Origin of the sequence: Curtobacterium sp. MCPF17_018, assembly GCF_003234135.1 — a bacterium.
In the GTDB taxonomy this organism is placed as follows: Bacteria; Actinomycetota; Actinomycetes; order Actinomycetales; family Microbacteriaceae; genus Curtobacterium; species Curtobacterium flaccumfaciens.
Genome location: NZ_QKSJ01000005.1, coordinates 56,948 through 172,290, shown reverse-complemented (window position 1 = coordinate 172,290; position 115,343 = coordinate 56,948). Strand labels below are relative to the sequence as shown.

Below are 115,343 nucleotides of genomic sequence, written 5' to 3'. Positions count from 1 at the left end.
GAGCCGGTCGTCCTGCAGCACCGGCAGCACGTAGTAGCCGAACACCCGCTTCGGGGCCGGCGTGTAGATCTCGATCCGGTAGTGGAAGCCGTACATCCGCTCGGCCCGCCGCCGGAACCAGACGACCGGGTCGAAGGGGCTCAGCACCGCGTCGGCGGTCATCTGCCGGGGGACCCGAGCGCCCACGTGCAGCCAGGCCCGCTCGCCCCACCCCTCGACACGCACCGGCAGGAGCTCGCCGGCGTCGGTGAGCTCGGCGATCGCGGTGGCCGTGTCGTCGGAGCGCAGCCGGTAGTAGTCCGCGATGTCCGATCGGGTGCCGACGCCGAGCGCCCGCGTGGCCCGACGGACGAGCTCGAGCACGGCGTCGGAACGCGGCGGCGCGGTCTCGAGGAAGCCTGCGGGCAACACCTGCTCCGGCAGGGCGTACACGCGCTCGAAACCGGCTCGTCCGGCACTCACCGCCTCGCCCCAGCGGAACATCTGCTCGAGCCCGAGCTTCACGTCGCTCCATCCCCACCAGGGGCCGCGTCGCACGTTGGACTCGTGTTCCACCGCGCTCGCCCGCATCGGCCCCTCGGCCCGGAGCAGCGCGTGCAGTTCGCGCCGGACGGCAGCGGTCCGGGTGACGCCGTCGACCCTGGTCGGGCCGGCGTCACGCTCCCGCAGGGCGTCCATCCGCCACCGGAACAGCCGCAGGTCGTCGCGGGGGATGAACGCCGCCTCGTGCGCCCAGTACTCGGTGTACGGACCCGAGCGTCCGAGCGTCAGCCGGTCGAGCGTCGACCGGTCGTAGGCCCCGAGCCGGGCGAAGAGCGGCAGGTAGTGGCTGCGTTCGAACACGTTGACGGAGTCGATCTGCAGCAGCCCGAGCCGGCCGAACGCGCCGTTCAGCGCACGGGTCGAGACCGGCTCGGCGGGTGGCCGTCCGAAGCCCTGCGCGGCGAGTGCGACCCGGCGGGCCTCGGCGGCGGAGAGCGTCGACCTGGGCATGCGGCGACGCTACCGAACCCCGCCGACATGAGCGTCCACGAACGTATGCCGTATCTGGCACCTGGCCGAGAGCACGTCGATACACTCGGGCCATGGCATGGGGAAGCAAGCAGACACATCCCGACCCCGTGGTCGAGGAATCGGTCCCGATCGGCGTCCGCATCGCCGGTGCCTGGTCGTGGCGTGCACTCGTCGTCGTGGGCGTGATCGCCGTCTTCATCTGGCTGGTCACGGTCTTCAGCGAGATCCTCATCCCGTTCCTCATCGGCATCGTGGTCTCGGCGCTCCTGGTGCCGGTCTCGAACTGGCTGCAGCGACACCACGTGCCGAAGTGGTTGGCGGTCGTCATCAGCCTGCTCGGCGGCGTCGCCGCCCTGGGCGGCCTGATCTGGCTCGTCGTCGACCAGATCATCGCGTCGTACCCGTCGCTGCGTGACCGGACGATCGACCAGTACGCCAACATCAAGGACTTCGTGCTGAACTCCGGGTTCGGCATCAACCAGTCCGACGTGAACGGCTGGCTCGACGACGGCACGAAGTGGTTGCAGGACAACTCCGCGTCGATCCTGTCCGGGGTCGCCAGCGCGGGGTCGGGCGCGACGCACGTGTTCGCGGCGCTCTTCATCACCCTGTTCACCACGATCTTCCTGTTGATCGACGGCAAGAACGTCTGGCGCTGGTCCGTCCGGTTGTTCCCGAAGAAGGCGCGTGCTGCGGTGGACGGCGCCGGTGTCGCCGGTTGGATCACCCTGACGAGCTTCATCCGGGTGCAGATCTTCGTCGCCTTCGTCGACGCGGTCGGCATCGGTCTGGGGTCCTTCATCGTCGGGCTCTTCTTCGGCGGCATGCCGCTGGTGATCCCGATCGCCGCCTTCGTGTTCCTCGGCGCCTTCATCCCGGTCGTCGGCGCCATCGTCACGGGCTTCCTGGCGGTGTTCGTCGCGCTGATCTTCAACGGACCCCTCGCCGCGGTCCTGGTGCTCGGCGTCGTGCTGCTGGTCCAGCAGATCGAGGGGCACATCCTGCAGCCCCTCGTCATGGGCAACGCGGTCAAGGTCCACCCGCTGGCGGTCGTCCTCGGCGTCACCGCGGCCTCCGGTCTCGCCGGCATCGCCGGCGCGTTCTTCGCCGTGCCGCTGATCGCGACCCTGAACGCCATGGTCACCACCATCGCGAGCGGACGCTGGCGACGGCTCGACTCCGACCACGTCCTCGAAGCGACGCCGAAGCGCGGACAGCACGGGCAGATCCAGTTGCTCCGACGCCGTCGGCACAAGGTCGGCGACGACGTCCCGGCGCCGGGCGTCGACTCGGGTCCCTCGGCCGAAGAAGACACCGCCAGCACCAACTGAGCGTCACGAGTTCGCCGCGGGGGCCGGGAACGACGATGATGGGGGAGTGACCGACACCAGCGCCTCCCCGCACACGCTCACCGCGATCCCGACGCTCGCGGACATCGAGGCGGCGCGCGAGACCATCAAGGGCGTCGCACGCGTCACCCCGATGGAGACGTCGCAGTTCCTCGCCGAGCTGCTCGGGTCGCCGGTGCACCTGAAGTGCGAGAACCTGCAGCGCACGGGTGCCTACAAGGTGCGCGGCGCCTACAACCGCCTCTCGACCCTGTCCGCCGAGCAGCGTGCCAAGGGCGTCGTCGCCGCGAGCGCCGGCAACCACGCGCAGGGTGTCGCCCTCGCCGCCCGCGAGCTCGGCATCCCCGCGACGATCTTCACGCCGGTCGGGGTCGCTCTGCCCAAGCTGCAGGCCACCCGCCACTACGGAGCCGACGTCGTGCTGCGCGGCCACTCCGTGGAAGAGGCGCTGAGCGCCGCGAAGGACTTCGCCGCCCACACCGGCGCCGTGTTCATCCCGCCGTTCGACCACCCGGCAGTGATCGCCGGGCAGGGCACGCTCGGCCTCGAGATCATCGACCAGGTGCCGGACGTCGACACCGTCGTGGTGCCGATCGGTGGCGGCGGCGTCATCTCCGGCATCGCACTCGCCGTGAAGGGCATGGCTGAGCGGCTCGGACGGCAGATCCGGGTCATCGGCGTGCAGGCGGAGAACGCTGCGGCCTACCCGTCGTCGATCACCGCCGGCGAGCCCGTCACCATCACCACGAAGCCGACCATCTCCGACGGCATCGCGGTGGCGCGCCCCGGCGACCTGAACTTCCCGATCATCCGCGACCTTGTCGACGACATCGTGACCGTCTCGGACGACGACACCGCCCGCGCGCTGCTCGTCCTGCTCGAGCGCGCCAAGCTCGTGGTCGAGGCAGCGGGGGCCGTCGGCGTCGCCGCGATCATGTCCGGTGCCGTCCGCGACACCGGCCGCACCGTGGTGCTGCTGAGCGGCGGCAACATCGACCCGCTCATGATGGAGCGCGTGATCACCCGCGGGCTCGTGGCGGCCTCGCGCTACATCGGCATCCGCATCATGCTGCCGGACCGCCCGGGCCAGCTCGCCCGCGTCGCGCAGGTCATCTCGGACGCCGGCGCGAACGTGGTCGAGGTGTTGCACACCCGCCACGGGCAGGGCCTCGTCATCAACGAGGTCGCGCTGGACCTGTCGATCGAGGCGCGCGGCCCCGAGCACGCGCAGGAGGTCATCCAGCGCCTGCACGAGGTCGGCTTCCGCCCGGAACTCCTCGAGCACTAGTCCGCGACGATCCACGAGTCGTTCGACGCGTGGACTGTCGGAAGTGCGGTGCGCACCCTGGGCGCGACCAGCGGACAGACAGGAGGCCCGTGGCGGTGTCGCCACGGGCCTCCTGTCTGTCGGCGGGCCGGTCTACGGCTCGTAGCGCTCGATCTTGACGACCTCGACGGCGATCTCCTTGCCGTTCGGCGCCGTGTACGTGGCCTTGTCGCCGGCCTTGAGGCCGACGATGGCCGCGCCGACGGGGCTGACGGGGCTGTAGACCGTCAGGTCGGAGCCTTCAGCGACGATCTCGCGGCTGCCGACCAGGAAGGTGGACTCGTCGCCGGCGATGACCGCCGTGACGACGGTGCCCGGTTCGACCGTCCCGTCGAACTCCGCTTCACTGACGGTGGCGTGCTTGAGGAGCTCGGTGAGGACGCGGATGCGGGCCTCGATCTTGCCCTGCTCGTCCTTCGCGGCGTGGTAGCCGCCGTTCTCCTTGAGGTCGCCCTCTTCGCGAGCGGCCTCGATGCGGCGCGCGATCTCGGCACGGCCCTCGCCGCTCAGCTCGTCGAGCTCCGCCTTGAGACGGTCGTGCGCCTCCTGGGTCAGCCAGGTGACCTGCGTGTCGTTGCTCATGTTCTGTCCCTTCGACCATGAAAAAACGAGACCGGCCGAGTGGTCGGTCTCGAGAGGCGAATCAGGACAGTCTAGGGAATCCAGCAGTCGTGGATCAAGCCGGTCACGCCCCGCGTCGTCGTGGTGACCTGCGTGGAGATGCTCCGGCTGCGCTGTTCGGACGCTGGCACGGTGATCTCCTTCCAGCCCACGATCGAGTAGCTCTTGTCGAGGACCTGCACGGCGCACTTCGCCTCGACGCCCGGGTCGACCGACACCTGCGAGTGGACGACGGTGCTGTGCTCGGACAGCACCTCGTACCCGATGACGTCCTGGTCGAGGCCGCGGTCGGACTGGTCGAGCCCGGCCCAGATCACCCACGCGCCGAAGACCACGACGACCGCGATGGCCGCGACGATCGCGAAGAGGCGGCTGCGGCGCTTGCGGGCCGGGGTGCGGCCGTAGCGCTCGTCGAGGGTGGCGGTCTGGTGCTGTTCGGACAGTTCGGGGCTCCCGGGGTGGATATCCTGATCCCAGGGTAGTTCACGCGATGCTGTGCGCTGCCCGCGTCCGACGCCGCTCACCCGCAGTGAGGAACCCCACGTGCCCTACCGTCTGCTGGCCGTCCACGCCCACCCCGACGACGAGTCGAGCAAGGGAGCCGCGACCGCCGCGAAGTACGTGGCCGACGGGCACCAGGTGCTCGTCGTGTCCTGCACCGGCGGCGAGGCCGGCGACATCCTGAACGACCAGCTCGGCGAGCCGGCGACGAGCCGTGCGCACCGTGACATGGCCGGGTACCGCCGCACCGAGATGGCCGCCGCGCAGCAGGCGCTCGGCATCGACCACGTGTGGCTCGGCTACCACGACTCGGGGCTGCCCGACGCCGAGAAGGGCGAGACGGTCCGGCCGGGCACGTTCTCGACGGTGCCGCTCGAGTACAGCACCGAGGCCCTCGTCCGCGTGATCCGCCGGTTCCGCCCGCACGTGCTCGTCACCTACGACGAGAACGGTGGCTACCCGCACCCCGACCACATCCGCACGCACGAGGTGTCGATGGCCGCGTGGTCCGCCGCCGCCGACCCGTCGGCGTACCCGTCCGCCGGCGCCCCGTGGTCGATCGCGAAGCTCTACTACGAGCGCACGATGAACCCGCGCCGCTTCCGCACGATCTTCGAAGCCCTGCAGGAGCGCGACCCGGACAGCCCCGCGATCGAGCAGCTGCGCGAGTGGGTCGAGCGGTTCGCCGACCGGCCCGACCTCGCCACCACCCACGTCGACGTGCACGAGTACTTCGACCAGCGTGACGCCGCACTCCGCGCGCACGCCAGCCAGGTCGCACCGGACAGCGCCTTCTTCTACTGGCCGAACGACCTCCTCGCGACGGTGTGGCCGACCGAGGACTACCAGCTCGTGGAGGCGCGCGTGCCGACCGAGCTCCCGGAGACCGACCTGTTCGCCGGGATCCCAGCCGACAAGGAACCGACCTCGTGAGCACCATCGCGGCGGCACTCGCCGCCACCCCCAGTCCCAGCCCCTCGGTCGTCCCCGACGTCGACGTCACCCCGGGCGTCGTCGGGTTCATCGCGATCGCGCTCGTCGCGATCGTGACGATCCTGCTCGTGGTGGACATGACCCGACGCATCCGTCGGACCCGCTACCGCGCCGAGGTGCGCGAGCGGCTCGAGGCTGAGGAGAACGGCACCGCGGGTGACGGCGCCGCGACGGACGAGCCGGAGCGGCGGGCGGCGGAGGACGGCCGGGCCGACGTCGGCGACGACACCGAGCGCGGCTGACGCGACTCCGAGTCGGACTGGAGGCCCGTGGCGATCCCGCCACGGGCCTCCAGTCCGCCTTGTACGCGCCTACCGGAACCGGGCGTACCTGGTCGAACCGGGCGTACCTGGTCGAACCGGGCGTACCTGGTTGAACCGGGCGTACCTGGTTGAACCGGGCGTACCTGGTCAGAAGTTCCTGGTGAGTACGCCCGGAACCACCAGGCATCGCGCGCGTTCTGGGAAGGAACGTGCGACGGTCAGCGCACCGGGTCCAGCGCGACGATGAGCACGCCGACCCACTGCGCACCGAAGGCCACCACGGTCAGGGCGTGGAACACCTCGTGGAACCCGAACTGCGTCGGCACGGGGTTCGGCCGCTTGAAGCCGTAGACCAGCGCGCCGATGATGTACGCGACGCCGCCGGACAGGATGAGCACGGTCATGGGGACGCTCGCGGCGAAGAACTGCGGCAGCAGCCCGAGGGCAGCGCACCCGAGCACCAGGTAGATCGGCACGTACAGCCAGCGGGGCGCGTTGATCCAGAGCACCCGGAACGCGATCCCGAGCGCGGCGCCCGACCACATCACCCAGAGCACGACGACCATGAGCGTGTGCGGCAGGGCGCAGATCGCGACGGGCGTGTAGGTGCCGGCGATGAGCAGCAGGATGTTGGTGTGGTCGATGCGCTTCAGCACGGCCTTCACCTTCGGCCCCCACGGGAACCGGTGGTAGGTCGCGGAGACACCGAACATCGCGAGCGACGTCGCCATGAACACCGCGCTGCCGACCTTCGCTGCGGTGCTGTCGGCGAGGGTGATCAGCACGATCCCCATCGCGATCGCGAACGGGAACGCGCCGAGGTGGATCCATCCGCGCCAGGCCGGACGGGGTTCGGCAGCGGTCGTGGTCGGACTCGCCGACGCCTCTTCCGTGAACGGGACGTGGGGGAGTGTTCCGGTCTCGTGCTCGTCCTGCATGATCCCGACCATAGGGCCTGACCCCGAACGACAGCCACGTGTCCGCCGAGCGGGCGCCTCAGGGAGCGTGTGCCGGTGGTGCACTACGCTCGGTGCGTGACCGGGACGGCGGGATGGACAGGGCGGGGGATCCTCTACCGCGCCTACCAGCGCCGGATCCGCCGCCAGCTCGAGGGTGCAGCGAAGCCCAAGCACGTCGCCATGATCGTGGACGGCAACCGCCGCTGGGCGAAGCAGCTCGGACTCGAGTCCGCCGCACACGGCCACCGCGCCGGCGCCGCGAAGATCCCGGAGTTCCTGACGTGGTGTGACGACCTCGGCATCGAGGTCGTGACCCTGTACCTGCTGTCGGCCGACAACCTGACGGGTCGCGGCGGCGAGGAGCTCGAAGAACTCGTGGGGATCATCGCCGACCTCGCCGGGGTCCTGGCCGACAACCGAGACTGGCGCGTGCAGCACGTCGGGTCGAACGAGGGGCTGCCGGAGAACCTGGTGACCGCGCTCGAACAGGCCGAGCAGCGCACCGCCGGCCGCACGGGGCTGCACGTCAACCTGGCCGTCGGCTACGGGGGCCGTCGCGAGATCGCGGATGCCATGCGCAGCATCGTGCAGGCGCACGGCGCGGGTGGCGGGACCATCGACACCCTGGCCGAGGTGCTGACGCCGGAGCTGATCGGCGACCACCTGTACACGCAGGGCCAGCCCGACCCCGACCTGGTGATCCGGACCTCGGGCGAGCAGCGCCTGTCCGACTTCATGCTGTGGCAGAGCGCGCACAGCGAGTTCTACTTCGTCGAGGCGTTCTACCCGGACCTGCGCGAGGTCGACTTCCTCCGGGCGGTCCGCGACTTCGGGCTCCGGTCGCGTCGCTTCGGCGGCTGAGCAGCCACCTCCCGCACCGGGTTCGTTGGCGGAGCCGCGTCCCAGTAGGCTCTCAGGGTTCAACCCTGCGAAAGGTGCACCACCTGTGAACATCGACGAGTACGCCGCCGGCTTCTCCGAAGACCCCGGTTACCTCGACCACGCTGCGTTCGGCCCCGTGCAGACCGCCGTGCTCGAGGAGCAGCGTGTGCTCGGCACCATCCAGGCACACATGCGCTTCGGTGCCATGGAGACCCTCGACGAGCAGGACGCCCGCGTCCGCACCGTCGCCGCCCGCCTGGTCGGCCGCCGCGAGGACCAGGTCGTCTCGCAGGCCGCGACAACCCCGGGCCTGCTGCACACCGCCTTCGGCCTGACCGGCGGTGTGCTCGTGTCCGCCGACGAGTACCCGTCGCTGCCGCTCGCACTGGCCAGCGCCGCCTCGGCCACCGGCGGACGGGTGCAGCCCGTCGTCATCGAGTCGGGTGCCGGCTGGGTGACCCCCGAGCTGATCCGTGAGCGCCTGACCGACGAGGTGACCGCCGTCGCGGTGTCCCTGGTCGACTGGCGCACCGGCTACCTGACCGACCTCGCCGCCATCCGCGAGGTCATCGGCGACCGCCTGCTCATCGTCGACGCGATCCAGGGCTTCGGCGTCGTCGATGCCCCGTACGAGGTAGCCGACGTCGTCGCCACCGGCGGGCAGAAGTGGTTGCACGCCGGGTGGGGCACCGGGTTCGTGGCGTTCAGCGACCGTGCCCTGAACCGGATCCGTCCAGCACTGTCCGGCCCGCACGGCACGTCCGGCTGGCCCACCGAGGTCCCGGCGGTGCGTCCGGGGGCCGCCGGCTTCCAGATGTCCCGCATCGACCCGGTCGCGCAGGCCCGGCTCGCGGTGTCGCTCGAGCGCCTCACCGCGGTCGGCGTCGCCGCCGTGCAGGAGCGTGTCACCGATCGCGTCGAGCGCGTGTTCGCCATCGCCGACGAGTTCGGGCTCGAGGTCGAGTCCAGCCGTGACCCGGCCGAGCGTGCCGGCATCGTGGTGCTCCGGCCGACGCAGGGTCGCGTGACGGCCCTGTCCGCCGCGATGCACAACCACGGCGTCACCGCGACCACCCGGCTAGGGGTCGCGCGCGTGTCCGTGTTCCCGTCGACCACCGACGAGACCCTGGACATGTTCCGGGACGCCTGCGTCTCGTACGCCACCATGCAGTAGCAGCGGCGCGCCTGCTGCCCCCCGTCCGGAGCCCGTCCGCAGCACGTGAGTGGTCAGGACACCCCGCTCAGGTCCGCCGGGTGGTCACGAACTGTCGGTCGGAGCGGCCGCAGCCGACAGTTCGTGACCAGCCGGGGCCGCCCGCGCGACGAGTCGCGACCAACGGACGGACTGGAGGCGCGGTGCCAGGCCGCCACGGGCCTCCCGTCCGAAGCTCGCGAGCGGTCACGACACCCCGCTCACGTCCGCCGAGTGGTCACCACCTGTCGGCCGGAGCGGTCGCGGCCGACAGTTCGTGACCAGCCGGCGTCACCGCAGCGAGCGGTGCGAGGCGCGCTCGCGTTGTTCACGCGACCGTAACTCCGGAAACCGCGTGTCGCTGTCGGGGTGTCGGGGGCCGGACGTACGTTGTCCCCATCGGGCACCGCGCCCGATCGAAGCGGCCACAGTCGGTGCTTCGGGACCCGCTCCGTGGCCGCGTTCGAGGACAGGACCGGGCCCGTCGCGGCCCGGGGATGGAGTGGTCGTGACCTCTCAGAACGTCTCTCGCGGAGCACAGCAGCAGCACACCGCGGACTCGTCCACATCGGTCGCCCAGCGCACGTACGTGCTCGACACATCGGTGCTCCTCAGCGATCCGCGGGCCTTGTTCCGCTTCGCCGAGCACGCCGTGGTCCTGCCCGTGGTGGTCGTCAGCGAACTCGAGTCGAAGCGCAACGACCCGGAGATCGGGTACTTCGCCCGGCAGGCTCTCCGGCTGCTCGACGAACTGCGCATCGAGCACGAGCGGCTCGACTTCCCGATCGCGATCGGCGACGGCGGCTCGTTCCGCGTCGAACTGAATCACTCCAACCAGTCCGTCCTGCCGTCGGGCCTGCAGCTCGGCGACAACGACTCCCGCATCCTCGCCGTCGCGTCGAACCTGAAGAACGACGGGCTCGACGTCGTCGTCGTGTCGAAGGACCTGCCGCTCCGGGTCAAGGCGTCGTCGATCGGCATGGCGGCGGAGGAGTATCGCGCCGAGCTCGCGGTCGACTCGGGCTACACCGGCATCGCTGACCTGCAGGTCTCCGGCGAGCAGATGTCCGACCTGTACGAGCAAGAGGAGATCCGCTCCGCGAAGCTCGACGGCGTCCCGGTGAACACCGGGGTCGTCATCCACTCCGAGCGCGGATCGGCCCTCGGCCGCGTGCACGTCGCCGGAGCCGTCGCCCTGGTGCGCGGCGACCGCGAGGTCTTCGGACTCCGCGGACGCTCGGCCGAGCAGCGGCTCGCCATCGACGCCCTGCTCGACTCCGAGATCGGCATCGTCTCGCTCGGCGGCAGCGCCGGTACCGGCAAGTCGGCGCTCGCCCTGTGCGCCGGACTGGAGGCGGTGCTCGAACGGCAGCAGCACAAGAAGATCATGGTGTTCCGGCCGCTGTACGCCGTCGGAGGGCAGGACCTGGGCTTCCTGCCCGGTGACGCCGGCGAGAAGATGAACCCGTGGGCCCAGGCCGTCTACGACACCCTCGGCTCGGTGGTCTCGGACAACGTCCTCGACGAGGTCATCGAGCGGGGCCTGATCGAGGTGCTGCCCCTGACCCACATCCGCGGCCGCTCCCTGCACGACGCCTTCGTGATCGTCGACGAGGCGCAGTCGCTCGAACGGAACGTGCTGCTCACGATGCTCTCGCGCATCGGCCAGAACTCGCGGGTCGTGCTCACCCACGACGTCGCGCAGCGCGACAACCTGCGGGTCGGCCGGCACGACGGGATCGCGTCGGTCATCGAGCGGCTCAAGGGGCACCCGCTGTTCGCGCACGTCACGCTGACGCGCTCCGAGCGCTCCGCGATCGCCGCCCTCGTGACGGACCTGCTGGACTCGCCGGACCTGGTGTAGCGGCGTTCTGAACGGGCAACCGCCAGGAGGCGCGGTGCGGGTCGGAGCCGCACCGCGCCTCCTGGCCGTGGTTGCGACCGGAGCGCGCCCCGCTAGTTCGGGTGGGTCATGCTGAGGACGTCGAGCGCCTCGTCGAGCTGCGCCTCGGTGACCTCGCCGCGCTCGACGTGGCCGAGGGCCACGACGGCTTCACGCACGGTGAGGCCTTCGGCGACGGCGTACTTCGCGACCTTCGCCGCCGCCTCGTAGCCGATGACCCGGTTGAGCGGGGTGACGATCGACGGCGAGGACTCCGCGAAGGCGCGGGCGCGCTCGAGGTTCGCCTGCAGCCCGTCGATGGTCTTGTCCGCGAGCACGCGCGAGCTGTTCGCCAGCAGGCGGATCGACTCGAGCAGTGCCGTGCCCATCACCGGGATGGCGACGTTGAGCTCGAACGCACCCGAGGCACCCGCCCAGGCGATGGTGGCGTCGTTGCCGATGACCCGGGCGCCGACCATCAGGGTGGCCTCGGGGATCACCGGGTTCACCTTGCCGGGCATGATCGAGGAGCCGGGCTGCAGGTCGGGGATGTGCAGCTCGCCCAGGCCGGTGTTCGGACCCGAACCCATCCAGCGCAGGTCGTTGTTGATCTTCGTCAGGCTGACGGCGAGCACCTTGAGCGCACCGGAGGCCTCGACCAGGGCGTCACGCGCGCCCTGCGCCTCGAAGTGGTCGACGGCCTCGGTGATCGGCAGGTCGGTGTCGCTCGCGAGCTGGGCGATGACCCGCTGCGGGAAGCCCTTGGGGGTGTTGATGCCGGTGCCGACCGCGGTGCCGCCGAGCGGGACCTCGGCGACGCGGGGGAGCGTCGCCTGGACACGCTCGATGCCCAGGCGGATCTGGCGTGCGTAGCCGCCGAACTCCTGCCCGAGGGTGACGGGCGTTGCGTCCATCAGGTGCGTCCGGCCGGACTTCACGGCGTCGGCCCAGAGCGTGGCCTTCGCTTCGAGGGACTCGGCGAGGTGCTCGAGGGCGGGCACGAGGGTGCGGAGGAGCGCCTCGGTCACGGCGACGTGCACGGAGGTGGGGAAGACGTCGTTCGACGACTGCGAGGCGTTGACGTGGTCGTTCGGGTGCACCGCCGAACCCGCGATGTCGGACGCCAGTGTCGCGAGCACCTCGTTCATGTTCATGTTCGACGACGTGCCGCTGCCGGTCTGGTAGACGTCGACCGGGAACTGGTCGTGGTGCTGGCCGCCGATGATCAGGTCGGCCGCGCCGGCGATGGCGTCGGCGACGGCAGGCTCGACGATGCCGAGTTCACCGTTCACGATGGCTGCCGCACGCTTGATCCGCGCGAGCGCCACGATCTGCGCCGACTCGAGCCCGGTGCCCGAGATGGGGAAGTTCTCGACGGCGCGCTGGGTCTGGGCACGGTAGAGCGCCGACTTCGGCACCCGCACCTCGCCCATGGTGTCGTGCTCGATGCGGAACTCGGTCGGGGTGGTGTCGGTCACGTCGTCGTGGTCCTTCCTGGGGTGCTCGCCGGTCGCGGTCGCGCCGGCCCGTGCCTACGCCCCGGGGTTGCCGGGGCGGTCGTCGTCGGGGTCGGTCTTCGTCTGGCTCGATCTCTGTCTGGCTCGATCTTCGTCCGCGTCGATCTTCGTCTGGGTCGATCTTCGTCTGACTTGATCTTCGTCTGGGTCGGTCAGACCTGGCCGACGACGGTGTCGATGGTGACTTCTCCGGTGGCGAGGTCGTAGGTCGCCCCGACGACGGCCAATCTACCCTCGGCCACGGCATCGGAGACCGCGCCGGAGCGCTCGATCACCTGGCGGAGGGTGGCTTCGAGGTGTGCGGCGCCGACGGCTTCCTGCGGGAGCTCGGCGTCGGTGAGCCGGACCTTCTCGACGCTCGGGGCGATCGCGTCCACGAGGGCCTGCAGGTGCGGGGCGGGGACGGGCTCACCGGAGCGCGCTGCCGCGACGGCACCGCACCGCGTGTGCCGGAGCACGACGACCAGCGGTGTGCCCAGGGCGACGACCGCGAACTCGATCGAGCCCAGCACGACGTCGTCGACGATCTGGCCGGCGTTGCGGATCGCGAACAGGTCACCGATGCCGGCGTCGAAGACGTGCTCGAACGGCACCCGCGAGTCCGAGCAACCGAGGACGGTCGCGAACGGCGACTGCGATCCTTCGAGCTCGGTGCGGCGGTCCGGGTCCACGCGGCCCATCCGGCGCTTGTCGGCGGCGAAACGGGCGTTGCCGTCGACGAGCAGGCGCAGGGCGTCGGACGGGGTGGAGGCGGCGCGGTCGGGCATGGGGCTCCTCGGTTCGGGTGGGACGGGGTGGTGACTGGCGGGACCATGCCCGTCGTCGTCTACTCGGTCAGTCGTCGTCTACTCGGTCAGTCGTCGTCTACTCGGTCAGTTCTCGGGAGACGGCGGTCGCGACGGTCCGGAAGGCCTTGTCGTCGGCGGTACCGGAGAGCACGATCGTGTTCTTGCCGAACGTCGAGACGAGCGAGTACGCGTGGTTGCCGGCGTCGGTGCCCTCGGCGCGGCGGTCGTAGACGGTCCACTCAGTGTCACCGATCGTGCGGTCACCGGTGGACGGGCGCTGGTCGAGCTGGTTCGACACCCACGAGGCGTTGGCGTCGATCCCCTGCTGCAGGCCGAGGTACTGCTTGTCCGGCGTCACGAAGCCGACGGTCCAGACGTCCACGCCGTCCGTGGTCTTGCTCGCGAAGTCCGCGCGGTTGGCGCTGTAGCCGTCGGGCAGCGGCGGCGCCACCAGGGTGACGTCGTCGACGTTCGCCTTCGCCGCGATCTGCTGGTAGTCGACGGTGCGGTCAACGGTGGTGTCGGGCCGGACGACGACCGCCACCAGGAACAGGACGATGCCGAGCGAGGCGATGAGCGCGATGACCAGGTTGAACGCGGTCTGGTGCTGCCGGCGGGCGGTGCGGGCGGCGTCCTTCCGGGCCCACGTCTCCTCTGCCGTCTCGGGGCGACCGAGCTCGGCGACGATCGGGCGGCCGTTGGGGTCGGTCATCGCCCGGAGCCGTCCTGGGCGTCGCTGGCGGCACGGGCCGCGTCGAGCCGTGCGCGGGCACCGACGAGCCACTCTTCGCACCGGGCGGCGAGGGCTTCGCCCCGCTCCCAGAGCGCCAGTGAACGCTCGAGGGTCGCGGAGCCCTGTTCGAGCTCGCTCACGACGCGCACGAGTTCGTCGCGGGCCGCTTCGTAGCTCAGCGACTGGACGTCGGTCTGCTCGGGTTCCTGCTGGGATGGCACGGGACGATCCTACCGAGCGTCCACCGACGATCCGCCGCCCGGACCCAGGCTGTGGAGAACACCCGTGGCGGTCAGGAGCCGTCCGGGCCGGGGCCGTCCGGTTCGAGTGTGCCCGTGGCCGTGCCGGCACCGAGCGTGACGTGCACCGGCGTCGCTCCGGACAGGTCGTCCGTGCCGCGGACGACACCCCCGTCGGCACGCTGCACGATGGCGTACCCGCGGCGCAGGGTGTCGCGGGGCGAGAGCGCGCGGAGGCGGGCGGTCAGGTGGCCGACCTCGGAGTGCCCGCGCTCGAGCCGGCGGTCGAGCAGTTCGCGGGCACGGGACAGGTCGCGCGCGACCTCTTCCGCACGGGTGTCGACGAGCCACGCGGTCGACGCCAGGGCCGGTCGAGACCGCAGCGCGGCGAGCCGGTCGGCCTCGACCGACAGCGTGTGCGAGAGCCGCAGCCCGAGCCGGGCGCGGGCCGCCCGGACGTTGGCGAGTTCCTCGGCGACGTCGGGCACGACCCGCTTGGCCGCGTCCGTGGGGGTCGAGGCGCGCAGGTCGGCGACCTCGTCGAGGATCGGGCGGTCGGCCTCGTGCCCGATCGCCGAGACGATCGGAGTCGACGCCGAGGCCGCGGCACGGACGAGTCCCTCGTCGCTGAAGCCGAGCAGGTTCTGGAAGTCACCGCCGCCGCGGGCGATGATGATGACGTCGACCTCGGGGTCGGCGTCGAGCTCGAGGATCGCCGCAGTGACCTCGCCCACGGTCCGTTCGCCCTGCACCGCGGTGTGCACGGTGCGGAACTCCACCTGGGGCCACCGCAGCTGCGCGTTCCGCTTGACGTCCTTCTCGGCGTCGGAGTCCTTGCCGGTGATCAGGCCGATGCGGTGCGGCAGGAACGGCAGACGCAGCTTGCGGGACGGGTCGAACAGTCCTTCCTCGGCGAGGGTGCGACGAAGGCGCTCGAGGCGTTCGAGCAGGTCACCGAGGCCGACGTGCTTCATCTCGACGACCTGCATGGTCAGCGAGCCGCCCTTGACCCAGTAGTTCGGCTTGAGCGCGGCGACGACACGGTCGCCCTGCTTGATGTCCGCCGGCACCCGGGAGCGCACACTCGACCAGATGGAGAACGACACGGTGGCGTCGACCTCGACGTCCTTGAGCTTGCCGTACACGTTGCCGCCGGCCACGTTCCACTGCGTGATCTCGCCCTCGACCCACGCGGTGCCGAGCCGGTCGATCCAGTCGCGGAGCTTCGCGCCGAGGAGCGCGACCGGCCACGGGTTGTCGGCCGTCGGCGGGCCCTGTTCGATCGCCATGTCGCTCCTTGTCCTGCTGGGACGTCCATCGTGCCCGAGACCGGTGACAGGGGACGGCCGCGTGTTCTCCACAGGCGCCCCGCGCGCCCAGGTCGCGTGCGTGCTGCTCACCTATCATCGGGGACGTGACGATCACCAACGGCCACACGGTCCCGCTCGCCCCGCCGCGTGTGCACGCGGCACGGGGCCGACTGCGTGACGAACCGGTCGCCGGCCCCAAGAAGGTGCTGCTCGCGGCCCCCCGTGGCTACTGCGCCGGGGTGGACCGCGCGGTCGTCGCGGTCGAGAAGGCGTTGGAGCAGTACGGCGAGCCCGTCTACGTCCGAAAGCAGATCGTCCACAACGTGCACGTGGTGTCGACGCTCGAGCAGCGCGGTGCCGTCTTCGTCGACGACGTGGCCGAGGTCCCACGGGGTTCGCACGTCGTCTTCAGCGCGCACGGTGTGTCGCCGGCCGTCGTCGCGGGTGCCGCCGAGCGCGACCTGCACGCCATCGATGCCACCTGCCCCCTCGTCACGAAGGTCCACCGCGAAGCCACCCGGTTCGCCAAGGCCGAGCGCACCATCATCCTGATCGGGCACGCCGGCCACGAAGAGGTCGAGGGCACGATGGGGCACGCCCCGGACCGCACGATCCTGGTGAACGGCCCCGACGACGTCGCCGCCCTGTCGGTCCCCGACCCGGACAACCTCGTCTGGCTGTCGCAGACCACGCTCAGCGTCGACGAGACGATGGAGACCGTGCGGCTGCTGCGCGAGAAGTTCCCGGCCATCCAGGACCCCCCGTCGGACGACATCTGCTACGCCACCCAGAACCGCCAGGTCGCGATCAAGAAGGTGGCGCCCGGTGCCGACCTGGTGATCGTGGTCGGCTCGGCGAACTCGTCGAACAGCGTCCGTCTGGTCGAGGTCGCGCTCGAGCACGGTGCGCGGGCCGCCCACCGTGTCGACTACGCGGAAGAGATCCAGCAGGAGTGGCTCGACGGTGTCGAGACGGTCGGCGTGACCAGCGGTGCGTCCGTGCCGGAAGAACTCGTGGCCGAGGTGCTCGAACAGCTCGCCGACGCCGGGTACGCCGCCGTCGAAGAGGTCGTCACCGCACACGAAGACCTGATGTTCTCGCTCCCCAAGGAGCTCCGCACCGACGCCTCGGGCAACCCGACGCGCGCGCTCGGCGGGCGGCGGGCATGAGCGGCGCGGACGGCTGGTCCTCGGTCCCGCGTCGCGACCCGGCGAACCACGTCGACGCCGGTGCCGGTGCCGGCCAGGAGGCCCGGGGCGCGTCCTCGACGTCGGCCGCCAGCCCCGCGAGCGGCCGGCCCCAGGGCCGTCCCGCCCCCGGGTACGGTGAGTACGCGCCGGAGGGCTGGGTGAACCCGGTGCTCGTCGAGCAGGAACGCCAGGAGCGTGAGCGTCAGGCACGGGAACGGCAGGAGCAGGCCTCCGCCAGCGGCGTGCGCGACGCTGATCCGAACGACGGCGTCCACGGCGACCGTGCCGGTACCGATGTTCGCTCCGGTGCAGTCCCTGCTGGGGCGCAGCGGTCGATGGCCCGCAGCCGCTTCGGGCGCACGCCCGCCGACTTCGTGCTCACCGTCGGGCTGCTCGCCTTCGGGCTCGTCTCCGTGGTGCAGTCCCTGTCGGTCGGCGAGGTCGCCTCGACCGTACGGCGCACCCTCGAGACCCAGTACACAGCGCTCAACGACCCGAGTGCCCTGAGCACGGCGGCCGCCATCGCCGCGATCGCCAACGTGGTCGTCTTCGCCCTGGTCGCCTGGTGGTCCATCCGTCGGCTCCGCGCACGCAAGCGGACGTTCTGGGTGCCGCTGGTCGGAGCCGTCGTCGCCACGGCGATCAGCACGATCGCGTTCGTCGTCGTGGTCATGCAGGACCAGGCCTTCGTCGACTTCATGCTGCGACAGTCCGGCGCCTGACCCCCTGACCGCCTGACTGCCTGACGGCCTGACGGCCTGACGGCCTGACGGCCTGACCGCCTGACGGCCTGACGGCCTGGTTGCTCGCGGCGCCGGCCTCCGCGCGCCGAGTGGTCGCAACACGCCGCGGGCCCGCCGTCGAGTGGTCACGAGGTGTCGTCCGGCACCGGCGTGACCGACGCTTCGTGACCTCTCGGCCCTGCGCGTACGGGGAGTTGTGACCTCTCGGCAGCCCTTCCGTCGGCCAGTCGCGGTGGGGAGCCCTTCCGGCGATCGTCGTCAGCCTCGCGGGCGCGCGCAGCCCCAACTGCGGTGTGGTCGCAACACGCCATGGGTCCCCCGTCGAGCGGTCAGAAAGTGTCGTCCGGCACCGGCGCGATCGACAGTTCGTGACCCCTCGGCCCTGCTCGTACGGGGAGTCGTGACCACTCGACCGCCCGCGCCGGGGCTGCCGTCGAGCGGTCAGAAAGTGTCGTCCGGCACCGGCGCGAGCGACAGTTCGTGACCCCTCGGCCGGTGCACGCGGGGAGTCACGACCACCCCACCCCACCCCAGCCCGCCGACGCCGCCCGGAGGTCAGCCGGCCAGGAAGGCGGCGACCGCTCCGTGCAGGGCAGCCAGGTCGTCGACGTGCACGAGCTCCCGGATCGAGTGCATCGACAGCAGCCCGACGCCGATGTCGATCGTCGGGATCCCGAGCCGGGTCGCCGCGATCGGGCCGATGGTCGAGCCGCCGGGGATCGTGTTCACGTTGACGAACGGCTGCCACGGCACACCGGCGGTCTCGCACGCGGCTGCCCAGACGGCCTCGCCCTTCGCCTCGGTCATGTAGCGCTGGTTCGCGCTGATCTTCAGCAGCGGTCCGGCTCCGGGGCGCGGACGGTTCGTCGGGTCGTGCTTCTCCGGCTGGTTCGGGTGCACCAGGTGCCCGGCGTCGCTCGACAGCAGCCACGACGCACGGAACGCCCGGGCGGCCTCGGAGCGGGTGGCGCCGAGGCCCTCCTGCACACGGCCGAGGACGTCCTCGAGGAACGGACCACCGGCACCGGACGGCGTCGACGACCCGATCTCCTCGTGGTCGAACGCCGCGAACACCGGGATGTGGTCACCGTCGGTCGGGGCGTCGACGATGCCTCGGAGCCCGGCGTGCACGCTCGTCAGGTTGTCCATCCGGCCGGACGCCAGGAACTCCCGCTCGATGCCGATCCGGGCCGGCGCCTGGGTGTCGGCGAGGAACAGGTCCCACGACACCGCACCCTCGCCGAGCCGGGCGAGCAGCCACTCCACGACGGAGGTCCCACCGGCGTCGCCGTCGACCCCGACGATCGGCAGGGTGTGGCGCTGGCGGTCGATCTCCTTGCCGTCGTTGACCCCGCGGTCCAGGTGGATCGCCAGGTTGGGGATCCGCGCGACGGCGTCGGTGCTGACGAGCCGCACACTGCCGTCGGCGTCGACGACCCGGCCGGCGATCCGCAGGTCGCGGTCGAACCAGGTCGACAGGAGCGCGCCGCCGTAGACCTCGATGCCCAGCTGCTCCCAGCCGCCGGTGCGGACGCCGGGGTTCGGCTTCACGCGGAAGCCGGGGGAGTCGGTGTGGGCGCCGAGGATCCGGAACGGCGTCGTCGGGCCGGCACCGTCGGGCAGGCGCCACGCGATTACGGCGCCGTCGCGGACCACCACGTACGCACCGGCTTCGGTCGGCCAGGCGTCGAGCTCGGACAGCTCGGTGAACCCGGCAGCGACGAGACGGTCACGCGTCGCCGCCGCCGCGTGGAACGCGGTGGGCGAGTCGGTGACGAACTGGGCGAACTCGGAGGCGATGGCGTCGACGGTCACCCGCCCATCGTGGCACGCGGTGGTGGCGACCCGACGCAGAACGGGGCGCGTCCGTCGGACGCACCCCGTTCCTCCAGGCCGGTGGACCCGACCCGACGGACCTGCTCAGCCCTTGGCGTGACCGGCCGAGCCGAGGACCTTCGCGGCCTCGACGACGCGGGCCGCCATGGCGGTCTCGGCGACCTTGCCCCAGGCGCGGGGGTCGTACTGCTTCTTGTTGCCGACCTCGCCGTCGATCTTCAGGACGCCCTCGTAGTTGCGGAACATCGAGTCCGCGATCGAGCGGGTGAACGCGTACTGCGTGTCCGTGTCGATGTTCATCTTGATGACGCCGTTGCGGACGGCCTCGTGGATCTCGTCGTCGGTCGAACCGGAGCCGCCGTGGAACACGAGGTCGAGGGGGTTCTCGCCGGTGCCGTGCTTCGAGGCGACCGACGCCTGGATCTCGCCGAGGAGCTCGGGGCGGAGCTTGACGTTGCCCGGCTTGTAGACGCCGTGCACGTTGCCGAAGGTGAGCGCCGCGATCCAGCGGCCCTTGTCGCCGAGCCCGAGGGCGTCGACGACCTTCTCGACGTCGTTCGGGGTGGTGTAGAGCGCGTCGTTCGTGCCCTCGTGCTGGACGCCGTCCTCTTCGCCGCCGACGACGCCGATCTCGACCTCGAGGATCGCGTTGATGTTCCGCGTCTTCTCGATCATGGTCTTCGCGATCTCGATGTTCTCGTCGAGCGGCACGGCCGAACCGTCCCACATGTGCGACTGGAAGATCGGGTTGCGACCCTGACGGACCTCTTCCTCGCTCGCCGCGATGAGCGGCAGGACGAAGCCGTCGAGGGCGTCCTTCGGGCAGTGGTCGGTGTGCAGCGCGACCGTGATGTCGTAGTTCTTGGCCACCTCGTGGGCGAACTTGGCCATCGCGAGGGCACCCGCTGCGCGGTTCTTGATGGTGTGGCCGGCGAAGTAGTCGGCACCGCCCGTCGTGACCTGGAGGATGCCGTCGGAACCGGCTTCCTGCAGGCCCTGGAGGACCGCGTTGATGGTCTGCGAGGAGGAGACGTTGACCGCGGGGTACGCGAACTTGCCCGCCTTCGCGCGTTCGATCATCTCGGCGTACTGTTCCGGCGTTGCGATGGGCACGTGGATCTCCTTCGACTTCGGTGATGTCCCCGCCGATCGTAGTCAGAAGCTCTGGAGGCGCGGTCCGGGTTACGTGGTCGGCTCACGTCCGGCGTGCACATGCGTGCACGGGCCCGGCGTCCGGACCGTCGGTCGGCCGCCGGTCGGTAGGCTCGGATCGTGACTCCCACTACCGAAACCGGCTCCCTGTTCCTCCAGCCCGACCGCAACCTCGCGCTCGAGCTCGTGCGTGCGACGGAGGCCGCCGCGATCCGTGCGCAGCCGTGGGTCGGGCGTGGTGAGAAGAACCTCGCCGACGGCGCCGCGGTCGACGCGATGCGCAAGTTCCTCGGCACGGTGAACTTCGACGGTGTCGTCGTCATCGGTGAGGGCGAGAAGGACAACGCCCCGATGCTCTACAACGGCGAGCACGTCGGCAACGGTCACGGTCCGGCCTGCGACATCGCGGTCGACCCGATCGACGGCACCTCGCTCACCGCCGCCGGCCGCCAGAACGCCATCTCCGTCATGGCCGTCTCGGACCGCGGCTCGATGTACGACCCGTCTGCCGTGTTCTACATGGACAAGATCGCCGCCGGCCCCGAGGGTCGCGGTGTCCTGGACCTCGAGAAGCCGATCGGTGACAACATCCGTGCGCTGGCGAAGGCCAAGGGCAAGGACCTCGAGGACATGGTCGTCGCCGTGCTCGACCGTCCGCGCCACGACGAGCTGATCCGCGCCATCCGCGCGACCGGTGCCGGCACGCGACTGCTGCTCGACGGTGACGTCGCCGGTGGCATCGCCGCCGCCCTGCCCGGCTCGACGATCGACATGTGCGTCGGGGTCGGCGGCACCCCCGAGGGCATCATCACGGCGTGCGCGATCAAGGCGCTCGGCGGCGTGATCCTCGGCAAGCTCCAGCCGAAGGACGACGAGGAGCGCGAGCGCGCCATCGCCGCCGGCCACGACCTGGACAAGGTCCTCGACCAGGACGACCTGGTCACCGGCGACAACACGTTCTTCGTCGCCACCGGCGTCACCGACGGCGTCCTGGTCGACGGCGTGCGTCGTTCGCGCGGCGTCATCCACACGGACTCGCTCGTGCTCCGCTCGCGCTCGAACACGATCCGCCGCATCCAGGCGGACCACCGTGCGGAGAAGTGGTTCTGAGCCCCAGGCCGTCCTGATCGGCGCAGATCCGTGCTGAACCTCTGAACCCGCCCGAACCACGCGATCCCGTGGTTCGGGCGGGTTTTCATTGTGCGGTGCGGTGCGGTGCGGTGCGGTGCGGTGCGGTGCGGTGCGGTGCTGCGCCGTCAGTCCTCGTCGACCGCCCCGACGAGCTCCGGCGCCGTGAGCAGCCGCGGCTCGTCCTCGATCGAGGACGGGTCCGCGATCACCTTCGACTCGTCGAGCAGCGACAGCCGACGGGCGCTCGGCAGCACCTGGCGTTCGAGGGACCCGACGAACCGGTTGTAGTCGACGACGGAGCCCCGGATCGACCTGCCGAGCTTGTCGACGTGTCCCGCCATCGTGGACAGCCGGCCGTAGAGCTCGCGGGAGACCTTGAAGAGCTCGTGCGCCTCTTGCGAGACGACGTCCTGCTGCCACGAGAAGGCCACGGTCTTGAGCACGGACCACAGGGTCACGGGTGAGGCGAGGGCGATGCGTTTGCGGAAAGCGTGGTCGAGCAGCCCGGGGTCGGCGGCGAGGGCGCTCGAGATGAGCGACTCGGACGGGATGAAGGCGACGGTGAGCTCGGGTGAGGCGTCGTAGCCGGTCCAGTACTCCCGTGCGGCGAGGGCGTCGACGTGCGCGCGGAGGGCCTTGACGTGCTGCGCGATGAGCTGGTCGCGTCGGGCTGCCTCGGCGCCGGTGGCGGTCGCCGGGATCTCGGCGGCCTGCAGGTAGGCGCTGAACGGCACCTTGGCGTCGACGGCGATGGTCTTGCCGCCGGGCAGGTGCACGACCATGTCCGGCCGGGCGGAGCCGACGGCCGTGGTGACGGAGGACTGCACGTCGAAGTCGACCCGTTCGAGCAGCCCGGCGGCCTCGACCACGTTGCGCAGCTGCGTCTCGCCCCAGACGCCGCGCGTGCTGTTCGACGACAGGGCGCTGGCCAGGGTGTCGGCGGTGGCGCGCAGGCGCTCTTCCGACTCGGCGGCCGACCGGAGCTGCGCCGACAGCGCGCCGTACTGCTCGCTCCGCGACTGCTCGAGCTCGGCGATCTTCGTGCGCATCACGTCGAGCGTCTGCGCCACGGGGCTGAGCGCGGAGAGCACCTTCGACTCGTTCTGGTTGCGCGCAGCGTCGACGCCGTGCATGCGCTGCACCAGGTGCTCGAGCTCGGCGGAGCGCCGTTCGAGCGAGTCGACCTGGCGGCGGTACTGCGTGTCCTGGGCATCGAGGCGTTCCTCGGCGTCGCGCCGGGCGGCTTCGAGCTGGCCGCGGAGTGCCTCGGCCGTCGCACGGGCCGATGCGGCGTCGACGCCCGCGCGCGACCGGGCGAGCGACCAGGCGACGACCGAACCGACGGCGATGCCGATCACGAGACCGATGACCAGGGCGAGGATCTGCATGTCGCGACCCTGGCAGAACCCACCGACACCGCGCCTCCCGGCACACCGGCGCAACGGGCCGGGCCAGCGCGACGGACCTCGGGATCCATGTCATGACATTAGGGCAAACAGGGTGTACAGTCGTGATCGTCCGCCGATGAAGCCGCACGGAAGGTCCACCGCGTCGCATGACGAACCAAGCTCCCCACGCCTACGACGTGATCACGATGGGACGCGTCAGCGTCGACATCTACCCGCAGCAGACCGGCCCGCTCGAGGACGTCTCGACCTTCTCGAAGTCCGTCGGCGGCAGCGCCACGAACGTCGCCATCGCCGCTGCTCGCCACGGCGCGGACGCCGCCGTCATCACCCGGACGGGCAACGACCCCTTCGGCCGGTACATCGCCCGCACGCTGCCCGAGTACGGCGTCGCGAACGCCTTCGTCGAGACGGTGGAGGGGCTGAACACCCCCGTCGCCTTCTGCGAGATCTTCCCGCCGGACGACTTCCCGCTCTACTTCTACCGGGCCCCGAAGGCGCCGGACCTGATGATCACGGCGAAGTCCCTGCCGCTGCACGAGATCGAGCGCGCGAAGATCTTCTGGACCACGGTGACCGGCCTCAGCGAGGAGCCGAGCCGACAGGCGCACCACGTCGCCTACGAAGCACGGTCCGCGGCGCAGAACAGCACGAAGACCCACACCGTGCTCGACCTGGACTACCGGTCCATGTTCTGGTCGAGCCCCGAGGCCGCGACCCGCGAGGTCGCGATCGCCCTCGAGCACGCCACCGTCGCCGTCGGCAACCGCGAGGAGTGCGAGGTGGCGGTGGGGGAGACCGACCCGGTCCGCGCCGCTGACGCCCTGCTCGACCGCGGCGTCGAGATCGCGATCGTCAAGCAGGGACCGAAGGGCGTGCTGGCGAAGACCCGCGACGAGTTCGTCGAGTTCCGTCCGCACCACATCGACGTCGTGAACGGGCTCGGCTCGGGCGACGGCTTCGGCGGCGCCCTGACCCACGGGCTGCTGCAGGGCTGGAGCCTCGAGCGGATCCTGGCGTTCTGCAACGCAGCCGGCGCGATCGTCGCGACGCGGTTCGAGTGCTCGACGGCGATGCCGACGAGCGACGAGATCGAGCAGTTCCTGACCGACAACCCCGCCGAGGGCACGAACCACACGGGTGAGACACACACCGAGGAGAAGACCCATGCCTGAGCTCAGCCCCGCTGACTTCCAGCGCCTCCGCGACATCCGTGCCGGCCAGCCCGACCTGGTGCGTGCCACGCTCGACGCCCGCCGCAAGCGCTCCCTGCTCGCCGACGACGGCAAGCTCTTCATCGTCGCCGCCGACCACCCCGCACGCGGTGCGCTGGCCGTGCGCGACGACGAGTCCGCGATGGCGGACCGCTACGACCTGCTCGAGCGGCTCGTCACGGCCCTCGGCCGTCCGGGGGTCGACGGGGTGCTCGGCACTCCCGACATCCTCGAGGACCTCGCACTGCTCGGCGCCCTCGACGGCAAGGTCGTCGTCGGGTCGATGAACCGCGGTGGACTCCGCGGCGCCACGTTCGAGATGGACGACCGGTACACGGCGTACTCGGCGCAGGCGATCAAGGACTCCGGGCTCGACTTCGCCAAGCTGCTGGTGCGCATCGCCCTGGAGGACTCGGGCACCGCGCCGACGCTCGAGGCCACGGCCCGCGCCGTCAGCGAGGCCGCGGCGCTCCAGCTGCCGATCATGCTCGAGCCGTTCATGTCCGAGTGGCGGGACGGCCGGGTCGTCAACGACCTGTCGACCGACGCCGTGATCACCTCGATGGCGATCGCTGCGGGACTCGGCGAGTCCAGCGCCTACAGCTGGCTCAAGATCCCCGTCGTCGACGACATGGAGCGCGTGATGGCCGCGACGACCCTGCCGACCCTGCTGCTCGGCGGCGACCCGGCTTCGCGCCCGCTGGAGACGTACGCGAAGTGGGCTGACGCCCTGGCCCTGCCCGGCGTCCGCGGCCTGGTCGTCGGACGCACCCTGCTCTACCCCTCGGACGGCGACGTCGCCGCCGCAGTGGACGTGGCCGCCGGTCTCGTCCACAGCCAGGAGGCCCGGGGCGGGTTCTCCACAGATGCCCACGACCCAGCCGCTCGGCTCGCGGGCGCCACCACCATGGACTCGTCCATCCCGGAAGGAAGCAACGCATGACGCTCACCGACACGACCACCACGACCGTCGGGCACTGGATCGACGGCAAGCGCGTCGAATCCGCGTCGGGCAACACCGCCCCCGTGTACGACCCAGCGCTCGGCGTCGCAACCAAGCAGGTCGCGCTGGCCGACGAGTCCGAGATCCAGGCGGCCATCGGCAGCGCCAAGGCGGCGTTCCCCGGCTGGAGCAACCTGTCGCTGGCCAAGCGCCAGGCGATCCTGTTCTCGTTCCGCGAGATCCTGAACCGCGACAAGGCCGAGCTGGCCGAGATCATCACGAGCGAGCACGGCAAGGTCATCGACGACGCCCTGGGTGAGATCGCCCGTGGTCAAGAGGTCGTGGAGCTCGCCACCAACATCCCGAGCCTGATGAAGGGTGAGTTCTCCGACCAGGTCTCGACCGGCATCGACGTCTACTCGATCCGCCAGCCGCTCGGCGTCGTGGGCATCATCAGCCCCTTCAACTTCCCGGCGATGGTGCCGCTCTGGTTCCTGCCGATCGCGATCGCCGCGGGCAACACCGTCGTGCTGAAGCCGAGCGAGAAGGACCCGTCGGCCGCCATCTGGCTCGCCGAGAAGTTCAAGGAGGCCGGGCTGCCCGACGGCGTCTTCAACGTGCTCAACGGCGACAAACTGTCCGTCGACGGCCTGCTCACCAGCGACGACGTCGAGTCGATCTCGTTCGTCGGCTCCACGCCCATCGCGAAGTACGTCTACGAGACCGGCACGAAGCACGGCAAGCGCGTGCAGGCCCTCGGCGGCGCGAAGAACCACATGCTGGTCCTTCCCGACGCCGACCTCGACCTGGTCGCCGACAACGCGATCAACGCCGGCTTCGGTTCGGCCGGTGAACGCTGCATGGCGATCTCGGTCGTCGTCGCCGTCGAGCCGGTGGCGGACGAGCTCATCCAGAAGATCAAGGACCGCGCGGCGACCCTGCGCATCGGCGACGGTCGTCGCGGGTGCGACATGGGGCCGCTCGTCACGGAGCAGCACCGTGACAAGGTCGCCTCGTACATCGAGGTCGCAGAGCAGGACGGTGCGGTGGTTGTGGTGGACGGCCGCACCGTCCGACCCGACGGCGACGAGAACGGCTTCTGGCTGGGCCCGACGCTGATCGACCAGGTGCCCACCACCAGCCGCGTCTACACCGAGGAGATCTTCGGTCCTGTGCTGAGCGTCGTGCGGGTCGCCACCTACGAAGAGGGCCTCGAGCTCATCAACTCCGGCGCGTACGGCAACGGCACCGCCATCTTCACCAATGACGGTGGCGCCGCTCGACGCTTCCAGCGCGACGTGCAGGTCGGCATGATCGGCATCAACGTCCCGATCCCGGTGCCCGTCGCCTACTACTCGTTCGGCGGCTGGAAGAACTCGCTGTTCGGCGACCACAAGGCGTACGGGGCCGACGGCGTGAGCTTCTTCACCCGTCAGAAGGCAATCACGAGCCGGTGGCTCGACCCGTCGCACGGCGGCATCAACCTCGGCTTCCCGTCGAACAACTGACCCGCAGCATGGCGAACGAACAGCACCAGCACGACCAGTGGTTCATCCCGGCGGGCTCCCGGCCCGAGGCGGGCTGGACCGACGTGGTCGACGGTCGCATCGAGGGGTGGGCGCACACCGGGCTCCGGACCGGCGCGCTGACCGACGGGCGCGAGCTGCGCCTCCCGGCCGACGCCGTGGAGCGCATCGTCGTGCCGCTCGCCGGGTCGTTCCACGTGACCCACTCGGGCGCTGCCGGTGACGGCGAGCAGACCCTGCAGGGTCGGGGGAGCGTCTTCGACGGCCCCACCGACGTCCTGTACCTGGGCTCGGGCTCCGCGGCCACCATCACCGGCAGTGGCCGGTTGGCCGTCGCCGAGGCGCCCACCGACACCGTCAAGCCGACCACCTACGTGGCCCGGACGGACGTACCGGTGGAGCTCCGCGGCGCCGGGCAGTCGAGCCGTCAGGTGCACAACTTCGGCACCCCGGCCGCGCTCGACGCCGTCAAGTTCATCGTGTGCGAGGTCATCACGCCGGCCGGCAACTGGTCGTCGTACCCGCCCCACAAGCACGACACGAACGTGCCCGGTTCAGAGTCGAACCTCGAGGAGATCTACTACTACGAGGCTGCGGTGTCCCGTGGGCTCGAATCGATCGCGCCCGAGGCCGCCGACCCGTTCGCCCTGCACCGCACGTACGCCTCGGACGACCGCGCCATCGACGAGTTCCGGCAGGTCCGGACCGGCGACGTCGCCCTGGTGCCGTACGGCTGGCACGGTCCGGCGGTCGCCGCTCCGGGCTACGACATGTACTACCTGAACGTGATGGCCGGGCCCGACCCGGAGCGCGTCTGGAACATCACCGACGACCCGGCCCACGGGTGGGTCCGACAGGCGTGGGCATCGGAATCGATCGACCCACGACTGCCCTACGAAAGGAAGCAGGCGTGACCACCACCACGCGGAAGATGACGGTCGGCCAGGCACTCGTCGAGTTCCTGGCCAACCAGTGGACCGTCGACGGTGACGTCCGCGAACGCACCATCCCGGGGATCTTCGGCATCTTCGGGCACGGCAACGTCGCCGGGGTGGGCCAGGCGATCAAGCAGCTCCACGTCGAACAGCCCGGTCTGCTGCCGTACCACCAGGCCCGCAACGAGCAGGCGATGGTGCACGAGGCCGTCGGCTTCGCCCGCATGCACCGCCGCCGCGCGACCTACGCGTCGACGGCGTCGGTCGGCCCGGGCGCCGCCAACATGCTGACCGCCGCGGCACTCGCCACCACGAACCGGCTGCCGGCACTGCTGCTGCCGTCGGACACCTTCGCCACGCGCACCACGGACCCGGTGCTCCAGCAGATCGAGCTGCCGCACGACACGTCGTTGCAGGTCACCGACGCGTTCCGTCCGCTGTCGCGCTACTTCGACCGTGTGGAGCGTCCGGAGCAGCTGTTCTCGATCGCCCTCGCCGCGATGCGGGTGCTGACCGATCCGGCCGAGACCGGTGCGGTGACGATCGCGCTGCCCGAGGACGTCCAGGCCGAGGAGCTCGACGTGCCCGTCACGTTCCTGCAGCCGCGCGAGTGGCACATCCGCCGTCCCCTGCCCGAGCGTGGCCCGCTCGAGCGTGCCGTGGCCGCGATCCGTGCCGGCCGGCGCCCGGTCATCGTGGCCGGCGGCGGGGTGCTGTACTCCGACGCCGCCGACGAGCTCCGCGCCTTCGTCGAGGCCACCGGGATCCCGGTCGGCACGTCGCAGGCCGGCGGCGGTTCCCTGGTCTGGGACCACCCGCAGTACCTCGGCGGGATTGGCGCGACCGGCACCGCGGCGGCCAACGCGATCGCCGCCCAGGCCGACGTCGTCATCGGGATCGGCACCCGCTACAGCGACTTCACCACGGCGTCACGAACCGCGTTCCAGAACCCGGACGTCACGTTCGTCAACGTCAACGTGGCCGCGTTCGACGCCTACAAGCACGGTTCGCAGCTGCCGCTGATCGCGGACGCAAAGGAGGCGCTGGTCGCCCTGACCGAGTCGCTCACCTCGGACACGGCGTACGTCGTCGAGCCCGGCTACGCCTCCGAGATCGCCTCGCTGAAGGCGGCGTGGGACGCTGCGGTCGACGGTGCCTTCGCGCCGTCCGGCGCAGACCTGCCCGGCCAGCCCGAGATCATCGGCGCCGTGCAGTCGGTCTCCGACCCGCGCGACGTCGTGATCCAGGCGGCGGGTTCGCTGCCCGGCGACCTGCACAAGCTCTGGCGGGTGCGTGACGAGCTCGGGTACCACGTCGAGTACGCGTTCTCGTGCATGGGCTACGAGATCGCCGGTGGCATCGGGGTCCGCCGCGGAGCTCCGGACCGCGACGCCATCGTGATGGTCGGTGACGGCAGTTACCTCATGCTGCACACCGAGCTCGTTACGGCCGTGGCCGAGGGCATCAAGATCATCGTCGTGCTCATCCAGAACCACGGGTACGCGTCGATCGGGCACCTGTCCGAGACCGTCGGCTCGGAGCGCTTCGGCACGAAGTACCGCTACCTCGACGAGACCGAGTCGTTCGAGAACGGCGAGCCGCTGCCCGTCGACCTCGCCGCCAACGCCCGCTCGTACGGCGTCGACGTCATCGAGGTGCAGCCCGGCCCGGACAGCATCGAGGACCTGAAGGCCGCGCTGCGTCAGGCGAAGGCGAACGACCACACCACCCTGGTGCACATCAACTCCGACCCGCTGGTCTACGCCCCCGAGGGCGACGGTTGGTGGGACGTGCCGGTCGCGCAGACCTCCACCCTCCCCAGCACCCAGGCCGCCCGCGCCGAGTACGAGCAGCAGGTCGCCACGCAGCGTCCGCTGCTCGGCTGAACCGTTCACTAGACAGAAAGCGACAGCGACGTCATGACCGACACCGCCACCCCCATCGGCAGCCCCGCGACCGACGCGGCGCCCGCCTCGATCCGCATCGGCACCGCCCCGGACTCGTGGGGCGTCTGGTTCCCGGACGACCCGAAGCAGGTGCCGTGGCAGCGCTTCCTCGACGAAGCGTCCGCCGCCGGGTACGAGTGGATCGAGCTCGGCCCGTACGGGTACCTGCCGACCGACCCGTCCCAGCTGTCCGACGAGCTCGAGTCCCGCGGGCTCAAGCTGTCGGCGGGCACGGTCTTCACCGGGTTCCACAAGGGCGAGGACCAGTTCCAGCGTGCGTGGGACCAGGCCGTCGCGGTCGCGGGCCTGGCAGCGAAGCTCGGCGCTGAGCACCTGGTGACGATCCCCGACCTGTGGCGCTCGGACGCCACCGAAGAGGTGCTCGAGCCACGCACGCTCACCGACGAGCAGTGGGAGCGTCTCGGCAAGGGCCACGACCAGCTCGGCAAGGCGCTGCTCGAGGAGTACGGCGTCCACCAGCAGTTCCACACCCACGCGGACAGCCACGTCGGCACCTACAAGGAGACCGTGCGGTTCCTCGAGGTCACGAACCCCGAGTACACGAACCTCTGCCTCGACACCGGCCACTTCGCCTACTACGGCGGCGACAACCTCAAGCTCATCGCCGCCCACCCGGAGCGCATCGGCTACCTGCACCTCAAGCAGGTCGACACCGACCTGCTGTTCGACGTGCTCAAGAACGACGTGCCGTTCGCGACCGCCGTGTCGCAGGGCATCATGACCGAGCCGCCGCACGGCACCCCGGAACTCGCCCCGATCATCGAGGCCGTCGCCGCGATCAACCCGGACGTCTTCGGCATCGTCGAGCAGGACATGTACGGCTGCTCCGTCGACGCCCCCGGCCCGATCGCCGAGCGCACCTTCCAGCACATCTTCGGCTCGACCTCGGCCGCCCGCGCCTCCTGACGCGCCGTCCACGCAGCGTCAACAAACCCCAGGAGAACACCACCATGACCACCACGCAGAACCTCCGCGTCGCCGTCGTCGGCGCCGGCATGATGGGCGCGGACCACGTCCGCCGCATCACCGCCAAGATCTCGAACGCCGACGTCGTCGCCGTCGTCGAGCCCGACCAGGCCCGTGCCGCCGCGGCAGCGGCCCTGGCACCCGGCGCGATCACCGCCGCGTCCTTCGACGAGGCACTCGAGCAGACCGAGATCGACGCCGTCATCATCGCGACGCCGGGCTTCCTGCACGAGCCGATCCTGGTGACGGCGCTCGAGCGCGGGCTCACCGTCCTGTGCGAGAAGCCGCTGACGACCAGCGCCGAGGACTCGCTGCGCATCGTGGAGCTCGAACAGCAGCACGCCGCCCGACCCGTCATCCAGGTCGGCTTCATGCGCCGGTTCGACACGGGCTACCAGGAGCTCAAGGCCCTGCGCGAGTCGGGGGCGAACGGCGCTTTGCTCGCCCTGCACCACGCGCACCGCAACCCGACGACGCCGCCGAACTTCAGCGAGTCGATGCTCATCCACGACTCGGTGATCCACGAGATCGACATCATCCCGTTCCTGACCGGCGAAGCGATCACGAGCGTCGAGGTGAAGAAGCCGCGCAAGAACTCCCTCGCGCCGGCCGACCTGCCCGAGCCGCAGTTCGTCCTGTTCACCACCGAGTCCGGCACCATGGCGATCGTCGAGATCAACGTGAACGCCCAGTTCGGCTACCAGGTCACCACCGACGCCGTGTTCGAGTCCGGTGTCGCCTACATCGGCCGCGACACCTCGCTCTCGCTCGCCGCAGCCGGGGCGACCTCGCAGGGCGTCACGCCCTCGTTCAAGGAGCGGTTCGCCGCCGCCTACGACGAAGAGGTGCAGCGCTGGGTCGACGCGGCCCGGACCGGTGGCATCGACGGGCCGAGCGCCTGGGACGGCTACACGGCTTCGGTCGTCGCCGAGGTCGCCGTCCGGGCCCAACAGTCCGGCGCGCACGAAGTGGTCGAGTACGCGGTCGCGAAGCCGGCGTTCTACGACGAGACGAGCGACGCGACTGCGCCGGCCGCGCTCGCCGGGGCCTGATCGATGCCGAAGATCGCGCTCGACCCCACCCCGTTCCACCACGACCTGTCGCTGCTCGAGTTCCCGCGCAAGGTCGCGGAGCTCGGCTACGAGTACCTGCAGCTCACGCCGCACAAGGACTTCATCCCCTTCTACCGGCACCCCAAGGCAGACGACGACCTGGTCGACGCGTTCGCCGCGGCCTGCCGTGACGCCGGGGTCCAGGTGGCGAGCGTGCTGCCGGTGCTGCGCTGGTCGGGCCCGGACGAGGACGCCCGACAGGCTGCGGTGCGGAAGTGGAAGCGGGTCATCGAGATCACGAAGCGCCTCGGCGTGGACACCATCAACACGGAGTTCTCCGGCCGCCCCGAGCGCGCTGAGGAGTCCGAGGACCAGTTCTACCGGTCGATGGAGGAACTGCTGCCGATCATCGAGGACGCCGGCATCCGCGTGCTCGTCGACCCGCACCCCGACGACTTCGTCGAGGACGGGCTCGAGGCGCTCCGGGTGATCCGCGGCCTGAACTCGAAGCACGTGGGCTTCGTCTACGTCGCGTGCCACACGTTCCACTACGGCGGCAACATGGACGAGATCATCGACGCTGCCGGGGACTCGCTGCAGCTGGTCCACGTCGCCGACGCGTACGACCACCGTCGCTCACACGGCCTGCGCTACATCACGAACCCGCCCGGCAATCCGGTCCGCGTGCACCAGCACCTGCCGGTCGGCCAGGCGGACGTCGACTTCGACGCCTTCTGGGCGGCGCTCGACCGGGTCGGTTTCTCGGCGCGCGAGGACACCGTCGCGGTCTCGAGCGTCTTCGCCGAGGACGAGAACGCCGACGCGGTGTCGCGGTTCCAACTCGACACGATCACGAAGGGGCTCCACCGATGACCACCACTCTCGAAACGCAGGCGTCCACCGACGCCGACTCCCGCCCCGTCACCCTGCAGGCCGCGGAGCAGACCCCGACCGCCCTGTGGAACGACTCCGCCGACCCGCGCGAACTGTCGACCGCCATCCACGAGTACGGTGCCGTCGGTGCGACCTGCAACCCGGTGATCGCGTACACCTGCATCCAGCAGGACCCGGAGACCTGGGTCCCGCGCATCCGCGAGATCGCCGAGGAGCACCCGACGGCGGGGGAGTCCTGGATCGGCTGGAAGGCCGTCGAGGAGCTCTCCATCGCCGCCGCGGCGCAGCTGCTGCCCGCGTTCGAGGCGTCCGGCGGACGGAACGGTCGACTGTCCATGCAGACCGACCCCCGGTTCCACCGCGACGCCGACGCGCTCGTCGAGCAGGCCGTCCGGTTCTCGCAGCTCGCGCCGAACATCATCGTGAAGATCCCCGCCACCGAGGTCGGCATCGCCGCGATCGAGGAAGCCGCCTACCGCGGGGTCTCGATCAACGCCACGGTGTCCTTCACCGTGCCGCAGGTCGTCGCCGTGGGCGAGGCCATCGAGCGGGCACTCGACCGCCGTGCTGCCGAGGGCCTGCCGGAGCAGGAGTTCGGCCACGTCGTCACCCTGATGGCCGGCCGCTTCGACGACTGGCTGAAGACCGTCGTCAAGCGCGACCACGTGATGGTGGACCCGGGCATCCTCGAGTGGGCCGGTGTCGCCGCGGTGAAGAACGCCTACCGCGTCTTCCAGGAGCGTGGGTTCCGCTCGCGGGTGCTGGTCGCCGCGTTCCGCAACGCACTGCAGTGGTCGGAGTTCCAGGGCGGCGACCTGGTCGTGTCGCCGCCGTTCCAGTGGACGAAGGACATCAACGACAACGCGTTCCCGTTCCGTCCGCACGCCATCGACGACGAGGTCCCCGTGCACGTCATCGAGGCGCTCCGGGCCGCGACGCCGGAGTTCGCCCGCGGCTACGACGTGGACGGCATGACGATCGACGAGTTCGACCGCTTCGGTGCGACCGTGACGACGCTCCGGCAGTTCCTAGACGCCGACGCGAAGCTCGACGCACTGGTCCGCGACATCATCGTCCCCGCTGTCTGAGACGGGACCTGATGCGCGGCGCGATCCGCGGTCGGAATGACGGGTCGCGCCCCGCGCGCTGACGCACCAGCCTGGAGGCCCGGTGCCGGTCCCTGAGACCGGCACCGGGCCTCCAGGCGGTTACTTCATGTGCTGACAAAGTCAGCCGCATCGGCTACGCTCGTTGGCGCGCTCCAACGCGCGTCACCTGAACGAAGGAGTTCTCCATGGACAGCATCGGCGTCGGGCTGATCTCGGTCGGCTGGATGGGGCGGTTGCACTCGCGTGCCTACCGAGCGTTGCCGGACCACTTCCCGGAGCTCGGCGTCCAGCCGCGGCTCGTCGTCGCGGCCGATCCGATCGAGGCGGCACGCGACCAGGCGGTGACGCGGCTCGGGTACGAGCGGGCCGTCGCCGACTACCACGAGGTCCTCGCCGACCCGGCGGTCGACGTCGTGTCGATCTGTTCGCCGAACTTCCTGCACCGCGAGATGGCCGTCGCCGCGGCCGAGGCGGGCAAGCCGTTCTGGATCGAGAAGCCGATGGGGCGGTACGCCAGCGACTCGCGCTCCATCCACCAGGCGGTGCAGCGCGCCGGCGTCATCACGAGCGTCGGCTTCAACTACCGGCATGCCCCGGCCATCGAGCGCGCCCGGGAACTCGTCCGCAACGGGCGGCTCGGCCGGATCACGAACGTGCGCGGGTCGTTGCTCGCCGACTACTCGTCCGACCCGGCGGCCCCGCTGACCTGGCGCTTCGAGCGTGAGCGCGCCGGATCGGGTGTCCTCGGCGACCTGCTGTCGCACGGACTCGACCTGGCGCAGTACGTGGTCGGGCGGATTGCCTCGGTCAGTGCGCTCGCCGAGACGTTCATCGAGTCGCGGCCCCGCCCGGCTGCCGGCATCGTCGACCGCAGTGCCGCTGCGACCGGTGAGCTCGGTGCCGTCGAGAACGAGGACTACGCCGCGCTGCTGTTCCGGTTCGAGGACGGTGCGGTCGGCACGATGGACTCGAGTCGCGTCATGCGTGGGCCGCACGCCGAGTACACGCTCGAGATCTACGGCACCCGCGGTTCGGTCCGGTGGGACTTCCAGCGCCTCAACGAGCTCGAGGTGTACCTGGACGGCCAGGAGGCCGACGGGTACGCGACGCACTACGTCGCTCCCGGGGACGGCGAGTTCGCCCGGTTCCAGCCGGGCGCCGGCACCGCGATGGGCTACGACGACCTGAAGACGATCGAGGCGGCGCAGTTCATCGCGAGCGTGCAGCGCGGGGAACAGCTCGCGCCCTCGGTCGCCGACGGGCTGGCTGCCGCGTCGATCGTCGAGGCCGCGGAGGCCTCGCTGGTCGACGGCTCGTGGCACGACGTCGCTCGTGTCGACGGGCCGCTGACGTACGGGGCGCCGACGCCGAGGTTCTAGACACCTGGCCGTCCTTGCTTGTTAGTATGTAAGGACAAAGTCCGAGCAACCAGGAGGCACCATGCCGCTCGTCCGTATCGACCTCGCCACCGGCCGCACGCCGGAGGCCGTCCGTGGCATCGCTGACGCCATCCACCAGGCCATCGTCGACGTGTACGGGATCCCGGTGCGGGACCGGTTCCAGGTGATCACCGAGCACCCCGCGCAGCAGATCATCGCCGAGGACGCCGGGCTGGGGTTCGAGCGCACCGAGGGCGTCATCGTCATCCAGGTGTTCACGCAGCGCGGGCGGAGCGACGAGGCGAAGGCGGCGCTGTACCGGGCGATCCACGACGCCCTCGCGGCGATCGGTGTCGCGTCCGAGGACGTCTTCATCGGCTACGTCGAGAACGGGCCGCAGGACTGGTCGTTCGGCTTCGGCCGTGCCCAGTACGTCACGGGCGAGCTCGGGGTGCCCGCGCTCGGTTGAGGTGGTGCGGGCGTGGGCGCGGTGCGGGTGCGGGTGCGGGGTGGTGCGGGTTGGTCACGACACCCCGCTCAGTTCCGCCGAGTGGTCACGAACTGTCGGTTGCCGGGCCTCCGGGCGACAGTTCGTGACCACTCGGCACACCGCCGACAGTGTGTCGTGACCCCTCGCCGAGCAGCCCCGGGCGACAGAACGTGACCGCTCGGCCGAGTGACCGGTCGGCCTACTTGTCGACGAGTGTGACCTCGAACGAGTACCGGTCCGGGCGGTAGCAGTGCACGCCGTACTCGACCGCACGGCCCGAGGCGTCGTACGCGGTGCGGCTCATCGTGAGCACCGGGTCGCCGTCCTCGATCTCGAGCAGGCCGGCCTCTTCGTCGGTGACCGCACGGGCCCCGATCCGTTGCTTCGCCACCCGCATCGTGACACCTCGGCCGCGCAGCAGCTGGTACAGCCCGTACGCCTGCAGGTCCTCGTCGGTCAGGTCGAGGAACTCCGGCGGCAGGTAGTTCTCGAGGATCGCCATCGGGACGTCCTCGGCGAACCGCACCCGCCGGATGTGCGCGACGGTCGTGCCGGGCTCGATGCTCAGTGCCGCGGCGACCTCGTCGGACGCGGGGACGTCGTTGCGCTGCAGGAGCTTCGTCGCCGGAGCCTGCGCACCCTGCGCCAGGTCGTCGTACAGGCTCGTCAACTCGACCTTGCGGGTCACCGGCCCGTGCACGACCTGGGTCCCGATGCCGCGGCGGCGCACCAGCAGACCCTTGTCGACGAGGTCCTGGATCGCGCGACGGATCGTCGGCCGCGACAGACCGAGACGCTCACCGAGGGCGATCTCGTTCTCGAGCCGGGCCCCTGGTGGCATCGCGCCGGAGCGGATCGACTCCTCGATGCGCGAGGCGACCTGGAAGTAGAGGGGCATGGGACCCGACCGGTCCAGGTCCATGAACAGGTCGGACGGCAGCTGGCCTTCGTTGGTCATCGCGGTCCTTCACACGTGCGGAGATGCCGGCGTCGGTGCCGACGGCATTGTCGTGACAATACCACCGGGGATGTGGCGCCCCGGCCGCGCGCAGCGGGCGTTGCGTCAGTCGGCGAACACCGTCAGTCAGCGCAGACCGTCAGTCGGCGAACACCGTCAGTCAGCGCAGACCGTCAGTCGGCGAACACCATCGGTCGGTTCGACAGCCGCGGCTGGTTCGCGCCCTTCGGCTTCTCGGCGCGCGCGCGGACCGGGGCGATCGTCACCCGGGTCACCGCGCCGAGCGCCTCGACCGTCTCGACGCCGTGGTGCCCGGCGGCGTGCACGACGATCGCGGCGCAGGCCTCGGCGTCGGCGGCGGCGTCGTGGTGCTGGAACCCCTCGAACCCGGCCGCCATCGCGGCGACCGGCAGGCGGTACGAGTCGAGCGTGTAGGTCTTGCGGGCGACCGCCAGGGAGCACAGCGAGTGGTGCTCGGCCAGGTCGATCCCCGTCGCGGAGCACCCACCGGCGATGACGCCCATGTCGAAGCGGGCGTTGTGCGCCACCAGGACGTCGCCCTCGGCGAAGGCCACCAGGTCGGGGTACTGCTGCTCCCACGTCTTGGCGTGCGTGACGTCCTCGGCGACGATGCCGTGGATCCGCGTGTTCCACTCCAGGAACGCGTCGTGCCCGAACGGCGGGCGGATGAACCACGACGCCCGATCGACGACCCGGCCGGCTCGGACCTTCACGAGCCCGACGGAGCAGGCGCTGGCGGGCGAGCTGTTGGCGGTCTCGAAGTCGATCGCGGTGAAGTTCAACGGCACGGTCCCGATCGTCGCACGGGGTGCCGACATCGCCCTCCGTTCCCGTCGGCGTTGCGTGTGGCTACTCTCGCCACATGGGGAACGAGGCCGACCGACGTCCGCTCGTCCTGGTGCTCGCCGGTGCCGGCTACGGGCAGCAGGCGCCGCTGCTCTGGTGGACGAGCGAGATCGCCGTCGCGGCGGGGTGCGAGGTCGTTGCGCCACGATGGCAGGTCGACGACGCTGCCGGTGCCGATCCGGTCGGGTTCGTCGAGACCGCTGTCGCCGCGGCGCTGGCGGACCGGCTGCCCGACCTCGTCGTCGCGAAGTCGTTCGGCTGCTTCGCCCTGCCGTGGGCGATCCGCCACGAGGTGCCCGGCGTCTGGCTCACCCCGGTGCTGACGCATGACGACGTGGCCACAGCGCTCGCCGCCGCCACCGACGTGCACGTCGCGATCGGGGGTGGAGACGACACGATGTGGCGCCCCGAGCGGGTCTCGGGGACTGCTGCGTGCCTCCAGACCGTCGACCGTGCCGACCACTCGCTCCAGGTGGCCGGCGACTGGCGGCGCTCGCAGCGGCTGCAGGCCGACGTCTTCGACGTCGTCGAGCGGCGCGTCACGACCCTGCGGCCCAGGACGGGCGGGTCGCGTCCCCTGGTCTGACGGACGGACTGGAGGCCCGGGTCGGCTCCGACAGGCCGCCGCCGGTAGGCTGTGCTCCCGTGGCTCTCACCATCGGAATCGTCGGTCTCCCGAACGTCGGCAAGTCGACCCTGTTCAACGCCCTGACCAAGAACCAGGTCCTCGCCGCGAACTACCCGTTCGCGACGATCGAGCCGAACGTCGGGGTGGTGAACCTGCCCGACTCGCGGCTCGACCAGCTCGCCGAGCTCTTCCACTCGGAGAAGACCGTGCCGGCGCCGGTGTCGTTCGTCGACATCGCGGGCATCGTCAAGGGCGCGAGCGAGGGCGAAGGCCTGGGCAACAAGTTCCTCGCCAACATCCGCGAGGCCGACGCCATCGCGCAGGTCGTCCGCGGCTTCACCGACGACGACGTCGTGCACGTCGCGAACAAGGTCTCCCCGAAGGACGACCTCGAGGTCATCAACACCGAGCTGATCCTCGCCGACATGGAGACCATCGACAAGGCACTCCCGCGGTACGAGAAGATGCTCAAGCTCAAGCAGGCCGAGCCGATCGTGCTCGAGACCGCTCGCGAGTCCCGTGCCGCGCTCGAGCAGGGCACGCTGCTGTCCGCCACCAAGATCGACCTGTCACCGATCGCCGAGCTCGGCCTGCTCAGCGCCAAGCCCTTCATCTTCGTGTTCAACGTCGACGAGGCGATCCTGACCGACGAGTCGCGCAAGGCCGAACTGGCCGCGCTCGTCGCCCCGGCGCAGGCTGTGTTCCTCGACGCCCAGGTCGAGTCGGAGCTCATCGACCTCGACCCGGCCGACGCCGCCGAACTGCTCGAGTCGACCGGTCAGACCGAGTCGGGCCTCGACCAGCTCGCCCGCATCGGGTTCGACACCCTCGGGCTGCAGACCTACCTGACGGCCGGTCCGAAGGAAGCCCGTGCGTGGACGATCGGCAAGGGGTGGAAGGCTCCCCAGGCTGCCGGCGTCATCCACACCGACTTCGAGAAGGGCTTCATCAAGGCCGAGGTCATCTCGTTCGACGACCTGATGGAAGCCGGCTCGATCGCCGAGGCCCGCGCTGCCGGCAAGGCCCGCATCGAGGGCAAGGACTACGTCATGCAGGACGGCGACGTGGTGGAGTTCCGCTTCAACAACTGATCTGCCGGCGTGGTTCGTCGTGCGCCAGGATGAGCGCATGACGAATGCACAGGCAGGGTGGTACGACGACGGCTCCGGCACCATGCGGTGGTGGGACGGTTCCGCGTGGACGGAGCAGGTGCAGCAGCAGGCACCCGTGGCGTCGGGTGTCGGTGGAGTGATCGGCCGGATCCAGGCCGAAGCCGCTTCGGGTGGTCAGCCGCGTCCGGCGCAGAACGGCATGAGCTACGTCGTGCTGCAGGTGGTGCTCAAGGAGAAGTTCTTCGGCACGGGTTCGGGCAACCTCACCGAGCTCGAGAAGGCGATCAACGCGCAGGCTGCGCTCGGGTACCGGCTGCACACGATCACGACGGCTTCCTCGGGGAGCACTGGCTTCGGTGGCGGGGACCGGGTGCAGGCCACGATGGTCTTCGAGCGCCTGAACTGAGGCGAGCGGTCCGAGTCGTCGGGACGCCCGGTGGGGTCAGTCGACGAGCGCCAGAATCACCGCGGGGATGCGGTGCTCGATCGCGTCCCAGACGATCTCCTTCCGTGCCTTTCGGTAGTCGTGCGACAGGATGTTGCGGGTCTTGCGGACGGCCGCGAGTGACAGGTCGGACGGGAGTCGTGCCTCCCGGTCCTGGGGGATGCGACCGAGCAGGTCGTCGAAGTGGATGATGACCGCTTCGGCTGCTCGGTAGGTGAGGCTGCGGGTCGCGTCGAACTCGCTCCGCCCGTGCTCGACGATCATGGAGCACTCGGCGAGCAGGTCGAGGAAGCTAGTCTGCAGCGACGGCCACCGCTCTTCGAGGGCAGCAGGGTCACGGTCGTTGCGGGGCCGAGGCGTGAACCGGGGAGCCGGCATCACAGCGGCACGGCTTCGTCGAGGACGTGGGTGAAGTGCTCGTCGTCTTCGAGGTCGTCGGTGAGGACGTCGACCTCGAAACCGGTGATGCGCTCGACCTCGTGCGCGAATCCACCGAGATCGAACAGCGATGCCGCGGGGGTCAGGTGGACCAGCAGGTCGATGTCACTGCGTTCGGTGTCCTGCCCGCGGACCGCGGAGCCGAAGACGCGGACGTCGTCGAGGTGGAAGCGCTTCGCCTCGTCGAGGATCGCGTCGGCGTAGACGGCGAGCGGGATGCTCGGGCGGGTGTGGGCCGCTTCGAGGATCCGCCGGAGCGACTCCGGGCGCGGCCGCTTCCGTCCGCTCTCGTACGCCGAGATGGTGGGCTGCTGCATGCCGGCGGCGGCAGCGAGACCGGTCTGCGAGAGACCGAGGTCCTCGCGGGCAGCGCGGATGAGTTCCGCGGCACGATCGACCCGCATGACGACCTCCCTATAGCTCTCGACTATAGAGGACGCGCCCTTGCTGCTGAAGTGGCATGGGGGACTAGATTCGGCTCGTCCAGTGCCCGAGGAGGCCCCCATGCCGTACGTCGTCGACTTCGTGAACGTGTCCACGGTGGGGCTCGAGACATCGCCGGTGGTGGATGCGCTCGCCGGACTCCGTGCGAACGAGGCCCGTTACTTCAAGAACAAGTACGACCACGACCTCACTACGCGTCCTGCCGCCGAGGCTCCCGAGCTGGTCGAGTACGTCGCCCGCGTACTCGTGGAGGAGCGGGGGCTCGTGATCGCGTCCCCGCCACTCGAGGCCACCGAAGCAGTGGTCGACGGCGTCCGCTGGACCTACGTCTTCTACGAGTCCGGCCTGGTGATCAACGTGCTCTACACACTCGAACCGGGCGGCAAGCGAGCGGTCGGGTTCAAGCTCTCCGACGGCATGGACGTGCCGGAGGAGCTCGCCGACAAGTTCAAGTTCGCCCGGCAGCGGTCGAAGCTCGCGGGCACGATCCGCGGCTCGTTCTTCGTGATCAAGGGCGAGTACTGACGCGTCGCACCGTGGCTGCCCCGGGAACGACGAAGCGCCGCCGAGCGGACTCGGCGGCGCTTCGTGGTGGTGCTGGTGGGACCTAGGCCGCGAGGGCCATCTCGCCCGCCTGCACGGACTGTGCCTGCAGCAGGGTGCGGCTGGCCTCGCCCGCCCAGGAGCGGCCCGGGACGGTCCAGCCGGCCTCGCCGACGGCGTCGAGCCGGGTGCCCCGGGTGACGAAGGTCCCCAGGTCGTCGGCCGCGATGCGCACGAGGTACTCGCGCTGCGAGCGGTCGTCGCGCACCGGGAACTCGGCGATGCGGTCCGGGGTGATCGTCGGGGCCGCGAGTGCGGTCCCGAACACGGTGATTCGTTCGTTGCTGGTCATGGTGCTGTACTTCCTGGTCATTCGGCGCCAGGGCGACTCGGTGTCGGCGGACGTCTCAGTCCAGCGCGACGCATCGAGTGCGGGGCGCGCACGTCGAGTTTCAACGTGCAGCTCGTCCGTTCGGATCGAGCGGTGTCTCGAGTGGAATGCGACTCGGGTGAGTCGGTGTCGAGAGATTGGTGTGCGCGAGTCAGATGGGTTCGCTGCAGTGCACCAACCAGATACTATACGCCCACCCCGCCGAGAAGTCCAGCAAGCGACCGGAACGAGCGTCAGGACGCCAGGAAGGCCGCCCAGCGGTCCCCGCCTGCGGCGACGTTCCCCGAGCCGTCGAGGCGGGCCGCGGCCGAGGAAGGCTTGCGCGAGGCCTGTTCGTGGATCAGCCCGTCGAACGACGCCGAGAAGTCCAGGCGGGGCAGCGCGGCCGTGACGTCCCGCAGGTCGTCCGACGACCACTTGTCGAAGCCGACACCGGAGACGTCGAGCGAGGTCGCCACCTCGAGCAGGTGCCCTTCGGCGTCGACCTCGGGGTCGACGGATCGCCACATGTGCCGCTCGATGATCTCCCCGACCCGACGGGCTCGCACGGCGTCCCACCCGGCACCGAGCGCGAAGACCGAACCCACGGCGCCGCCGGCGTCCTCGAAGGGCACCCGGTGGGCGTCGAACGACGGGGTGACGCCGAGGTCGTGCAGCATCGTCGCGACGAAGAGCAGCTCGGGGTCCGGTTCGAGGTCGACCGTCGGGGCGAGCAGGACGGCCCAGGCCCACGAGCGCAGGCAGTGGTGCACGAGGGCGGGTTCGGACCATGCCCGCACGACGTCCAGTGCGCGCGCAGCGACGGGGGAGGGCGGGGTGAGCAGGGCTTCGACGTCGAGCGACATGGCACGACAGTAGCGGCAGGAACGAGCCGTAACGGGGCGGAAACGTGCCGGGCCAGAACCGGAAACAGCGCCACGTTAGCTTTCGGTTCACTGAGTACCCGCTCAGCACCCCTCCACTCCACCCGAAGGAACTGCGCCCATGCAGCACCGACCACGGCTGCGCCCCCGCGCGACGATCGTCTCCTCGACGCTCGTCGCCGCCGGGGCGTTCGGCCTCGCCGTCCTGACGGCCGCTCCGGCCCAGGCAGCACCCACCGCGACCACCGCCACCATCGACGCCCCGGCCACCGTGACCGTCGGCACGGCGATCGACGTCGACCTGACGATCCCGGAGACCGCCGACGTCTACGCGTACGAGATCACGCTCGAGGCCGACTCCGTGCAGTACCGGGACGACAGTGTCACCGGCCCGGACGGCGGCTTCGACAGCGTCGAGCAGGACGGCGACGCCCTGACGATCGTGCACACCCGCCTCGGCACCTCGCCGGCACTCGAAGGCGACCTGGCCACCTCGATCTCGCTGACCCCGACGGCCGTCGGCAGCGTTGACCTCGACATCACGAGCATCACCCTCGTCGGCTCCGACGGCACGTCGACGACCCTCGTCGACCCGGCGAGCACCACCGTCGTGGTCGCGGCGGCCGCAACGGCCACTCCGACGCCCGCCCCGAGCGCCACGCCGACCCCGGGAGCGACCACGCAGCCCGGCACCGGCACGGGCGGCGGCCCCGGCGACCCGACCGCACCGGGCGCCGACCCGACCGACGGCGCCACCGCCGTGGCAGGAGCCGGCGGGGACCGTCCGACCGGAGGCGACCTCGCCTGGACCGGCGCCGACGTCGCGCCGTGGATCGCCGCGTCCATCGCCCTGCTCGCAGCCGGCGGCACCCTGATCACCCTGCGGGCCCGTCGTGCCCGCCGCGACCGCACCGGAGCCTCCGCATGACCGCCACGAAGCAGGCCGCCACGAAGCAGGCAGCCACGAAGCAGGCCTCCCGCAAGCAGGCCCCCAGCAAGAAGCGCACCGCCGTCGCCGGCGCATCGCTCGTCGCCCTCGTCGGCACCGTCCTCGCCGCGACCCCCGCGATCACGGCCACCGCAGCACCCGCGGCCGTCGACGCCAGCCCCGCCGCCATGCTCGCGCCGTACTACACGGACCTCGACCTGACCGGCGACGACCAGGTCACCCGGGCCGACCTCGCCGTGCTCACCGACCACCTCGGTGCGACGACCGCGAGCACGGACTGGGCGACGGTCAGCGCCGCGGACACCGACGCCGACGGCACCATCACCGTCGCCGACCTGGCCGGGTTGTCCCAGCGGATGATCTACGACGACGGCCCGTTCGAGCTCGTCGAGGCGTCGACCATCGACATGCAGGCCGCGATGAACGCCGGCGTCACCACGTCGGTGGCGATCACGCAGGACTACCTCGACCGCATTGCCGCGTACGACCGCACGAAGGTCGACACCGCGTCGACCGGGCGTCCGCTCAACTCGATCGTCACCACGAACGCCGACGCCCTGGCCGCCGCGAAGACCGCGGACGCCGAGCGCGCCGAGCACGGGATGACGAGCATGCTGCTCGGCGTGCCGATCGCGGTGAAGGACAACTACGACACGAAGGACATGCCGACCACCGGTGGCTGCGGCTGCTGGGACGACAACCAGACCGACACCGACGCCGCCATGGTCTCCGGCCTGCGCGACGCCGGCGCCGTGATCCTGGCGAAGGCGAGCCTCGACGAGTTCGCCTTCGGCTTCGTCTCCGAGTTCTCGTCGAACCAGCCCGCCGGCTCGTCGCTCCTGGTCGCCAGCCCGTACAACACGGCGCAGACGGCCGGTGGCTCGAGTGGCGGCACCGGGGCGGCGATCTCCGCGAACCTCGCCGGGATCGGCTTCGGCACGGACACGGGCGGCTCGATCCGCGTGCCGTCGACGTACAACCAGCTCGTCGGCATCCGGCCCACGGTCGGCCTGACCAGCCGCGACGGGATCATCCCGCTCGCCTTGTCCCAGGACACCGGTGGCCCCATCACCCGCTCGGTGACGGACGCGGCGGTCGCGCTCGACGCCGTGACCGGCGTGGACGCGGCGGACCCGGCGACGAGTGCGCAGGCCGGCAAGGTGCCGACGTCGTACACATCGTCGCTCGACGCCGACTCCCTGCAGGGCGCCCGCATCGGCTACGTGACGAGCATGGTCGGCACGAACGCCACGACGAAGCGCCTGTTCGACGCCTCCGTCGCGAAGCTCCAGGCCGCCGGTGCCACCGTCGTCCCGATCACCGCGACGACGGCCTTCAACCGGGTCCTGTCCGAGGGCAGCGGCAGCACGAACGAGTTCAAGCACGACCTGGACGAGTACGTCGCGAAGCACCTCGACCCCGACGTCGCCGCACGCTCGCTGCAGGGCATCCTGGCCTCGGGCGAGTACGTGCCGAGCCGCAAGAGCACCTACCAGTCGCGTGACCTGATCACCGACGCGCAGTACCAGGCGTGGGCCGGCCCGACGGGGTCGCACACGACGCAGCTCGCCACCGGCAAGCAGCTCGTGACGCAGATGCTCGACGACCAGGACCTCGACGCACTCGTCTACCCGTCGGGAACGCCGTACAGCACGCAGTCGACGAACATGCGCCTCAGCCCGAACACCGGCATGCCGGCGATCACCGTCCCGATGGGCCAGGCGACCGCTGCCGACAACACGATCACCGGCGCCGGCGTGAACCTGGAGTTCCTCGGCCGCTCGTTCGACGAGAGCACGGTCATCGGCCTCGGCTACGCCTTCGAGCAGGAGACGCACGCGCGCACCGCGCCCGCGCTGTACCCGGCGCTCGGTTGAGCTGAGCGGGTCGCGATCGCGACCACGTGACGCGCAGGAGGCCCGGTGCCAGCTGGCACCGGGCCTCCCGTCCGTCCGCTCCGTCAGTTCAGGACCGGGGTGTCCTCCGGTACGACGCCGTCGGCGTACAGGTCGGTCGCCAGGTCACGGAGCGCGCGCAGCGCGACCCGCTGCGTGAGCGGGCCGTACGAGATGCGGGCGACGCCGAGTGCCTCGTACTCCGCGGCGGCCAGTGCGCCGGGCAGGCCGATGACCGAGAGCTTGCCGCGGCCCAGACCGGCGACGAGTCGCTCGACCACGGAACGCTCGATCGCCCCGGGCACGAAGACCAGGGCGGCGCCGTTGTCCAGGAACGCCTTGCCGCGGGCGATCGCGTCCTCGATGCTCTCGTCGATCGGGCGCTCGCCGCCGCGCACGATCGCGTCGGTGCGGGCGTTCAGCTGGAAGTCGACGCCCTCGGCCTGTGCCGCAGCGGTGATCGCGGCGACGCGGGCGACCGCCTCGTCGAAGGGTCGAAGCCGGTCCTCGACGTTGGCGCCCACGATGCCCGAGCCGATGGCGCGGCGGATCGTCTCGGCGGGATCCTCGTAGCCGTCATCCAGGTCGGCGGTGACCGGCAGGTCCGTGGCGGCGGCGACGATCGCCGCCCCGGACAGCGCGAGGTCGAGGGGCATGCCGCCGTCCTCGTACCCGTACGACGCGGCGATCGAGTGCCCGGCGGTGGCGATCGCCTTCGTGCCGGGCAGGTCGCTGACGACCTTGGCGGTGATCGCGTCCCACACGTTCACGACGCGCAGGATCTCGGGGGCTTCGTGCAGTTGCTTGAGGGTGACGGCCTTGTCGGCGGTGCTCGTGCTCATGCTGCCGAGCGTAGGCCGACGGGGCGGCGCCGGGCCGCGAGCCCACCCGAAGACGACGTGGGATGACGTCGGGAGTCGCGCCGGGCCTCCGGGCAGGGGCATGCTGGGACGCATGGCGAGCGACGAGCAGGACCCGGTCGGCACGCTCCGTGGGGTCCGGACGAGCATCAAGTGGACGCGGTACGCGCCCGACGTGCTGCCCCTGTTCGTCGCCGAGATGGACCACGACGTCGCGCCGGCGATCCGGCAGGCCCTGATCGAGCGGGTCTCGCAGTCCGACCTCGGGTACCTCGACGGCCCCGGGCCGCTCGCTCCCGCCTTCGCGCAGTTCGCGCTGGACCGCTGGGGCTGGGAGATCGACCCGTCGCGGATCCACCTGGCCACCGACGTCAGCGTCGGGATCGTCGAGTCGCTCCGGCTGGCGCTGCCCGACGGCGGCCGCGTCGCGATCACGCCGCCGGTGTACCCGCCGTTCTTCGAGCTCGTCGAAGAAGCTCGATGTCAGGTCGAGGAAGTCCCGCTGCTCGAGCAGTGGGGGCAGTACCGGCTCGACCTCGAGGGCCTCGAGCGCGCGTTCGCCGACGGGGTCGGCGTCTTCCTGCTCTGCAACCCGCACAACCCCGTCGGACTCGTGCACGACCGGGCCGACCTCGTCGCGATCGCCGAACTGGCCGCGAAGTACGACGTCCTCGTCATCAGCGACGAGATCCACGCGCCCCTGACCCACCCCGGCGTGCAGTTCACCCCGTTCGCCGCCGTCGCCGAGCCGCTCGGTGCCCGCAGCGTGTGCGTGACCTCGGCGAGCAAGGGGTGGAACCTCGCCGGTGTGAAGTGCTCGGTCATCGTCGCCGGCGATCCCCGGACCGCCGCGCTCCTCGACACCCTGTGGGAGGAGGTCGCCTGCCGCACGAGCATCCTCGGGCTGCACGCGAACCTGGCGGCGTTCACCCTGGCGACGGACTGGCTCGACGACGTCGTGGCGCGCATCGTGGCGAACGACCGACTGCTCGCCAAGCTCCTCGCCGAGCACCTGCCCGGGGTCGTCTACACGCGGCCGCGCGCCGGGTACCTGGCGTGGCTCGACTTCCGGGGCATCGGCCTCGGCGACGACCCCGCGGTGCCGCTGCGTGAGAACGCGTTCGTCGCGCTGAACTCCGGGCTCGGGTTCGGGTCCGAGGGGCGCGGGTTCGTCCGGCTCAACCTGGCGTGCTCACCGGAGACCCTGCGCGAGGCCGTGTTCCGGATCGCCTCGGCGTACCCGTCGAGCGCGCAGGAGGGGCTGGTCTGGCACGTCGCCTGACCTGCGGAACGGCGTCGTTTGCCGGCTACGCAGCACCGAGTGAGCACAAGACGTCGGGTCGGCGGCGCGCACTCGATGTCTTCTGCTCACTCGAGCCCGCCGGCGTCAGTCGATGTACTGGTTGCGGCCGACGACGCGGATGCGCAGGTCGTCGTCGCGGTCCATCGCGAGGAGCTCGCGGGCCACGAACCCGACGGACGGCCACCGGGACACCTCGGTCACCATGAAGCCGTCGATGAAGACCTGCCACGCGCCGGCCTCGCGGACCGCCTGCACCTCGTACGTCGCCATGCCGCGAGCGTACCGGGACCGGGCCGCCGTCAGTGCAGGCCGAACATCAGCGCAGGCCGAACGTCAGTGCAGGCCGAACGTCAGTGCAGGTCGAGGGTCATGTGCACGTCGGCCCGCACGTACGGGCTCGGGGCGATCTCGTCCTCGCGCAGGTGCCGGAAGCCGAACGCCTCGTACAGGTGCACGGCGCTGGTGAGCTGCGCGTTGCTCTCCAGGTCGATGCGGCGTGCGCCGAGTTCGCGTGCCCGGTCGAGTGCCGCGGTGATGAGCTTCCGCCCGGTGCCGTGCCCCTGGTGGTCGGGGGAGACGGCCATCTTCACGAGCTCGAACACGCCGGGGGTGGTGGGCACGACCCCGATGCACCCGATGACCTGGTCGTCGAGCCGGGCGACCAGGACGGCCCCGCCCCGCTCCACGACCCGGCCGACGGGATCGGAGAGGAACACGCGGTCCTCGTCCTCGAGGGTGAAGTACCGGGTGATCCAGGCCTCGTTGAGCGTGCGGAACGCTTCGGCGTCCGCGGGGGTGGCGAGGTCGGCGATGGTGACGGTGGAGGTCGCTTCGGGCATGCAACCATCCTCGATGGACGATGCAGTCACGTCCAATACTCGTTCGCGCTGATCGATACGCTGGGTGCATGGATCGAGAACCCGACGTCGACCTCCGGCAGCTGCGGGCGTTCCTGGCCGTCGCCGACGAGCTGCACTTCGGCCGAGCTGCCGAGCAGCTGCGGATCGCCCAGCCCGCGCTGTCCCAGCAGATCCGGCGGACCGAACGCGCGCTCGAGGTCGACCTGTTCGTCCGGACCAGCCGCAGCGTGGCCCTGACCGCCGCCGGCCGGGTGCTGCAGGGCCGTGCGCGGTCGTTGCTCGGGCAGGTGCGACGGGACCTCGACGAGACGGTGCGGGTCGGTCGGGGCGAGGTCGGTCGGCTCGACGTCGGGTTCGTCGTCTCCGCGCTGCCCCTCGGTCCGATCGAACGCGTGCAGGCGTTCCGGGAACGCTACCCGCTGGTCCGGGTGGAACTGACCGAGGGGTACTCGTCGACCCTGCTCGCCCGGATCGTCCGCGGCGAGCTCGACCTCGCCGTCGTCCGCGATGCCGACCCTGACCCCGCCGTGCGACTGCTGCCGTTCCGGTCCGAGGCCTTCGTCGCCGCTGTCCCGCGCGGCCACCGGTTGGCGGATCGGGATCGCATCCGCGGCACCGAGCTGGTCGACGAGCCGTTCGTGTTCTTCCCGGCGGTCGCGGGGGCCCTGGCGACCGAGCGCAACCTGGCACCGGTCACCGCCGGCGGCCGCCGGCCCGTCGTCGTGCAGGAGGCCACGACCTGGGCGACCGTGCTGCACCTGGTCGGGGTGGGCCTCGGTGTCACGGTGGTGCCGGAGAGTGCCGCGCTCGCCGCACCCGACACGGTGGCGCTCCTGCCGCTCGAGGGCAGCGACCACCGCAGCGAGCTCGCCTGGGCGATGCGCGCCGACGACGACCGCGAGATCCTGCGCAACTTCGTCGCCGCGGACTGACCGAGCGGACCGGGCGCGCGAGCGGACGCCGGTCGCGCATCCTCGCTCAGCCGAGCGACAGGACGGGCGCCCGGTGGTCACCGAGCTCGTCGATGCGCCACGGCCGAGCCCCGCGCAACGTCAGGCCGAGCTGGACGAGCACGAACCCGACGTGCGGCTCGACGTCGGGGTCCCACGGCCCCTCGACGCCCAGGCCGAACGCGCCGAGTTCGTCGTCGGCCTCGTCCCGCAGCGTCAGCCGCCACCGGCCGTCGCCGAGCTCCTCGACCACGGCCCAGCGGGCGGTGCCGAACCGGCTCACGCCGTCTTGGTGATGTCCGCGGTGAAGTTCTGCACGCGCTGCAGCAGGGAGGCGCCACGCATCGCGATCGTCGCCGGCGGGTTCAGGTGCGGGGGCGCGGTGCGGATCAGCATCGGGCACCCGAGGTCTTCGCAGATGTACGTGCCGATCGTGTTGCCGTTGCGCCCGGACTCACCGGCACGTGCGGCGGAGAACAGCCGGACCTGGGTCGCGGGCTGCGGCGAGTGGCAGAACGAGCACATCGCGGCGATGCCGGGGCGCAGCGAGCCACCGGCGGACCGGACGACGATGCCCACGGGGCGCTCGTCGATCCAGGACACGATGTAGCCGCGGCGGGCGGCCTGTGGATCGCGCCAGCCCAGGAACTCGCGTTCGTCCCAGAGTGTCTCGTGCAGGCCGGGGATCGGCAGCTGTGCGAGCTCGTCGGGGGTGGCGTTCACGAACGACGATCGGATGTCGGCTTCGGTCAGTGGCTTCACGGTGCTGACACCCTATTCCTCGCCTCCGACAGGGCGCTACGACAGCCTGGAGGCGCGGATCGCCCCGAGCGCGCTGCTCCCGTCCGCCACCAGCACCGCCCGGCGCAGGGCGTCGCGTCCGACGCGACGGGCCGCCGCGTCGTCCGCGGCGAACTCCACGAGCACACGCGTCGACCGCGCCATGGCGCGCGCACCGGGCACCCACGGCACCGCACGTTCGATCGATTCCGCGACCGCGACCGCAGCCGCGTGGTGTTGGGTCAGGTGGGCGCGTTCGTGGGCGACCACGGCCTCCAGTTCGTCGGTGCGCAACCGGTCTGCCAAGCCGGTGCTGACGAGGACGCCACCGCTCCGACCCGGCACGGCGCACGCCAGTGCGTGGTCGGCCTCGACGACGGCGACGGGGGTGCCGTCGATCTCGCGGTGCGGGGCGACGCCGGAACGCATGGCCTGCCGGACGGCCTCGTGTTCCGGGCCGGGGCGCACCCGGACCGCGACGACGAACGCGACGACCGCGAGCAGCGCGACGCCGACGTTGAAGCCGTGCGTGGGGGAGCCGTCCCCGCCGAACAGCTCCGTGACCGGACGGTCAGCGAGCACCACGAGGGTGATGCCGGCCACGAAGCCGACGACGCCGAGCAGGACAGCGACCGACCAGCAGACCAGCGCGGTGCGGGGCAGGTCGATCGTCCAGGCGGAACGGGTCAGGACCCGGGGCGCGAACACCACCACCGCGAGTGCGAGGACGATGAGCGTGATGCCGGCGACGACCACGGTGCGCAGCCGGTCAGGAGCGGGCGCGGGCGTCGAGGGCGCGGCGCAGGGCCTCGAGGTCGTCCGAGGCGAGCGAGCCGGTGAACTGCAGCAGCGCGGCCTCGCGGTCGGACGACGCGGCCAGCGCGCTCGACATCAGGGACGCGGTCTGCTCGTCGCGACTGTGCACCGCGCGGAACGTCAGGGGAGCGTCGTCGTGCTGTTCCCGTTCCACCTGGCCCTTCCGGCCGAGCCGGTCGAGCACGGTGAGGACGGTCGTCAGCGCGGGGCGGGGCTCCGGGAACGCGTCGAGCACCTGGCGTGCGGTGAGCCCGGAGTCGGCGGAGCGGAGTGCGTCGAGCACCGCCTGCTCCAGCTGCCCGCGGGGGCGCGATCGTTGTCCGGCCATCCCCGCATTCTACGAGATGTCGAAGGCTGGACCACGACACACGCTCGTAACGCGGTCTCGGTATGCTCTGGGCGGACAACTGAACACACCGGCCGCTCATCCGTCGCGGGAGACGCCGTGCACGTACCTCCGGGTACGTCGTGCCCCCGGGCGCACGCACGGCACCGAAGGAGCAATCCCCCCGTCAATCTCTCAGGTCCCACACCGCAGCGGACAGGCCACTCTGAAAAGCAGACGCTCGGTCGTCTCGCCCACGGTGAAAGCCGCCGGACCTCACGGGCCGCGGTGAAACTCTCAGGCCCATGACAGAGGGGGAGTTCCACCCGGCGATCGTCGCCGGGTCCTGCCGATGCCAGGAGAACTCCGCCATGAGTCCGTCCCCACTGCCCACGCCGGGTCCGCGTTCGTCGCCGCTCGAAGCCGTGCACGAAGCCGCCGGAGCGACCTTCACCGACTTCGCCGGGTACCGCATGCCCGTGCGCTACTCGTCGGACCTCGCCGAGCACCACGCCGTGCGCCAGGCCGCCGGGGTCTTCGACCTGTCGCACATGGCCGAGATCGGGGTGACCGGCACCGAGGCCGTCGCCTTCCTCGACCACGCGCTCGCCGGGTCCTTCGGCACGATGCCGATCGGCCGCGCCAAGTACTCGCTGCTGCTCGCCGAGGACGGCGGGATCCTCGACGACCTCGTCGTGTACCGGACCGACGACGACGTCTTCCTCGTCGTCGCGAACGCCTCCAACCGCGATGTCGCCGTCAGTGCGCTCACCGCGCGGGCCGACGGGTTCGACATCGAGGTCTCCGACGACTCCGACACCACAGCCCTCGTCGCCGTGCAGGGACCAGCGGCGGCCGGCACGCTCGACGCCCTCGTGGTCGCCGACCGCCTGCAGCCCGAGACCCCGCTCGACGAACTCGGCTACTACCGGGTGCTGCACGCGCTGTTCGACGGTGCCGACGTGCTCGTCGCGCGCACCGGGTACACCGGCGAGGACGGCTTCGAGGTCTACACCGACCCTGACACCGCCCCGGTGCTCTGGGATGCCCTGCTCGAGGCCGGTGCCGACCGCGGGGTCGTCCCCGCAGGGCTCGCCGCACGCGACACCCTGCGGCTCGAGGCCGGCATGCCCCTGTACGGGCACGAGCTCGGCACCGACGTCCGTCCGGCCCAGGCCGGCCTCGGCCGTGTCGTCGCGAAGGACGGCGACTTCGTCGGTGCGGCCGGCGTCACCCCGTCCGCGGACGCCCGGGTGCTCGTCGGCCTGGTGACCGAGGGCCGCCGTGCTCCCCGAGCCGGCTACGACGTCGTGCTCGACGGCACGGTCGTCGGCACCGTGACCTCGGGCGCGCTCTCACCGACGCTCGGACACCCGGTCGCGATGGCCTTCGTCGACCCGGGCGCGCTCGCCGCCGTGTCGGACGGGGCACAGGTCCTCCACATCGACGTCCGCGGGACTGCCGTCCCCAGCACGGTCTCCGCGTTCCCCTTCTACCGCCGCGCCTCGAAAGGCTGACCCAATGACCGACCAGACCGCACTCCAGTACACGGCCGACCACGAGTGGCTGCTCGTCGAGGGCGACACCGTCACCGTCGGCATCACCGACCACGCCGCCGAGCAGCTCGGTGACGTCGTCTACGTCGAGCTCCCCGCCGTCGGCACCGCCACCACCGCCGGTGAGCAGATCGGCGAGATCGAGTCGACCAAGAGCGTCGGCGAGCTCTTCGCCCCGATCGAGGGCGAGGTCGTCGAGGTCAACGACGCCGTCGTCGACACCCCCGACACCGTCAACCAGGACCCGTTCGGTGCCGGCTGGCTCGTGAAGATCAAGGTCGACGGCACCTCGTTCCCCGAGGACCTGATGGACCACGACGCGTACCGGGCCTCCATCGCATGACCGCGTTCGAGAACCTCCAGACGACCTTCGCCGACCGCCACATCGGCACCACCCCGGCCGACCAGCAGGCCATGCTCGACGTCGTCGGGCAGCCGTCGCTCGACGCCCTGGTCCGTGCGGCGATCCCGGAGTCCATCCACGTCGGCCCCGTCGCCGACTCGGTGATCCCGGCCGCCGTCGGCGAGACCGAGGCGCTCGCCGAGCTCCGCGCGAAGGCCGGCCGCAACACCGTCCGCCGCGCCATGATCGGCCTCGGCTACCACGGCACCCACACGCCCGCGGTGATCCAGCGGAACGTGCTCGAGAACCCGAGCTGGTACACGGCGTACACGCCCTACCAGCCGGAGATCTCGCAGGGCCGCCTCGAAGCACTGATCAACTTCCAGACGATGGTGTCCGACCTGACCGGCATGGCCACCGCCGGCGCCTCGATGCTCGACGAGGGCACCGCGGTGGTCGAGGGCATGCTCCTCGCCCGGCGCGCGTCCAAGGTCAAGGGTGACGCGTTCCTCGTCGACGCCGACCTGCTGCCGCAGACCCGTGCGCTGCTCGACCACCGTGCCGACGCCGTGGGCATCACGCTGCGCGCGTTCGACGCCGCCGACGGCCCGAGCGACGACCAGCTCGACGGCGCGTTCGGCGTCGTCCTGCAGTACCCGGGCGCCTCGGGCCGCATCGTCGACCCGTCGTCCGTCATCGAGCGGGTCCACGCCGGTGGTGGCATCGCCGTCGTCGCAGCCGACCTGCTCGCGATGACCCTGCTCGCCAGCCCCGGCGACCTGGGTGCCGACGTGGCCGTCGGGACGAGCCAGCGCTTCGGCGTCCCGCTCGGCTTCGGTGGCCCGCACGCCGGCTACCTCGCGGTGCGCGCCGGCCTCGAGCGCCAGCTCCCCGGTCGCCTGGTCGGGGTGTCCTTCGACGCCGACGGAGCGATGGCCTACCGCCTCAGCCTGCAGACCCGCGAGCAGCACATCCGCCGCGAGAAGGCGACGAGCAACATCTGCACCGCGCAGGTCCTGCTCGCCGTGATGGCCTCGATGTACGCGGTCTACCACGGGCCCGAGGGCCTGCGGTTCATCGCCGGCCGGGTCGCGCGGACCACCGGTGCGCTCGCCGCCGTGGCGCGTGACGCCGGGGTCGAGGTCGTGCACGACGCCTTCTTCGACACGCTCACCCTGCGGGCCGTCGGTCGCGCCGAGCCGATCGTCGCGGCAGCGCAGGACGCCGGCTACCTGCTGCACGTCGTGGACGCCGACACGTTCCAGCTGTCCGTCGACGAGACGACCACGCCCGACGACGTCGTGGCGCTGGCGGGCGTGCTCGGGGCGGTGGACGTGACCGTCCCCGCGACCGAGACGGCCGTGCGCGACGCGGCCACGGGCCTCCCGGCCGCCCTGCAGCGCGAGAGCGACTACCTGACGCACCCCGTCTTCAGCGCACACCGTAGCGAGACCCGCATGATGCGGTACCTCAAGCACCTGTCCGACAAGGACTACGCGCTCGACCGCGGCATGATCCCGCTCGGCAGCTGCACGATGAAGCTCAACGCGGCGACCGAGATGGCGGCGGTGACCTGGCCGGAGTTCGCGAACATCCACCCGTTCGCACCGCGCGAGGACGTCGAGGGGTACCTCGACATGATCGGCGACCTCGAGTCGTGGCTCGCCGAGGTCACCGGGTACGACACCGTGTCCCTGCAGCCGAACGCCGGCAGCCAGGGCGAACTCGCCGGCCTGCTGGCCATCCGCGGGTACCACCAGGCCAACGGCGACAGCGAGCGCACGGTCTGCCTGATCCCGTCGAGCGCCCACGGCACGAACGCGGCGTCCGCGGTGCTCGCCGGCATGAAGGTCGTCGTCGTGGCCTGCGACGAGAACGGCAACGTCGACCTCGAGGACCTCCGCGCCCGCGTCGCCACCTACGCCGACACCCTCGCGGCCCTGATGATCACGTACCCGTCCACCCACGGCGTCTACGAGCACGACATCCGCGAGATCTGCGACGCCGTGCACGACGCCGGCGGCCAGGTCTACGTCGACGGCGCGAACCTCAACGCGCTGCTCGGCCACGCCCGCTTCGGTGACTTCGGCGGCGACGTGTCGCACCTCAACCTGCACAAGACCTTCTGCATCCCGCACGGGGGTGGCGGTCCCGGCGTGGGACCCGTCGCTGCGAAGGCGCACCTGGCACCGTTCCTGCCCGGCCACCCGTTCGCGCAGCAGGCCGACCGGCGCTCCGGCGCGATCACCGCCGAGGCGGACGGCCGCCTTGCGCACGCCGGCGGCCCGGTCAGTGCGGCACCGTACGGCAGCCCGAGCATCCTGCCCATCACGTGGACGTACGTCCGGATGATGGGGCTCGAGGGCCTCACGCGTGCGACCGAGGCCGCGGTCCTCGGGGCGAACTACATCGCGGCTCGTCTGCGCGACGCGTTCCCGGTGCTGTACACGGGCGACGACGGACTGGTCGCGCACGAGTGCATCCTCGACCTCCGTCCGCTGCGTGACACCACCGGCATCACGGTCGACGACGTCGCGAAGCGCCTGGTCGACTACGGGTTCCACGCGCCGACGATGTCGTTCCCGGTGGCGGGCACGCTCATGGTCGAGCCGACCGAGAGCGAGGACCTCGCCGAGCTCGACCGCTTCGTCGACGCCATGCTCGCGATCCGGGCCGAGGCCGCAGCGGTGGAGCACGGGGAGTGGCCGGCGGACGACAACCCGCTCGTGCACGCGCCGCACACCGCCTCGTCGGTGATCTCGGGGGAGTGGGCGCACGCCTACACCCGGGAGCAGGCTGTCTACCCGCTGCCGGGCATCAGCGGCCGGAAGTACTGGCCGCCGGTGCGTCGCATCGACCAGGCGTACGGGGACCGCAACCTGGTGTGCGCCTGCCCGCCGATCGAGGCGTTCGCCTGATCCGACCGGCGCCGACACCCCGTCGTCGCCCCGCGCTCGGTCGCCGAACGCTTCGTGCCCCGTCCGGTCCTCCGGGCGGGGCACGGTCGCGTCCGGCGCAGCGTCGGACGGTCACGACACCCCGCTCAGTTCCGCCGAGTGGTCGCGAACCGTCGTCCGGGCCTGCTCCCACCGACAGATCGTGACCACTCGGCGCGCCACCCACGGCAGGTCCCGACCGCTCGACGCACCCCCTCAGCCGTACCCCTGAGCGATGCTCGCCCGTCCCCGACTTGCACAGAAGTGTGGCGGAGTGCAACGGATTTCATGCAGATGCAACAAAAACGCACCCTCCATCGCCAGGCGCGCAAATCTTGCATCTTCTCGCAACGATCGTGCAAGTTGGTTACCGGCGTGTAACCGTTCGCCCCAGGGTTTGGACGCCGCTGTTCACCTTGCCTACAGTGCAAAGGTCAAACGCGCCCGGGTGACACCGCTGTGCCCTTGCGCGTCCCATGCACCAGGAGGAACCTTGATCAAGAAGCGCGCCGGGCTCTCAGCCCTCGCCGTGCTCGGGGCCACAGCACTCGCCCTGACCGCCTGCTCCAGCAACAGCTCGTCGAACGGCGGTGACTCGGGTTCGGCGAACGCGTCCGGGATCGTCACCACGAACGGCAGCGAGCCGCAGAACCCGCTGATCCCGTCGAACACCACCGAGACCGGTGGCGGCAAGATCATCGACTCGCTCTTCGAAGGCCTCGTCTCGTACGACGCCGACGGCAAGCCGGTCAACGAGGTCGCGAAGAGCATCAAGACCGATGACTCGAAGACCTTCGACATCACGCTCAACACGAACTACACCTTCACCAACGGCGAGAAGGTCACGGCCGAGTCGTTCACCAAGGCGTGGGACTGGGCTGCACAGAAGTCGAACGCCCAGGGCGCGAGCTACTTCTTCGAGAACATCGAGGGCTACGACGCCGAGAAGGACTCGAAGCTGACCGGCCTCAAGGTCGTCGATGACGACGAGTTCACCGTCACGCTGAAGTCGGCGCAGTCGGACTTCCCGCTGTCGCTCGGTTACTCGGCGTTCGTCCCGCTGCCCTCGGCGTTCTACGACGACACCAAGGCGTTCGGCGAGAACCCGATCGGCAACGGTCCGTACAAGCTCGACGGCAAGAGCGCCTGGACCCACAACCAGTCCATCAAGCTCGTCACCAACAAGGACTACGAGGGCAAGCGCAAGCCGAAGAACGGCGGTCTGACCATCACGTTCTACACCTCGCAGGACACCGCGTACTCCGACGCCCAGGGCGGCAACCTCGACGTCCTCGACGCAGTGCCGGACGCAGCCTTCGCGACCTACAAGTCCGACTTCCCGGACTCGAACGTCAACCAGGCCGCCGCGATCTTCCAGGCGATCTACCTGCCCTACTACCTCGACCACTGGAAGGGTGAAGAGGGCAAGCTCCGCCGCGAGGCCGTGTCGATGGCGATCAACCGCAAGCAGATCACCGACAAGATCTTCGACGGCACCCGCACCCCGGCCAAGGACTTCACCTCCCCGGTGATCGACGGCTGGAGCGACGACCTCAAGGGCGCAGACGTCCTCAAGTTCAACAAGTCCGAGGCCAAGAAGCTCTGGGCCGAGGCCGACAAGATCTCGAAGTACGACGACACCCTCACCATCACGTACAACGCCGATGGTGGCCACGAGGCCTGGGTGACCGCGGTCACGAACTCGATCTCGAACACGCTCGGCATCAAGGCCGAGGGCAACGCGATCCCGACGTTCCAGGAAGCCCTGGACCTCCAGACGAACGACAAGCTCACGGGCGGCAGCCGCACCGGTTGGCAGGCCGACTACCCGTCGCTGTACAACTTCCTCGGCCCGACCATGGGTGAGGGCTCGTCGAACAACTACTCGCGGTACGACTCCAAGGAGTACAACGACCTCCTCGCCGAGGGCCGTTCGGCTGCGACCGTCGAAGAGGGCAACAAGATCTTCGACCAGGCACAGGAACTCCTGTTCGAGGACCTGCCCGAGATCCCGCTCTGGTACTCCAACGTGACCGGTGTCTGGAACGCGGACAACGTGTCGAACGTGAAGTTCGGCTGGAACTCGGTGCCGCTGTACTACGACATCGAGGTCCAGAAGTAACGCTGGTCTCGTAGAGACCACCACGCGAGCAGGTATCCTGCCTCGCGACCACCGGACGGGGGTTCGGGGACCACACGGTCCCCGAACCCCCGTACCGCGGCGGTAAGACCTTCCCCACACCGCGGGCGCTCGCCCGCACCGGACATCCGTGCCGACCCTCGGACCGTCCACCCCTCACCACAATGAACCTGATCGACATCGCTCCGGACCGGGCAGTGATCTGATGCTCTGGTACCTCGGCAAGCGCCTCCTGCAACTCATCCCCGTGTTCTTCGGGGCCACGTTCCTCATCTACTTCATGGTCTTCTCGCTGCCCGGCGACCCGATCGCCGCGCTGTTCGGCGACCGCCAGCCGTCGCCGCAGGTCATCGAGACGCTGCGACAGCAGTACAACCTCGACAAGCCGTTCATCATCCAGTACCTGCTCTGGATCGGTGGCGTGTTCCGCGGTGACCTCGGCCTGACGTACTCGGGCCAGCCGGTCAGCTCGCAGCTCGCCCAGGCCTTCCCGATCACGGCTCGACTGGCCATCCTGGCGCTCGTCTTCGAGGCCGTCGCCGGCATCGTCGTCGGTGTCATCGCCGGTCTGCGCAAGGGCAAGCTGTTCGACGCCACCGCACTCGTCGTGTCGCTGCTGCTCATCTCGGTGCCGACCTTCGTCGTCGGGTTCGTCCTGCAGTACGTGTTCGGCATCAAGCTCGGCCTGTTCCGGGTCACGGTGTCCGGTGACGCACCGTGGTCGGAGCTCGTGCTGCCGGCGATCGTGCTCGCCTCGGTCTCGTTCGCCTACATCGTTCGTCTGACCCGAGCGAGCGTCGCCGAGAACACCAGCGCCGACTTCGTGCGGACCGCCACCGCGAAGGGCCTGCCGCGTCGTCGTGTCGTCGGCGTGCACATCTTCCGCAACTCGCTCATCCCCGTGGTGACCTACCTGGGTGTCGACATCGGCAACCTGATGGTCGGCGCGGTCGTCACCGAGGGCATCTTCAACATCAACGGCGTCGGCGGCACGGTGTTCCGCGCCGTCAAGCTCGGCGAGGGCCCCACGGTCGTGTCCTTCGTCGCCGTGATGGTCATCATCTTCATGCTCGCCAACCTCCTGGTCGACCTGCTCTACGCCGTCCTGGACCCGAGGATCCGCTATGCCAAGTAACGCCGCACCCCGTTCGGCGACGCACTACGTCGCCCCGATCGAGGAGACCCCCCTGCAGGCGGTCGACCAGGTCAACGAGGACGAGAAGACCCGATCGCTGTGGACGGACGCGTGGGAGTCCATGCGGACCCGACCGACGTTCTGGATCTCCTCGGTCCTGATCCTGCTCATCGTCGTCGTCGCGATCTTCCCCGGGCTCTTCACGCACGTCGACCCGCGGGCGTCGAACCTCAACTTCAGTGACGAGGGCGCGCGCCCCGGGCACCCGCTCGGCTACACCCGCCAGGGCTACGACGTCTACGCCCGCGTGATCTGGGGCGCACAGAACTCGGTCATCGTCGGCATCGTCGCGACGGTCCTGGTGTCGCTCGTCGGCATCATCATCGGTTCGCTGGCCGGCTTCTACGGTGGCTGGCTCGACACGATCGTGTCCCGGATCGCGGACATCTTCTTCTCGATCCCGACCATCCTCGGCGCGATCGTGATCATGTCGGTGATCCCCGCCCGGAACGCCATCACCGTCGCGCTCGTCCTCGCTGCCTTCGCCTGGCCGCAGATCGCCCGCATCATGCGTGGTGCCGTGCTCAGCGCCAAGCAGTCGGACTACGTGATGGCTTCCGCTGCCCTCGGCGTCAGCCGCTTCAAGACACTGGTCCGCCACGTCATCCCGAACTCGCTGGCTCCGGTCATCGTCGTCGCGACGGTGTCCCTCGGCACGTTCATCGTCGCCGAGGCCACGCTGTCGTTCCTCGGTATCGGTCTGCCGCCGTCGGCGCTCAGCTGGGGCCTCGACATCGGTACGGCCCAGACCTCGATCCGGACCAACCCGGCGACGATCTTCTGGCCGTCCGCCGCCCTGTCCATCACCGTGCTCGCGTTCCTGCTCCTCGGTGACGTGGTGCGCGATGCGCTCGACCCGAAGGCGAGGGCCCGCCGATGAGCGAGACACTGACCCAGCCGAACAGCAGCCGCACCGGCGGTTCCGGTGCACCGCTGCTCGAGATCCGCGACCTGCAGGTCGGTTTCAAGACCCAGAGTGGCCTCGTGCAGGCCGTCCGCGGCGTCGACCTCACCCTCGAGCAGGGCGAGCGCCTGGCCATCGTCGGAGAGTCCGGTTCCGGCAAGTCGACGAGCGCCCAGGCGATCATCAAGCTGCTCCCCGGTACCGGTCAGGTCACCGGTGGCTCGATCAAGTTCAACGGGCGTGAGCTCGTCGGTCTGAGCGACAAGGAGATGTCGGAGATCCGCGGGAAGGAGATCGGCTACGTCCCCCAGGACCCGATGTCGAACCTCAACCCGCTGTGGTCGATCGGCTTCCAGGTGGAAGAGGCGATCCGTGCGAACGGCATGGCGACCGGCAAGAAGGCCGTCCGTGACCGTGCCGTCGAGGTCCTGCAGGAAGCCGGCCTCGGCGACGCGTCGACCCGTCTGAAGCAGTACCCGCACGAGTTCTCCGGCGGCATGCGGCAGCGCGTGCTCATCGGCATCGGCCTGTCGAGCCGCCCGCAGCTGCTCATCGCCGACGAGCCGACGAGTGCGCTCGACGTCACCGTCCAGCGCGTCATCCTCGATCACCTCGAGACCCTGACGCGCGACTTCGGCACCTCGGTGCTGTTCATCACGCACGACCTCGGACTCGCCGCCGAGCGTGCCGAGAAGCTCGTCGTGATGTACAAGGGCCAGGTCGTCGAGGCCGGTCCCTCGAAGGAGATCCTGGCCAACCCGCAGCACCCGTACACGCAGCGTCTCGTCGCGGCGGCCCCGTCGCTGGCCAGCCGCCGCATCCAGTCGAAGGTGCAGCACCAGCGGGTCGACATCGCCGACGCCGGCAACGACGACGCCGAGCTGATCCACCGGGCCCAGGAGCGCGAGCACCGTCCGACCGAGGACCTCATCGTGGTGAAGAACCTCGAGAAGGTCTACAAGCTGCGCGGCAAGAACCGCGCCACGCGCGAGCTCAAGGCCGTCGACGACGTGTCGTTCTCGATCCAGAAGGGCACCACCACGGCGCTCGTCGGCGAGTCCGGTTCGGGCAAGTCGACCGTCGCGAAGCTCGTCCTGCAGCTCGAGAGCATCACGAGCGGCACCGTGCAGTTCGACGGCATCGACATCGGCGCGCTGAAGGGCAAGGACCTCTTCGACTTCCGCCGCCGCGTGCAGCCGGTGTTCCAGGACCCGTACGGCTCCCTGGACCCGATGTACAACGTCGGGAACACGATCGCCGAGCCGCTCGCCACGCACAAGGTGGGCGACAAGGCCTCGCGTCGCGCCCGGGTGCTCGAGCTGCTCGACCAGGTCGCGCTGCCGAAGTCGATGGTGAACCGCTACCCGAACGAACTGTCCGGTGGTCAGCGACAGCGCATCGCCGTCGCTCGCGCGCTGGCGCTCAAGCCGGAGGTCATCGTCCTCGACGAGGCCGTCTCCGCGCTCGACGTGCTCGTGCAGGGTCAGATCCTCGATCTGCTCACCGAGCTGCAGACCGAGCTCGGATTGACGTACCTGTTCATCACGCACGACCTCGCGGTCGTCCGCCTCGTCGCGGACAACGTCTGCGTCATGCGCCGTGGGCAGATCGTCGAGAAGGCGACGACCGACGAGGTCTTCGCCGCCCCGAAGGAGCAGTACACGAAGGACCTCCTGGCCGCCATCCCCGGCGCCGGGTTCGAGTTCGGACGCTGATCCACCTGGACACGAACGAGGCCGGACGCCCCGTCGTCCTCCGCGCTGGTCGCGGGGGCGCGGTGGCGTCCGGCCTCGTCGCCGTCCTGGGTCTGTTCCTGCTCGGCGATGCGGCGTTCCGGGGGAGCTGGGACGTGTTCCTCCGCGCCGCCGGCCCGATCGCCGTGCTCGTCTGGGCGCTCTGGGTCCTGACCTACCGCCCGTGCATCGTCATCGACGAGCGCGCGGTCACCGTGGTCAACCCGCTGCGCCGCACCGTGGTGCCGTGGCACGCCGTCGCCGACGTGCGGCTCCGCTGGCAGATCGTGATCGAGACGGTCGCCGGCCGGAAGGTGCAGTGCTGGGGCGGGCCGTCGCTGCCGCGGCCGAAACCGGCCCGGCGCGGCGAGCGGGCCGTCCTGCGACAGCCCGACGAGATGACGGTGCTGCTCGACCGCTGGTCCGAGCACCGCGAGCGCGCCGGTGCCGGCGACGCCGTGCGTGGCTGGGACGTGCCGGCCCTGGCGGTCGGTGCAGCCGCGCTGGCGCTGCTCGCCGCCTCGCTGCTCAGCCTGTGGCTGGGAGCCTGATACGGCTCGCGATCGCGACCACAGGACGGACGGGAGGCCCGGCGCACGACGTGCTCCGGGCCTCCCGTCCGTCTGCTGGTCACGTCCACGGCGTGACCAGCGTCGTCAGACGACCGCGCCGACCCGCTCGGTGAGCAGGTGCTCCTGGTCGGTCTGGATGCAGGCGACACCGCGGCCGTGCACGGGCTCGAGACCCGGGTCGATCGTGCGGCACTGCTCCTGCCGGCCCTCGTCGAGGAGCTGGTAGAGCGGGCAGCGCGTGCGGAACCGGCAACCGGCGATGCGCTCCGTGGGGGAGGGCAGGTCGCCGTCGAGCAGGATGCGCCCGCGGGCGGCCTCGGCCATGGGGTCCGGCACCGGCACCGCGGACAGCAGGGCCCGGGTGTACGGGTGCTGCGGGTCCGAGAACACGGCGTCGCCGTCGCCGTACTCGACGATGCGGCCGAGGTACATGACCGCGACGTCGTCGGCGATGTGCCGGACCACGGACAGGTCGTGCGCCACGAACAGGTACGACAGCCCGAGGCGGTGCTTGAGGTCCTCGAGCAGGTTGATCACACCGGCCTGCACGGAGACGTCGAGCGCGGAGACCGGCTCGTCGAGCACCAGGATCTTCGGCTCGACGATGAGCGCACGGGCGATGCCGATGCGCTGCCGCTGGCCACCCGAGAACTCGTGCGGGTACCGGTCGATGTAGCTCGGCTCGAGCCCGACCAGCTCGAGCACCTCGCGCACCCGCCGGCGGATCTCGTCCTTCGCCACGCCGTGCACGGTGAGGGGTTCACCGATCACCGAGCCGATGTCGAGCCGGGGGTCGATCGACGCCATCGGGTCCTGGAACACGACCTGGATGTCGCGGCGCAGTGCCAGGCGGTCCTTCTTGGACAGCGAGGCGGTGTCGACGCCGTTCACCCGGATGGTGCCGTGCTGGGCACCGGCGAGCTCGAGGATCTCCATGATGGTGGTCGTCTTGCCGCAGCCGGACTCGCCGACCAGGCCGAGCACCTGCCCGCGCTTGAGCGTCAGGGAGATGCCGTCGACCGCGTGCACCTCGCCGATCTGCCGGCGGAACAGCGCGCCCTTAGTGAGCGGGAACGTCTTGACGACGTCCTGCAGCTCGAGCACGACGTCGTCGCCGTGGTCGACGGCCGCCTCGGGGACGTCCTCGGGGCGGGGGAAGATCTCCGAGCGCTCGAGGGTGCCCGCGGCGATCTCGTCGCGACGGATGCACGCGGCGGTGTGGTCGTCGAGCAGCGTGCCGTTGCCGATCGTCGTGACGGCGCCGGTCAGCACCGGGTTGTCGGCGCTCTGCGGCACCGACGGAGCGACGAGGGCGGGCTCGCCGTCGCGGCAGGCGTCGATGACGGCGGGGCAGCGGTCGGCGAACGGGCAGCCCGTCGGCTTCTGGGTGAGCAGGGGCGGGCGGCCGTCGAGCGGGACGAGCCGCTCGGTGCGGGCGGACGTCATGTTCGGCATCGAGCGGAGCAGCCCGATCGTGTACGGCATCACCGGCTCGCGGAACAAGGGGAGCACCGGCGCCGTCTCGACGATCCGGCCGGCGTACATCACGGCCACGCGGTCGGCGTTGCCGGCGACGACGCCGAGGTCGTGCGTGATGAGCACGACGGCCGCACCGGTCATGTCCTTGGCGGTCTGCAGCACGTCGAGGATCTGCGCCTGGATCGTCACGTCGAGCGCGGTGGTGGGTTCGTCCGCGATGATCAGCTTCGGGTCGTTCGCGATGGCGATGGCGATCATCGCCCGCTGTCGCATGCCGCCGGAGAACTCGTGCGGGAACGCGTCGAGTCGTCGAGCCGGGTTCGGGATGCCGACGATGCGCAGGAGTTCCTCGGCGCGGGTGCGTGCGGCGTGCTGGGTGAGGGAGCGGTCGTGCAGGCGCAGGCCCTCGATGATCTGCTGGCCGATCGTGTACACCGGCGTCAGGGCGGACAGCGGGTCCTGGAACACCATCGCGATGTCACGACCGCGCAGCGCCGACATCTCGCGGTCGTTCCTGCCGACGAGCTCCTGTCCGTCGAACCGGATGCTGCCCTGCACCTGGGCGGACGACGGCAGCAGGCCCATCACGGCCATCGAGGACACCGACTTGCCGGAACCCGATTCGCCGACGATGCCGAGGAACTCGCCGGGAGCCACCGAGTAGTCGACACCCCGGACCGCGTAGACGGGCTTGGTCTTCGGGTTGAACGTGACCGACAGGTCGGACACGGTGAGCAGCGGCTCAGTCACGGTTGGCTCCGGAGGTGGGGTCGATGGCGTCGCGCAGGGCGTCGCCGAGCAGGCTGGTCGAGAGCACGGTCGCGACCAGCGTCGCGGCGGGCAGGACGAAGAGCCACGGGCGGGTGACGGCGGACTGGCTGCCGGCGGCGAGCAGGGTGCCGAGCGAGACGTCGGGGATCTGGATGCCGAAGCCGAAGAAGCTCAGCGAGCTCTCCGCCAGGATCGCGGCGCCGACGCCGAGCGTGGCGTCGATGATGAGCAGCGACGCCACGTTCGGCAGGATGTGCCGCCGGATGATCGTGAACGCCGGGACGCCCATGAACCGGGCGGCCTTGACGTAGTCGCGTTCGCGCAGCGACATCGTCTGACCGCGGATCACCCGGGCCATCACCATCCAGCTGAACACCGCGAGGCCGACGATGAGGGCCACCCACGTCAGGTTCTTGAACACCGGGCTGAGCAGCACGAGCGCGTAGAACGACGGGATCACGAGCAGCAGGTCGATGACCCACACGAGCAGCCGGTCGGTGACGCCGCCGAAGTACCCTGCGATCGCGCCGACGACGCCGGCGATCAGGGTCGCTGCCGGACCGGCGATCAGGCCGATGAGCAGCGACTTCTGCAGGCCGACCAGGGTCTGCGCGTAGATGTCCTGGCCGATGTCGTTCGTGCCGAACCAGTGCGCGGCGCTCGGCGGCATGCCGAACGCCAGCCCGTCGGAGTCGACGGCGTTCCAGTGGTACAGGTACGGGCCGAGGAACGCCCAGAGGATGATGAGGAGCAGTGCGCTGCCGCCGATGCGCGCGCGCCAGGTGCCGAACACCTTGCGCCAGAGCGGGGTGCGGCCGCCCTTCACCTCGATGACGTGCGCCGGCGTACCGGCGTCGCCGTCGCCGGGGTCACCGGCGGTGGTCGTGGTCGTGGGGTCGAGAACAGACACGGGTCACACCCTCACTCGCGGGTCGAGCGCGGCGTACAGCAGGTCCGCGAGGGTCCCTGCGATGAGCACGAGGATCGCCGTGAAGAGGATCGTGCCCGATGCCGCGTTGATGTCGTTGTTGCTGATGCTCTGGACGAAGTACTCGCCCATGCCGTGCCAACTGAAGACCAGCTCGGTGATGCTCGCGCCGGTCAGGATGAGTCCGAACGAGTACGCGAAGAAGGTCGACATCGGGATGAGGGCGACCCGCACACCGTGGCGCATGATCGCCGACCCGCGGGTGCGGCCCTTCGACCGTGCGGTGCGGATGAAGTCGTTCGACAGCACGTCGAGCATCGCTGAGCGCTGGTAGCGCGAGTACGTGGCGACGGCGCCGATGGTCAGCGAGATCGTCGGTAACAACAGGTGCACGAGCCGGTCGCCGAGCACCGGGAAGAACCCGGTCACCCCCGGCGTGTACTCGCCGGTGAACCGGATCACCTGGGTCCCGACGCCCTGGTTGAGCGAGGTCGCGAGGATCATCAGCACGACCGCGATGACGAAGGTCGGGGTGGCGAGCACCGCGAACGACAGGTACGTCGACACCTGGTCGGAGGTGCGGTACTGCCGGACCGCGTTCCAGACGCCGAGCAGTACCCCGAGGATCGCGCCGAGCAGTGTGCCGATCACGAGCAGCCGCAGGCTCGTGCCGGAGCGGGCGATGATGTCGGCCGTCACCTCGGTGCCGCGGGTGCTCATGCCGAGCGAGCCGTGCGTCACCAGGCCGACCCACCAGTCCCAGGTGCGGACGAGGAGCGGGGTACCCGGATCGGCACCGAGCTTGCGGAGCGACGCCTCGATGGTGCCCTGCGGCACGGCCGGGTTGCGCCCCAGGAACCGGGCGGCCGGGTTGAGCGTCGTGCTGGCGAGGATGTACCCGAGCGTGGTCGCCACGATCGTCAGGACGATGTAGTTGACGATCCGCTTTGCGATGAAGGCGAGCATGTGGTTCGTGACCTCTGGGTGCGGCCGTCCGACCGGACGGCGTTGTCGGTGGCGACAGGCTAGCCGTTCGGGCGACCGGGTGGGACAACGGAAGTGACGCTATGCAACATTCGTTACGAGCGTGTTTCGATTCGTCGCACAGACCCTTGTGCCGCCTTCGGATGTGGCTAGGGTTCTCAACCAACAGACGCGACGGCGGGGGCCGTACGCGGTCCAGCGCGATCTGCGCGAACCACAAGGGAAGGGAATCCTCGCCATGCGAAAGAGGATCAAGGGCATCGCCGTCCTCGCCACCGCTGCGGCTGCCGCCGTCGTGCTGGCGGGCTGCTCCGGCGGCGGACAGGCTGGCAACAGCAGCTCCGCGGTCGCCGAGTCGTCGCTGAAGTCGACCGGCTGGACCGTCGCGGACCGCGCTGACGTCAAGGACGGCGGGTCGATCACCCTGCCGATCGACACCGCTCCGGCGAACTGGCAGCTGCTCAACCTGGACTCGGGGACGGTCGACGACACCACCATCTCGCAGACCTACCTGCCGAGCTTCATCCAGTTCAAGGAGAACGGCGAGTGGGAGGCGAACAAGGACTTCGTCGACTCCATCGAGCTGACCAAGGACTCGCCCCAGACCGTCGAGATCAAGATCAACCCGAAGGCCGTGTGGTCGGACGGCACCCCGATCAGCGCGAAGGACGTCATCGCGAACTGGAAGGCGCTGAACGGCACGAACGAGGCCTTCGCGCCCCTCGCCACCAACGTGTGGGAGGACGTGGACTCGGTCAGACAGGGCTCCGACGAGCGTGACGTCATCATGACGTTCTCGAAGACCAACGCCGACTGGGCGTCGGTCTTCACAGCGATCTACCCGTACTGGGCCGTCGACACCCCGGACCACTTCAACAAGGCCTGGGCCAAGGGACCGTACGCCGCCGACGGCACGACCTACGTCTCCGGTGGCCCGTACATCCTGAAGTCCTTCGACGCCAACGGTGGCGTCGTGACCTTCGAGAAGAACCCGAAGTGGTGGGGCGACGAGGGCAAGCTCGACACGATCGTCTTCAAGACGGTCTCCCGTGACGGTGTCGCCCAGGCGTACGGCAACAAGGAGCTCGACGCCTTCAACCTGAACGGCAGCGCTGACAACCTCAAGACGGCGAACTCGCGCTCCGACTCGAAGATCGAGCGGTCGCTCGGCACCACGCAGCGGCAGATCACGCTGAACGGCACGTCGGACGTCTTCAAGGACCAGGACGTGCGCCAGGCGTTCGCGCAGGCGATCAACCGCAAGGTGCTCGCCCAGGCGATCCTGTCCCCGGTGAAGAGCCCGGGTGACGTGCTCAACAACCTGACGTACCTGCCCGGTCAGCAGGGCTACCAGGACGACGTGTCGAGCGTCTACGGCTACAGCACCGACAAGGCGAAGTCGAAGCTCGAGGACGCCGGTTGGAAGATCGGCTCGGACGGCTACGCGACCAAGGGCGGCAAGGAGCTCGACGTCCGCTTCGTGATCCCGTCGGACAACCCGAACTCGGCGAACGTCGCGCAGCTCGTGCAGCAGCAGACCAAGCTCGCCGGCTTCAAGGTGACCATCGACACCGTGCCCACCGACGACTTCTTCACGAAGTACATCACCACGACGACCCGTGACTTCGACGCCACGTACTTCGCGTGGCAGGGCACGCCGTTCCCGATCTCGTCGCTGAAGTCGATCTACTACCCCGCCGACGCCGGCCAGAACTACACCGGCGTGACGGACGACTCGCTCGGTGCCGCCTGGGACAAGGCGAACGGCGAGCTCGACCCGGATGCCCGCATCAAGGACGCGCAGGCCATCGACAAGAAGATCGTCGCGGTCGCCGGCACCATCCCGCTGTTCGCCGAGCCGTACGCCTGGGGCGTGCGCAAGGACCTGGTGAACTACGGTCCGGCGCAGTTCCAGCAGTCCTCGGTCAAGTGGCAGGACGTCGGCTACACGAAGTAGTCGGCACCGCGCGCACGAACGACAGCGCGCACGAACGACACCGTTCACGAACGACACCCCCGACGTCGCACGACGTCGGGGGTGTCGTCCTGCGTCGGCCTACCGTCCGACCGGCACGGCGACCAGAGCTGCGCGACCGCTAGAACCGTGCCGCTGCCAGCGACGCCGCGACCCCGAGCACGACCATCGCCAGGATCGTCCAGCCGTGGGTGCGGTGCGTGATCGGCGCAGCCGTCACGGTCGACGGGGGCGGGCCGTCCTGCTCGGCCGGGGCGGGCACGTGGGCCAGCATCCGCGCGGCCGCAGCGTCGACGTCCAGGCGATCCGGGCCTCCCGGCTGGTCACCGGTGTGCGCGGCGAGACGCGCCGTCGGGCGGGTCGCGATCCAGACGCGACGGACGCCCTCGCTGGTGACCACCTCGATGCCGTACTTCGTGCGCACCTCGCCGATGCGTGACCAGGTGTAGGTGCTGGTCCGCCGGACGTCCACGATGCGCAGGTGCTCGGGCGTCAGCTCGATCCGGGGACGCCACAGCGCCGCCCACGCGACGAACGCGACGGCGATGCTCGGGATCGGCACGAGCAAGGGGGCGCCGCCGCCGAGCAGGGCCAGCGGGACGAGCACGACGGCCACGACCCAGAGGACGACGGCGAGGGCGCGCAGGCCGGGGGCGACGATGGTGATGGGCACCGGACGAGGGTACGAGATGCCTCCCCGGAGACGCCCGGGGAGCGGGTGTGACACACCGGCGCGTATCTCCGGACGACCCGATTCCCCGGGGAGGCAGATCCTGGACGGACCCTCGTGCCGTCCATGGTCGTCGCCCCCAGTTTGGGTGTCAATACCCCATCTCGGCGCACTCAGTGGACTCCCACGCCGACGGTCACGAAACGAGTAGTTCGATCTGTTCGCGGATGGTCTCGGCCTTCGGGAACCGCAGGCCGACCAGGCCGATGTGCCGCCACCGGACCACGCCGTCGGGGCCGATCACGAAGACCGATCGGCGCAGGCCGATGCCCGGTGCCTGCACCCCGTATGCGCGGATCGCCGAACCCGCGGTGTCGCTGAGCAGCGGGAACGCGAGCGAGGACCCGCGGGCGAACCCCTCGTGCGAGTCGAGTGCCTGCGGGCTGATGCCCCACACGGTCGCGCCGAGGTCGGTGAACTCGTCGAGTTCGGCCTGGTAGCTGCAGAGCTGGGCCGTGCAGACCGCCGTCGCGTCGCCCGGGTAGAAGGCCAGCACCACGGTCCGGCCGATCTCGGCGGACAGGTCGTACTCGTCGTCGGTGCGGACGCCGCCGCGCACGACCATCCCCGGCAGGGTGAACGACGGGGCGGACTCGCCGATCGCGGGGATGCTCATGGGTCCAACGGTAGGGCGGCCCGGCGGGGGTTGCCCCTCGGCGCGCTGTGCGGGGGCTGTGGATGCGCTCCGTGACGCGCTGAACGGCCAGTGGCGCGTCGACGCGCCGCTGCCGTGGTCTACGAGAACATCTGCGGGAACGCGTGCGCCACCCAGGGGTACCCGACGAAGACCACCGCGTCGAGCAGGGCGTGCGTGATGACGAGTGGCAGGAGCCGGCCCCACCTCGTGTAGATCCAGCCGAACACGATGCCCATCACCGCGTTGCCGATGAACGCCCCGAACCCCTGGTACAGGTGGTAGCTGCCGCGCAGCAGGGCGGTCGACAGGATCATCTGCCAGCGGCCCCAGCCCAGGTCGCCGAGTCGGGCGTAGAGGTACCCGATCACGATCACCTCTTCCTGCAGGCCCGAGCGGATCGCGGACAGCAGCAGGACCGGGACCGTCCACCAGTAGGAGTTGAGCGCGGCGGGGTCGACCGCGACCGTGATGCCGAGCGCCCGCCCCGTGAAGTACAGCGCCAGCCCCGGGATCCCGATGCACAGGGCGATGAGCGCCGGGCCACCCAGGTCCGGCTTCGCCCGGAACCGGTCGATCCCGAGCCGGCCGAGGTGCGGCCGCGACGTGCTCCACAGCAGGTAGCAGACGAGCGCGACCGGGGCCAGGTCCACCGCGATGCCGAGGAGCTGCCGGGCGAGGTCGACGTACTGCACCGTCGTCGACGAGGTGTTCAGGGCCGTCGACTGCTCGCCGAGCGGGGTCGTCTGCGACAGGTCGTCGATGATCTGCAGGATCGAGTAGAGGGCGCTGGCACCGAGCGAGAGCAGCAGGACGATGGTGATCTCGACCCACGTTCGCCGACGGCTCATGCGCTGTACTCCTGTCGCTTGCGAACTACCGGTAGACTGGCGTGTCGGGCGTTCTGCCCACGGGTGCGGTGCTGTGAAAACACTGGCCCGACACTCTCCCAGAAATTGAAGGATGTCCTGTATGGCGCTCGCCACCCGGTCCGACCTGCGCAACGTCGCCATCGTGGCACACGTCGACCACGGCAAGACCACCCTCGTCGACGCGATGCTCACGCAGACCAACTCGTTCGACGCCCACTTCGAGGGCGAAGACCGGATGATGGACTCGAACGACCTCGAGCGCGAGAAGGGCATCACGATCCTCGCGAAGAACACGTCGGTGCTCTACAACGGCAAGCACGCCAGTGAGTTCGGCGCGGGCGGTCCCATCACCATCAACGTGATCGACACCCCCGGCCACGCCGACTTCGGTGGCGAGGTCGAGCGCGGCCTGTCCATGGTCGACGGTGTCGTCCTGCTCGTCGACGCGTCCGAGGGCCCGCTGCCCCAGACCCGCTTCGTGCTCCGCAAGGCCCTCGCAGCGAAGCTCCCGGTGATCCTGCTCGTCAACAAGACGGACCGCCCCGACTCCCGCATCGACGAGGTCGTCTCCGAGTCGCAGGACCTGCTCCTCGGCCTGGCCTCGGACCTGTCGGACGAGGTCGACGACCTCGACCTCGACGCGATCCTCGACGTCCCCGTGGTCTACGCCTCGGGCCGCAACGGTGCCGCGTCGCGCAACAAGCCGAACGACGGCGAGCTGCCCGACAACGACGATCTCGAGCCCCTGTTCGAAGCCATCCTGCAGCACGTGCCGGCGCCGAAGTACGACGACCAGCACCCGCTGCAGGCCCACGTCACCAACCTCGACGCGTCGCCGTTCCTCGGTCGCCTCGCGCTGCTGCGCATCTTCCACGGCACGATGAAGAAGGGTCAGACGGTCGCGTGGGTCAAGCACGACGGCACCGTCGTCAACGCCCGCATCACCGAGCTCCTCATCACCAAGGCGCTCGAGCGCTACCCGGCCGAGTCGGCCGGCCCCGGTGACATCGTCGCGGTCGCCGGTTTCGACACGATCACCATCGGTGAGACCCTGTCCGACCCCGAGGACGTCCGTCCGCTGCCGACCATCACGGTCGACGACCCGGCGATCTCGATGACGATCGGCACGAACACCAGCCCGCTCGTCGGCAAGGTCAAGGGCCACAAGCTGACCGCCCGCATGGTCAAGGAGCGCCTCGACCGCGAGCTCATCGGCAACGTCTCGCTCAAGGTCCTCGACATCGGTCGTCCGGACGCGTGGGAGGTCCAGGGTCGCGGCGAGCTCGCACTGGCCATCCTCGTCGAGCAGATGCGTCGTGAGGGCTTCGAGCTCACCGTCGGCAAGCCCCAGGTGGTCACGAAGCGTGACGACAACGGCAAGCTGCTGGAGCCGTACGAGCACATGACGATCGACACGCCGGAGGAGTACCTCGGCGCGATCACGCAGCTCATGGCCGCTCGCAAGGGCCGCATGGAGAACATGACGAACCACGGCACCGGCTGGGTGCGCATGGAGTTCATCGTCCCGTCGCGTGGCCTGATCGGCTTCCGCACGTCGTTCCTGACCGAGACCCGCGGTACCGGCATCGCCAACGCGATCTCGCACGGCTACGACGAGTGGGCCGGCTCGATCCAGACCCGCATCAACGGCTCGATCGTGTCCGACCGTTCGGGTGTCGTCACGCCGTTCGCCATCACGAACCTCCAGGAGCGGATGACGTTCTTCGTCAACCCGACCGAAGAGGTCTACGAGGGCATGGTCATCGGCGAGAACTCGCGCGCCGACGACATGGACGTCAACATCACGAAGGAGAAGAAGCTCACGAACATGCGTTCGGCGAACGCCGACTCCTTCGAGTCGATGACGCCGTCGCGCCAGCTCTCCCTCGAGGAGTGCCTGGAGTTCGCGCGCGAGGACGAGTGCGTCGAGGTCACCCCCGACGCCGTCCGCATCCGCAAGGTCGAGCTCGACGCGCAGGCCCGCCAGCGCTCCTACGCCCGTCTGAAGCGTCAGGACGCGTAGGCACCAGCACGCGCAACACCCGCGGAGGCCCGTCCTCCGTCCGACGGCCCGGTCACCTGCAGCAGGTGGCCGGGCCGTTCGCGGTTGTACCGTGGGCACCGTGACTCTCGACCTGCTCTCGATCTACCAGGACCTGCACGCCCACCCGGAGCTCGGCTTCCAGGAGCACCGCACCGCCGGTGTCATCACTGCGAAGCTCGCCGAGATCGGTGGGATCGAGGTGACGACGGGCGTCGGCGGCACCGGCGTCGTCGGTGTCGTGTCGAACGGCGAGGGCCCCGTGGTCTGGCTCCGCGCCGACATGGACGGCCTGCCCGTGCAGGAGCGGACCGGCCTGGCCTACGCCAGCGAGCACGTCGGCACGGACGACGAGGGCCGCGAGGTCCCGACCATGCACGCCTGCGGCCACGACATCCACGTCACGTGGTTGCTCGGCACGCTGGAGCGCCTGGTCGCGACCACGGGGGACTGGCGCGGCACGGTCGTCGCCGTCTTCCAGCCCGCGGAAGAAGTCATCTCCGGCGCCCGCGCGATGGTCGAGGACGGCCTGGTCGAACGGTTCCCGAAGCCGGACGTCGTGCTCGGGCAGCACTCCGCGCCCGCACCGGTCGGCATCGTCGCCGTCGGCACCGGCCCCGTGATGGCGTCGAGCGACCGGCTGACGGTGACCTTCAACGGTCGTGGGGCGCACGGTTCGGCCCCGCAGGCCTCGCTCGACCCGGTCGTCACCGCGGCCTCGGCCGTCGTGCGGCTGCAGACCGTCGTCGCCCGCGAGGTCTCGCCGAGCGACGCGGGAGTCGTCACCGTCGGCAGCTTCCACGCCGGCACGCGGGCGAACATCATCCCCGACGAGGCCGTCATCGAGATCTCGACCCGGGCCCGCAACGAGGAGACCCGCCAGCGCATCATCGCCTCGATCGAGCGCATCGTCCGTGCCGAGAGCACGGCCGGCGGCCTGTCCGAGCCGACGATCGTGCGTGCACCGGGCGCCGAGGTCACCGTGAACGACGCCGAGGCCGCTGCCACCGTGCTCGAGGCCATCCGCGCCGAGGTGCCGGGAGCCCGCGACCTGGAGATCGGGCTCGCCATGGCGTCGGAGGACGTCGGCCAGCTCGCCACCGCCGCCGGAGCGCCGCTCGTGTACTGGTTCACGGGCATCACCGACCCGGAGCGCTTCCGCCGCGGCGAGGAGATCCCGAGCAACCACTCGCCGTTCTACGCGCCGCAGGCCGAGACCGCGATCCCGGTCGGCGTCGACGCCCTGGTCGCGGCGACGCGCGCGTACGTCGACTGACCCGTTCGTCGGGAAGGAGGCCCGGGGCGGCCCCGCCGCGCACGTGACCGCCGCGGGGACGGCACGTTCACAGCCAACTCGCGCCGGGCCTCCCGGCTCGTCCGTTACGGTCGCGCCATGCGCTCCCTCCGTACCCCGCTGATCGCCGCGGTCGCTGCCGGCATCGCCCTGGCCGGGCTCACCGGCTGCTCGACCCAGGCCGTGCAGCAGGCCACCGACCTCGGGTCCTCCGTCGCGTCGAACGTGGCCGACGGGGTCGCGGGCATCGACGGCAAGGCGATCCAGGACGGCATGTCCTCGGTCGCGGGTGGCATCGACGGCGCGCTCAACACGGCGCTCAAGGGCGCGGACGTGACCTCCGACGGCAAGGTGCCGGACGGGTTCCCGTCGGCCGACGTTCCGCTCGTCGACGGCACCGTGCTCGGCGGGGGAGCCGGACCGAACGGCTCGGGGTGGGTGGCGCAGGTCCGGGCGGCCTCGGTCGACGACTTCCAAGCCGCCGTGCAGCAGCTCACCGAGGCCGGGTACACCGAGTCGGCGAAGCGTGTGGACTCGTCGAGCGCGTTCGGCATGTTCCGGAGCGACGCCCACCGCGTCGTCCTGACCTTCTCGGAGAGCAAGGACAGCGGCGGCGTCACGGCGACCTACATCGTCACGCCCCGCTAGTCCCGTACCCTGGGGGACGATGTCGAAGGCCCCCGCCACGCGCCCCGAGCGCGTCCTGATCGTGCACGCCCACCCCGACGACGAGACGCTCTCGTCGGGCGGGACCATCGCGACCCTGCTCGAGCGCGGCGCCGGAGTGACCGTGCTCACCGCGACCCGGGGCGAGCGCGGCGAGATGCTCACGGAGCAGTTGGCCCCGCTGGCGGGCGACCCCGCGCGGGTGGCACGGCACCGGGAGACCGAGATCGCCGCAGCCCTCGCCGCCCTCGGCGGCCCGCAGCACCTGTGGCTCGGCGGGCGCGGTGCCCGGCCGACCGATCTGCCGGAGCGTCGCTACGTCGACTCCGGCATGCAGTGGGGACCGGACGGGCGGGCCACCGCCGCGGACGACGCCCCGGCCGACTCGCTGACCGCGGCCGACCTGGGCGAGGTCGTGGACGACGTCCGCGCCGCGATCCGCTCCACCGGTGCCGACGCCGTGATCAGCTACGCCGACGACGGCGGCTACGGGCACCCCGACCACGTGCGCGTGCACCACGCGGCGCGGTACGCGGCCCGAGCCGAGGAAGTCCCGTTCTCGATGATCGTCGACCCCGCCGGCGGTCAGGCCGACGTCACGGTCGACGTCCTGCCGGTCCGGGCCAAGGTGCGTGCGGCGGTCGAGCAGTACCGCTCCCAGGTCGCCGTCGACCCCGTGGACCCCGCCGACCCCGCGGACCTGTCGTGGGTGATGCCGCACGGCGTCCGGCAGCACGCCCCGGCGGTCGAGGCGTTCCGGCACGACGCGGCCCCGCAGCCGGCGGCGCCGCAGAGCTACGCCGAGATGTCCGGTCAGGGCAAGGCCGCGGCGGTCGTCGTCTCGCTGCTGCTCGGGATGCTCGCCGGCGGCCTCGGGACGGTCACGCACCAGCAGACGATCGGCGCGTTCCCGGTCGGACTCGTCGTCACCACCCTCATCGTGCTCGGTCTGACCGTGGGCGTGCGGCTCGTCTACCGCTCGCGGGCGATGACGGCCGCGATCGGCATCGGGATCCTCGTCGCGACGCAGGTGCTCGTGTCGGTCGGCGGGGAGAGCTCGCCGCTCGTCCTCGCCAACGCGGCCGGGTACGTGTGGACCTTCGCCCCCGCGGTCATCGCCGCCCTGGTCCTCGCGTGGCCGGACCTGTCGGGGCTGCGGTCCCGGACGGCCCCGGGCCGCGAGTAGACTCGAACCCGCTCGTCGAAGGGAGCACCCGAACCGTGACCTACGTGATCGCCCAGCCCTGTGTCGACGTCAAGGACCGAGCCTGCATCGACGAATGCCCGGTCGACTGCATCTACGAGGGTGACCGCTCGCTCTACATCCACCCCGACGAGTGCGTCGACTGCGGTGCGTGTGAGCCGGTCTGCCCCGTCGAGGCCATCTACTACGAAGACGACCTGCCCGACCAGTGGGCCGACTACTACAAGGCCAACGTCGAGTTCTTCGACGAGGTCGGGTCGCCCGGTGGCGCCGCGAAGGTCGGCGTGATCCACAAGGACCACCCCGTCGTCGCGGCCGAGCCCGTCCGCGGCTGACCGGACCCCTCGTGGCGCTCGACCTCCCCGACTTCCCCTGGGACCAGCTCGTCCCGTTCAAGCAGCGCGCCGCGGCGTACGAGGGCGGCATCGTCGACCTCAGCGTCGGATCGCCCGTCGACCCCACGCCCGAGGTCGTCCGCACCGCCCTGGCCACCGCGACCGACGCGCACGCCTACCCGCAGGTCGCCGGCACCCCGGCGCTGCGGCAGGCCATCGCCGACTGGTACGGCCGTCGGCACGGTGTCGCCCTGACCGAGGCGAACGCGCTGCCGACGATCGGCTCGAAGGAGTTCATCGCGGGCCTGGCGCTCTGGCTCGGCATCGGCCCCGGTGACACCGTGGTGTTCCCGGCCGCGGCGTACCCGACGTACGAGCTCGGCGCCGCACTGGTCCGGGCCGATGCCCTCGCCTCGGACGACCCCGCGGCGTGGCCGTCCACCACGAAGCTCGTGTGGCTGAACTCCCCGGGCAACCCGGACGGCCGCGTGCTGACCCTCGACGAACTCCGTGCCGCCGTGGTGCGCGCCCGCGAGCTCGGGGCCGTCATCGTCGGCGACGAGTGCTACGCCGAGCTCGGGTGGGACCCGGAGTACGCCACCACCCCGACGCCCACGATCCTGGACCCCCGGGTGGTCGGTGATTCGCTCGACGGCGTGCTGAGCGTGTACTCGCTGTCGAAGCAGTCGAACCTCGCCGGCTACCGTGCGGCCTTCGTCGCCGGTGACGCCGCGATCCTGGCCGACGTCCTGGCCGTCCGGAAGCACGCCGGGCTCATGCCGCCGCTGCCCGTGCAGCAGGCCATGGTCGTCGCGCTGCAGGACGAGAGCCACGTGCAGCAGCAGAAGGCCCGCTACCGGGCGCGCCGGAACATGCTCCGGGGAGCACTCGAGGACGCCGGGTTCCGGATCGACCACAGCGAGGCCGGGCTCTACCTCTGGGCCACCCGTGGCGAACCCGCACTCGACACCGTGGCCTGGCTCGCCGACCGCGGGATACTCGTCGCACCGGGCACGTTCTACGGCGCAGCAGGGGGCGAACACGTCCGCGTGGCCCTGACCGCGACCGACGAACGCATCGCCGCAGCGTCGCAGCGACTGGCGAGCAGCCGTCGCCTCGGCACCGCGTAGCACGGACACGAGTACTCCGGGTGGGACCCGCAATCCGTGGGAACCACCAAATCGTCACCTGGGATGTGTGCACGACCGACAGGTGCCGCGATTAGGCTGTCCTCGTGACTGACACTGCCAATGACGCTCAGAAGACGGCCACACCGCCCACCACGCCCGTCCCCGTGAGTCCCGCCGCCGAACAGCAGGGCGCGACCGCGACGCTGACGTTCCCGGGTGGCACGGCGGAGTTCCCGATCCTGCAGAGCGTCGACGGCGCGTCCGCGATCGACATCTCGACCTTCAAGAAGCAGACCGGGATGAACACGCTCGACTACGGGTTCGTGAACACCGGTGCGACGAAGAGCGCGATCACCTACATCGACGGCGACCAGGGCATCCTGCGCTACCGCGGGTACCCGATCGACCAGATCGCCGGCAACTGCACCTTCCTCGAGGTCGCGTGGCTCCTGATCTACGGCGAGCTGCCGACCCCCACCGAGCTCGAGCAGTTCGACGCCCGCATCCGTCGGCACACCCTGCTGCACGAAGACCTCCGCCGCCTGTTCGACGCCCTGCCACACTCGGCGCACCCGATGTCCGTGCTCTCGAGCGCCGTGAGCGCCCTGTCCACGTACTACGAGGACGACATGGACGTCGACGACCCCGAGAAGGTCGAGCTGCAGACCGTCCGGCTCCTCGCCAAGCTCCCGGTCATCGCGGCCTACGCCCACAAGAAGGCCATCGGGCAGGCGTTCCTGTACCCGGACAACTCGCTGTCCTTCGTCGACAACTTCCTGCGGCTGAACTTCGGCACCATGGCCGAGACCTACAAGCCCAACCCGGTGCTCTCGAAGGCGCTCGAGCGGCTCCTCATCCTGCACGAGGACCACGAGCAGAACGCCTCGACCTCGACGGTGCGCATGGTCGGCTCGACGAAGGCGAACATGTTCGCCTCGATCTCGGCCGGCATCAACGCCCTGTACGGCCCGCTGCACGGCGGTGCGAACGAGGCCGTGCTCGAGATGCTCCAGCAGATCAAGGACTCGGGCGAGCCCGTCACGCGCTTCGTCGAGCGGGTGAAGAACAAGGAGCAGGGCGTCAAGCTCATGGGCTTCGGACACCGCGTCTACAAGAACTACGACCCGCGCGCCAAGCTCGTCAAGGAGTCCGCGCACGAGGTCCTCGAGTCCCTCGGCGTGCAGGACGACCTGCTCGACATCGCGATGGAGCTCGAGCAGATCGCGCTCGAGGACGAGTACTTCGTCAGCCGCAAGCTCTACCCGAACGTCGACTTCTACACCGGCATCATCTACAAGGCGATGGGCTTCCCGCCGCGGATGTTCACCGTCCTGTTCGCCATCGGTCGTCTGCCGGGCTGGATCGCCCAGTGGCGCGAGCTGAACAACGACCCGCTGAACAAGATCGGTCGCCCCCAGCAGCTCTACGTGGGCGCGCCCGAGCGCGACGTCCCCACGCGCTGACCGACTCCGAGCGCCCCGCCCCACGGTTCCGTGGCGCGGGGCGCTCGTGCGTGTGCGCCGGTTGGTATTCCGCCCGCTTGCAGGGAGGCGGGACGCGCCACTCGCCTCCGCCGAGTGGTCGCGAACTGTCGTCCGGCGGGTGTCGAACCGACGGTTCGTGCGCCCACGCCGCCCGCGGGCGGCGTGTCGTGACCGCTCGCGGGGCGGGGTGGGGCACTGGACGCAACGGCCTGGAGGCCCGGTGGCGGTCTCGTGGACCGGCACCGGGCCTCCAGGCGGTCGGGTCGGGCGCGGGGAGGCGGGGCGCGCCGCTCGCCTTCGCCGAGTGGTCGACAACTGTCGTCCGGCGGGTGTCGAACCGACGGTTCGTGCGCGCTCGGCGCCCGCGGGCGGCGTGTCGTGACCGCTCGCGGGGCGGGGTGGGGCTCTGGACGCAACAGCCTGGAGGCCCGGTGGCGGTCTCGTGGACCGGCGCCGGGCCTCCAGGCGGGCGGGTCGGGCGCGGGGAGGTGGGACGCGCCGCTCGCCTTCGCCGAGTGGTCGCGAACTGTCGTCCGGCGGGTGTCGAAACGACGGTTCGTGCGCCCACGCCGCCCGCGGGCGGCGTGTCGTGACCGCTCGCGGGGTGGGGCTCTGGGCGCAACGGCCTGGAGTCCCGGTGGCGGTCTCGTGGACCGGCACCGGGCCTCCAGGCGGGTGCGTCGGCCGCGGGACGCTACGCGTGCAGCGCGGTGTTCAGCTGGATGCCCTCGCCCTTGCGCTGCAGCGCCTCGACGGCGCCGCTGACGCTGTTGCGGCGGAACAGGATGTTCGGGGTTCCGGAGAGCTCGGCGGCCTTGACGGTCTTCGGGGTGCCGTCGGCGTTCGGGGCCGCGCCGACCAGCACCACCTTCGTGCCTGCCGTGACGTAGAGACCGGCCTCGATGACGGAGTCGTCGCCGAGCGAGATGCCGAGGCCCGCGTTCGCGCCGAGCAGCGCGCGTTCGCCGAGCGAGACACGGTGCGTGCCACCGCCGGACAGGGTGCCCATGATCGAGGCGCCGCCGCCGATGTCGGTGCCGTTGCCGACGACGACGCCCTGCGAGACGCGGCCCTCGATCATGGCGTCGCCGAGGGTGCCGGCGTTGAAGTTCACGAAGCCCTCGTGCATGACGGTCGTGCCCGGCGCCAGGTGTGCGCCGAGGCGGACGCGGTTCGCGTCGCCGATCCGCACGCGGTCCGGCACGACGTAGTCGACCAGGCGCGGGAACTTGTCGATCGCGTGCACGGCGATGCCGGCGCGCTGCAGCGACGGGCGCAGGCGCGTCAGGGACTCGGGGTGCACCGGGCCGGCGTTCGTCCACGCGACGATCGGCAGGTGGCCGAAGACACCGTCGAGGGAGACCTCGTTCGGGCGGACGTGCAGGTGGCTCAGCAGGTGCAGGCGGAGGTACGCGTCCGGGGTGCTCGTCGGGCCGGCGTCGATCGTGATCTCGGTGGTGACGGGCTCGATCCGGACCTCGCGGCGGGGGTCGTCACCGACGTGCGCCTGCAGCTCGGCAGGGAACACGGCGTCGGAGGGAAGCGCGCCGAGGTGCGTCTCGGGATACCAGGTGTCGAGCGTCGTGCCGTCGGCGGCGATCGTCGCGAGGCCGTGGCCCCAGGCGTGGGTCGGGCGGTCGGTGGCAGTCGTGTCGGTCACGGCTCCAGGGTACCGAGCGCCGGTCGGCAGGCACCGTCCGTCCGGACTGCCGGGGCGGTCGGGTTGCCGACCGTCCGGACTGCCGGGGCGGTTGGGTTGCCGACCGTCCGGACTGCCGGGGCGGTGCGAGGGGTGGCCGGTAGGCTGCCCGCATGCCGGAGCACCTCGACCTCACCGCCTCGTCCATCGACATCACCCGTGCCATCTGCGACATCGAGTCGGTGTCCGGCAACGAGCAGGCCCTCGCCGACGCGATCGAGGCCGTGCTCGCACCGCTTCCGCACCTCGAGGTGATCCGTGACGGCGACGCGATCGTGGCGCGGACGAACCTGGGCCGCGACCGCCGGGTCGTCATCGCCGGTCACATCGACACCGTCCCGCTCAACGACAACCTGCCGACCGAGTTCCGGACCGCCGAGGACGGCACCGAGATCCTCTGGGGCCGCGGCACCGTCGACATGAAGGCGGGCTGCGCGGTGCAGCTCAAGCTCGCGTACGACCTGGTCGACCCCTCGGTCGACGTCACGTGGGTCTGGTACGACCACGAAGAGGTGAGCGACGCCCTGAACGGTCTCGGCCGCCTGGCCCGGACGCGACCCGAACTCCTCGCCGCCGACTTCGCCATCCTGGGCGAGCCGTCCGGGGCGCAGATCGAGGGCGGGTGCAACGGCAACCTCCGCGCCGAGATCCGCACGTTCGGCAAGCGCTCGCACAGCGCCCGGAGCTGGATCGGCGACAACGCCATCCACAAGACCGCCCCGATCCTGGCCACCCTGGCCGCGTACGAGCCGCGCACCGTCACGGTCGACGGGCTCGAGTACCGCGAGGGCCTGAACGCGGTCGGCATCAGCGGCGGCATCGCGGGCAACATCATCCCGGACGAGGCGATGGTGCACGTGAACTACCGGTTCGCCCCCTCGCGCTCGGCCGACGAGGCCGTCGCCCACATCCGCGAGCTGTTCGACGGGTACGAGGTCACGATCGTCGACCTCGCCGCCGGTGCCCGCCCCGGTCTCGACGCCCCGCTCGCGCAGGACTTCGTCGCCGCCGTCGGTGGACCGGAGCCCCGTCCGAAGTACGGCTGGACCGACGTCGCACGCTTCTCGGCGCTCGGGGTCCCCGCGGTCAACTACGGCCCCGGCGAGCCGGTCTTCGCCCACCACGACGACGAGCAGGTGCCGGTCGCGCAGATCACCGCGGTCGAGGCCGGGCTGCGTCGGTGGCTGACGGCCTGACGACGGCGGGGGCCACCCGGAGGACCCCTGCTCGGAGCCGCTGGCGGGCCCGGTACCGGGTCGTCCCGTGGTGGGTGCGCATCACGGTCGTCTATGTGCTGGCGCGGCTCGTCACCGGTGCCATGATGCTCGCGTTCGCGGGTGTGCAAGCGGCGAACTCGTTCACCGTGCAGAGCCCGGGCTACCTGTCGTTCGCGGCGATCTGGGACGGCGCCTGGTACCGCGTGATCGCCACGGGCGGGTACCCGTCGACGCTGCCGGTCGATGCCGCCGGGCACGTGACCGAGAACGCGTGGGCGTTCATGCCCGCGTACCCGTTCCTGGTGCGGGCGCTCATGACGCTCACCGGAGCGTCGTTCGAGTTCGTGGCGGTCTCGGTGTCGTTGCTCGCCGGACTCGGGGCCGCGCTGGTGTTCCGCCGGCTCATGGGCCGGTTCCTCGACCCCGCACGGGCGACGTTCGCCACGGTGCTGTTCTGCGTCGCACCGGTGTCGGCGATGTTCCAGGTGGCCTACGCGGAGGCGATGGGGCTGTTCCTGCTGCTCGTCGCGCTGTTGCTCATGGTGGACCGGCGGTGGTGGGCGATGCTGCCCGTCGTGCTGCTGCTCGGCATGACGCGACCGACGGGGCTCGCCTTCGCGTTCCTGGTGGTGCTCTTCGTGGCCGCGTGGGCGATCCGCCCGGCGTGGGTGCGCTCGTCGGAACCGCTGAGCCTCCGCCGGCTCGTACCGCCCGCGGTGGTCGCCACGGTGTCGGGTCTGGTCGGTCTGGCCTGGCCGGCGATCGCGTGGGCGGTCACCGGAGTGCCGAAGGCCTACACCGACACCGAGCTCGCCTGGCGGTCGTCGTACATCGGGTGGAAGGAACTCGTGCCGTTCGCGCCGTGGGTGCAGGGGTTCGGGTGGTGGTTCGGGCAGCCGGCCGGAACGGTGCTGCTCGTCGTCGTGCTCGCCGGGTTCGCCGCGTTCGTGTGCATGCCCGCCGCACGCTCGATCGGCATCGAGCTCCGACTCTGGGGCGTGGCGTACCTCGTGTACCTGCTCGCGGTGTTCTTCCCGCAGTCGAGCACGTGGCGCATCCTCGTGCCGATCGCGCCGTTGCTCGGTATCGTCGCGCTGCCACGGTCGCGGGTGTACCGCGTGGCCGTCGTCGTCGCGTTCGTCGGGCTGCAGTGGGTCTGGTTGTACTCCACGTGGTGGATCGACGGCTACGACTGGACCCCGCCGTGATCGATGCGGGGCGCCGGAGGCCGGTGGATCCGCGTTCTGCGGAGCATCCGGACGGCACATCCGACACCCCCAACCTGGGCGGTTTCGCAGTTGCCCCCTCCGTACGGGATAATGGCGTTGCATTTACTGCACGAAAGGGGACATCTGATGGCAGCCATGAAGCCGAGGACCGGTGACGGGCCGATGGAGGCTGTTAAGGAGGGTCGACTCATCATCGTGCGGGTTCCGCTCGAAGGTGGAGGCCGCCTGGTCGTCTCGGTCAACGATGCCGAGGCCAAGGAACTCCACGACGCACTCGCTGAGGTCGTCTCGGCCTAGTACGTCGAAGCACCAGAACGGAAGGCCCGGAGCGTGTACGCTCCGGGCCTTCCGTCTGTCCGCTGCCGATCCCGCGACGGGGGCATCCGCGGCCCTGTCGGTGGGCTCCGTCAGGATGGGGCCGTGCCGAGGACGAGACTGCCGATCCGCCGTGTCGAGGAGTACGCGCCCGACCCGATGCGGCGCGACGTCTGGCCGGCCACGCTCGCGCCCGTGCGGCAGCTGCTCGACGACGGGCTCGACCTCGCTCCGGTGACGGTGCTGGTCGGTGAGAACGGTGCTGGCAAGTCCACCCTGGTCGAGGCGATGGCGCTCGCCTTCGGCATGGGGCCAGAGGGTGGCTCGACGAAGTCCGGGCACAGCACCCGCCCGAGCGAATCGCAGCTCTGGGAGCACATCGCCCTGCACCGGGAGCCCGGCGCGGTGCGGTCCGGCTTCTTCCTGCGCGCCGAGACGATGCACGGAGTCTTCACCTACCTCGAACAGCACCCCGGGGGAGCCGAGCCGCTGTTCCATGAGCGGAGCCACGGTGAGTCGTTCCTCGACTTCGTGATCCACCGGTCGCAGTGGCCCGGGCTCTGGATCCTCGACGAGCCGGAATCCGCCCTGTCGTTCTCGGGGTGCCTGGCGCTGATCGGGCTCCTGCAGTCCATCGTCGAGACGGGTGTCGGCCAGGTCGTGCTCTCGACCCACTCACCCGTGCTCGCCGCGTTCCCCGGGGCCGAGATCCACGAGGTCGGCGAGTGGGGCCTGCGGCGCACAGAATGGCGCGACCTCGACCTGGTGCGGAACGAGCGTGCGTTCCTCGAGTCGCCCGAGCGGTACCTGCGGCACCTGGACTGACCTGCGCGTACGCCGGCGGGTCGAGCGCTAGTTGGTGACCTTCGTCAACTGCAGCAGTCCGTCACCGGCGGGCGACAGCGCGCTGCGCACCGCACCCGAGGTCGACACCTCGGTCAGGAGCAGCCGGAAGTCCGTGGTGGCGCGGTCGCGCTTCACCGGGTCGGCGACGCGTCCGCGCCAGAGGGCGTGCGGCACCAGGACGGTGCCACCCAGACGGGCGAGCCGCAGCCCGTGCTCGACGTACTCGATCACGTGCTCGGGGTCGGCGTCGACGAGCACGACGTCGTACGAGGCCTCGTTCATGCGGGGGAGCACCTGGTTCGCCCGACCGGGGATGAGCCGGATCCGAGCGGGAGCGGTGCCGGCGCTGATGTACGCGTCGCGGGCGAACTGCTGGTGGTCGACCTCGACGTCGATCGTCGTCAGGGTCGCGTTCGGGGTGCCGGCGAGCAGGTACAGGCCGGAGACCCCGAGACCGGTGCCGATCTCGATGATGCTCGTGGCTCGCGAGGCTGCGGCGATGACCCCGATCTGCGCACCGATCGCGGGCGAGATCGCTTCGACCCCGAGTTCCAGGGAGTGCTCACGAGCACGGGCGATCGCCTCGGTCTCCGAGACGATGTCCTCGGCGAACTTCCAGTTCGACTCTTTCTCTGACACGCACACTCCGTTCGGGAGACAACTCTAGAGGTGCAACGCAGCAGCACGCGTTAGGCTCGCTCGCGTGGACATCCCGCTCGACAAGATCCTGATCATCGGGGTCATCGGCGTCCTCTTGCTCGGGCCGCAGCGCCTGCCGATGTACGCCCAGAAGCTGGCCGAGTTCGTCAAGGCCGTCCGTCGGTTCGCCGACACCGCGAAGGAGCGGATGCGCGACGAGATGGGTCCCGAGTTCGACGACATCGAGTGGCAGAAGCTCGACCCGCGCCAGTACGACCCGCGCCGCATCATCCGAGACGCCCTGCTCGACTCCGGCACCAGTGCCGCAGCCGTCCAGACCGCGCAGGTGACGGCCTCGAAGGTGCGCGCAACGGCTCCCGTCGTGCCCCTGGCCGCCGGTGAACCGGCACCCTTCGACGCCGAAGCGACCTGACGCCCGTCACGTCCCAACGCGACGGACTGGAGGCCCGGTGCCAGCCGGCACCGGGCCTCCAGTCCGTCGCGGGGTCGCGTGGCGATCCCGATGGCGAGTGGAATCGGGCGTACCTGGTCGGAAGGAACGACGAGGTATGCCCGATCCGACCAGGTACGCCGGGCTCTGCCTTACTTCAGGGCCGCCAGGAAGCGGTCCGTCCAGGCGAGCGGCGCAGACCCGGCCACGGAGTTGCAGGTCGGCGATGCGGTGCTCTGCGCCGTCGGGCAGGGGGTGTCCCGGTCGAGCGACCAGGTGTGCACCCCGGCGAGCCCGTGTGACTTGGCGTACGCGGCGACGGTGTCGGCGTCCGCGAGGGTGAAGACCTCGTCGGTGGTGTCGTTGACGCCGATCATCGGGGTGACCTCGATCTTCGACGAGGCGATCCCGTAGGTGTGCTGCAGGTTCGTGACCGCCTGGATCGTGGACTGCCCCATCTGACACGTCGACCCGACGATGACGCAGTTGGCCGTGGTCGCGGTCCGAAGTCCATCGTCATGAGGTTGATCGTGTAGTTCGACAGGGTCGAAGCCTTGATCGCCTTGACGGTGGCGTCGCCGGTGCTGTTCAGCCCGCCGAACGAACCGTCGGACGCGGCCAGGGTTGCGAGCGTGAAGGAGAAGCGCAGGCCCGGGTACTTCGACTGCGCCAGGGCCGCAGCGCTCACCAGGTTCTGCACGTCTGCCGCGGACTGCCCGCTCTCGATGTCGAAGTCGACGCCGATCATGTGCGGGGAGGCGTAGCGGGCGATGAAGGACTGCAGCGCGGCGCCGGAGCACTTGAACGAGCCTGCGGCGCCACCGGTGCTGACGATGTAGTTCACCCCGGCCGCGTCGAGCTTCGCGATGTTGGCGCTGGCGAACGCGTCGGCAGCGACTCCGCCCCAGTTCTCGCTGCCGCAGGTGCCGGTCGCGAAGGCGAGCGTGATGGCCTTGAGGCCCGGTTCCCGCGTCGACACCAGGCTGTTGCTCGACCCGACGACCGGGATCCGCGTGCCGGTGACCGCGGTGTTCATGACGTTCGTGTTCCAGTCGAGGTTCACGGTGATGTCCTTGTACGGGCTGAACACCAGGCCGCTCGCGGTGCCGGTGCTGCCGTTGCCGGGCGTGGTGGTCCCGCCACCGCCCGGGGTCGTGGTCCCGCCGCCGGTGCTGCCGCCGGTGCAGGCGCCGGCCGACGTCCACGGCTGACCGCTGCCGGTCGCCCCGGAGTGGGTCGCCGGCTCGTCGCCCTGTGTCCACCAGTTCGCGGTGTAGTTCGAGCCGTTCTCGCTCACGGTTGCTCCGCCGTTGTAGGCGGTGCCGGCGCTCCAGGCGGTCGCGCAGGTCGTCGCGGCGAGGGCGGGTGCCGCAGCGAGCGAGCCCCCTGCGACGATGACGGCGGCGATGGCGGCCACGAGGCCCGATCGCACGCGGGTGTTCTGGTTCACACGGTTCTCCTGTCCTCGGTCGGACGTCGTCGTCCGGCGGGTGGAGCCCTCACGAGACATTCCGCAAGGGCATTGTGTAATGCCCTTGCATAATGCGCCGCGGTAGAACGACCTGTCCATGAACGAACGCACAGGATGCGTCGAACGGACCAGGGGTCGAGATCAGTCTCGTGTGGCGACGATCGTGTACGTGGTCGGGATGCGGTCACGGTCGTGCTCCGGCCAGGCCCACGAGCCGGTGCCGGTCTCGACCATGCGGGGGCTGAACCGCCACGGCAGGGTCCGGCCCTCGTCGAGCCGTCGGAGCCGCAGTCCGGCGCCGAGCAGGGCGTTCACGATCTCGGACAGCGGGTGCGGCCACTCGAAGGTGCGGGTGTTCGCCACCGCGCCGTCGCCGGCGTAGGTACCGGCGTCGTCCCACTGCTGGGCCGTGCCGTCGGGGAAGTACCGGTACCGGGTGACGAGCTCGTCGGCGTCCTCGTCGAGGGCGTACATCGCCGGGTGGCCGTCGCGGATGAAGAACACGCCGCCGGGGCGCAGCAGGCCAGCGACCTGCGCAGCCCAGCGGTCGAGGTCGGGGAGCCAGCAGATGGTGCCGATGCTCGTGTACACGACGTCGAAGTCACCGGTGACGGCGGCCCGGGCATCGAGGACGTCGGTCTCGACCCAGGTGACGTCGAGGCCGAGCCGTGATGCGAGTCCGGCGGCCGAGGCGAGGGCCGCGGGGGAGAAGTCGACGCCGGTCAATCGGGCGCCCTCGCGGGCGAGCGACACCGTGTCGGTGCCGATGTGGCACTGCAGGTGACAGACGTCGAGGCCCGCGAGTGAGCCGTTCGGTACCCAGGGCGTCAGGGCCGGCAGGTCTTCGCGGACGACGTCGGAGCGGTGGCCGGGGTCGGACAGGGCATCGATCGCGTAGGCACCCTCGTGGATCGGCACCCGGTCGTCCCAGTTCGCGCGGTTGGTGGCGCGTGCGTGGTCCCAGTCGACATCGACGTGATCCGTGCTCATGACCCCGAGCCTAGGACAGCGACAACCCGAGCTTCCGGCCGGCGAGCCCGCGTCCCATCGTGGTGATCCGGTGGGCGATCGCCGTCAGGGCAACGGCTGACGGGTCCTCCGGGGCGCCGAGCACCACCGGCACCCCCGCGTCGCCGCCCTCGCGCAGCGGCACGGACAGCGGCACGCTGCCGAGCACCCGAACAGGGGTGTCCTGCCCGCGGGAGAGTCGTGCGGCGGTCTCGGCGCCACCGCCCTCGCCGAACAGGTGCAGGACCGAGCCGTCGGGCTGCACGAGCCCGGCCATGTTCTCGATCACGCCGATGACCCGCTGCCCGGTCTGCCGAGCGACGATCCCGCTGCGCTCGGCGACGTCGGCGGCGGCGGCCTGCGGGGTCGTCACGACCAGGACCTCGGCGTGCGGCAGCAGCTGCCCCACCGAGATCGCGACGTCGCCGGTGCCCGGAGGCAGGTCGAGCAGCAGGACGTCGAGGTCACCGAACCACACATCGGTCAGGAACTGGTTCACGGTGCGGTGCAGCATCGGTCCGCGCCACGACACCGCGGTCGAGACGTCGTCGACGAACATGCCGATCGAGACGACCTTCACGTCGTGCGCCACCGGCGGCAGGATCATGCTGTCCACCCGCGTCGGGCGGGGTGCGACCCCGTGCTCGTCGGTCAGGCCCATCAGGCCGGGGACGCTGAAGCCGTGCACGTCGACGTCGACGACCCCGACCCGCAAGCCCCGGAGGGCGAGCGCGACGGCGAGGTTCACGGTGACGGTGGACTTGCCGACGCCGCCCTTGCCGCTCGTGACGGCGATGACGCGGGTGAGCGAGTCCGCGGTGAACTGGACGCCCTTCGGCCGACCGGCTCGCAGCCGCTCGGTCAGCGCGGCGCGTGTGGCCGGGGCCATCACGGACACGTCGACGTCGACTGCCGCGACCCCCGGGACGGACCCGGCGGCGACGCGGACGTCGCGCTCGATGGTGTCGGCGGCGGGGCACCCCACGATCGTGAGCTGCAGGTCGACGCGCACCGCGCCTCCTGGCTGCACGTCGACACCGCGGATCATGTCGAGCTCCGTGACGGGGCGGCGGATCTCGGGGTCGATGACGCGGCCGAGCGCGGCGAGGACCGCCGTGCCGAGCTGTTCGTCGGTGGGGGCGGCGTCAGCCACGGGTGGAGCTGTCGTGTTCGTCCGCGTAGCCGGCCTCGTCGGCGTCGCGGCGGTCGAGTTCCTCGAGCAGGGAGCGGAGCTCGGCGCGGATGAAGTCCTTCGACGCCATGTCCCGCATCGCCAGGCGCAGGGCCACGACCTCGCGGGCCAGGTACTCGGTGTCGGCCAGGTTGCGTTCGGCACGCTGGCGGTCCTGCTCGAACTGCACGCGGTCGCGGTCGTCCTGCCGGTTCTGCGCGAGCAGGATCAGCGGGGCGGCGTACGAGGCCTGCAGCGAGAGCACGAGCGTCAGAGCCGTGAAGCCGATGGCCGCCGAGTCGAACTGCCACGGCTTCGGCGCCAGGGTGTTGTAGCCCATCCAGACCACGCAGAACAGCGTGAGCCCGATGAGGAACCAGGGCGTGCCCATGCCGCGGGCGATGCCCTCGGTCGCGCGACCGAAGGTGTCCCCGCGACCACGGCGGCGGCTGGGGAGCACACGCGTGCGCATGCCCTTCGGGGAGTCGAGCCGGACCTCTTGCCGGTCACGGTCGCGACGGTTGTCATCCGTTCGGGCCACGGGTGGTCCTCCTTCCCGTCGTCACGGGTGTCCTGCGCGGGCGTTGGCGTGGAAGCGGTGAGGGTTCCCCCTCGCCCTGACTTCGCCAGTCGTCCGGCAGGACGTGGTCGAGGACATCGTCGATCGTCACCACCCCGACGAGACGGTGGGCGTCGTCGACCACGGGGACGGACAGCAGGTTGTAGGTCGCCATGATGCGGGTGACCTCGGCGGCGCTTGCGTCGACCCGGACCGGTTCGGTCTGCTGGTCGATGAGCGTGCCGAGCCGCTCGTTCGGCGGGTAGCGGAGCATCCGCTGGAAGTGCACGAGCCCGAGGAACCGACCGGTCGGCGGCTCGTACGGCGGCAGGGTGACGCAGACGGCGGCGCCGAGCACCGGCGCGAGCTCGTGGCGGCGGACCAGCGCGAGGCCCTCGGCCACGGTGGCGTCGGCCGAGACGATCACCGGTTCGGTGGTCATCAGACCACCGGCGGTGTCCGGCTCGTACTCCAGGAGCATGCGGACGTCCTGCGCCTCCTCCGGCTCCATGAGCTGCAGGAGGGCTTCGCTCCGCTCGTCGGAGAACTGGGCGAGGACGTCGGCCGCGTCGTCCGGCTGCATCTGGTCGAGGACGTCGGCGGCACGGGCGTCCACCAGCCGGGTGAGGATCTCGATGCGCTCCTGGTCGGGCATCTCCTCGAGCACGTCGGCGAGGCGGTCGTCGGGAAGTTCCTCGGCGACCTCGAACCGGCGCTCGGCGGGCAGGTCGAGCAGCGTCGACGCCAGGTCGGCCGGCAGCAGGTCGGAGTAGGCGGCGATCACGTGCTCGGCGGACTGGGCCTCGCCGGGGAGCTCGTCCTCGGTGACCTCGTTCCACGTCGCGAACGTCGTGGGGCCCTTGCCGAACGGCGACGGCGTGGTCTTCGGCTTGCGGAGGAAGAGCTGCGCCACCTCCCAGTCGCCCTGCCCGCGGTCCTCGATCGCGACGTCCTCGATCGTGGCGCGGATCCGCTGGTTCTTGATGAGCACCTTGCGGCCGAGCATCTCGGCGATGACGCGGACCTCGCCGCCGCGCTGCTCGAAGCGGCGCATGTTGACCAGACCGGTCGTGATGACCTGCCCGGCACCGATGGAGGTGATGCGGCCGATGCTCACGAAGATGCGGCGCTTGCCGGGCACCTCGACGATGAGCCCGACGACGTGCGGGGGATCGGCCCGGCGGTAGACGACCAGGACGTCCCGGACCCTGCCGACGCGGTCGCCCGCGGGGTCGAAGACGGAGCACCCGGCGAGGCGGGCGACGAAGACCTTCGTGGCGCTCACCCGACCCAGCGTAGTCGCTCGGGTGTGGGCGTTTCGCTCGCGCGGTCAACGGCGCCGTCGGCGCCGACCGGTCGGCGGCTTCCCTGAGAGTGCACGTGCGATTGCAAGGTGTGCGGTGAATGATGGCTGTGTGAGCAATCAGAGCCCCTTCGCCGGCAGGACCGCCCAGGCGTTCCCGACGCTGCCCAAGGGCGACGTCCTGGGAACGTACGACAGCTACCCCGACGCGCAGCGCGTGGTGGCGAAGTTGGCCGAGGCCGACTTCCCCGTCAACCAGCTCTCGATCGTCGGCAACGACCTGAAGACGGTCGAACGGGTCACCGGCAAGATGACCTACGGCCGTGCCGCCATCGCCGGCGCGCTGTCCGGGCTGTGGCTCGGCATCTTCTTCGGCATCGTGCTCACGCTGTTCTCGCCGAGCGCCGGCGGCCTGATCCTGGCCGCCGCGATCATCGGTGCCGCGTTCGGCATGCTCTACGGCATCGTCTCGTTCGCGATCACGAAGCGGCAGCGCGACTTCACGAGCGTGCACCAGGTGCTCGCCACGAACTACCAGATCGTCGTCAACCCGCAGCTGACCGGGCAGGCGCAGCGGATCCTCGGCGAGCACGGGGCGACCCCGTCCACGCACTGGAACGACGCTCCTCAGCAGCAGCAGCAGCAGCAGCAGCAGCAGCAGCCGTGGCGTCCGGGCCCCGGTGGGGTCCCGCCGCAGCAGCAGTCGCCGTACGGCGGACACGCCACGCCGCACCAGCAGCCGGGAGGCCCGCAGAACCCCGGCACGTCGGCCCCCGGCGCGCAGACCGGTGCGCCTTCGGGCCCGCCGCGCTACGGCACGAACGACGGACCCCGGTACGGGGAGACCCCGGAGACGGCTGCCGCCCCCGCGGCCTCGCCGGTGCCGGAGCGCCGGCCCGAGGAGCCGCCGCGCTACGGTGAGCGGGTCGCCGGTGCCACGCCGCCGGAGCCCTCGTCCTCGCCGGACCCACAGCGCGACGGTGACGGGGACGGGGTCAGCGACCGCCGCTAGCGGCGCTTCGGCTGGCGCGATCGGGCTTCGACGGGAGTGCTCCGTGGTCGGGGACCCGGTCGGGCGCCAGGTCGTTCGACACGCCGTTCACGTCTGCCGAGGTCACGCGGACTGTCGCCGCCGACCACCGCGGGCGGCACGTCGTGCGACCTCAGCGGCGCGGTCCGGGAGATCCGGGCGGTCGGGGCGGTCCGGGCGGTCGAAACACCCCGCGCGCACGGCGTCGACCGGTCGGAGATCGTCGTTCGGCGTCGGCCCAGACGACGGCTCGTGACCGCTCGGCCTCGGGCAGACGGCACGTCGTGACCGGGCGCGGTGCGGGTCCCGGGCGCGGCACAGCAGCGCCGGCACCGTGCGGCATCACACGGCACGCACGGCAGGCATCGCACGGCACGGCATCGCACGGCACTTCACCGCACGGCAGCGCACGGCGCCGCACGGCACGGACTCGCCGGGCAGGCTCGGTACGGCTAGAGGACCTTCGAGTAGCAGACCGACAGGGGCGCCCCGACGTAGGGCCCGAAGTTCGCGATCCGCCGGAACCCCTCGCGCTGGTAGAAGCCGACGGCGCGCTGCTGCTCCGTGCCCGTCTCGAGGACGAGCGCCGGAGACCCGAGGTCGAGTGCGGCCTCTTCCAGCCGTCGCAGCAACGCAGCCGCGACGCCGGTCCCGCGGGATTCCGGTCGGACGTACATCCGCTTGATCTCGGCGATGCCGTCGTCGACGATGCGCAGGCCGCCGCACCCCAGGGGAGTACCGGATTCGTCCCGCGCGACGAAGAACACCGCGATCGACTCGGCGGTCGGCTTCTCACCCGGTTCGGTGTCGCCGCCGTGCGCCCGGTCGATCTCCAGGCGCTGAGCAGCGCGGAGTCGCTGGGCGTCGGGCGAGTCGAAGTGCTCGACCTCGATCGAGAAGGTGTTCGGGGAGGCCTCGGGCATGGTCACCCGATCAGGCTAGCGGCCCGAGCGGGCGATCCACCCCTCCACTTCCGAGGGGGTCCGGGGGATGCCGACGGACAGGTTCTCGGCTCCGTCCTCGGTCACCAGGATGTCGTCTTCGATGCGGACACCGATGCCACGGAACTCCTCCGGCACGGTCAGGTCGTCCTGCTGGAAGTACAGCCCGGGCTCGATCGTGAAGACCATGCCGGCCTGCACGGTGCCGTCGAGGTACATCTCGCGGCGGGCCTTGGCGCAGTCGTGCACGTCGAGCCCGAGGTGGTGGCTCGTGCCGTGCACCATGTAACGGCGGTGGAACTGGTTGTCCGGCTCGAGCGACTCGGCGGCCGAGACCGGCAGGAAGCCCCACTCGGCGGTCTTTCGCGCGATGACCTCCATCGCGGTGGCGTGCACCTGGCGGAACGTGATGCCTGGCTTGACGATCGCGAACGCGGCATCGGCGGCTTCGAGCACTGCTTCGTAGACCATGCGCTGCACGGGCGAGAACGTGCCGCTCACCGGGAGCGTGCGGGTGATGTCGGCGGTGTAGAACGAGTCGACCTCGACCCCGGCGTCGATGAGGATGAGGTCGCCCGGCTGCACGGCGCCGTCGTTGCGGGTCCAGTGCAGGATGCAGGCGTGGTGGCCCGAGGCGGCGATGGTGTCGTAGCCCACGGTGTTCCCGTCGGCGCGCGCCCGGCGGTTGAACGTGCCCTCGACGATGCGCTCACCGCGCGGGTGCGCGAGCACGGCGTCGAAGTCGGCGATGACGTCGTCGAACCCGTGCTTCGTGGCGTCGACGGCCTTGCGGAGCTCGCGGACCTCGTACGCGTCCTTGACGAGTCGCAGCTCGGACAGGTCACGGGAGAGCAGGTCGTCGGTGGCCGGCGACCCCTCGGTCTCGTCCGCGTCACCGATCGCCGCGCCGATGCGGGCGTCGAGGGAACGGGTCAGGTCGTCGTCGGCTTCGCGCACGAGCAGCGCCGACGCGTCGATTGCATCGGCGACGGCCGTGAACGCGCCGAGGTCGGCCGTGGCCAGCCCGAGGTCGGCGGCGACGGCGTCGAGCGAGGGGCGCGGACCGACCCAGAACTCCCCGATCTCGGGGTTGGCGTAGAACTCTTCCGAGTCGCGGCCGGCGGTGGCGCGGAAGTACAGCGTGGCGTCGTGCCCGGAGCCGTTCGGCGTCATCACGAGCACGGAGCCGACGACGGTGTCGGTGCCCCAGCCGGTCAGGTGCGCGAAGGTGGAGTGCGGGCGGAACGGGTAGTCGCAGTCGTTCGAGCGGACCTTGGCCTGCCCGGCCGGCACCACGATCGTGCGGCCCGGGTGCAGCTCGGAGATGCGCGCGCGACGCTCGGCGGCGAACGCGGCCTGCTCGCGGGGTTCGGGCTGCTCCTCACCACGGTCGGCCCACTGCGACCCGATGAAGTCCTTGAAGGTCGAGGACCCGGGGGTCGTGGATCGGTTGCTCGTCGCGCGGGGAGTCGTGTCGGCCATGCGTCCATCATCGCACCGCCCGGGGACACCCGGCCTGTGCGGCTGCTCACCTGTGGATAGCATTGTCCACGTGCCAGACCCGTTCATCGACCTGCACGCGCACTCCAGTGTCTCCGACGGCACCGAGCGTCCCGCGGAGCTCGTCCGAGCGGCCGCGGCCGCCGGACTCGACGCCGTCGCGCTGACCGACCACGACACGACCGCGGGGTGGGCGGATGCCGCGGCCGCGGCGCACGAGCTGCCCCTGACCCTGCTGCCGGGCCTCGAGCTGAGCACCCGGATCGGCTACCGCAGCGTGCACGTGCTCGGTTACCTGGTGGACCCCGAGCACCCCGGATTGGTCGAGGAGACGACCCGGATCCGCGACGGCCGGCTCTCCCGCGCGCACCGCATGGTCGACCGCATCGCCGAGGACCACCCGATCACCTGGGCGGACGTCCTGGCCCAGTCCAGCCCCGGTGCCACGATCGGCCGTCCGCACATCGCGGACGCCCTGGTCGCCCGCGGGCTCGAGTCCGACCGGTCCGCGGCGTTCCGCGGCATCCTGCACCCGGCGTCCGGCTACTACGAACCCCACGAAGCGCCGTCGCCCCTGCGCGGCGTCGAACTCATCCGGCAGGCCGGCGGCGTGCCCGTCATCGCGCACCCGGCGGCGTCCTCGCGCGGGATCGTCATCGACGAGCCGATGCTCCGCGACCTCGTCGACGCCGGGCTCGGCGGGCTCGAGGTCGACCACCGCGAGAACCTGGCACACGGCAAGCGCACCCTGCTCGACTGGGCGACGCGCTACGGCCTGTTCGTCACCGGTTCGAGCGACTACCACGGCACCGGCAAGCCCAACCGGCTGGGGGAGCACCGCACCGCACGCGTCTCGTTCGACGCGATCGTGTCCGAGGCCACCGGCAGCGCTCCGATCGTCGGCCCCGGTTCGCGTCTGGCCTGACGGCAGCCCGCCGCGTCTTCGGCCCGGCCGACGGTCCACGCGTCGGCGTCCAGGTGAACCGTCGCTGCGCGCGTGACGCCGGTCCGCGGCTGGGGACGACGAAGGGCCCGTCGCGTCAGCGACGGGCCCTTCGGCCTGGAGGCGCTACTCGCCGTCCGACGTGCCCTGCGGTGCCGAGGCGGTCGCCGAGGCATCGCCGGTCCCGGCTCCGCGACGGCGGCGACGGCGGCGACGCTTCGCGGCGCCGTCGGTGGTGGAGCCACCCTCGGCGGCCGAGCCGTCCTCGGTGCCCGCCGCGGCGGTGGAGGCGACCGACTCGGTGGCCGGAACCTGCGGGGCGGACTGCTCCGAGCCTCCTGACCGGGTGCGGCTGCGCGACCGCGAACGCGAGGCGTCACGCGAACCCGAGGCCGGGCGGTCGCCGGTGCGCTTCTCGACGGGGGCGCCGGCAGAGGCGGCGTGCGACGACGAGCCGGGCAGACGGCCCTTGGTGCCCTTGGGGATGTCGAGTTCCTCGAACAGGTGGGGCGACGACGAGTAGGTCTCGACGGGCTCAGGGATGCCGAACTCGAGGGCCTTGTCGATCAGCGTCCACTTGTGCAGGTCGTCCCAGTCGACGAACGTGACCGCGATGCCGGTCTTGCCAGCGCGGCCCGTGCGGCCGGCACGGTGCAGGTACGTGTCCGGGTCGTCCGGGATCGTGTGGTTGATCACGTGCGTGACGTCGTCCACGTCGATGCCGCGTGCGGCGACGTCGGTGGCGATGAGCACGTCACGCTTGCCGGCCTTGAACGCCGCCATCGCGCGCTCGCGCTGCTCCTGGTTGAGGTCGCCGTGCACCGCTGCGGCGTTGAACCCGCGGTCCTTCAGCTCCTCGACGAGCTTCGCCGCGGCACGCTTGGTGCGGGTGAAGATCACGGTCTTGCCGCGGCCCTCGGCCTGGAGGATCCGGGCGATGACCTCGTCCTTGTCCAGGGAGTGCGCGCGGTAGATGAGGTGCTTGATGTTGGCCTGCATGAGGCCCTCGTCCGGGTCGGTCGCCCGGATGTGCACCGGACGGCTCATGAACCGGCGGGCGAGGGCGACGATCGGCGCGGGCATCGTCGCCGAGAACAGCATCGTGTGCCGCACCTCGGGGACGGCCTGGAAGATGCGCTCGATGTCCGACAGGAACCCGAGGTCGAGCATGCGGTCGGCCTCGTCGAGCACGACCTCTTGCACGTGGGAGAGGTCGAGCAGACGCTGCCGCTGCAGGTCGATGAGTCGCCCGGGCGTGCCGACGACGATCTGGGCGCCGGCCTTGAGCTGCTCCACCTGGCCTTCGTAGGCCTTGCCGCCGTAGATCGAGACGACCGTGGTCGGGCGGTTCGAGGCCGCGAGCTCGAGGTCCTCGGTGACCTGGACCGCGAGTTCACGGGTCGGGACGACGACGAGCGCCTTCACGCCGTGCGCCGGGTCGGCACCGAGCCGCTGGATCAGCGGCAGGCCGAAGCCGAGCGTCTTGCCGGTACCCGTCTTGGCCTGGCCGATGATGTCCTGGCCGGTCAGGCCGAGCGGGATGGTCTGTTCCTGGATCGGGAAGGGCTCGATGATGCCCTTGCCTGCCAGTGCATCGACGATGTCCTGGTCGATGTTGAGGTCTGAGAAAGTCAAAGAATCACCTTAGTTCTGGTGGAAGTCCCGGCCAGTCTACCGACGGGCGCGTGGTCCGGGGCGCTCCGGGGTGCGTCGGGGCGTCGGGGCGGGCGACCGGCGGGTGCCACGGGACGTGCCCTCTATGCTGGTCGGGTGGTCTCGTGGTGGAACCGGAAGCGCGCGGCGCAGCTCGCTGCCGCATGGCTCGCGTCGCGGAACCCGCGCGGAGCCGCACAGGTCAAGCGGCTCGCGCTCGACGACGTCACCCCGGAGCTCGACGTCTACCTGGGGCAGGCCGCGTACCTGCAGCTCTCCGTCTACGAGACGATGGGACGAGCCGGTGCCTCGGCACCGACGCTCTCCGGCCGTCTGGTCACCGGGGTGCTCGCGACCACGGCGCTCGAACGGCACCGCACCATCGTGGCCGAGATCGAGCGCAGCGGCGGAGACCCGGCGGCGCTGATGGCCCCGCACCGTGAGGCGATCGACCTGTTCCTCGAACGGACGAGCGGTGCCGACTGGTACGAGTCGATGCTGACCGGCTACGTGACGGCCGGGATCTTGAACGACCTGTTCGGCAACCTGCTCCGCTCGCTGCCGATGGACGTGCGGCAGCGGCTCCGTTCGGTGTTCGACGCGCGCGAGGAAGCGGCGGTCGTCGAAGAACTGACTGCCCACATCGAGGACGACCCGCAGATCGGTTCACGCCTGGCGATGTGGGGACGGCGCCTGGTGGGCGACACCCTGCTGGTCGCCCGGTCGGCGCTGGCGTCACACGCACGCGAGGACCAGGAGCGGCTCGAGCCCGTCTGGACCGAACTCATCGCCGCGCACACCCGACGGATGGACGCGCTCGGTCTGACGGCCTGAGCGGTCAGGCTGCTCGAGCGTCAGGATTGCTCGGGGGTCAGGCGCCGCGCGTCTTGAGCTGCTCGTAGTACTCGGCGTCGTGCTTGTCCCGCTGGGTGCCGAGGAGCCACTCGACGGTGATGGCGACCACGCCGGACCCCACGAGGGCCACGACCCAGATCCAGGTGCCGTCGTACCGCCACCCGGTCCAGGTCAGCGCTTCCCAGAGGACGGCTGCAGCGATGCCGCCGACCGCGGGGCCGACGAGCACGCCACGGTTCGACCGCCACGGCACGATCACGTGCGCGACCGCGCCGATGATGACGCCGCCGAGGACGGCGAAGAGCAGTTCCACGTCGTCAGGCGACGAAGCCGATGCGCCGTGCCTCTTCCGCGCCGACCTCGACGTACGCCAGGGCCGAGACGGGGACGATGAAGCGACGGCCCTTGTCGTCCTGCAGCGACAGGTGCGTCGACTGCGCGGTGAGCGCCTCGGACACGGCCTTCTCGACCTCGTCCGCGGTCTGGGCGGTCTCGAAGGCGATCTCGCGGGGGCTGTTGATGATGCCGATCTTGATGTCCACGAGCACAGCGTATCCGAGCGGTCCCGTGCGGTACCGGGCGTTCGCCGCGGGCGCACTCGACGGCGTGACGACCGGTGCACCGCGCGTCCGCAGCGGTGCTGTCGGCGGTCCTGGGTACCGTACGAGCGTGCCGCAGACCACGCTGATGCCCGCTCCCGAGGACACCGGGTTCGCGCGCGCTCTGGTCGACGACCCCTCGCAGGCCGCGGTACTCGCGCTGCCGGACGGCCGTCACGCTGCGGTGATCGGTGCACCGGGCAGCGGCAAGACGACCACGCTCGCACGGCTCGTCGCCGACCGGCTGGCCCGACCCGACGCGATCACCCCCGACGGCCACGCGACGGTCCTCGCCCTGACCTCGGCGCGGACGGCCGCGACCGCCCTGCGTGACCGGCTCGCACGGGCGGTCGACCGGGTCGTGCCGGGTGCTCTCGCACGCACCGTGAACTCACTGGCGTTCCAGATCGTCACCCACGCGGCGTCGGTGCAGGGGCAGGAACCCCCGACGCTGCTGACCGGCGGGGAGCAGGACCGGATCATCGCCGACCTGCTCGCCGGGCACGAACTCGACGGAGCCGGACCGGCCTGGCCCGACCCGATCACCGCCGTCGTCCGTGAGCGAGCGGGGTTCCGCACCGCCCTGCGCGACGTCATGATGCGTGCGGTGGCCGCCGGCGTCGAGCCCGACGACATGCGGGAACTCGGCGACGAGCTCGGACGGCCCGAGTGGCGGGCCGTCGGCGACTTCGTGGACGACTACCGGGCATCGGTCACCGCGTTCCGGCCGACCGGGCTCGACTCCGGTGAACTCGTGGCGTACGCCACCGCCGCTGTGCTGCGGCACGAGCTCCCCGCCGGCATCGCCTCCCTTCGCCTGGTCGTGGTCGACGACACGCAGGAGCTGGTGGAGGGCGAGATCGCCCTGCTCGGGGCGCTCGCGCGCTCCGGCGTGCAGGTCGTGGCCTTCGGCGACCCGGACATCGCCGCCTCGGCGTTCCGCGGCGCCGAACCGGACGTGCTCGGTCGACTGGCCGTGCGACTCGGGGTGGACCGCGTCGACGAGCTGTTCCTCGGCGCGGTGCACCGGCACCCCGCCCCGATCCGCGCCCTGGTCACCGGCGTCACGGGTCGCATCGGCACCGCGGCGGCCGGTCGGCAGCGCAGCGCGTCGGCGGGCGACCAGGATGCGCGGTCCGACGCCGTCGTGCACCTCGAGGCCGCCAGCCGGTCCGCACTCGTCGTGGCGATCGCCCGTCGACTGCGCGAACACCGCCTGCTCGACGGTGTGCCGTGGCACCGGATGGCCGTGGTCACGCGCAGCGGTGCTGCCATCCCCGAACTCGTCCGGGCACTCTCCGTGGCCGAGGTCCCGGCGACCGCCGGTGCCGCGCCCGTCCGTCCGCGCGACGACTCCGCGGCGCGGGCGCTGCTCGACGCGGCCGCGGTGGCGCTCGACGGCCTGCCGCTCGACGCCGCCCTGGCCACCGCGTTCGCCACCGGGCCCCTCGGCGGCCTCGACACCCTGGCGATGCGCCGGCTCCGGCTCGCACTGCGGCGCGAGGAACTCGCGGGTGACGGTAGCCGCACCGCCGATGAACTGCTGGTCGATGCCCTGGGCGCACCGGAGCGCCTGGCGACGGTGGACGCCGGGTTCGCACGACGGGCGACACGGCTGGCCCGGAGCCTGGTGCAGGCGCGTGCCGACGCCCAGGCGGGATCGAGCATCGAGGAGATCCTCTGGGGCCTCTGGGAACGCAGCGGTCTCGCGAAGTCGTGGGGCGCCCAGTCCGCCGCCGGTGGGGTCGGCGCCGGGGAAGCCGACCGGCACCTGGACGCCGTCGTCGGCCTGTTCACCGCGGCCAAGCGCTTCGTCGAGCGCACGCCGGACGCCCCCGCGCGGGTCTTCGTCGACGACCTGCTCGGCGCAGACCTGCCTGAGGACTCGATCGGCCCCGACCGGACCGCCGGCCGGGTGCGGGTGCTGACGCCCTCGGCGACGATCGGACTCGAGTGCGACGTGGTCGTGGTGCTCGGTCTGCAGGACGGCGTCTGGCCGAACACCCGGGTGCGCGGCAGTCTGCTCGACCCGGACGGCCTGGTCCGCGCTGCTGCGGGGGTCGAGCGTTCGCCCATCGACGACCGTGCCGCCGTGGTCGCCGACGAACTCCGGCTGTTCGCCCGGGCCGTGTCGCGGGCCACCACCCAGGTCGTCATCGGCACGGTCGCGAACGACGACGAGTCGCCGTCACCCTTCGTCCGACTCGTCCCGGTGCCGCCGGACCGGCAGCCGACCGTCCACCCGCTGTCCCTGCGTGGGCTCGCCGGGTCGCTGCGCCGCCGGGTGGTGGGCTCGGGCGACCACGAGGCCGCGTCCGCGCTGGCCCGCCTGGCCGAGGCCGAGGTACCCGGGGCGGCTCCGGACGAGTGGTACGGGCTCGCCGAACCGACCACGGACGACCCCCTGGTCGACCTCGACGCCGAGCCCGCGCCCGAGGTCGAGGGCGGCGAGCCCGTCGCTCCGGCCGTGTCGGTGTCGCCGTCGCGCATCGGCACCTTCGAGGAGTGCCCGGTGCACTGGTTCGCGCAGACCTTCGGCGGCGGGGCACCGAGCCCGGCGATGGGCATCGGCACGATCGTGCACGAAGCGATGGAGCACGCCACCGAGATCGACGTCGAGTCGCTGTGGGAGCGGGTCGAGGCGCGGTGGGACGAGCTGACGTTCGAGTCGCCCTGGGTCGCCGACCGCGAACGCGCCCGGACCCGGCGCATGATCGAGGGGCTGAGCGACTACCTCCGCACCTTCGCCGGCGCCGGGCGCCGACTGCTCGGCGCCGAGACCTCGTTCGCGCTCGTGACCGGGCCAGCCCGGATCCGGGGGAGCATCGACCGCATCGAGGTCGACCCCGAGGGCCGGGTCAGCGTCGTCGACCTGAAGACCGGCCGTTCGATGCCCAGCGAGAAGAACGACATGCCGGAACACCCGCAGCTCGGCGCCTACCAACTCGCGGTCGAGGACGGCGCGGTCGAGGGTGTGCCGGCGGGGTCCCCGATGACCGACGCCCGGCTGGTGTTCGTCCAGAACCCCCGCGGTGGACAGGCGTTCTCCGAGCGGACGCAGCACGCGTTCGACGCCGAGGCGCGCGAGGCCTACCGCGAGCGGTTGCACGGGGTGGCGCGGGGCATGGCCGGCCGGACGTTCGTGGCGAACGTGGACGACCACTGCGAGAAGGCCCGGACCGGGGTCGAGTGCCGGATCCACGTGGTGGCGGAGGTGACCTGGTGAGCGACACGGCGGACACGACCGCCACGGCGGACACGACCGGCACGGCCGGCACGGCCGGCACGGCCGGCACGGCTGCTGCGGCTGACGCGGCCGGCACGGCTGCCGCTGCTCCGCCCGTCATCCGGCACGGCGCCGACGCCATCGCCGACGCCCTCGGCCGCCCCCGTCCCACCTCCCAGCAGCGCGCCGTCATCGAGTCGCCGCTCGTGCCGGCGCTGGTCGTCGCCGGTGCAGGCAGCGGGAAGACCGAGACGATGGCGTCACGCGTCGTCTGGCTGCTGGCCAACGGACTCGTCCGACCCGACGAGGTCCTCGGACTGACCTTCACCCGCAAGGCCGCCGGTGAACTCTCCGTCCGCATCAACGACCGCATCCGGGCGCTCGAGGACGTCGGGCTGATCGCCCCCGGGGACGCCTTCGAAGCGCCCACCGTCTCGACGTACAACGCCTTCGCCAACGCGGTCTTCCGCGAGAACGCCCTGCTCGTCGGCCGTGACGGCGAGTCCCAGGTGCTGACCGAACCCTCGGCCTGGCAGCTCGCCCGTCGGGTCGTGGTGGCCGCCCGCGACGACCGGCTCGCCGGACTCGACCGCGACGTCGACACCCTGACCGCCGCCGTGGTCGCGCTCGCCGGAGCCACCTCCGAACACCTCGTCGAGCCGGAGGACCTCCGCCGGTTCGCGATCGAGTTCTCCGAGCTGCTCGAACTCCCGGGCAACCGCGGCAAGCCGTACAAGGCGATCACCGACGCGGTCGCCGCGATCGGCGCCCTCGAACCCCTGGCCGACCTGGTCGCCGAGTTCCGGCGTCAGAAGGTGGACCGCGGGTTCGTGGAGTTCTCCGACCAGATCGCCCTCGCGCTCGCCGCGGCCGAGTCGGCCCCACGCGTCGTCACGGACCTGCGGAGGCGGTACGGGGTGGTGCTCCTCGACGAGTACCAGGACACCTCGGTGGTGCAGACCCGGTTCCTCGCCCGGCTGTTCCGCGGGCACTCGGTGATGGCGGTCGGCGACCCGCACCAGTCGATCTACGGGTTCCGCGGTGCGAGTGCCGCGAACCTCGCCCGGTTCCCGCACGACTTCGGCGGCGACGAACCCGGCGTGGCCGAACCCGTCACCTTCGCGCTGTCGACCAGCTGGCGGAACCCGGTGGACGTGCTCGCGGGGGCGAACGCGATCGTGTCGCCGCTGTCCGCGGCGTCCGAGGTCGACGTCGAACGGCTCTCGCCGCGGCCGGGTGCCGACGCCGGCACCGTGCGGGTGGTGTTCCCCGAGACCCTGCCGGAAGAGGCCGACGAGGTCGCGGCGTGGTTCCAGGACCACCGCCGTCAGGACCCGACGCGCTCGATGGCGCTGCTGCTGCGCGCGCGGAAGGACCTCGCGGCGTTCACGGCGGCGCTCGGTGCCCGCGGGGTGCCGTACCACGTGCTCGGCACCGGCGGACTGCTCCAGCGCCCGGAGATCGTCGACCTGGTGGCGTGCCTGCGGGTGCTGCACGACCCGGCGGCCGGCAACGACCTGATCCGGCTGCTCGCGGGTGCCCGGTGGCGGGTCGGGGCGGCGGACATCGTCGCCCTGCACCAGCTCGCCCGGTGGCTGTTCCAGCGCGACCACACCCAGCAGCGGCTCGACGACGACCTGACCGCGGCGTTCCGGGCCTCCGTGGCCGCCGGGGAGCACGGGTCGATCGTCGACGCGCTCGACTTCGTCGCGACCGCGCCCGACGAGCACGGCGCGCTCGAGGGCATCACCGCCGCGGGTCGCAGCCGGATGCGTGCGCTCGGCGGGCAACTCGCGATGCTCCGGTCACGCGCGGGGAGCGACCTGGTCGACTTCGTGACGCTCGTCGTGCAGGAGATGCGGCTCGACATCGAGGTCGCCGCGCACGAACAGGGGAGCGGCGCCTACCTCGACGCCTTCATCGACGAACTCGCCGGCTTCGTCTCGACCGACGACCGCGCTGACCTCGGTTCGTTCCTCGGGTGGATCGACGCCGCAGCCCGGCGTGACGACATGGGACCGCGTTCCGAGGAGCCCGAGGCCGGCACCGTGCAGATCCTGACGATCCACGGGTCCAAGGGGCTGGAGTGGGACGCCGTCGCGGTGCCCCGGATGGTCGAGGGCGGCCTGCCGGCACGCCCGCAGGAGGGCTCGTCCGGCTGGCTCGGGTTCGGCCGGCTGCCGTACGAGTTCCGCGGGGACGCCGCCGAGCTGCCACGACTCGCATGGCGCGGGCAGGAGACCCAGAAGGACGTCACCACGGCGATCGACGCCTTCAAGGAACAGGTGAAGGCCCGCAACGAGGACGAGGAACGCCGTCTCACCTACGTCGCCCTGACCCGTGCCAAGCACGACCTGCTGGTGTCCGGCTCGTTCTGGGCCGGCGGGGTCCGACCCACCGAGCCGAGCCGCTACCTGCGCGACCTGGTGGACGCCGGCGTCATCGACGGTGCTGCGATCCCGGAGACGACGGTGCACGACGAGAACCCCATGGGCGAGAGCGGCGCGACCCAGACCTGGCCGCACGTGCCGTTCGGACAGCGTGCGCCGCGGGTCCTGGCCGCCGCGGAGCGGGTGCGGAACGCGAACCCGGGTGCTGCGGGGCGGTTCGCCGCCGACATCGACCTGCTGCTCGCCGAACGGCACGCCAGCCGGAACGCGAAGCACGCGGTCGCCGTCCCGCACCGGGTGCCGGCGTCGGGCTTCAAGGACTACCTGACCGAACCCGACTCCGTGGCCGAGCGGCTCCGCCGGCCGATGCCGGAGCGACCGTACCGCGCCACCCGGCTCGGCACGCTCTTCCACCAGTGGGTGGAACAGCGTGCGCGGAGCGGTGGCGCGCTCGAGACGCTCGACGTGTGGGACGGGGAGCTCGACCTCGATGCCGACGACCTCGCCGACGCGTCGCCGGACGCCGTGGTCACCGACGACGACGCCCGTCGACTGGCGGACTTCCAGACGACGTTCGCCCGCTCCAGGTGGGCCGGTCTGACGCCGATCGAGGTCGAGCGCGAGATCCACATCCCGTTCCTCGGGCACAGCGTGGTCTGCAAGCTCGACGCCGTGTACGAGATCGACGGGCGCGCCGAGGTGGTCGACTGGAAGACGGGCAAGGCGCCGTCGGGGGCGGACGACCTGGCCCGCCGCACCCTGCAGCTCGCGCTGTACCGCGTCGCCTACGCCGAGTTCACCGGGCGGCCGCTCGACCAGGTCGACGCGGTGTTCTACTTCGTCGCCGACGACCTCGAGGTCCGTCCGACCGAGCTGCTCGACCGCGCCGGACTCGAGCGTGCGTGGTCCGAGGCCATCGGCGGCTGACGTCCCGCGGTCGTGCGGAAGGCGCGCCGCGCCCGTCGCGCATTGCGCCGGTCGCGCACTGCGCCGGTCGCGCACTGCGCCGGTCGCGCACTGCGCCGGTCGCGCACTGCGCCGGTCGCGCACGACGCCCGTGTCACGCTGCGCCCGTTTCGTGCTCCGCCCTGGAGGCGCGGTGCCGGTCCGTCGGGCCGGCACCGCGCCTCCAGACGGTCGCGTCAGCTGCCTGGTCGGCGGCCGGGACCGGTCACCACACCCCGCAGGATGCACCACGAGTGGTCACAGACCGTCGGGCGGCCGCGCGGCGACCGACAGGTCGTGACCGCTCGGCGGAACTGAGCGGGAAGTCGTGACCGCCGTGCGGCGCTGCGGAACGCGGCGGCGTCAGCCGTGGCGGCGTTCGGTGGAGGACAGCAGCTGCTCCACCTCGCCGATCTCCATCGTCTCGGGTGACACGGACTGCAGCGGTTCCGCACTCGGGGCGTGCACCGCGTCGACCAGGCGGTGCATCATCGAGACGGCGTCGTCGACGACCTCGGTGCTCTTCGCCTGCACGCCGTGCAGCAGCCAGTGCGCCGTCTCGAGTTCGTGGTGCACGCGTGCACGCTGTGCGAGCTGGCGGTCGCGTCCGCCGCCGTTCGCCTCGTAGGCGCTGAGGACGGTGTCGAAGGCATCTCGGCGGCCGGCGAGCACCCAGGCGAGGTCCTTCGCCGGGTCGCCGAGCCGCAGCTCGCCCCAGTCGAGGACCCCGGTCACCGCATCGCCGTCGACGAGCAGGGCGCCGGTGCCGAGCGAGCCGTGCACGACGGTCGGTGTGAACTGCCACAGCTGCTGGTCGCGAGCGGCACCCTCCCAGCGTTCGACGAGCGCGGCGGGGACGAGCTTGGTCGCCACGGCGCGGTCCATCACCGAGACTGCGGACCGGAGCACCTCGAACGGCGTGAGCGAGGGCAGACCGGCGTCGGAGACGAAGCTCGTCGGCAGCTGGTGGATCGAGGCGACGGCACGGCCGACACTGGTGGCGAGGTCGGGGCGCTCGACGAGCGACGCGAGGGTCGGGTGGGTCCCGGCCAGTCGGGTCGTGACGATGGCGCGCGTCGACCCGATCGGCGCCTGGCCGCGGTACTCGGCGACGCCGAACGGCAGCCGCGTGCGGATGCCGGCGCTCAGCGCACGGATGGCGACGAGGTCGGCTGACTGCCGGGCCTCGGCGCGCTGGTTCCGGGGGCGGCGGATGACGATCTCGGTGCCGTCGGCGTCGCGGAGGAGCGCCGACTCGTAGTCGCCGGCCGCGGCCGAGCCGAGCGTGCGCGTGCCCGTGACGAGGAGACCTGGAACGGCCGTCGTCGCCAACGCGGCTAGAGTGAACTGGGATCCCGCCATGCCCCTCAGGGTAGGCGCGTGACGCGTGCACGGCTGCACGCCACGCTGTTGGGCGGCCCGCACGCCCACCGCACGTCTCCTGCACGTCCGCACCCGATCCGAGGAGCTCTCCCGCCGTGACCGTCGAGTTCGCCGCCCGGCTCCCGCTCTCCCGCAACGAACTCGACCGCGACGCCGAGTTCCGCACGACCGACGACGTCGAGCGCGTCCTGCGCGAGGACGAGCACACCCGGTATCTGCCGGTGCGGGGTGCTGAGATGCTCCGGAACGCCGACGGCACCTTGCGTTTCGTGGCCGCGACGGAGATCCCGGTCGAGACCGTGACCCTGTACCTCGGCCGTGCAGTGTCGGACGCCGCGGACGCCCCGGCGGGTACCCGCTTCGTCGCCGCCCTGATCGACAGCGTGACGGCCACCGCCATCGAACCCGACGACGATGCCTGGCAGAGCCTCCGGATGTTCGGCACCGAGCTCTCGCCACGCGACCAGGGCCTGGCGGTCGAAGCCGTCGCGATGGCCAACTGGCACGCCGTGCACGGCTTCTCGCCGCGGACCGGGTCACCCACGGCCGTCGTGAGCGGCGGATGGGTCCGCCGCGACCCCGAGGGACACGACCTCTTCCCGCGCACCGACGCGGCGATCATCGTCGGGGTCGTCGACGCCGACGACCGGATCCTGCTCGGTTCCAACGCCGCGTGGGACGCCGACCGGTACTCGCTGCTGGCCGGGTTCGTCGAGCCGGGGGAGTCGCTGGAGGACGCCGTCCGCCGCGAGGTCTGGGAGGAGTCCGGCGTCCGCGTCGAGGAGCCCGAGTACCTGGGCTCGCAGCCGTGGCCGTTCCCCGCGTCGCTGATGGTGGGCTTCCGTGCCCGTGCAGCCGGCGGTGACCCGACGACCGCCCGCCCCGACGGCGTGGAGATCCTGGACGTCCGGTGGTTCTCGCGCGACGAGATCCGTGAGCGCGCCGGCGACACCCTGCTGCTGCCGGGACGCACCTCGATCGCCCGCGCCATCATCGAGGAGTGGTACGGCGGGCCGCTGGACCTGCCGTGAGCGTCACCGATCCCCGCGGCGCAACGGGCACAGGGGCAGTCGAGCCCCGGCCACCGTCGCCCGACGAACTGCTCGCCGCGCTCGACGCGGAGCAGCGGACGGTCGCCCGTACCCTGCTCGGTCCGGTCGCGGTGCTGGCCGGTGCCGGGACGGGCAAGACCCGTGCGATCACGCACCGGATCGCCTACGGGGTCGCCACCGGGACCTACGCCCCGAACCACGTCCTCGCGCTGACCTTCACGACCCGTGCCGCCGGCGAACTGCGGTCGCGCCTGCGCGCGCTCGGTGCCGGGACGGTCCAGGCGCGCACCTTCCACGCCGCCGCGATGGCGCAGCTCAGCTACTTCTGGCCGGACACCGTCGGCGGGCACGCCCCCAAGATCGTCGAGTCCAAGGGGCGGATGATCGCCCACGCTGCGGACACGGTCGGCATGCACGTCGACACCCCGGTGCTCCGCGACCTGGCCGCCGAGGTCGAGTGGCGCAAGGTGCAGATGCTCTCGCTCGACGAGTACGAGGCCGCCGCCGCGGACCGGGTGATGCCGCGCGACACCACACCGCGCCGGGTCATCGACCTGATGAAGGCGTACGAGCGGCTGAAGGACGACCGGCGGCAACTCGACTTCGAGGACGTCCTGCTGGCGACCCTCGGCATGGTCGAGTCCGAGCCCCGCGTGGCGTCGTACGTGCGGCAGCAGTACCGGTTCTTCGTGGTCGACGAGTACCAGGACGTCTCGCCGGTGCAGCACGACCTGCTGCGGGCCTGGCTGGGTGGCCGTGACGACCTGTGCGTCGTCGGCGACGCCAGTCAGACCATCTACTCGTTCGCCGGCGCCTCGAGCGACTACCTGCTCGGCTTCGGGTCGGAGTTCCCGCGCGGGTCGGTCCTGCGCCTCGAGCGGAACTACCGCTCCACCCGCGAGGTCGTGTCCGCGGCCAACACGCTGATGCGCGGCCAGCCCGGGGCACTCGACCTGGTGGCCCAGAGCAAGGAACCGGGCCCGGAACCGGTCGTGCTGGCCTGCGTCCACGACGGCGACGAGGCGCAGACCATCGCCCGTCGGATCGCCGAGCTCGTCGGGGCCGGAGCGTCTCACGGGGATTGCGCCGTGCTCTTCCGCGTCGGGGCGCAGTCCGCCGCGCTCGAGTCCGCACTCGGCCGGTACGGGATCCCGTACCGCGTGCAGGGAGGCACCCGGTTCTTCAACCGCCCGGAGGTCAAGCTCGCCGTCCACCACATGCGCGGCGAGGCGATCCGGCAGACCGACGACGAGCTGACCCGACGGGTCCGGCTGGTGCTGCAGGTCAGCGGCTGGACGGAGACGCCGCCGGAGGGCACCGGTGCAGTGCGCGAGCAGTGGGAAGCGCTGCAGGCGATCATGGGCCTGGCCGAGGACGCCCCGGCCGGCACGACGATGCAGCAGTTCACCCAGGACCTGGTGGACCGTGCGGCGACGCACCACGAGCCCGAGGTCGACGCCGTCACGCTCGCGACGCTGCACTCGTCGAAGGGTCTGGAGTGGCCGCACGTGGTCATCGCCGGCGCTGCCGAGGGTCTCCTGCCGATCTCGCACGCGTCGACCGACACCGAGGTGGACGAGGAACGACGCCTGTTCTACGTCGGGCTGACCCGAGCCCGCCGATCCGTCACGATCACGTGGTCGCAACAGGGCTCCACGCGTGGGGGAGCCCGGGCTCCGAGTCGGTTCCTGGCAGCGCTCGGCACGCGCACCGCGGATGGGGTCGGACCGGCGAACGGCTGACCGACAGGTCGTCGCGCTCGAAGACGAGCTGGTCGGGCTCGGCCCGTTGCGTCCGGAGCGGGAGCCGTTCCAGCAGCATCCGCGTCGTGGCGGCGGCCACCGCCGCCGCCCGCCACGGCGACAGCGGTGACGGATGCCGCCCCCACAGCTGGGCAGCGATGGCCGGCCACGCAGGGTCGTCGTCGACGCGTGTGTACTCAGCGCACTGGAGGCACGGCCCGGCTCCCGGCACGACGAACGGACCGAGACGGACACGTCCGTCCCCGACGACGACCGCCAGGTGCGGCACGCCTCGGCGGGTCCACGCGGCGCGGAGCGCCGGGTCGACGACGTGGTCGGCCACCACCACGGCGAGGCGCGGTTCGGGCTCGGGCAGCACGATCGGCCCTCCGGCGGGCGCGGTGGTGCGGCTGACCGTCACGCCCTCGCCGGACAGGAACGTCGCGACGGTGTCGGCGACGGCACCGGCGCCGTGCACCTCGATGCGTTCGAGCGGCTCGGGCAGGACCTCGACCACCGCGGGCGACGCGGCACCGAGCACCCCGGCAGCACGTTCCGGGGAACACCCCGACGCGGCCGCGAGGCCGGACAGCACGTCGTGTCCGGTCTCTCGTCGGAGCCCGTTGAGGAACCGTTCTTCCCCCGTGGTGGGTACCGCGACGACCGCGCGCGGGGGATCGACCCCGAGCTGGACGGTGGCGGGGTCACGCCAGACGAACTCGAGCGTCGGATCGATGCGGATGCCCATGACCCCACGGTGCCGGAGTGCGCGGCACGCGTGGGGTCACCAGGGAGATCTGTGGAGAACTCAGCGGGGCTGGTCGCCCGTGTCGTTCCCGGGCTCGTCGCCCGCTCCACCCTCGGGGTCGTCGGCCACGCGGCCGGACTCGTCCTCGTGCGGGCGCGCACCGGTCGAGTCGTTCAGCAGGTCCTCGAGCGCCTTGTCGAACGCGTCGTCCTCGTCGGTCTGGGACGGGTTCCGCAGCCGTGCGACGAGGGCATCGGGCGCGTCGACGTCGTCCGAGGTGGGCACGAGGTCGAAGTGCGACCAGAGGGCGTCGCGCTGCTCGGCACCGAGCTCGTCGGTCACCCGCTGCCACATCGCCGCGGCCTCACGCAGACGACGCGGCCGCAGCTCGAGGCCGACGAGTGTGGCGAAGGCCGACTCGGCGGGGCCACCGGCGGCACGGCGACGGCGCACCATCTCGGCGATCGCCCCGGCCTTGGGGAGACGGACGGTGGCAGCAGCGGTGACCGTGTCCACCCAGCCCTCGACCAGCGCGAGCATCGTCTCGAGCCGGGCGAGTGCGGCGTCCTGCTCGGCGGTGCGCGGCGGGATGAGGGCACCCGACGCGAGTGCGTCGCGCAGCTGCTCCTGGTTGGTCGGGTCGATGTCGGCCGCGAGTTCCTCGACGCGGTCGAAGGGGATGTGGATGCCCCGTGCGTAGTCCGTGATCGACGAGATGATGTGCAGCCGGAGCCACCGTGCCGACCGGAAGAGCCGGGCGTGGGCGAGTTCGCGGACCGCGAGGTAGATGCGGACCTCGTCCTCGGAGACGTCGAGGCCCTCGGCGAACTCGGCGACGTTCTGGGGCAGGAGCGCTGCGACCTGCTCGTCGAGGAGCGGCACGCCGACGTCACCGCCGGACACGACCTCCTTCGACAGCTGCCCGACGACCTGGCCGAGCTGGATCGCGAACAGCGCACCGCCGATGCCGCGCATCGCCTTCGAGACGTCGCCGAGCATCGCCTTGAGCTGCTCGGGAGCACGCTGGTCGATCGCCTCGGTCAGGGCATCGGCGATGCTGAAGGCCACCGGCTCGGCGATCTGCGTCCACACCGGGACGGTCGCCCCGGCCCACTGCTCACGTGTGTAGAGGCTCGGGGTCGCGGTCAGTTCGGCGACCGTCGTGACCTCGTCGAGCCACAGTGCGGCGACCTGGAACGCCTGGTCGGCCGCCTGCGAGGTGGCCGGGTCGACGGGGTGGCCGCCGTCGCGAGCGATCGCGGTGGCGCGTTCGGCGGTGGCCGAGAAGTCGATGCCGTCACCGCCGGACTGGGCGGCGCGCTGGAGCTGGCTCATCAGGTTCGCCACGGAGGCCGGGTCGTTCGGCAGACCGGCGGCACCGGCGAGCTGCGACGGGTCGATCTGCCCCTCGCCCGAGAGCAGCTTGCGCAGCATCTCCTGGAAGTCGTCGTCCGGCCCCGGCTGTGGTTCATCAGGCATGCCGACTACGCTAATCGCTGCTCACGGGGCCGCACCTGGGACGCCCCCGTGGGAACGCCCGAAGCGCTGCGCCCAGGGCGAACAGCCCCGTCGCGAGACGTGGGCGACCACCCTGCCGCCAGGCGGGGGTGCCCACCTCGGAAGGACCCCGCGTGACCCTCTTCGCCCCCGCGCCCCGTCGTCGCTCGCGTGCCCGGACCGTCGGGTGGGCGTTCCTGATCGGCGCCGTCGTACTGGGCCTGTTGGCGACCCTGCTGCCGAGCCCGTACCTCATCGAGGTCCCCGGGCCGGTCTACAACACCATCGGCACGCAGAAGCAGGGGACGGGCAAGGACGCGAAGGACGTCAAGCTCATCCAGGTGTCCGGCCACGAGACGTACCGGACGGCCGGTGCCCTCGACATGCTCACGGTCGGCATCCAAGGCGACGCCACGAACCGCCCGTCCTGGACCAGCGTGATCCGCGCGATCTTCACCAGGTCACAGGCGGTCATCCCGGTCGAGGCGATCTACCCGAGCGGCACCACGACCGAGCAGGTGAACGAGCGGGACTCCGCCGACATGCAGGCGTCGCAGCAGTCGGCCGTCGCGGCGGCGCTCATCCAGCAGGGCAACGACCTGCCCACGGAGCTCGAGGTCGGCACGGTGCAGGAAGGCTCGGCGGCCGACGGCGTGATCGAGGAGGGCGACGTCATCACGGCGTTCGACGGCGAGTCGCTCACGACCAACGTCGATGCCTCGAGCCTCCGGGAGCTCGTCGCGAAGCACGGCACCTCGCGCCCCGCGACCGTCACCGTCGAACGGGACGGCGCGACCAAGGACGTCCGTGTGACACCGCGCAGCGAGCAGGGCACGGCGCTGCTCGGGGTCGGGGTCACCGAGCGCTACGAGTTCCCCTTCAAGGTGTCGATCCGACTGCAGGACGTCGGCGGTCCGTCGGCCGGCATGATGTTCGCGCTCGGGATCATCGACGAGATCACGCCGGGCGAGCTCAACGGCGGCAAGCACGTCGCCGGCACCGGCACGATCACGGCAGACGGCGAGGTCGGCCCCATCGGCGGGATCCGGCAGAAGCTCTACGGGGCCGCGGACGCGGGTGCCACGGTGTTCCTCGCCCCCGCGGACAACTGCGACGAGGTCGTCGGGCACGTGCCGGACGGACTCGACGTCTACAGCGTCTCCACGCTCGACCAGGCCGTCACCGACCTGCAGACGATCGCCGACGGCACGAGTACCGCGAAGCTCGCCCGCTGCGGTTCCTGACCCGGTCCTGAGCCCCCGTACAGCTTCACGTCCGGTCCGGTCCCATAGGATCAGTGTCACTGACGGCCCGCCGCGAGCCGGGCCCGCCGGTCCGACACGTCTGGAGCACATCAAGTGACGACAACCTCGTCCACCTCGGGGCGGCGTTCGCCGCGGGTCCCGATCGTGGTCACGATCATCGTGCTGGCCGCACTGGTGATCGCCTTCTTCATCTTCGCCAGCCTGTACACCGACTACGCGTGGTTCGCGCAGCTCGGGTTCCAGCAGGTCCTCACGACCCGGTGGATCGCCGGGACCCTGATGTTCCTGGCGGGCTTCCTCGGCATGGCGGTCCCGGTCTTCGTGAGCATCGCGCTCGCGTTCCGGTTCCGGCCGGTCTACGCGAAGCTCAACTCGCAGCTCGACCGCTACCAGCAGGTCATCGAGCCCCTGCGGCGCGCCGTGATGATCGGCATCCCCGTGGTCCTCGGCATCTTCGCCGGGCTCTCGACGGCGGGGCGCTGGAGCATGGTCCTCGAGTACTTCAACCGCACGCCGTTCGGCAAGACCGACCCGCAGTTCGGACTGGACATCGGGTTCTACGTGTTCGAGCTGCCGTTCTGGCGCTCGATCGTGGCCTACTCGTCGGCCGTCGTCCTCATCGCCGGTCTCGCCGCACTCGCGGCGAGCTACCTCTACGGCGCGCTCCGCTTCGGTGGTCGTGAGGTCCGGATCTCCCGCGCCGCGCGCATCCAGCTCGCGGTCACGGCGGCGCTCTACATCGCGCTGCAGGCCGTCAGCCTCTGGCTCGACCAGTACGCGGCCCTGACGAAGTCGAACTCGCTCATCACCGGTGCCCAGTACACCGACGTCAACGCGGTGATCCCGGGCCGCGAGATCATGGCCGGCATCGCGGCGATCGTCGCGTTGCTCTTCATCGTCACGGCGGTCATCGGCCGCTGGCGCATCTCGATCGTCGGCACGGGCCTGCTGCTCGTCGCCGCGATCGTCGTCGGTGGCATCTACCCGTGGGTCGTCCAGCGACTGCAGGTGAAGCCCTCGGAGCGCACCTTCGAGTCCGCCTACATCGAGCGGAACATCAAGGCCACGCGTGACGCCTACGGTGTCGCCGGCGTCGAGGAGCAGAACTACGACGCCACGACCGAGACGAGCTCGGGTGCGCTCGCGAAGGACGCGCAGACCACGGCCAACATCCGTCTCATCGACCCGAAGATCGTCTCCGACACGTTCAGCCAGCTGCAGCAGTACCGGCAGTACTACCAGTTCCCGAAGGAGCTGGACGTCGACCGCTACGACGTCAAGGGCGAGACCGAGGACACCGTGATCGCGGTCCGCGACATCGACCTCGCCGGGCTCAGCTCGGCCGCGAACACGCAGTACAACCGGGCGTTCGTCTACACCCACGGCTACGGCGTCACCGCGGCCTACGGCAACCAGCGCGCGAGCGACGGCAAGCCGGTGTTCCTCGAGTCCGGGATCCCGTCGAACGGTGCCCTGGGCGACTTCCAGCAGCGCGTGTACTTCGGTGAGACCTCGCCGCCCTACTCGATCGTGGGTGCCCCGAAGGGCACGAAGGACGTCGAGCTCGACTACCCGTCCGGCTCCGACGACGACAACGGTGGCAACGCGACCACCACGTACGCCGGCGACGGCGGTCCGAGCCTCGGCAACTTCTTCAACCGGCTCGTCTACGCCGCGAAGTTCCAGTCGGAGCAGATCCTGCTCTCGAACGCGGTGAACAAGGACTCGCAGATCCTCTACGACCGCGACCCGATCACCCGCGTGCAGAAGGCCGCGCCGTACCTGACCGTCGACAGCGACGCGTACCCGGCGATCGTCGACCACCGCATCCAGTGGGTGGTGGACGGCTACACCACGAGCGACGCGTACCCGTACTCGCAGAGCCAGAGCCTGTCGGACAGCATCGCCGGCGCCGAGTCCTCGACGTACCGTACCGACCAGGTGAACTACATCCGGAACTCGGTGAAGGCCACGGTCGACGCGTACACGGGCAAGGTGACGCTGTACACGTGGGACACGAAGGACCCGGTCCTGAAGACGTGGCAGAAGATCTTCCCGACGTCGATGAAGCCGGTGTCGAGCATGAGCGCCGAGCTCCTCGACCACGTGCGGTACCCCACCGACCTGTTCAAGGTGCAGCGCTCGATCCTCGGCACGTACCACGTGACCAACGCCAACTCGTTCTACTCGGGTGACGACGCGTGGAACACCCCGCAGGAACCGACGAGCACGGCGACGTCGGACAGCGACGCCGACACCGCGGCGACGTCGACGAACGCGCTCGGTGCGCAGACGACGACGACGGCCAACAGGGCGAACCTGCAGGACCCCTACTACCTGACGATGAAGGTGCCGGGCCAGGGGACCGCGTACTCGCTGTACACGACCTACATCCCGCAGCAGTCGGCCGGGGCGAACAACCGCAACGTGCTGACCGGCTACCTTGCGGTGAACTCCGACGCGGGTGGTGCCGGCAAGGGCGAGAAGGCGTCTGGCTACGGCAAACTCACGCTGTTGACGATGCCGAAGACCGACAACATCCCGGGCCCCGGACAGGTGCAGAGCCTCTTCAACGGTGACTCGACCGTGTCGCAGGAGCTGAACATCCTGAAGCGGGGCAACTCGACCGTGAAGCAGGGCAACCTGCTCACGCTCCCGGTCGGCGGCGGGTTCCTCTACGTGCAGCCCGTCTACGTCCAGTCGACCTCGAGTGGTTCGTACCCGCTGCTGCAGAAGGTCCTCGTGGCCTTCGGGGACAAGATCGCGTTCGAGGACACCCTCGACGAGGCCCTGAACTCGCTGTTCGGCGGCGACTCCGGTGCAGCGGCCG

Annotated in this window: 106 protein-coding genes and 1 riboswitch (2 of these 107 running past the window's edge); of the genes, 59 read left to right on the top strand and 47 right to left on the bottom strand. The window is 70.8% G+C overall.

All coding sequences use genetic code 11. The features are described 5' to 3' along the window. Window positions 1–993: the 5' portion of a winged helix-turn-helix domain-containing protein gene (locus tag DEJ27_RS08075; RefSeq protein WP_111090666.1), read on the bottom strand. Its footprint begins 291 nt before the window's first position; 993 of the gene's 1,284 nt are visible here — the first part of the coding sequence; it begins with the start codon at window positions 991–993; its stop codon lies off the left edge, out of view. Window positions 994–1,085: 92 nt separating this feature from the next. Between DEJ27_RS08075 and DEJ27_RS08070 the strand changes: the two genes are divergently transcribed. Both DEJ27_RS08070 and ilvA read left to right on the top strand, forming a co-directional pair. Beyond that, window positions 1,086–2,345: an AI-2E family transporter gene (locus DEJ27_RS08070; protein ID WP_258369887.1), complete on the top strand. Its 1,260-nt coding sequence runs from the start codon at window positions 1,086–1,088 to the stop codon at window positions 2,343–2,345. A gap of 46 nt (window positions 2,346–2,391) precedes the next feature. Beyond that, complete coding sequence (gene ilvA, locus DEJ27_RS08065; protein WP_027464502.1) at window positions 2,392–3,651, top strand: threonine ammonia-lyase; 1,260 nt, start codon at window positions 2,392–2,394, stop codon at window positions 3,649–3,651. 132 nt (window positions 3,652–3,783) lie between these two features. Here ilvA and greA read toward each other — a convergent pair whose 3' ends face one another. Both greA and DEJ27_RS08055 read right to left on the bottom strand, forming a co-directional pair. After that, window positions 3,784–4,272, bottom strand: coding sequence for a transcription elongation factor GreA (gene greA, locus DEJ27_RS08060; RefSeq protein WP_017886739.1), 489 nt, complete (start codon window positions 4,270–4,272; stop codon window positions 3,784–3,786). Window positions 4,273–4,343: 71 nt separating this feature from the next. Further along, window positions 4,344–4,835: a DUF4307 domain-containing protein gene (locus DEJ27_RS08055; RefSeq protein ID WP_017886738.1), complete on the bottom strand. Its 492-nt coding sequence runs from the start codon at window positions 4,833–4,835 to the stop codon at window positions 4,344–4,346. Window positions 4,836–4,854: 19 nt separating this feature from the next. Between DEJ27_RS08055 and mca the strand changes: the two genes are divergently transcribed. Both mca and DEJ27_RS08045 read left to right on the top strand, forming a co-directional pair. Then, window positions 4,855–5,745 carry a mycothiol conjugate amidase Mca gene (gene mca / locus DEJ27_RS08050; protein WP_110895435.1) on the top strand — a complete coding sequence of 297 codons (891 nt, stop codon included), beginning with the start codon at window positions 4,855–4,857 and terminating at the stop codon, window positions 5,743–5,745. Next, the gene (locus tag DEJ27_RS08045) at window positions 5,742–6,047 is read left to right on the top strand and encodes a hypothetical protein (RefSeq protein WP_110860701.1); all 306 of its coding nucleotides are present in this window, start codon (window positions 5,742–5,744) and stop codon (window positions 6,045–6,047) included. Before mca ends, DEJ27_RS08045 begins: the two co-directional genes overlap by 4 nt. A gap of 239 nt (window positions 6,048–6,286) precedes the next feature. On the opposite strand, the gene DEJ27_RS08040 is transcribed toward DEJ27_RS08045, so the two are convergent. Then, a complete protein-coding gene (locus DEJ27_RS08040) occupies window positions 6,287–7,006 on the bottom strand; it encodes a hemolysin III family protein (protein ID WP_258369886.1) in 720 nt (239 codons plus the stop codon). A 96-nt stretch (window positions 7,007–7,102) separates the two neighbouring features. Here DEJ27_RS08040 and DEJ27_RS08035 point away from each other — a divergent pair, with 96 nt between their 5' ends. The 3 genes from DEJ27_RS08035 (at window position 7,103) to DEJ27_RS08025 (ending at window position 10,965) form a co-directional block, all read left to right on the top strand. Next, window positions 7,103–7,888, top strand: coding sequence for an isoprenyl transferase (locus DEJ27_RS08035; protein WP_027464506.1), 786 nt, complete (start codon window positions 7,103–7,105; stop codon window positions 7,886–7,888). A gap of 85 nt (window positions 7,889–7,973) precedes the next feature. Then, entirely contained in the window at window positions 7,974–9,083 is a 1,110-nt protein-coding gene (locus DEJ27_RS08030) for an aminotransferase class V-fold PLP-dependent enzyme (protein ID WP_110860697.1), read from the top strand. 520 nt (window positions 9,084–9,603) lie between these two features. Beyond that, entirely contained in the window at window positions 9,604–10,965 is a 1,362-nt protein-coding gene (locus DEJ27_RS08025; protein ID WP_181430114.1) for a PhoH family protein, read from the top strand. A 92-nt stretch (window positions 10,966–11,057) separates the two neighbouring features. Here DEJ27_RS08025 and DEJ27_RS08020 read toward each other — a convergent pair whose 3' ends face one another. The 5 genes from DEJ27_RS08020 to xseA form a co-directional block, all read right to left on the bottom strand. Further along, on the bottom strand, window positions 11,058–12,461 hold the full coding sequence (locus DEJ27_RS08020; RefSeq protein WP_110860695.1) for an aspartate ammonia-lyase: 1,404 nt from the start codon (window positions 12,459–12,461) through the stop codon (window positions 11,058–11,060). Window positions 12,462–12,652: 191 nt separating this feature from the next. Then, window positions 12,653–13,267, bottom strand: coding sequence for a carbonic anhydrase (locus DEJ27_RS08015; RefSeq protein ID WP_027464510.1), 615 nt, complete (start codon window positions 13,265–13,267; stop codon window positions 12,653–12,655). A 97-nt stretch (window positions 13,268–13,364) separates the two neighbouring features. Beyond that, a complete protein-coding gene (locus DEJ27_RS08010; protein ID WP_110895430.1) occupies window positions 13,365–14,000 on the bottom strand; it encodes a DUF4245 domain-containing protein in 636 nt (211 codons plus the stop codon). Beyond that, window positions 13,997–14,242: an exodeoxyribonuclease VII small subunit gene (locus DEJ27_RS08005; protein ID WP_017886728.1), complete on the bottom strand. Its 246-nt coding sequence runs from the start codon at window positions 14,240–14,242 to the stop codon at window positions 13,997–13,999. Before DEJ27_RS08005 ends, DEJ27_RS08010 begins: the two co-directional genes overlap by 4 nt. A 71-nt stretch (window positions 14,243–14,313) precedes the next feature. Further along, on the bottom strand, window positions 14,314–15,549 hold the full coding sequence (xseA, locus tag DEJ27_RS08000; protein WP_110860689.1) for an exodeoxyribonuclease VII large subunit: 1,236 nt from the start codon (window positions 15,547–15,549) through the stop codon (window positions 14,314–14,316). 125 nt (window positions 15,550–15,674) lie between these two features. Between xseA and DEJ27_RS07995 the strand changes: the two genes are divergently transcribed. Further along, window positions 15,675–16,739 (top strand): 4-hydroxy-3-methylbut-2-enyl diphosphate reductase, encoded by a 1,065-nt coding sequence (locus DEJ27_RS07995; protein ID WP_081827167.1) that lies wholly within the window; start codon window positions 15,675–15,677, stop codon window positions 16,737–16,739. After that, the gene (locus DEJ27_RS07990) at window positions 16,736–17,482 is read left to right on the top strand and encodes a DUF6264 family protein (RefSeq protein ID WP_111090665.1); all 747 of its coding nucleotides are present in this window, start codon (window positions 16,736–16,738) and stop codon (window positions 17,480–17,482) included. Before DEJ27_RS07995 ends, DEJ27_RS07990 begins: the two co-directional genes overlap by 4 nt. Before the next feature lie 576 nt (window positions 17,483–18,058). On the opposite strand, the gene DEJ27_RS07985 is transcribed toward DEJ27_RS07990, so the two are convergent. Beyond that, window positions 18,059–19,318: a M18 family aminopeptidase gene (locus tag DEJ27_RS07985; protein WP_111090664.1), complete on the bottom strand. Its 1,260-nt coding sequence runs from the start codon at window positions 19,316–19,318 to the stop codon at window positions 18,059–18,061. A gap of 105 nt (window positions 19,319–19,423) precedes the next feature. Continuing rightward, window positions 19,424–20,452: a class II fructose-bisphosphate aldolase gene (gene fbaA, locus DEJ27_RS07980; protein WP_110860683.1), complete on the bottom strand. Its 1,029-nt coding sequence runs from the start codon at window positions 20,450–20,452 to the stop codon at window positions 19,424–19,426. A 159-nt stretch (window positions 20,453–20,611) separates the two neighbouring features. Between fbaA and glpX the strand changes: the two genes are divergently transcribed. Further along, on the top strand, window positions 20,612–21,601 hold the full coding sequence (gene glpX, locus DEJ27_RS07975; protein ID WP_017886722.1) for a class II fructose-bisphosphatase: 990 nt from the start codon (window positions 20,612–20,614) through the stop codon (window positions 21,599–21,601). A 146-nt stretch (window positions 21,602–21,747) separates the two neighbouring features. On the opposite strand, the gene DEJ27_RS07970 is transcribed toward glpX, so the two are convergent. Beyond that, window positions 21,748–23,010 carry a DNA recombination protein RmuC gene (locus DEJ27_RS07970; protein ID WP_111090663.1) on the bottom strand — a complete coding sequence of 421 codons (1,263 nt, stop codon included), beginning with the start codon at window positions 23,008–23,010 and terminating at the stop codon, window positions 21,748–21,750. A gap of 167 nt (window positions 23,011–23,177) precedes the next feature. On the opposite strand from DEJ27_RS07970, the gene iolC reads away from it, so the two are divergent. From iolC to DEJ27_RS07915, 11 genes are all read left to right on the top strand, one after another. Further along, window positions 23,178–24,203, top strand: a complete 1,026-nt coding sequence (gene iolC, locus DEJ27_RS07965; protein ID WP_110860679.1) for a 5-dehydro-2-deoxygluconokinase — start codon at window positions 23,178–23,180, stop codon at window positions 24,201–24,203. Next, the gene (locus DEJ27_RS07960) at window positions 24,196–25,185 is read left to right on the top strand and encodes a class I fructose-bisphosphate aldolase (protein ID WP_110860677.1); all 990 of its coding nucleotides are present in this window, start codon (window positions 24,196–24,198) and stop codon (window positions 25,183–25,185) included. The genes iolC and DEJ27_RS07960 overlap by 8 nt, the downstream gene beginning before the upstream one ends. Continuing rightward, window positions 25,182–26,693, top strand: a complete 1,512-nt coding sequence (locus tag DEJ27_RS07955) for a CoA-acylating methylmalonate-semialdehyde dehydrogenase (protein WP_111090662.1) — start codon at window positions 25,182–25,184, stop codon at window positions 26,691–26,693. The genes DEJ27_RS07960 and DEJ27_RS07955 overlap by 4 nt, the downstream gene beginning before the upstream one ends. 8 nt (window positions 26,694–26,701) lie before the next feature. Beyond that, entirely contained in the window at window positions 26,702–27,625 is a 924-nt protein-coding gene (gene iolB, locus DEJ27_RS07950) for a 5-deoxy-glucuronate isomerase (protein WP_111090661.1), read from the top strand. A 17-nt stretch (window positions 27,626–27,642) separates the two neighbouring features. After that, window positions 27,643–29,532: a 3D-(3,5/4)-trihydroxycyclohexane-1,2-dione acylhydrolase (decyclizing) gene (gene iolD, locus DEJ27_RS07945; protein WP_111090699.1), complete on the top strand. Its 1,890-nt coding sequence runs from the start codon at window positions 27,643–27,645 to the stop codon at window positions 29,530–29,532. A 33-nt stretch (window positions 29,533–29,565) separates the two neighbouring features. Next, window positions 29,566–30,519, top strand: coding sequence for a sugar phosphate isomerase/epimerase (locus DEJ27_RS07940; RefSeq protein ID WP_110860673.1), 954 nt, complete (start codon window positions 29,566–29,568; stop codon window positions 30,517–30,519). 44 nt (window positions 30,520–30,563) lie between these two features. After that, the gene (locus DEJ27_RS07935) at window positions 30,564–31,631 is read left to right on the top strand and encodes a Gfo/Idh/MocA family protein (RefSeq protein WP_111090660.1); all 1,068 of its coding nucleotides are present in this window, start codon (window positions 30,564–30,566) and stop codon (window positions 31,629–31,631) included. 3 nt (window positions 31,632–31,634) lie between these two features. Beyond that, complete coding sequence (locus DEJ27_RS07930) at window positions 31,635–32,504, top strand: sugar phosphate isomerase/epimerase family protein (protein ID WP_111090659.1); 870 nt, start codon at window positions 31,635–31,637, stop codon at window positions 32,502–32,504. Further along, complete coding sequence (locus DEJ27_RS07925) at window positions 32,501–33,613, top strand: transaldolase family protein (RefSeq protein ID WP_111090658.1); 1,113 nt, start codon at window positions 32,501–32,503, stop codon at window positions 33,611–33,613. The genes DEJ27_RS07930 and DEJ27_RS07925 overlap by 4 nt, the downstream gene beginning before the upstream one ends. A 206-nt stretch (window positions 33,614–33,819) precedes the next feature. Further along, window positions 33,820–35,013: a Gfo/Idh/MocA family protein gene (locus tag DEJ27_RS07920; RefSeq protein ID WP_111090657.1), complete on the top strand. Its 1,194-nt coding sequence runs from the start codon at window positions 33,820–33,822 to the stop codon at window positions 35,011–35,013. A 61-nt stretch (window positions 35,014–35,074) separates the two neighbouring features. Then, the gene (locus DEJ27_RS07915; RefSeq protein WP_111090656.1) at window positions 35,075–35,482 is read left to right on the top strand and encodes a tautomerase family protein; all 408 of its coding nucleotides are present in this window, start codon (window positions 35,075–35,077) and stop codon (window positions 35,480–35,482) included. Window positions 35,483–35,702: 220 nt separating this feature from the next. Here DEJ27_RS07915 and DEJ27_RS07910 read toward each other — a convergent pair whose 3' ends face one another. Further along, a complete protein-coding gene (locus DEJ27_RS07910; RefSeq protein ID WP_071405736.1) occupies window positions 35,703–36,461 on the bottom strand; it encodes a GntR family transcriptional regulator in 759 nt (252 codons plus the stop codon). Between the two features lie 173 nt (window positions 36,462–36,634). Then, entirely contained in the window at window positions 36,635–37,300 is a 666-nt protein-coding gene (locus DEJ27_RS07905; protein WP_181420073.1) for an exonuclease domain-containing protein, read from the bottom strand. Between the two features lie 44 nt (window positions 37,301–37,344). Here DEJ27_RS07905 and DEJ27_RS07900 point away from each other — a divergent pair, with 44 nt between their 5' ends. Genes DEJ27_RS07900 through DEJ27_RS07890 form a run of 3 tightly spaced genes read left to right on the top strand, consistent with a single transcriptional unit; the run spans window position 37,345 to window position 39,474 of the window. Then, window positions 37,345–37,914 (top strand): hypothetical protein, encoded by a 570-nt coding sequence (locus DEJ27_RS07900; RefSeq protein WP_110860661.1) that lies wholly within the window; start codon window positions 37,345–37,347, stop codon window positions 37,912–37,914. Between the two features lie 59 nt (window positions 37,915–37,973). Continuing rightward, window positions 37,974–39,047, top strand: a complete 1,074-nt coding sequence (gene ychF / locus DEJ27_RS07895) for a redox-regulated ATPase YchF (RefSeq protein WP_110860659.1) — start codon at window positions 37,974–37,976, stop codon at window positions 39,045–39,047. A gap of 37 nt (window positions 39,048–39,084) precedes the next feature. After that, window positions 39,085–39,474, top strand: a complete 390-nt coding sequence (locus DEJ27_RS07890; protein ID WP_110860615.1) for a DUF2510 domain-containing protein — start codon at window positions 39,085–39,087, stop codon at window positions 39,472–39,474. A gap of 36 nt (window positions 39,475–39,510) precedes the next feature. On the opposite strand, the gene DEJ27_RS07885 is transcribed toward DEJ27_RS07890, so the two are convergent. After that, window positions 39,511–39,891: a HepT-like ribonuclease domain-containing protein gene (locus DEJ27_RS07885; protein WP_110860612.1), complete on the bottom strand. Its 381-nt coding sequence runs from the start codon at window positions 39,889–39,891 to the stop codon at window positions 39,511–39,513. Then, window positions 39,891–40,355, bottom strand: a complete 465-nt coding sequence (locus DEJ27_RS07880) for a helix-turn-helix domain-containing protein (protein ID WP_110860610.1) — start codon at window positions 40,353–40,355, stop codon at window positions 39,891–39,893. Before DEJ27_RS07880 ends, DEJ27_RS07885 begins: the two co-directional genes overlap by 1 nt. A gap of 100 nt (window positions 40,356–40,455) precedes the next feature. Between DEJ27_RS07880 and DEJ27_RS07875 the strand changes: the two genes are divergently transcribed. Continuing rightward, a complete protein-coding gene (locus DEJ27_RS07875; RefSeq protein WP_110860608.1) occupies window positions 40,456–40,920 on the top strand; it encodes a phage tail protein in 465 nt (154 codons plus the stop codon). An 82-nt stretch (window positions 40,921–41,002) separates the two neighbouring features. Here DEJ27_RS07875 and DEJ27_RS07870 read toward each other — a convergent pair whose 3' ends face one another. After that, window positions 41,003–41,290, bottom strand: a complete 288-nt coding sequence (locus DEJ27_RS07870) for a hypothetical protein (protein WP_017887091.1) — start codon at window positions 41,288–41,290, stop codon at window positions 41,003–41,005. Between the two features lie 272 nt (window positions 41,291–41,562). Then, complete coding sequence (locus DEJ27_RS07865; RefSeq protein ID WP_110860605.1) at window positions 41,563–42,174, bottom strand: HD domain-containing protein; 612 nt, start codon at window positions 42,172–42,174, stop codon at window positions 41,563–41,565. Between the two features lie 139 nt (window positions 42,175–42,313). On the opposite strand from DEJ27_RS07865, the gene DEJ27_RS07860 reads away from it, so the two are divergent. Both DEJ27_RS07860 and DEJ27_RS07855 read left to right on the top strand, forming a co-directional pair. Continuing rightward, window positions 42,314–43,120, top strand: coding sequence for a hypothetical protein (locus tag DEJ27_RS07860; protein WP_110860603.1), 807 nt, complete (start codon window positions 42,314–42,316; stop codon window positions 43,118–43,120). Next, entirely contained in the window at window positions 43,117–45,018 is a 1,902-nt protein-coding gene (locus DEJ27_RS07855) for an amidase family protein (RefSeq protein WP_181435547.1), read from the top strand. Before DEJ27_RS07860 ends, DEJ27_RS07855 begins: the two co-directional genes overlap by 4 nt. Before the next feature lie 83 nt (window positions 45,019–45,101). Here DEJ27_RS07855 and DEJ27_RS07850 read toward each other — a convergent pair whose 3' ends face one another. Beyond that, window positions 45,102–45,878 carry an isocitrate lyase/phosphoenolpyruvate mutase family protein gene (locus tag DEJ27_RS07850; RefSeq protein ID WP_110860601.1) on the bottom strand — a complete coding sequence of 259 codons (777 nt, stop codon included), beginning with the start codon at window positions 45,876–45,878 and terminating at the stop codon, window positions 45,102–45,104. 112 nt (window positions 45,879–45,990) lie between these two features. Here DEJ27_RS07850 and DEJ27_RS07845 point away from each other — a divergent pair, with 112 nt between their 5' ends. Further along, window positions 45,991–47,178: a MalY/PatB family protein gene (locus tag DEJ27_RS07845; RefSeq protein WP_258369884.1), complete on the top strand. Its 1,188-nt coding sequence runs from the start codon at window positions 45,991–45,993 to the stop codon at window positions 47,176–47,178. Window positions 47,179–47,283: 105 nt separating this feature from the next. Here DEJ27_RS07845 and DEJ27_RS07840 read toward each other — a convergent pair whose 3' ends face one another. Both DEJ27_RS07840 and DEJ27_RS07835 read right to left on the bottom strand, forming a co-directional pair. Next, entirely contained in the window at window positions 47,284–47,469 is a 186-nt protein-coding gene (locus tag DEJ27_RS07840; RefSeq protein ID WP_110860597.1) for a hypothetical protein, read from the bottom strand. Between the two features lie 80 nt (window positions 47,470–47,549). Continuing rightward, complete coding sequence (locus DEJ27_RS07835; protein WP_110860595.1) at window positions 47,550–48,038, bottom strand: GNAT family N-acetyltransferase; 489 nt, start codon at window positions 48,036–48,038, stop codon at window positions 47,550–47,552. Window positions 48,039–48,106: 68 nt separating this feature from the next. Between DEJ27_RS07835 and DEJ27_RS07830 the strand changes: the two genes are divergently transcribed. Continuing rightward, window positions 48,107–48,991: a LysR substrate-binding domain-containing protein gene (locus DEJ27_RS07830; RefSeq protein WP_110860593.1), complete on the top strand. Its 885-nt coding sequence runs from the start codon at window positions 48,107–48,109 to the stop codon at window positions 48,989–48,991. Between the two features lie 46 nt (window positions 48,992–49,037). Here the strand turns inward: DEJ27_RS07830 and DEJ27_RS07825 are convergent, their stop codons facing one another. Genes DEJ27_RS07825 through DEJ27_RS07810 form a run of 4 tightly spaced genes read right to left on the bottom strand, consistent with a single transcriptional unit; the run spans window position 49,038 to window position 50,933 of the window. Next, on the bottom strand, window positions 49,038–49,292 hold the full coding sequence (locus DEJ27_RS07825) for a hypothetical protein (RefSeq protein WP_017887084.1): 255 nt from the start codon (window positions 49,290–49,292) through the stop codon (window positions 49,038–49,040). Next, window positions 49,289–49,771 (bottom strand): FBP domain-containing protein, encoded by a 483-nt coding sequence (locus DEJ27_RS07820; protein ID WP_027464546.1) that lies wholly within the window; start codon window positions 49,769–49,771, stop codon window positions 49,289–49,291. The genes DEJ27_RS07825 and DEJ27_RS07820 overlap by 4 nt, the downstream gene beginning before the upstream one ends. A 36-nt stretch (window positions 49,772–49,807) precedes the next feature. Further along, window positions 49,808–50,545, bottom strand: coding sequence for a M56 family metallopeptidase (locus DEJ27_RS07815; protein ID WP_110860591.1), 738 nt, complete (start codon window positions 50,543–50,545; stop codon window positions 49,808–49,810). A gap of 13 nt (window positions 50,546–50,558) precedes the next feature. Then, window positions 50,559–50,933 carry a BlaI/MecI/CopY family transcriptional regulator gene (locus DEJ27_RS07810; protein WP_110860589.1) on the bottom strand — a complete coding sequence of 125 codons (375 nt, stop codon included), beginning with the start codon at window positions 50,931–50,933 and terminating at the stop codon, window positions 50,559–50,561. A gap of 96 nt (window positions 50,934–51,029) precedes the next feature. Then, window positions 51,030–51,150, top strand: a riboswitch (glycine riboswitch). A 151-nt stretch (window positions 51,151–51,301) separates the two neighbouring features. Here DEJ27_RS07810 and gcvT point away from each other — a divergent pair. From gcvT to DEJ27_RS07770, 8 genes are all read left to right on the top strand, one after another. Then, window positions 51,302–52,447 carry a glycine cleavage system aminomethyltransferase GcvT gene (gcvT, locus tag DEJ27_RS07805; RefSeq protein WP_110860587.1) on the top strand — a complete coding sequence of 382 codons (1,146 nt, stop codon included), beginning with the start codon at window positions 51,302–51,304 and terminating at the stop codon, window positions 52,445–52,447. A 4-nt stretch (window positions 52,448–52,451) separates the two neighbouring features. Beyond that, entirely contained in the window at window positions 52,452–52,829 is a 378-nt protein-coding gene (gene gcvH / locus DEJ27_RS07800; RefSeq protein WP_110860585.1) for a glycine cleavage system protein GcvH, read from the top strand. Next, a complete protein-coding gene (gene gcvP / locus DEJ27_RS07795; RefSeq protein WP_111090655.1) occupies window positions 52,826–55,747 on the top strand; it encodes an aminomethyl-transferring glycine dehydrogenase in 2,922 nt (973 codons plus the stop codon). Before gcvH ends, gcvP begins: the two co-directional genes overlap by 4 nt. Before the next feature lie 511 nt (window positions 55,748–56,258). Beyond that, complete coding sequence (locus DEJ27_RS07790) at window positions 56,259–57,887, top strand: ABC transporter substrate-binding protein (protein WP_111090654.1); 1,629 nt, start codon at window positions 56,259–56,261, stop codon at window positions 57,885–57,887. 223 nt (window positions 57,888–58,110) lie between these two features. Further along, window positions 58,111–59,040: an ABC transporter permease gene (locus tag DEJ27_RS07785; protein ID WP_110860579.1), complete on the top strand. Its 930-nt coding sequence runs from the start codon at window positions 58,111–58,113 to the stop codon at window positions 59,038–59,040. Continuing rightward, window positions 59,030–59,980: an ABC transporter permease gene (locus DEJ27_RS07780; protein WP_111090653.1), complete on the top strand. Its 951-nt coding sequence runs from the start codon at window positions 59,030–59,032 to the stop codon at window positions 59,978–59,980. Before DEJ27_RS07785 ends, DEJ27_RS07780 begins: the two co-directional genes overlap by 11 nt. After that, window positions 59,977–61,719 carry an ABC transporter ATP-binding protein gene (locus tag DEJ27_RS07775; protein ID WP_110860575.1) on the top strand — a complete coding sequence of 581 codons (1,743 nt, stop codon included), beginning with the start codon at window positions 59,977–59,979 and terminating at the stop codon, window positions 61,717–61,719. Before DEJ27_RS07780 ends, DEJ27_RS07775 begins: the two co-directional genes overlap by 4 nt. Before the next feature lie 62 nt (window positions 61,720–61,781). Beyond that, complete coding sequence (locus DEJ27_RS07770; protein WP_110860573.1) at window positions 61,782–62,288, top strand: PH domain-containing protein; 507 nt, start codon at window positions 61,782–61,784, stop codon at window positions 62,286–62,288. A gap of 105 nt (window positions 62,289–62,393) precedes the next feature. Here DEJ27_RS07770 and DEJ27_RS07765 read toward each other — a convergent pair whose 3' ends face one another. The 3 genes from DEJ27_RS07765 to DEJ27_RS07755 are packed head-to-tail and all read right to left on the bottom strand — an operon-like array spanning window position 62,394 to window position 66,453. Beyond that, on the bottom strand, window positions 62,394–64,538 hold the full coding sequence (locus tag DEJ27_RS07765; RefSeq protein ID WP_110860570.1) for a dipeptide ABC transporter ATP-binding protein: 2,145 nt from the start codon (window positions 64,536–64,538) through the stop codon (window positions 62,394–62,396). Then, entirely contained in the window at window positions 64,531–65,469 is a 939-nt protein-coding gene (locus DEJ27_RS07760; RefSeq protein ID WP_110860568.1) for an ABC transporter permease, read from the bottom strand. The genes DEJ27_RS07765 and DEJ27_RS07760 overlap by 8 nt, the downstream gene beginning before the upstream one ends. 3 nt (window positions 65,470–65,472) lie before the next feature. Then, window positions 65,473–66,453 (bottom strand): ABC transporter permease, encoded by a 981-nt coding sequence (locus DEJ27_RS07755; RefSeq protein WP_110860566.1) that lies wholly within the window; start codon window positions 66,451–66,453, stop codon window positions 65,473–65,475. A 256-nt stretch (window positions 66,454–66,709) separates the two neighbouring features. Here DEJ27_RS07755 and DEJ27_RS07750 point away from each other — a divergent pair, with 256 nt between their 5' ends. Beyond that, window positions 66,710–68,428: an ABC transporter family substrate-binding protein gene (locus DEJ27_RS07750; protein WP_110860564.1), complete on the top strand. Its 1,719-nt coding sequence runs from the start codon at window positions 66,710–66,712 to the stop codon at window positions 68,426–68,428. Window positions 68,429–68,567: 139 nt separating this feature from the next. Here the strand turns inward: DEJ27_RS07750 and DEJ27_RS07745 are convergent, their stop codons facing one another. The 3 genes from DEJ27_RS07745 to DEJ27_RS07735 all read right to left on the bottom strand — a co-directional run bounded on the left by DEJ27_RS07745 (window position 68,568) and on the right by DEJ27_RS07735 (window position 70,661). Continuing rightward, on the bottom strand, window positions 68,568–69,119 hold the full coding sequence (locus DEJ27_RS07745) for a PH domain-containing protein (RefSeq protein ID WP_181420067.1): 552 nt from the start codon (window positions 69,117–69,119) through the stop codon (window positions 68,568–68,570). Window positions 69,120–69,312: 193 nt separating this feature from the next. Continuing rightward, window positions 69,313–69,792 carry a peroxiredoxin gene (locus DEJ27_RS07740; RefSeq protein ID WP_110860560.1) on the bottom strand — a complete coding sequence of 160 codons (480 nt, stop codon included), beginning with the start codon at window positions 69,790–69,792 and terminating at the stop codon, window positions 69,313–69,315. A gap of 119 nt (window positions 69,793–69,911) precedes the next feature. Continuing rightward, complete coding sequence (locus DEJ27_RS07735; protein ID WP_110860558.1) at window positions 69,912–70,661, bottom strand: CPBP family intramembrane glutamic endopeptidase; 750 nt, start codon at window positions 70,659–70,661, stop codon at window positions 69,912–69,914. A gap of 121 nt (window positions 70,662–70,782) precedes the next feature. On the opposite strand from DEJ27_RS07735, the gene typA reads away from it, so the two are divergent. The 7 genes from typA (at window position 70,783) to DEJ27_RS07700 (ending at window position 78,815) form a co-directional block, all read left to right on the top strand. Then, a complete protein-coding gene (gene typA / locus DEJ27_RS07730) occupies window positions 70,783–72,705 on the top strand; it encodes a translational GTPase TypA (RefSeq protein ID WP_110860555.1) in 1,923 nt (640 codons plus the stop codon). Window positions 72,706–72,805: 100 nt separating this feature from the next. Then, window positions 72,806–73,999 (top strand): amidohydrolase, encoded by a 1,194-nt coding sequence (locus tag DEJ27_RS07725; protein ID WP_220032946.1) that lies wholly within the window; start codon window positions 72,806–72,808, stop codon window positions 73,997–73,999. 117 nt (window positions 74,000–74,116) lie between these two features. Beyond that, window positions 74,117–74,665 (top strand): hypothetical protein, encoded by a 549-nt coding sequence (locus DEJ27_RS07720; RefSeq protein ID WP_110860551.1) that lies wholly within the window; start codon window positions 74,117–74,119, stop codon window positions 74,663–74,665. 19 nt (window positions 74,666–74,684) lie between these two features. Further along, complete coding sequence (locus DEJ27_RS07715) at window positions 74,685–75,869, top strand: PIG-L family deacetylase (protein ID WP_110860549.1); 1,185 nt, start codon at window positions 74,685–74,687, stop codon at window positions 75,867–75,869. A 35-nt stretch (window positions 75,870–75,904) separates the two neighbouring features. Further along, on the top strand, window positions 75,905–76,222 hold the full coding sequence (gene fdxA / locus DEJ27_RS07710) for a ferredoxin (protein WP_017887060.1): 318 nt from the start codon (window positions 75,905–75,907) through the stop codon (window positions 76,220–76,222). 11 nt (window positions 76,223–76,233) lie between these two features. Next, window positions 76,234–77,352 (top strand): succinyldiaminopimelate transaminase, encoded by a 1,119-nt coding sequence (dapC, locus tag DEJ27_RS07705; RefSeq protein ID WP_181420066.1) that lies wholly within the window; start codon window positions 76,234–76,236, stop codon window positions 77,350–77,352. A gap of 164 nt (window positions 77,353–77,516) precedes the next feature. Next, window positions 77,517–78,815: a citrate synthase gene (locus DEJ27_RS07700; protein ID WP_110860547.1), complete on the top strand. Its 1,299-nt coding sequence runs from the start codon at window positions 77,517–77,519 to the stop codon at window positions 78,813–78,815. Between the two features lie 715 nt (window positions 78,816–79,530). On the opposite strand, the gene dapD is transcribed toward DEJ27_RS07700, so the two are convergent. Then, the gene (dapD, locus tag DEJ27_RS07695) at window positions 79,531–80,496 is read right to left on the bottom strand and encodes a 2,3,4,5-tetrahydropyridine-2,6-dicarboxylate N-succinyltransferase (protein ID WP_110860545.1); all 966 of its coding nucleotides are present in this window, start codon (window positions 80,494–80,496) and stop codon (window positions 79,531–79,533) included. 152 nt (window positions 80,497–80,648) lie between these two features. Between dapD and dapE the strand changes: the two genes are divergently transcribed. The 4 genes from dapE to DEJ27_RS07675 all read left to right on the top strand — a co-directional run bounded on the left by dapE (window position 80,649) and on the right by DEJ27_RS07675 (window position 84,121). Next, complete coding sequence (dapE, locus tag DEJ27_RS07690; protein ID WP_027464567.1) at window positions 80,649–81,731, top strand: succinyl-diaminopimelate desuccinylase; 1,083 nt, start codon at window positions 80,649–80,651, stop codon at window positions 81,729–81,731. Next, on the top strand, window positions 81,716–82,960 hold the full coding sequence (locus tag DEJ27_RS07685) for a hypothetical protein (protein ID WP_110860541.1): 1,245 nt from the start codon (window positions 81,716–81,718) through the stop codon (window positions 82,958–82,960). The genes dapE and DEJ27_RS07685 overlap by 16 nt, the downstream gene beginning before the upstream one ends. 147 nt (window positions 82,961–83,107) lie before the next feature. Further along, a complete protein-coding gene (locus tag DEJ27_RS07680) occupies window positions 83,108–83,278 on the top strand; it encodes a DUF3117 domain-containing protein (protein WP_017887054.1) in 171 nt (56 codons plus the stop codon). A 123-nt stretch (window positions 83,279–83,401) separates the two neighbouring features. Further along, the gene (locus tag DEJ27_RS07675) at window positions 83,402–84,121 is read left to right on the top strand and encodes an AAA family ATPase (protein ID WP_258369883.1); all 720 of its coding nucleotides are present in this window, start codon (window positions 83,402–83,404) and stop codon (window positions 84,119–84,121) included. A gap of 27 nt (window positions 84,122–84,148) precedes the next feature. Here DEJ27_RS07675 and DEJ27_RS07670 read toward each other — a convergent pair whose 3' ends face one another. Further along, on the bottom strand, window positions 84,149–84,781 hold the full coding sequence (locus DEJ27_RS07670) for an O-methyltransferase (protein WP_111090652.1): 633 nt from the start codon (window positions 84,779–84,781) through the stop codon (window positions 84,149–84,151). Between the two features lie 64 nt (window positions 84,782–84,845). Between DEJ27_RS07670 and DEJ27_RS07665 the strand changes: the two genes are divergently transcribed. Further along, on the top strand, window positions 84,846–85,214 hold the full coding sequence (locus DEJ27_RS07665) for a twin-arginine translocase TatA/TatE family subunit (protein ID WP_027464570.1): 369 nt from the start codon (window positions 84,846–84,848) through the stop codon (window positions 85,212–85,214). A gap of 170 nt (window positions 85,215–85,384) precedes the next feature. On the opposite strand, the gene DEJ27_RS17925 is transcribed toward DEJ27_RS07665, so the two are convergent. The 6 genes from DEJ27_RS17925 to DEJ27_RS07640 all read right to left on the bottom strand — a co-directional run bounded on the left by DEJ27_RS17925 (window position 85,385) and on the right by DEJ27_RS07640 (window position 90,726). After that, a complete protein-coding gene (locus DEJ27_RS17925) occupies window positions 85,385–85,690 on the bottom strand; it encodes a hypothetical protein (protein ID WP_220035381.1) in 306 nt (101 codons plus the stop codon). After that, a complete protein-coding gene (locus DEJ27_RS18110; protein ID WP_220035380.1) occupies window positions 85,606–86,682 on the bottom strand; it encodes a carbohydrate-binding protein in 1,077 nt (358 codons plus the stop codon). The genes DEJ27_RS17925 and DEJ27_RS18110 overlap by 85 nt, the downstream gene beginning before the upstream one ends. A 162-nt stretch (window positions 86,683–86,844) precedes the next feature. Then, window positions 86,845–87,693 carry a bifunctional 2-polyprenyl-6-hydroxyphenol methylase/3-demethylubiquinol 3-O-methyltransferase UbiG gene (locus DEJ27_RS07655; RefSeq protein WP_111090651.1) on the bottom strand — a complete coding sequence of 283 codons (849 nt, stop codon included), beginning with the start codon at window positions 87,691–87,693 and terminating at the stop codon, window positions 86,845–86,847. A gap of 10 nt (window positions 87,694–87,703) precedes the next feature. Next, on the bottom strand, window positions 87,704–88,864 hold the full coding sequence (locus tag DEJ27_RS07650; RefSeq protein WP_111090650.1) for a P-loop NTPase: 1,161 nt from the start codon (window positions 88,862–88,864) through the stop codon (window positions 87,704–87,706). Further along, on the bottom strand, window positions 88,857–89,354 hold the full coding sequence (locus DEJ27_RS07645; protein WP_042539423.1) for a DUF1003 domain-containing protein: 498 nt from the start codon (window positions 89,352–89,354) through the stop codon (window positions 88,857–88,859). The genes DEJ27_RS07650 and DEJ27_RS07645 overlap by 8 nt, the downstream gene beginning before the upstream one ends. Before the next feature lie 52 nt (window positions 89,355–89,406). After that, complete coding sequence (locus tag DEJ27_RS07640; RefSeq protein WP_027464574.1) at window positions 89,407–90,726, bottom strand: magnesium transporter MgtE N-terminal domain-containing protein; 1,320 nt, start codon at window positions 90,724–90,726, stop codon at window positions 89,407–89,409. 130 nt (window positions 90,727–90,856) lie between these two features. Here DEJ27_RS07640 and DEJ27_RS07635 point away from each other — a divergent pair, with 130 nt between their 5' ends. After that, window positions 90,857–91,756, top strand: a complete 900-nt coding sequence (locus DEJ27_RS07635) for a general stress protein (RefSeq protein WP_111090649.1) — start codon at window positions 90,857–90,859, stop codon at window positions 91,754–91,756. A 470-nt stretch (window positions 91,757–92,226) separates the two neighbouring features. On the opposite strand, the gene DEJ27_RS07625 is transcribed toward DEJ27_RS07635, so the two are convergent. After that, window positions 92,227–92,697 (bottom strand): GNAT family N-acetyltransferase, encoded by a 471-nt coding sequence (locus DEJ27_RS07625; protein ID WP_181420080.1) that lies wholly within the window; start codon window positions 92,695–92,697, stop codon window positions 92,227–92,229. 15 nt (window positions 92,698–92,712) lie between these two features. Further along, entirely contained in the window at window positions 92,713–94,197 is a 1,485-nt protein-coding gene (locus tag DEJ27_RS07620; RefSeq protein ID WP_111090648.1) for an aminopeptidase P family protein, read from the bottom strand. A 70-nt stretch (window positions 94,198–94,267) separates the two neighbouring features. Between DEJ27_RS07620 and DEJ27_RS07615 the strand changes: the two genes are divergently transcribed. Next, complete coding sequence (locus DEJ27_RS07615) at window positions 94,268–95,140, top strand: PHP domain-containing protein (RefSeq protein ID WP_111090647.1); 873 nt, start codon at window positions 94,268–94,270, stop codon at window positions 95,138–95,140. 144 nt (window positions 95,141–95,284) lie between these two features. On the opposite strand, the gene DEJ27_RS07610 is transcribed toward DEJ27_RS07615, so the two are convergent. Then, window positions 95,285–96,793: a DEAD/DEAH box helicase gene (locus DEJ27_RS07610; protein WP_111090646.1), complete on the bottom strand. Its 1,509-nt coding sequence runs from the start codon at window positions 96,791–96,793 to the stop codon at window positions 95,285–95,287. 135 nt (window positions 96,794–96,928) lie between these two features. Between DEJ27_RS07610 and DEJ27_RS07605 the strand changes: the two genes are divergently transcribed. Continuing rightward, a complete protein-coding gene (locus DEJ27_RS07605; RefSeq protein ID WP_258370313.1) occupies window positions 96,929–97,645 on the top strand; it encodes a ferritin-like domain-containing protein in 717 nt (238 codons plus the stop codon). Window positions 97,646–97,682: 37 nt separating this feature from the next. Here DEJ27_RS07605 and DEJ27_RS07600 read toward each other — a convergent pair whose 3' ends face one another. Beyond that, the gene (locus DEJ27_RS07600; RefSeq protein ID WP_110860525.1) at window positions 97,683–97,979 is read right to left on the bottom strand and encodes a hypothetical protein; all 297 of its coding nucleotides are present in this window, start codon (window positions 97,977–97,979) and stop codon (window positions 97,683–97,685) included. A gap of 4 nt (window positions 97,980–97,983) precedes the next feature. Further along, a complete protein-coding gene (locus DEJ27_RS07595; protein WP_110860791.1) occupies window positions 97,984–98,208 on the bottom strand; it encodes a DUF3107 domain-containing protein in 225 nt (74 codons plus the stop codon). A gap of 127 nt (window positions 98,209–98,335) precedes the next feature. Between DEJ27_RS07595 and DEJ27_RS07590 the strand changes: the two genes are divergently transcribed. Together DEJ27_RS07590 and DEJ27_RS07585 are read left to right on the top strand one after the other, a co-directional pair. Next, window positions 98,336–101,491 (top strand): UrvD/REP family ATP-dependent DNA helicase, encoded by a 3,156-nt coding sequence (locus DEJ27_RS07590; RefSeq protein WP_181430113.1) that lies wholly within the window; start codon window positions 98,336–98,338, stop codon window positions 101,489–101,491. A 119-nt stretch (window positions 101,492–101,610) separates the two neighbouring features. Next, window positions 101,611–104,808 carry an ATP-dependent DNA helicase gene (locus tag DEJ27_RS07585; RefSeq protein WP_111090697.1) on the top strand — a complete coding sequence of 1,066 codons (3,198 nt, stop codon included), beginning with the start codon at window positions 101,611–101,613 and terminating at the stop codon, window positions 104,806–104,808. 381 nt (window positions 104,809–105,189) lie between these two features. Here DEJ27_RS07585 and DEJ27_RS07580 read toward each other — a convergent pair whose 3' ends face one another. After that, a complete protein-coding gene (locus DEJ27_RS07580) occupies window positions 105,190–106,188 on the bottom strand; it encodes a phosphotransferase (RefSeq protein WP_111090644.1) in 999 nt (332 codons plus the stop codon). A 116-nt stretch (window positions 106,189–106,304) separates the two neighbouring features. On the opposite strand from DEJ27_RS07580, the gene nudC reads away from it, so the two are divergent. Further along, window positions 106,305–107,240 (top strand): NAD(+) diphosphatase, encoded by a 936-nt coding sequence (gene nudC / locus DEJ27_RS07575; RefSeq protein ID WP_110860519.1) that lies wholly within the window; start codon window positions 106,305–106,307, stop codon window positions 107,238–107,240. Continuing rightward, the gene (locus tag DEJ27_RS07570) at window positions 107,237–109,003 is read left to right on the top strand and encodes an ATP-dependent helicase (protein WP_181430112.1); all 1,767 of its coding nucleotides are present in this window, start codon (window positions 107,237–107,239) and stop codon (window positions 109,001–109,003) included. Before nudC ends, DEJ27_RS07570 begins: the two co-directional genes overlap by 4 nt. Here the strand turns inward: DEJ27_RS07570 and DEJ27_RS07565 are convergent. Both DEJ27_RS07565 and DEJ27_RS07560 read right to left on the bottom strand, forming a co-directional pair. Next, window positions 108,894–109,751, bottom strand: coding sequence for a TOMM precursor leader peptide-binding protein (locus DEJ27_RS07565; RefSeq protein WP_111090643.1), 858 nt, complete (start codon window positions 109,749–109,751; stop codon window positions 108,894–108,896). The two genes, DEJ27_RS07570 and DEJ27_RS07565, sit on opposite strands and share 110 nt — an antisense overlap. Window positions 109,752–109,811: 60 nt before the next feature. Next, window positions 109,812–111,230 carry a zinc-dependent metalloprotease gene (locus tag DEJ27_RS07560; protein WP_111090642.1) on the bottom strand — a complete coding sequence of 473 codons (1,419 nt, stop codon included), beginning with the start codon at window positions 111,228–111,230 and terminating at the stop codon, window positions 109,812–109,814. A 152-nt stretch (window positions 111,231–111,382) separates the two neighbouring features. Here DEJ27_RS07560 and DEJ27_RS07555 point away from each other — a divergent pair, with 152 nt between their 5' ends. Continuing rightward, on the top strand, window positions 111,383–112,492 hold the full coding sequence (locus DEJ27_RS07555) for a PDZ domain-containing protein (RefSeq protein WP_111090641.1): 1,110 nt from the start codon (window positions 111,383–111,385) through the stop codon (window positions 112,490–112,492). A 165-nt stretch (window positions 112,493–112,657) separates the two neighbouring features. Then, window positions 112,658–115,343 carry the 5' portion of a UPF0182 family protein gene (locus DEJ27_RS07550; RefSeq protein WP_181430111.1) on the top strand. Its footprint extends 302 nt past the window's final position, so only the first 2,686 of its 2,988 coding nucleotides appear in the window; it begins with the start codon at window positions 112,658–112,660; its stop codon lies off the right edge, out of view.

Coding starts and splice junctions, on each gene's coding strand:
- DEJ27_RS08070 (WP_258369887.1), top strand. CDS start 1,086: ATGGCATGGGGAAGCAAGCAGACACATCCCGACCCCGTGGTCGAGGAA.
- greA (WP_017886739.1), bottom strand. CDS start 4,272: ATGAGCAACGACACGCAGGTCACCTGGCTGACCCAGGAGGCGCACGAC.
- DEJ27_RS08040 (WP_258369886.1), bottom strand. CDS start 7,006: ATGCAGGACGAGCACGAGACCGGAACACTCCCCCACGTCCCGTTCACG.
- DEJ27_RS08015 (WP_027464510.1), bottom strand. CDS start 13,267: ATGCCCGACCGCGCCGCCTCCACCCCGTCCGACGCCCTGCGCCTGCTC.
- DEJ27_RS08010 (WP_110895430.1), bottom strand. CDS start 14,000: ATGACCGACCCCAACGGCCGCCCGATCGTCGCCGAGCTCGGTCGCCCC.
- xseA (WP_110860689.1), bottom strand. CDS start 15,549: ATGGCGATCGAACAGGGCCCGCCGACGGCCGACAACCCGTGGCCGGTC.
- DEJ27_RS07990 (WP_111090665.1), top strand. CDS start 16,736: ATGAGCGGCGCGGACGGCTGGTCCTCGGTCCCGCGTCGCGACCCGGCG.
- DEJ27_RS07970 (WP_111090663.1), bottom strand. CDS start 23,010: ATGCAGATCCTCGCCCTGGTCATCGGTCTCGTGATCGGCATCGCCGTC.
- iolC (WP_110860679.1), top strand. CDS start 23,178: ATGACGAACCAAGCTCCCCACGCCTACGACGTGATCACGATGGGACGC.
- DEJ27_RS07960 (WP_110860677.1), top strand. CDS start 24,196: ATGCCTGAGCTCAGCCCCGCTGACTTCCAGCGCCTCCGCGACATCCGT.
- DEJ27_RS07955 (WP_111090662.1), top strand. CDS start 25,182: ATGACGCTCACCGACACGACCACCACGACCGTCGGGCACTGGATCGAC.
- iolB (WP_111090661.1), top strand. CDS start 26,702: ATGGCGAACGAACAGCACCAGCACGACCAGTGGTTCATCCCGGCGGGC.
- iolD (WP_111090699.1), top strand. CDS start 27,643: ATGACGGTCGGCCAGGCACTCGTCGAGTTCCTGGCCAACCAGTGGACC.
- DEJ27_RS07940 (WP_110860673.1), top strand. CDS start 29,566: ATGACCGACACCGCCACCCCCATCGGCAGCCCCGCGACCGACGCGGCG.
- DEJ27_RS07935 (WP_111090660.1), top strand. CDS start 30,564: ATGACCACCACGCAGAACCTCCGCGTCGCCGTCGTCGGCGCCGGCATG.
- DEJ27_RS07930 (WP_111090659.1), top strand. CDS start 31,635: ATGCCGAAGATCGCGCTCGACCCCACCCCGTTCCACCACGACCTGTCG.
- DEJ27_RS07925 (WP_111090658.1), top strand. CDS start 32,501: ATGACCACCACTCTCGAAACGCAGGCGTCCACCGACGCCGACTCCCGC.
- DEJ27_RS07920 (WP_111090657.1), top strand. CDS start 33,820: ATGGACAGCATCGGCGTCGGGCTGATCTCGGTCGGCTGGATGGGGCGG.
- DEJ27_RS07915 (WP_111090656.1), top strand. CDS start 35,075: ATGCCGCTCGTCCGTATCGACCTCGCCACCGGCCGCACGCCGGAGGCC.
- DEJ27_RS07910 (WP_071405736.1), bottom strand. CDS start 36,461: ATGACCAACGAAGGCCAGCTGCCGTCCGACCTGTTCATGGACCTGGAC.
- DEJ27_RS07905 (WP_181420073.1), bottom strand. CDS start 37,300: ATGTCGGCACCCCGTGCGACGATCGGGACCGTGCCGTTGAACTTCACC.
- DEJ27_RS07900 (WP_110860661.1), top strand. CDS start 37,345: ATGGGGAACGAGGCCGACCGACGTCCGCTCGTCCTGGTGCTCGCCGGT.
- DEJ27_RS07890 (WP_110860615.1), top strand. CDS start 39,085: ATGACGAATGCACAGGCAGGGTGGTACGACGACGGCTCCGGCACCATG.
- DEJ27_RS07885 (WP_110860612.1), bottom strand. CDS start 39,891: ATGCCGGCTCCCCGGTTCACGCCTCGGCCCCGCAACGACCGTGACCCT.
- DEJ27_RS07880 (WP_110860610.1), bottom strand. CDS start 40,355: ATGCGGGTCGATCGTGCCGCGGAACTCATCCGCGCTGCCCGCGAGGAC.
- DEJ27_RS07875 (WP_110860608.1), top strand. CDS start 40,456: ATGCCGTACGTCGTCGACTTCGTGAACGTGTCCACGGTGGGGCTCGAG.
- DEJ27_RS07870 (WP_017887091.1), bottom strand. CDS start 41,290: ATGACCAGCAACGAACGAATCACCGTGTTCGGGACCGCACTCGCGGCC.
- DEJ27_RS07865 (WP_110860605.1), bottom strand. CDS start 42,174: ATGTCGCTCGACGTCGAAGCCCTGCTCACCCCGCCCTCCCCCGTCGCT.
- DEJ27_RS07860 (WP_110860603.1), top strand. CDS start 42,314: ATGCAGCACCGACCACGGCTGCGCCCCCGCGCGACGATCGTCTCCTCG.
- DEJ27_RS07855 (WP_181435547.1), top strand. CDS start 43,117: ATGACCGCCACGAAGCAGGCCGCCACGAAGCAGGCAGCCACGAAGCAG.
- DEJ27_RS07850 (WP_110860601.1), bottom strand. CDS start 45,878: ATGAGCACGAGCACCGCCGACAAGGCCGTCACCCTCAAGCAACTGCAC.
- DEJ27_RS07845 (WP_258369884.1), top strand. CDS start 45,991: ATGGCGAGCGACGAGCAGGACCCGGTCGGCACGCTCCGTGGGGTCCGG.
- DEJ27_RS07840 (WP_110860597.1), bottom strand. CDS start 47,469: ATGGCGACGTACGAGGTGCAGGCGGTCCGCGAGGCCGGCGCGTGGCAG.
- DEJ27_RS07835 (WP_110860595.1), bottom strand. CDS start 48,038: ATGCCCGAAGCGACCTCCACCGTCACCATCGCCGACCTCGCCACCCCC.
- DEJ27_RS07830 (WP_110860593.1), top strand. CDS start 48,107: ATGGATCGAGAACCCGACGTCGACCTCCGGCAGCTGCGGGCGTTCCTG.
- DEJ27_RS07810 (WP_110860589.1), bottom strand. CDS start 50,933: ATGGCCGGACAACGATCGCGCCCCCGCGGGCAGCTGGAGCAGGCGGTG.
- gcvT (WP_110860587.1), top strand. CDS start 51,302: ATGAGTCCGTCCCCACTGCCCACGCCGGGTCCGCGTTCGTCGCCGCTC.
- gcvH (WP_110860585.1), top strand. CDS start 52,452: ATGACCGACCAGACCGCACTCCAGTACACGGCCGACCACGAGTGGCTG.
- gcvP (WP_111090655.1), top strand. CDS start 52,826: ATGACCGCGTTCGAGAACCTCCAGACGACCTTCGCCGACCGCCACATC.
- DEJ27_RS07785 (WP_110860579.1), top strand. CDS start 58,111: ATGCTCTGGTACCTCGGCAAGCGCCTCCTGCAACTCATCCCCGTGTTC.
- DEJ27_RS07780 (WP_111090653.1), top strand. CDS start 59,030: ATGCCAAGTAACGCCGCACCCCGTTCGGCGACGCACTACGTCGCCCCG.
- DEJ27_RS07775 (WP_110860575.1), top strand. CDS start 59,977: ATGAGCGAGACACTGACCCAGCCGAACAGCAGCCGCACCGGCGGTTCC.
- DEJ27_RS07755 (WP_110860566.1), bottom strand. CDS start 66,453: ATGCTCGCCTTCATCGCAAAGCGGATCGTCAACTACATCGTCCTGACG.
- DEJ27_RS07750 (WP_110860564.1), top strand. CDS start 66,710: ATGCGAAAGAGGATCAAGGGCATCGCCGTCCTCGCCACCGCTGCGGCT.
- DEJ27_RS07740 (WP_110860560.1), bottom strand. CDS start 69,792: ATGAGCATCCCCGCGATCGGCGAGTCCGCCCCGTCGTTCACCCTGCCG.
- DEJ27_RS07735 (WP_110860558.1), bottom strand. CDS start 70,661: ATGAGCCGTCGGCGAACGTGGGTCGAGATCACCATCGTCCTGCTGCTC.
- typA (WP_110860555.1), top strand. CDS start 70,783: ATGGCGCTCGCCACCCGGTCCGACCTGCGCAACGTCGCCATCGTGGCA.
- DEJ27_RS07720 (WP_110860551.1), top strand. CDS start 74,117: ATGCGCTCCCTCCGTACCCCGCTGATCGCCGCGGTCGCTGCCGGCATC.
- DEJ27_RS07715 (WP_110860549.1), top strand. CDS start 74,685: ATGTCGAAGGCCCCCGCCACGCGCCCCGAGCGCGTCCTGATCGTGCAC.
- dapE (WP_027464567.1), top strand. CDS start 80,649: ATGCCGGAGCACCTCGACCTCACCGCCTCGTCCATCGACATCACCCGT.
- DEJ27_RS07680 (WP_017887054.1), top strand. CDS start 83,108: ATGGCAGCCATGAAGCCGAGGACCGGTGACGGGCCGATGGAGGCTGTT.
- DEJ27_RS17925 (WP_220035381.1), bottom strand. CDS start 85,690: ATGGGGCAGTCCACGATCCAGGCGGTCACGAACCTGCAGCACACCTAC.
- DEJ27_RS07655 (WP_111090651.1), bottom strand. CDS start 87,693: ATGAGCACGGATCACGTCGATGTCGACTGGGACCACGCACGCGCCACC.
- DEJ27_RS07645 (WP_042539423.1), bottom strand. CDS start 89,354: ATGCGCACGCGTGTGCTCCCCAGCCGCCGCCGTGGTCGCGGGGACACC.
- DEJ27_RS07625 (WP_181420080.1), bottom strand. CDS start 92,697: ATGCCCGAGGCCTCCCCGAACACCTTCTCGATCGAGGTCGAGCACTTC.
- DEJ27_RS07620 (WP_111090648.1), bottom strand. CDS start 94,197: ATGGCCGACACGACTCCCCGCGCGACGAGCAACCGATCCACGACCCCC.
- DEJ27_RS07580 (WP_111090644.1), bottom strand. CDS start 106,188: ATGGCGGGATCCCAGTTCACTCTAGCCGCGTTGGCGACGACGGCCGTT.
- DEJ27_RS07565 (WP_111090643.1), bottom strand. CDS start 109,751: ATGGGCATCCGCATCGATCCGACGCTCGAGTTCGTCTGGCGTGACCCC.
- DEJ27_RS07560 (WP_111090642.1), bottom strand. CDS start 111,230: ATGCCTGATGAACCACAGCCGGGGCCGGACGACGACTTCCAGGAGATG.